Origin of the sequence: Cloacibacterium caeni (genome assembly GCF_907163125.1) — a bacterium.
GTDB classification, from domain to species: Bacteria; Bacteroidota; Bacteroidia; order Flavobacteriales; family Weeksellaceae; genus Cloacibacterium; species Cloacibacterium caeni_B.
The window spans coordinates 1,441,788-1,557,130 of record NZ_OU015319.1 but is presented as its reverse complement, the minus strand read 5'-3'; the positions used below and the strand labels follow the sequence as shown (position 1 = coordinate 1,557,130).

Genomic DNA, 115,343 nt, shown 5'->3' with positions numbered 1-115,343 from the left:
TGGATGTAGTGAATGTATATGGTTCTAAAAACGCCAGCAATTTGCCAGTGGTAAATCTGCAAAGAGATGCTTCGGATAACGGAATTATTGCCAATCCTAATGCTCCACAAGATCAACAGTATTATTTGTTAGATGTAGGAGAATCTGACAGAAATATGCCACTTCCTTATTTCGGATTTATATTTGAATTCTAAAAACTCAAACCTTCAAGGTTTATTTTCCTTTGATTTCTTTTAGAATCCATTCTAATTCTACATCTTTTCGTTCCAGAATTTGTTGAAAAGTAGGTTTTATTTCTACATCTGGAGTTACACCTTTCATGGTATGAGTGAATTCTATATTGGGCTGAACTAAAAACAAACCAATCGGCAATTTTAGTTTAGAATTTGGCAGTTTTTCAGTACTGTAGATTCCAGCAACTGTTCCGTCATTGGCGCCACCCGTTTCTTCTCCTATAATCATGGCGCGCTTGTCGTTTTTTAATTTTGCAGAAATTATAGAAGATGCAGAAAAACTGCTTCCGTTGATGAGTACATAAATTTCCCCTTCGAAAGCATCTTTTTTAGGCTTTTTCGGGGTGAAAATGTTCTGAGATTTTAAAAAGTATTTATCGTTTTTATGACGAACCATCAATAAACTGGTTAATTTAGATTGTAAATATCCTATTGCAGCAATCGGTTTCAGATAATTTGGAAAGTGCGAAAAATAATCAGCTTGAGTAATGGAAGTTCTATTAGCAATCTCAAAGTCATTAATGAATCTAAATTTATCTTTTGCTAAATAGCTGTACAAATTGGTAATTTCAGCAAGAGAACCACCCAAATTATCTCTGATGTCTAAGATGAGGTACTTGGATTTTGCCTTTTTGATTTCTCGAAAAGTTTCTCTGTAAAATTTTTGAGAATAAGTCCCCGAAAATGTTTTGATTTTGATGTACGCTACACTGCTGTCTTTTTCTAAAAATTTCAAATTTCTATTGAAACTTTTGGTCACTGGATTGTAGTCTTTGGTTTTCTTTTCTTCAGTAGGTTTTTTATCGGTTTTTTCCTTCTTTTTATCTTCTTTTGATTTTTTTTCTCGGGTAACAATTTTTTGGTCAAGGGTATTTTCGGATTTTAAATCTATTTTCACGCTGTCCATTATTCCATATTCTACCGTGAAAAAAGTAGGAAATCTTCTCGCCATCGAATATTTTTGATAGGTGGTGTTGTAGCCATCACTGGTGATAAGTGGTTCGTATTTTTTAAGTAGTTTTTTGGTTTCTAAATTGTTAATGGCAATGATGTCTGAACCGTTTTTGATATTGGCAACTTTTTCTGGGTTGTCTTTTACATAGAGTTTGTCGTTTTCTACATAATAAGATAACCTTCCTAGAAGTCCTTTTTGTTCTTTGAGTTTTTTAATTTCCTTCTTGGTAAGTTTTTTCTCGGGCGGAACCAATCTTAAATGACCTTGTCTCACTTCAGCAACAACCGGTGCGAGTTTAAAATAAAATTCTAAAGGCTTTAATGGTTCACGAATCGTGTTTTTAAGACTGTCAAATTTATAATCTAATTTCTCTTTGGGAATATAAGTATATAGAGTAGGATGAAGTTTTTGAAGTTTTAGATAGGCGTAATCTATATCTTGTTTTAGCTTTTCGCTGGAAATGGGCTTTTCAAGTCTTTCATTGTACTTTTTTACTGAAATACAAGAATTTAGAGTTAAAATTAAGAGGAGGAATGCAATTTTTTTCATAAATTTATTTGTTCAAAAATAAGATTTTTTAAAAAGAATATCAATAGTTATAATTTATTGAAATTTTATTTTTGATTGTCAAAATCTATAACTCGAATTTTTTTAATGAATTGAAATTATACTTCACAACACCATTAAACTTTTAATTTTGACAAAAAATAATCAATATGAGTACATCAGAGCAAGGGAAATGTCCATTTCCACATCATGAATTACCAAAAGAAAACAAACCTCATCAAGGAGAAACTATTCACAGTAAAAATGAAGAAAACCCAATTCCAGTGGCAGGAATGTCATTAGGGAATTCAGGGAAATGCCCTGTAATGCATGGTGCAAATACAGGCAGTGACCAATCAGTAATGAGTTGGTGGCCTAAAGCTTTAAATCTTGATATTCTTCATCAGCATGACAAGAAAACCAATCCTCTAGGAGAAGAATTCAATTATGCAGAAGAATTTAAGAAATTAGATTTAGAAGCCGTAAAAACAGATTTAAAAAATTTAATGACCGAAAGCCAAGATTGGTGGCCTGCAGATTGGGGACACTATGGCGGTTTAATGATTAGAATGGCTTGGCATTCTGCTGGAACGTATAGAGTAGCAGATGGAAGAGGTGGAGCAAACACAGGAAACCAACGTTTTGCACCACTTAATTCTTGGCCTGATAATGCTAACTTAGATAAAGCGAGAAGATTGCTTTGGCCAATCAAAAGAAAATACGGAAACAAACTTTCTTGGGCAGACCTTATGATTCTAGCAGGTAACATGGCTTATGAATCTATGGGACTTAAAACTTTCGGGTTTGCTGGTGGCAGAGAAGATATTTGGCACCCAGAAAAAGATATTTATTGGGGAAGTGAAAAAGAATGGTTAGCGCCAACTGGTAGCGAAGGTAGCCGTTATTCTGGAGAAAGAGATTTAGAAAATCCTTTAGCAGCGGTAATGATGGGATTAATTTATGTAAATCCAGAAGGGGTAGACGGGAATCCAGATCCATTGAAAACTGCTAGAGATATGCGTATTACCTTCAAGAGAATGGCAATGAATGACGAGGAAACGGTAGCACTTACTGCAGGTGGTCACACTGTAGGCAAAGCACACGGAAACGGTGATGCTTCTACATTAGGACCAGATCCAGAAGAAGCAGGTCTAGAAAATCAAGGTTTTGGATGGATAAATCCTAAAGGTGCAGCTGGTAATACGGTAACTTCTGGTATTGAAGGAGCTTGGACTACACATCCTACAAGATTTGATAATGGTTTCTTTGATTTATTATTCAAGTATGATTGGCAATTAACCAAGAGTCCAGCTGGAGCTTGGCAATATGAACCAGTAAACATTGCTGAGGAAGATAAACCACTAGATGCACATAATCCTAATGTTCGTAGAAATCCTATGATGACAGATGCAGATATGGCGCTAAAAGTAGACCCAGAATACAGAAAAATTTCTGAGAAATTCCACCAAAATCCAGCATATTTCCAAGAAGTATTTGCAAGAGCTTGGTTTAAATTAACCCACAGAGATTTAGGTCCTAAATCTAGATACTTAGGAGCAGATGTTCCTGCCGAAGATTTAATTTGGCAAGACCCAATTCCTACAGTAGATTACACGCTTTCTGATGCTGAAATCGAAGATTTAAAAGCTAAACTCCTTAATTCTGGATTAACGAGAACAGAACTCATCAATACAGCTTGGGATTCTGCGAGAACTTTCCGTGGTTCTGATTTCAGAGGTGGTGCAAATGGTGCTAGAATTAGACTAGAGCCTATGAAAAACTGGGAAGGAAACGAACCGGCAAGATTAGAAAAAGTTTTAAATAAACTTACAGAAATTCAGTCAACTTTAGATAAAAAAGTAAGCATTGCAGATTTAATCGTTCTAGGAGGAAGTGCAGCAGTAGAACAAGCAGCTAAAGATGCAGGTTTTGATGTAAAAGTTCCTTTTGCAGCAGGAAGAGGAGATGCTACACAAGAACAAACAGATGTAGAATCTTTCGAGGAGCTAGAACCATTACACGACGCATACAGAAACTGGTTGAAAAAAGATTATGTGGTAACTCCAGAAGAATTGATGTTAGATAAAACTCAATTACTTGGTCTTACTGCTCCAGAAATGACGGTGTTAATTGGTGGTATGAGAGTTTTAGGAACCAATTACGGAGGAACTCAGCATGGTGTATTTACCGATAAAGTGGGAGTTTTGACTAATGATTTCTTTGTAAATCTTACAGACATGAACTTCAAATGGGAGCCAGTTGCAGAAAATCTATACAATATTGTAGATAGAAAATCTGGCGCTACTAAATTCACTGCAACAAGAGTAGATTTAGTGTTTGGCTCTAATTCTATCTTAAGATCTTATGCAGAAGTATATGCGCAAGATGATAACAAAGAGAAATTTGTAAATGATTTCATCAAAGTTTGGACGAAGGTCATGAATGCAGATAGATTTGATTTGAAATAAATTTTTTTGTTTTTTATTACTATTTAAACGGGCAATATTGCCCGTTTTTTTATTTTAGTACATGGTAGAAAATTTTTTTGTAACATTTTTACAACTTCTTTACTAACTCCATAGAAACGCTAATTAATGAAAACTTTAGAATCAGAATTTTTAGAAAAAATAGAAAGTCATAAAGGAATGATTTTCAAAATTTCTAAAATGTACGTAGAAGGAAAGGAAGATAGAGAAGATTTGTTTCAAGAAATCATCTATCAACTCTGGAAATCTTACCAAAATTTCGAAGGCAAAAGTCAGTTTTCTACCTGGTTATACAGAGTAAGTATCAATACAGCACTTACTTTTCTTAACAAAGAAAAAAAGAAAACCGATAATGCTTCTTTAACCGAAAATATAGATGTACAAGACGAAAATTCTGACGAAAAAGAAACACAATTAGAATTTTTTTATAAAGCAGTTCATGAACTCAATCCTGTAGAAAAAGCGCTGATTTTTTTATTTCTCGAAGGCCAAAGTCATAAAGAAATCGCTACCAATCTTGGGATTACAGAAGTTAACGCACGTGTAAAACTCAACCGAACCAAAGAAAAATTACAACAAATTATTAAAAATTACGGCTATGAATTTTGATAAATTACAAGAACAATGGAACCAAGAAAACAACGAGGTTTCGTTACCCCAAAATCTAGATAAAATAAAAGAAGCACATAATCCTATTGACAAAGTGCGAAGAAATATGAAATTCGACCTTATTTCTCAGGCGGTTTTAACGGTATTAATTGGTTTTGTACCTTATGCGAAAAGAAACGAATGGGATTTTCAGAGTATTTCTATTTTTGCGTTGTTTTACGTGTTGATGGTTGGTTTCATGCTTTATTACACCTTGAAATTTTACAGATTTTACAAGCAAAGCTACAATTTGTCTTATGACAGCAGAAAAAATCTGATGTGGTTTGCTTATGAATTAAGACTTTTCATAGAACTCTACAGAGCACTTACTTTTATCATGATGTTTCTGGGTATGGCTTTAGGATTGTATTTTGGGATGCATTTTAACACTACTGGTCAAGATATTTTCCATTTGAAAGATGCAGATTTTCTGAAATTATTCGGAGTTTTATTCTTCATGGTAGCTTTCTTGCTTGGATTGGTGGTTCTTTTTATGGAATTTGTTATCAATCATTATTACGGGAAATATTACAAAAAAATTAAAAATATTCTTAACCAATTAGACGAAGAATAACATGAAAACCTACACCGCAACATCACAAAATTCTAGAAATTTTATTCTAGAAAACGAAAATCAAGAAATTTTAGGTGAATTAATCTATCCAAAATGGTATTCTACCAAAGCAGAAATTCATATCGGTTCAAAAATTTTTAAAACTGATACCAAAGGTTTTTGGACAACTTCTGTAGAAGTTATAGAATATGAAAGGGTTTTACTGAAATTTAAAATGGATTGGAAAGGCAATATTATTTTAACCAATTTAATAGATGTCGAAAAGCATTTTATCATCAAAAGAGAAAAATGGTACAGCAATATTTTGGTCATGAAAGACGAAAACGAAAAAGTGTACTTTCATCTGAAAAGAAATTTTAAATGGAAAGATTTTAAATTTCACTATGAAATTGCTTTAGAGCAAGATTTAGATGCTATTACTTTGCTTAGTATTATTCATGTAGTCAATTATTTTAGTTCTCAAGATGATGGAAGCGTAGCAACCACAGCCGCAACTGTTTAAAATAAAAACCTCTCGAAATTGGACTGCCCCCAAAAAGTTAGACACTTTTTAGGGGCATTTTTTATGGGGAAAAGTAAATATTCATTAGACTTTAAATTAAAAGCTATAAAGAGATATCACAAAGGGGATATTGGAACAGACGATTTAGGAAAACGCATTGGAGTTTGTGGTTCCTTGGTTCGTAAATGGATAAAATTTTATGAACTTTATGGAGTTTCAGGACTTGTTCGGCTTTCCAATACGCATTACACAAAAGATTTTAAATTAAAGATTTTATCAGTAATTGAGAAAGAGAATTTAAGTTTAAAAGAAGCGTCGAGAAGGTTTAATATTCCTGCGGAGTCCAGTATTCTTAGTTGGCAGCGTAATTACAAAAAAAATGGTATTTTAGGTTTAGAAAACATACCCAGAGGAAGACCTAAAACCATGAGTAATTACACGCGAAAAAAAAAGAAAACAGGCAAACCCTTAACAAGGGAGGAAGAACTGTTGGAGAGGATTTATTATTTAGAAGCCGAGAACGCCATTTTAAAAAAGTTAGACGCCTTAATTCAGGAAAGGAAAAATCCAAAGCCATCGAAGAGTTAAGGCAGGACTTTGATTTAGCAGTACTACTGCATTGTACATCGATGGCAAGAAGCAGTTTTTATTACTATCAAAAACGCTTTCAAATGAAAGATAAATATGCGGAAATAAAAGAAATGATTAAGCAGATTTATCATCGTCACAAAGGAAGGTTGGGCTATAGAAGAATTACTTTGCTTTTGAAAGAAAAAGGAATTTTGATTAATCACAAAACTGTTTTACGACTTATGAAAATATTAGGTTTAAAGAGTATTATCCGAGTGAAGAAATATAAATCTTACAAGGGAGAGCAAGGGAAAATTGCGCCCAATGTTCTACAGAGGAATTTCAAATCGGACACTCCTAATCAGAAATGGGCAACCGATGTTACAGAGTTTAATGTATCGGGTAATAAACTTTATCTATCTCCAATCATCGATTTATTTAATGGTGAAATTGTCAGTTTTGACTTATCTGAAAGACCTGTGTTTAGCCAAATCATCAGAATGCTAAAGAAATCATTCAGAAAAGTAAAATCTACACAAAACATCATTCTACATTCTGATCAAGGTTGGCAATATCAAATGAAACATTACCAAAACTTGTTAAAAGAAAAAGGTATTATTCAAAGTATGTCCCGAAAAGGAAACTGTTTGGACAATGCGGTGATAGAAAACTTTTTTGGAACGATAAAATCAGAAATGTTTTATGCCAGAAAGTTTGGTTCCATTCAGGAACTTAAGATGGAAATAGTGAAGTACATTCACTATTACAACAATGATAGAATAAGACTCAATCTCAAAGGAAAGAGTCCGGTACAGTACCGAACTCTTTCCTTTGAAAATATTGTTTAATTTTGTCTAAACTTTTGGGTGCAGTCTAAATTTTCGGGAGTTTTTCATTATTTGTCTTGTCCTGAAAAAAGTTGACTAAAAATTAGATAATATGTCAACAAAAAAGAAAATTTCAAAAATTCCAAGTGCCCCACAAATTTATAGCGAAGCATTTAAACGTCAAGTTGTAAGTGAATTTGAGAGGGGTTTATTTACAAAATCAGAACTTCGAAGACGTTACAATATTCTAGGCAATAGTTGTCTACCAAGATGGTTAAAAAAATATGGTAAATTTACCTATGAAGATAAATTAACTATTGGTCGTCCTATGAAAGATCCTCAACAACAGCGTATAAAAGAGCTAGAAGCTCAATTAGCAAAAAAAGAAGAAGAATTAAAAGTATTCAAACGATTTATTGAAATAGCTGAACGTGAACTTAAAATTGATATTGTAAAAAAGTCTGGTTCCAAGCAGTCAAAGAAATAAATGCAAGTAGTTCATTGACCACTTATGAATTATGCGAACTGTTTGGATACACAAAACAAGCATTTTACAAGCGAAAGAAAAACGTTAGAACACCTAAATACAACTCAGAATTATTACGAAGTTTAGTCGTTACTATTCGTAAGCAATTACCTCGAACAGGTGGCAAGAAACTTTATGTAATGTTACAAGGTGAATTTATAAAACATCATATATCAATTTGTCGGGATAATTTTTTAGATTTTTTAAAAGCAGAATATTTACAAGTTCCTAAAGCTCGAAGATATTACAAAACAACAAACTCAAGACATTGGATGAAACGCTATCCAAATTTAATTAGCAATTTAGTACTTAACAGACCTGAGCAAGTTTGGGTTGCTGATATAACTTATTTACGAACAAAAGAGAAAACATACTATTTGCATTTACTCACTGATGCTTGTTCCAAGAAAATCGTTGGTTATCAACTGTCAGATAATTTAATGAGTTCAACTACAGTAAAAGCTTTAGAAATGGCTTTGATTAACAGGGAAACAAAAAATCAACTCATTCACCATTCTGATAGAGGTTTACAATATTGCAGTAAAGAGTATACCGAATTGTTAAAGAAAAACAATATTTTAATTAGTATGACGCAAGAATACGACCCATATGAAAATGCAGTAGCAGAAAGAGTAAATGGAATTTTAAAAGAAGAATTTGGTTTGCATGAAATATTTGAAAACTATCAAAATTTAAACAAACAAGTTACACAAGCCATAACTTTATACAACAATTTTAGAATACATATGTCAATTAATATGATAACTCCAAACCAAGCACATCAACAAAAAATAATACATTTAAAACAATGGAAAAAAATAAATCGTAACAGAATTAATTCTGCTACGATTTAACTATATTTGAATTATTAACGAGTCAACCTTTTTTAGGACAACTCAATTATATCCCATAAATACCTTAAAATTTATATATTTGTTTAACAAAATTGAATCCAATTGAAAACTGCTACCAAATTCTTTTTATTACTTACTTTTTTCGGATTTTTTTCATTTTTTACAGCGCAAGAATCTAAAGAGATTTTGGAGTTGAAGGAAAAATTAGTTTTGGCCAAAAGTGATTCTGATAAAAATGAAATAAATAGAAGTATAGCAAACTTATATAGTAAATTAAATAAAAAAGATAGTTTGATTTTGTATGTAAGTAAAACAATTTCTTATTACAAAAAAGTAAACAATACAGAAAAATTATTTAACAATAATTTAATTTTAGCAAATTACTTAATGAGGAATGGAGATTATGGAAAAGCAGAAAAATTTTTAATAGACGCTCAAAAATATGCACAAAACTCTAAAGATTTAGACCGAAAAATTCAACTTAATTATTCATTAGGCGCGTTTAATACTTACAAAAAAAATTATAATCTCGCTCAAAAATATTACTTTGAGAATATTCAAAATTATCTTGATGGTAAAAAAGTAGATAAAACTTATATAAAATTAAGTTATGAGCAGTTGTATAGTACTTCTTTTGTGCAGCAAAATTATAAAGATGCTTACAAATATCTAAATACATACATTGATTTTGTAAAAAAGAACTTTCCTGAAAATTTAAATCTTGCTTATCAACAGTTAGGTTTTTTTTATTTAACTACTAATGATTATAATAAAGCATTAGAAATATTTAAAGAAGCATTACTATTCTATGAAAAACAAAATGATAAAAATTTTATAGCAATAGCCAAAAGAAATATAGGATCTTCATATCTCGGTCTCAAGAAAACAGATTCTGCAAAGACATATTTGTATGATGCTTTAAATTATTATAAATCTATTGACTCAAAGGAAAATATTTCTGATATTAATAATATTCTTTCCCATTTATATTTTGATGAAAAAGAATATCAAAAAGCAGAAGAGTATATTGAAAAAGCTGTTAAACTTTTGCCAGAAGATAGTAAATCAAATTATTATCATAAATCATATTACGCAAGTGTAAAAGTTTATAATATGGTTAATGATAGTGTTTCTATCAGAACAAATCCTCAAAAAAGGCAAGAATTAGAAAATACAGTAAAAGAACTAAATGAAACCTTTTCAAAAGTTCAAAATGAAAAATGGTATGTAGATCCCGATTTGGTAATTTCAAATTATACCACACTTTCTAATGCTTATGAAATTTTAGGAGATTATAAGAAAGCCCATTCTTATTTTCAAAAAGCAATGAAGGAAAAAGAAAGAGTTTACGGTTTAGATAAAATGAAAGAACTTTCAAACGTTCAATCTGAAACAGAACTTGCTTTACAAAAATCCAAAATCGAACTACAAGAACAAACCAAAAGACTTCAGCTTCAGAAAGAAATAGAACTTAAAGCACTAAAATTTGAGTACGATAAAAAACAAGCCGCAGCAAAAACAGAAGCCGAAAGAAAAAGACTGATGTTGGAAGAAGATTTGAAACGAAAAGAAATTCAGATAAAATTTGATGAAGAACAAAAAGCAATTACGCTGAAATATAACCAAGAAAAACAACTTGCCAAAATCAATCAAGAGAAAAAAGATGCCATAGCAAAAGCAGAATTAGAAAGTTCTAAATCCGAGAAAAATATGTGGGCAATTGGTGCAGGTTTATCTTTGCTGTTGTTTGGTTTTGCAGGATTTTCTTATTTTCAAAAACAAAAAGACAACAAAAAAATCGCCGAAGAAAAACAAAAATCAGACGATTTATTGCTCAATATTCTTCCGCACGAAGTTGCTGAAGAACTTAAAGAAAAAGGAAAAACCAGTGCTAAACATTATGATGAAGTTTCGGTATTGTTTACAGACTTCGTAAGTTTTACAGCCAATTCAGAAAAATTGGGAGTTCAAGAAGTTTTGAATGAACTCAATGTTTGTTTTACAGAATTTGATAGAATTATGGAAAGAAATGGTTTAGAGAAAATCAAAACCATTGGTGATGCGTATTTAGCAGTAAGTGGTTTACCAGTTTCTAACGAACAACACGCTAAAAATGCGGTGAATGCAGGTTTAGAAATTTTAGAATTTATAGAAAGAAGGAAAAAAGAAAGCCCTACTACTTTAGACATCAGAATTGGTGTTCATTCCGGACCTGTAATTGCGGGAATTGTAGGCGTGAAGAAATTTGCCTACGATATTTGGGGAGATACGGTAAATACTGCCGCAAGAATGGAACAGAATAGTGCAAAAGGAAGACTTAATATTTCGGGTTCTACTTATGATTTGGTAAAGGATAAATTCACTTGTGAACATCGCGGGAAAATAGAAACAAAAGGAAAAGGAGCTTTGGATATGTATTTTGTATCAGAAAATAAAAGTTTAATTTAAGTTTATTTAAATTATGGAATACGAAAAAATAAAGAAAATTATTCTGAAAGAACTGAAAGAAAATCTTCCAGAACACCTTTCGTATCATAGTGTGATGCATGTAAAAGATGTAATAAATGCTGTAGAGGAAATAGCTGTGGCAGAAAATGTTGGTGGAGAAGATTTAATGCTTCTGAAAACGGCGGCATTGTTACATGATTCAGGATTTTTGCATGGTGCAAAAGATCACGAAGAAAAATCTTGTGAAATAGCTCAAAAATATCTTTTGGATTACGGTTACAATCAGCCTCAGATTGATAAAATCAAAGGAATGATTATGGCAACCAAAATTCCACAATCACCAAAAAATAAATTAGAAGAAATTTTGGCTGATGCAGATTTAGATTATTTAGGAAGAGATGATTTCTTTAAAATTGGGGACAAACTTTTTGATGAATTAACCATGTTTGGAATCGTAAATTCTGAAAGAGATTGGAATCTTTTACAAGAGAAATTTTTAGAAAGCCATCACTTTTTCACCAAAACTGCTATCAACAATAGAAATCAAAAAAAACAAGAAAATTTAGAAATTATTAAATCTAAGTTAAATTCGTAATCAAGATATGAGTTCAAAAAAGGTAGTATTTCATTAACTGTGTAAGTTGAAAAGTTATTCTGAAAAATTTTGAGCAATAAAAGCTCAAAAAATTTTTCGGAAATAACTTTTTACTATTTTATATATTTACATAGTTATGATTGACAAAGAAGACTTATTAAACAACAAGGATTTCTACAAATCCTTTAAGAATGGAGAAGATTTAACCTCATTCTTTAAACAAATGCACAAACGAGCTGTAGAACACATGCTCGAAGCCGAACTTGATGCTCATCTCGACAACGAGAAACACGAAAAAACCACCACTGGAAACTATCGTAACGGACACGGAACCAAAAAGATAAAATCCTCATTTGGTGAATCTGAAATAAAAATTCCCAGAGATAGAGAAAGTAGTTTTGAACCAGCTCTAGTTCCTAAAAGACACAATATTATAGAAGGTTTAGAAAATATCATTATCTCCTTTTATGCTAAAGGAATGAGCGTGAGCGATATTGAGGAGCAAATTCGTGAGATGTATGATTTTGAAGTCTCTACTTCTACCATTTCTAGGATTACTGATGCAGTTGCAAGCGAAGTAGTGAGTTGGCAGAATAGACCATTAGAAGACCTTTATCTCATTGTTTGGATGGATGGAATTGTCTTTAAAGTTCGTGAAAACTCAAAAGTCATCAATAAAACCATCTATTTAGCGGTAGGTTTAAACCGTGATGGCAAGAAAGAAGTTCTCGGAATGTGGCTCGGAAAAAACGAAAGTTCTAGTTTTTGGATGAATGTTTTAACCGATTTAAAAGCTCGTGGTGTAGAAGATATTTTAATTACAGCTACCGATAATTTGAATGGATTTACCCAGACTATTCGCTCAATTTTTCCTGAATCTCAAACCCAAATCTGTGTAGTTCATCAAATTAGAAACGCCTGTAAATACGTGGTTTGGAAAGACAGAAAAGACTTTACTGCCGATATGAAGCACATCTATAATGCTCCAAATAAACAAGCGGCAGAAGCCGCTCTGAATGATTTTGCAGAAAAATGGGAATCCAAATATGCTTATGCGATAAAATCGTGGAGAGATAATTGGGACGAACTGACTGTATTTTTTGACTTTCCTTTGGAAATCCGTAAAATTATTTACACTACTAATTTAATTGAAAATCTCAATGGAAAAATCAGAAAATATACCAAAAACAAAATGTCTTTCCCTACGGATGATGCAGTCTTGAAGTCGGTTTTTCTTGCTTTAAAGGAAGCTACCAAAAAATGGTCAATGCCAATCCAAAATTGGGGTATTGTTTTAAACCAATTTATGCTTATTTTTGACAAAAGGCTCAGATTATAAAATCCAAGCCTTAACTTTTTAACTTACACACTTTTTGGGATAGTGTCTCAAAAAATTCACACGGTCCGTTATTTACCATTTCAGATATTGTTTATTTAATTTTAGGAGTTATCTCTGCAAGTTTTGCTTTGAAAAGTTTCCTTGTTCCCAATCACTTTTTAGATGGTGGAGTTACAGGTATTTCGCTTCTTTTTCACGAAGTAAAACATTGGAATTTAGGCTTGCTTTTAATTTTGCTCAATATTCCGTTTATCATTTTGTCTTATTTTCAAGTAGGAAAGCATTTCGCTATTAGAAGTAGCCTTACTATTTTGTTGATTGCTTTAACCATGCATTTTATCCCTTTTCCAGAATTAACGCATGATAAACTTTTGGTAGCGATGTTTGGCGGATTTTTCTTGGGAATTGGCATTGGTTTATCAATGAGAGGAGGTGGAACTTTCGATGGAATGGAAGTTTTAGCATTGATGACCTTCAAAAAAAGTAGTTTCAGCATTACCGAAATTATTTTGGGAATGAACATCATTATTTTCATCATTGCAGCATTATTTTTAAAAGTAGAAACAGCTTTGTATGCTATTCTTACTTATCTTATTGCAAGTCAAATGACAAAATATGTAATTGAAGGAATTGAAGCTTATACAGGTGTTACCATAGTTTCGGGAAATAGTGAAGAAATTAAGAAAGCATTAGTTTTAACTTTAAATAGAGGAATTACTGTTTACAAAGGAGAAAGAGGTTTTATGAAAGAATCTTTTGAGCAAAGTGCAGATGTAGATATTATTTTCACGATTGTGACGAGATTAGAAGTGCGTAAACTTCAAAATATTGTAAGAAGCATCGATCCAAAAGCATTTATCTTCACACAAACAGTAAGAGAACCACAAGGTGGAATTGTAAAAGAAATTATAAAGCATTAAGAAAAATTATTTATCAATAGAAATGGACTTTAGTCCGTTTTTTTTATGGAAATTAATTTGGTTTAATCGAAATTTATAAACTAAAAACCTCCCGAAATATTTGGACTGCCCCCAAAAAGTTAGACACTTTTTAGGGGCATTTTTTATGGGGAAAAGTAAATATTCATTAGACTTTAAATTAAAAGCTATAAAGAGATATCACAAAGGGGATATTGGAACAGACGATTTAGGAAAACGCATTGGAGTTTGTGGTTCCTTGGTTCGTAAATGGATAAAATTTTATGAACTTTATGGAGTTTCAGGACTTGTTCGGCTTTCCAATACGCATTACACAAAAGATTTTAAATTAAAGATTTTATCAGTAATTGAGAAAGAGAATTTAAGTTTAAAAGAAGCGTCGAGAAGGTTTAATATTCCTGCGGAGTCCAGTATTCTTAGTTGGCAGCGTAATTACAAAAAAAATGGTATTTTAGGTTTAGAAAACATACCCAGAGGAAGACCTAAAACCATGAGTAATTACACGCGAAAAAAAAAGAAAACAGGCAAACCCTTAACAAGGGAGGAAGAACTGTTGGAGAGGATTTATTATTTAGAAGCCGAGAACGCCATTTTAAAAAAGTTAGACGCCTTAATTCAGGAAAGGAAAAATCCAAAGCCATCGAAGAGTTAAGGCAGGACTTTGATTTAGCAGTACTACTGCATTGTACATCGATGGCAAGAAGCAGTTTTTATTACTATCAAAAACGCTTTCAAATGAAAGATAAATATGCGGAAATAAAAGAAATGATTAAGCAGATTTATCATCGTCACAAAGGAAGGTTGGGCTATAGAAGAATTACTTTGCTTTTGAAAGAAAAAGGAATTTTGATTAATCACAAAACTGTTTTACGACTTATGAAAATATTAGGTTTAAAGAGTATTATCCGAGTGAAGAAATATAAATCTTACAAGGGAGAGCAAGGGAAAATTGCGCCCAATGTTCTACAGAGGAATTTCAAATCGGACACTCCTAATCAGAAATGGGCAACCGATGTTACAGAGTTTAATGTATCGGGTAATAAACTTTATCTATCTCCAATCATCGATTTATTTAATGGTGAAATTGTCAGTTTTGACTTATCTGAAAGACCTGTGTTTAGCCAAATCATCAGAATGCTAAAGAAATCATTCAGAAAAGTAAAATCTACACAAAACATCATTCTACATTCTGATCAAGGTTGGCAATATCAAATGAAACATTACCAAAACTTGTTAAAAGAAAAAGGTATTATTCAAAGTATGTCCCGAAAAGGAAACTGTTTGGACAATGCGGTGATAGAAAACTTTTTTGGAACGATAAAATCAGAAATGTTTTATGCCAGAAAGTTTGGTTCCATTCAGGAACTTAAGATGGAAATAGTGAAGTACATTCACTATTACAACAATGATAGAATAAGACTCAATCTCAAAGGAAAGAGTCCGGTACAGTACCGAACTCTTTCCTTTGAAAATATTGTTTAATTTTGTCTAAACTTTTGGGTGCAGTCTAATTTCGGGAGGTTTTTTTATTTAAAATCTAAATTTTAGAATTTTATAAAGAATCTACAATTGCGTTTAATGTAGCAGAAGCTCTCATTGCAGCATAAGTTTTTGTAGAATCTGGTTGGTAATAACCACCGATGTCTTGTGATTTACCTTGCGCTCCAATCAATTCTTCATTGATTTTTGCTTCGTTTTCTTGCATTGATTTTGCAATTGGTGCAAAAGTAGCCGCTAATTCAGCATCTGCAGTTTGATTTGCCAAAGCTTCAGCCCAATACATAGCCAGGTAGAAGTGAGAACCTCTGTTGTCTATTCCGCCCACTTTTCTTGCAGGAGATTTATCTGTTGCTAAGAATTTAGCATTTGCTTCATCAAGAGCATCCGCTAGAACTTGAGCTTTAGGATTGTTTTGAGTCTGAGAAAGGTGCTCTAAACTCGCTTGTAAAGCTAAGAATTCACCTAGAGAATCCCATCTTAGATAACCTTCTTCTAAGAATTGTTGAATGTGTTTTGGTGCAGAACCACCAGCTCCAGTTTCGAATAAACCACCACCGTTCATCAATGGAACAATAGAAAGCATTTTAGCAGAAGTTCCAAGCTCTAAAATTGGGAACATATCGGTTAAATAATCTCTTAAAACGTTTCCAGAAACCGAAATCGTGTCTTTACCTTCTCTACCTCTTTTTAAAGTTTCGAGCATGGCATCTTTTACATCCATAATTCTGATGTCAAGACCCGTTAAATCGTAATTTTGAAGATATTTTTCTACTTTTTTGATGATTTGTGCATCGTGAGCTCTTCCTTTGTCTAACCAGAAAATCGCTGGTGTGTTAGAAAGTCTTGCTCTGTTTACCGCTAGTTTTACCCAGTCTTGGATAGGAGCATCTTTTGTTTGGCACATTCTGAAAATATCACCATTCTGAACGTTTTGTTCTAAAAGAGTAGTCCCGTTTTCGTCTTCAATTTTTACCGTTCCTTCTCCAGAAATTTGGAAAGTTTTATCGTGAGAACCGTATTCTTCAGCTTTTTGAGCCATTAAACCTACGTTTGGAACTGTTCCGAAAGTAGTAGGGTCTATTGCGCCGTTTTGTTTCATTTCTTCTACAATTGCATCATAGAAACCAGCATAAGTTCTGTCTGGAATAATACAAACGGTATCTTCTTCTTTTCCTTCTTTATTCCACATTTTACCGCCACCTCTTACTAAAGCAGCCATGGAAGCATCTACAATAACGTCTGAAGAAACATGGAAATTGGTAATTCCTTTATCAGAATTTACCATTGCAATTCTTGGTCCGTTTTCAATCGTTTTTTCGATTTCTGCTTTAATTTCAGCTTCTTGAGCATGACCAGCAATTTTTTCGAAAAGGGTAGCTAAACCAAAGTTAGGATTAATGTCTAATTCATTGAAAGTTGCTGCATATTTCTCAAAAACATCAGCAAAATAAGTTTCAACAACCGCCCCGAAAATAATTGGGTCAGAAACCTTCATCATTGTTGCTTTCAAGTGAGCAGAAAGCAATACATTTTTTTCTTTAGCTTCGTTGATTGCGTCTTTTACAAAAGATTTTAATGCAGAAATATTCATCACAGAAGAATCGATTACTTCACCAGCTTTTAAAGGAGCAAAATCTTTCAAAACTTTAGATGAACCATCATTTCCGTAGAATACTATTCTGTATTTGCATTCGTTTTCTACAGTGGTAGAATTTTCAGTACCGTAGAAATCTCCATTATTCATGTGAGCAACTGAAGTTTTAGAATCTGCAGTCCAAACTCCCATTCTATGAGGATTTGCTTTTGCGTAATTTTTAACTGCTTTAGGCGCTCTTCTGTCTGAGTTTCCTTCTCTTAAAACAGGATTTACAGCACTTCCTAAAACTTTAGCATATTTTTTATTGATAGCAGTTTCTTCTTCAGTTTTTGGTTCTGCAGGGTAGTTAGGCACTGCATAACCGTGTTTTTGTAATTCTGCAATCGCTTCTTCTAATTGCGGAACAGAAGCAGAAATATTGGGTAATTTAATGATATTAGCTTCTGGTTTAGTCGCTAATTCTCCTAATTCTGCAAGTGCATCTGCAGTTTTTTGTTCTTCGGTTAAATATTCTGGGAAATTTGCTAAAATTCTTCCAGCCAAAGAAATGTCTCTAGATTCTACATTAATTCCAGCAGTAGAAGCATATTTTTGAATGATTGGTAATAATGAGTGAGTTGCCAACATTGGCGCTTCATCTGTATACGTATAGATGATTGTTGAATTGTTAGACATTATATTTCTGAGTTTTTAATTGTTTAAAATTAAGAAGTTAGCAAATTTAGTGATTTTTATAGAAAATATGAAATACATGTATTTATAATTCCTTTTATTTATTATGGGTAAAAACTATATCTTTGACAAAGTATAAAAATAAAAAAATGGCAAATATTACATTACAAGGAAACGAAATTCACACTTCAGGAAATTTACCAGAACTAGGAACTGTAGCACAAGATTTTACATTGGTTGCAGAAGATTTATCAGAAAAAACACTGTCTGATTTTGCTGGTAAAAAAGTAGTACTTAATATTTTCCCGAGTATCGATACAGGAGTTTGCGCTGCTTCTGCTAGAAAATTTAACGAAGAAGCATCTGCTTTAGATAATACAGTTGTGGTAAATGTTTCTAAAGATTTACCATTCGCTTTAGGAAGATTTTGTGCTTCAGAAGGACTTCAAAATGTAATGAATCTTTCTGATTACAGAGGAAACTTTGGAGAAAATTATGGTTTAACGATTGCTGATTCTCCGCTTAAAGGATTGTTAAGTAGAGCAGTGGTGGTTTTAGACGAAAACGGAACTGTAAAATATACAGAGCAGGTTCCAGAAATTGCTCAAGAGCCAGATTATGAAAACGCTTTGAATGCTTTAAGATAGTTTTTAAAATTTATAAAAAATTTTATTATTTTTACAACGAGAGTATTTTATACTTTCGTTTTTTTTATGGGAAATTCATTAAAATATATTTATCAGCATCCTTTGTTTTCTGAATCTGATTTGGAAAAAATATTTTCGTTGCATCACTTAAAAGAATTAAAAAAAGGAGATTTTTTTCTTAAAGAAAAAGAAATATCTAACTCTTATTTGGTTTTAGAAAATGGTTTGATGCGTTCTTTTGTTCTTGATATAGATAATAACGATATCACTTTAGAATTTTTTAATGAAAATGATGCTGTGATTGACGCAAGTTCATTATTTCAAAGAATTCCTTCTAAAGAAAATATACAGGCAATAACAGATTGTATAGTGTATGAAGTATATTATGATGATTTTCAAGAATTATTTCACACAATTGAAGGAATGCGAGAATGGGGAAGAATGTGGTTTACATTTCAACTTTTTCAATCTAGATATCAGAAAATAGAAATGATTACAGAAACTGCAAAAGAGCGCTATTTAAAATTGTTGAAAGAAAAACCTCAAATTATTCAGCAAGCACCTTTAAAACAAATTGCGACTTATCTTGGGATTACAGATACTTCATTAAGTAGAATTAGAAAGGAGATTTCGGAAAAGTAATTTTTCTTGTCATAAGGCAAGTTGTTTTTGAGTTTAATAAATGTATTTTTGAATAAATTAAAAATAAAAAATATGAAAACAAATCCTGTAGTTTGGTTCGAAATCTATGTAGATAATATGGAAAGAGCCACTAAATTTTATGAAACCGTTTTTAACCTAAAACTAGAAAATTTATTAGATCCAACAGAAGATTCTTTACAAATGAAAGTTTTCCCTAGTGAAATGGAAAATATGGGAGCAAGCGGAAGTTTGGTGAAAATGGAAGGATACAATGCAGGTGCAAATAGTACTCTTGTTTATTTTCATTCAGAAGATTGCATCACCGAAGAAAACAGAGTAGAAGAAGCGGGAGGAAAAGTTTTCAAACCAAAAATGTCAATTGGTGAGTACGGATTTATATCACTTTTAGTTGATACAGAAGGTAATATGATTGGTTTGCATTCTTTGAAATAATTATATTGTAAATGTTTTAAAAATTTTATCATGAAAAATATACTCATTTTTTCAGTATTATTTCTATTTTTTTCTTGCAAAAAAGAAGAAGAAAAAATCATAAAAATAGATACTACCGAAAACGAAAAAATTGCAAAGCAACTTTTTGTAGAATTTAACAAACACGATTGGCAAAAAATGGCAAATTTATATATAGAAAATGCCGAATTTAAAGAGCCAGGTTCAAAGATGAAGTTGCATAAAAAATCTCGTGAGCAGATTGTGAAAGAATATAGTGAACTACAAATGATGTTTCCTGATGTACAAGATTCTCTAGTGGCAATTTATCCTTCAGGAAAAAATAACGTCATTGTAGAATTTGTCTCAAAAGGTACCAATCCTGATAAAACGAAATTTGAACTTCCAATTTGTACTATTTTTACCATAGAAAATGGTAAAATCACTAAAGATTTCAGCTATTTTGATAATTCTCAAAATTAAATTTAAAATCGTAAAAAATCATTTATCATCTATCACTTATCACTTATCATAAAACATGGAACCATTAATTGTAAACGTCACCATCAATTCGTCTTTAGAAAAAGTATGGGAATTTTTTACCGAAGCAGAACATATTACGAATTGGAATTTTGCACACGAAAGTTGGCATTGTCCGAAAGCTGAAAATAACTTAGAAATAGGTGGCGAATTTTTTTATACAATGGCTGCTAAAGATAAATCGGCAAGTTTTGTTTTTCATGGGACTTACACCGAAATCATTCCGTTTCAGAAAATTGAATATCATATAGAAGATGGTAGAAAAGTAGAAGTTTTTTTCAATAAAATAGATGAAAATACTACTGAAGTTTTCGAACGTTTCGAGCCAGAAATGATTAATGCTTTGGAAATGCAAGAACAAGGATGGCAAAGCATTCTCAATCAATTTAAAAATTATACAGAAGGAAACTCTTAGCAGTTTCCTTTTTCATAAAAACTTATTTTTCTATTTTTGCTCCTCAATCATCAATCCATTGAAAGACTACTACTATTTTCTAGGAATAAAACCGAATGCTTCTTCCGAAGACATTAAAAAAGCGTATCGTAAACTTTCGCTGAAATATCACCCTGATAAAAACGAAAATGATGAGTTTTTTACAGAGCGTTTCAGAGAAATAAAAGAAGCGTATGAAACTTTGATGGATGAAGAATCTAGAAAAGTTTATGACCAGCGATTTGGGAGTTTTCAAAGAAGTCAAAAATCAATGCTTCCTCCAAAAATTAAAAACTTTCACGCCGATAAAATTAGAGCACAAAAAGGCGACGAAATTACCATTCATTGGCAAACTTATGATGCAGATCTGGTAAAAATTACACCTTTTGGTTTAGAAAAGTCTCAAGGCGATAGAAAATTTAGAATCAAGGAGTTTGATAAAGAAGGTAAGTTTCAGATTATTCTTCATGCTACCAATACTTTATTACACAAAACAGTAGTTCAAGGAATTACCATCATCGAAGTTTCTGGGGAAATAAAAACTTCTATAAAAGAGGATGTTCCTGCTCAAAATTCTACCACTGCACCGCAAAAAAAGGAAGAGGTTAACGCTCGTTTTTATTATAAGTTATTGGCTATTATTCTTTTAGCGATAGCTCTGTACTTGGTTTTTCGTCAATAGTTTTTATAGACAAATAGAATTTTACCATTCATAAAAAAATCCTTATTTTTACGAAACTTACAAAAAGTAAAAATAATACCTAAAATTTTTATGAACACACAGCAATTTGTGAACCGTCACATCAACTTCAATGAAGCTGATAAGAACGCTATGTTACAAAAAATTGGCGTTTCTTCTGTAGAAGAATTAATTTCTCAAACTATTCCAGATGCAATCCGATTAGAAAATGAATTAGATATTTCTGCTCCTTTATCTGAGTACGAAATGCTACAGCATTCTAAAGAGTTGGCTGCTAAAAATCTAGATTATGATACGTACATTGGTTTTGGTTATCATAACAGTATTTTGCCAAGTGTTATCCAGAGAAATATTTTAGAAAATCCTAGTTGGTACACCGCTTATACACCTTATCAAGCAGAAATTGCACAAGGTAGATTAGAAGCGTTATTGAATTATCAAACTTTAATTACCAATCTTACTGGTTTTCATTTAGCGAATGCTTCTCTATTAGATGAGGGAACTGCAGCTTCTGAAGCCATGAGTATGTTCTTTTCAAACAGAACGAAAGACCAGAAAAAAGCAGAAGCCAACAAGTTTTTTGTTTCTGATTTGGTTTTACCTCAAACTATTGCGGTTCTTAAAACCAAAGCTGATGGTTTAGGAATAGATATAGTTGTTGGTAATCATGAAAATTTTGAGCTTAATGCAGAATTTTTCGGAGCTATTTTACAATATCCAGGTAAAAATGGTGTTGTGATTGATTATACTCAGTTAATTTCAAATTATAAGGCGTTAAATCTTCAAGTAGTAGTGGCTTGTGATCCGCTTGCTTTAGTGAAATTAAAATCACCGGCAGAAATGGGAGCTGATTGTGCAGTGGGAACTACGCAAAGATTTGGTATTCCATTAGGTTATGGTGGTCCTCACGCTGCGTTTTTTGCTTGTAAAGAAGAATATAAACGTGATATTCCGGGAAGAATTATTGGGGTAACTCAAGATGCATACGGAAAACGTGCTTTGAGAATGGCTTTGCAAACAAGAGAGCAGCACATTAAGCGTGAGAAAGCGACTTCTAACATTTGTACAGCTCAAGTTTTATTGGCGGTAATGGCTTCTATGTATGCTGTTTATCATGGTAAAGCTGGTTTAGAATATATTGCAGACCAAATTCATTATAAGACCAATGCTTTAAGAGATGCGCTATCTGTTTTAGGATATGATACGGTGAAAGAGCCAGTTTTTGATACGGTTAAAATCAGTATGTCTGAAGAAGAAAAAGATAAGTTAAAGAGATTAATGCTAGATCATAAAATCAATTTAAATTATTTTACAGAAGGTTTTGTAAGTATTTCTATCAATGAAACTACAACTACCGAAAAAATTGATAAAGTAGTGGCAGCTTTTGCACAATTTAAGCAAAAACAAGGTTTCAAATTAGAGCCAAAAGCCGTTTCTAAAATTCCAGAAAATTTATTGAGAAAAGACGAAATCTTAAAAGAAGAAGTTTTTAATAAATATCATACAGAGACAGAATTGATGCGTTACATTAAGCGTCTCGAAAGAAAAGATTTATCACTCACGCATTCTATGATTTCTCTAGGTTCTTGTACCATGAAACTGAATGCAGCTACAGAAATGATTCCACTTTCTTGGGAATATTGGGGTGCTATTCATCCTTTTGTGCCAGTTAATCAAGCTGATGGTTATCAGAAATTAATCAAAACTTTAGAAAAAGATTTGGCTACGATTACTGGTTTTGCGGCAACATCACTTCAGCCAAATTCTGGAGCTCAAGGTGAATATGCTGGTTTAATGGTGATTAGAGCGTATCAAAAATCTATCGGTCAAGGTCACAGAAATATTTGTTTAATTCCTCAATCTGCTCACGGAACCAATCCTGCTTCTGCGGTAATTGCAGGTCTTAAAGTAGTGGTGGTGAAAAATCTAGAAGACGGACAAATAGATTTCGAAGATTTAAAAGCTAAAGTGGAAGAGCATAAAGATAATTTATCTGCTTTCATGATTACGTATCCATCTACTTATGGTTTCTTTGATGACAACGTAAAAGAAATTACAGACTTAATCCATGAAAATGGTGGTCAAGTTTATATGGATGGTGCAAACATGAATGCTCAAGTTGGCTTCACTTCACCAGGAAATATCGGTGCAGATGTTTGTCACTTAAATCTTCATAAGACTTTTGCAATTCCTCACGGTGGAGGTGGACCAGGAGTTGGGCCAATTTGTGTAGCAAAACATTTAGTACCTTTCTTGCCTCAAAATCCTAATATTCCAACAGGTGGAAGTCAAGGAATAGACGCTATTTCTTCTGCACCTTATGGTTCTGCATTGGTTCTTAATATTTCTTATGCTTATATTAAAATGTTAGGAGCGATTGGTTTGAGAAATTCTACGGAATTTGCAATCATCAACGCAAACTATTTAAAAGAAGTTTTGGGTGAGCATTTCCCAATTTTATATGCGAATAAAAAAGGAAGAGTAGCTCACGAATGTATTGTAGATTTCCGTCAGTTTAAACCACTAGGAATTGAGGTAGCAGATGTTGCAAAACGTTTGATGGATTATGGTTTCCATGCTCCTACCGTTTCTTTCCCAGTTGCTGGTACGTTAATGATTGAGCCTACAGAATCAGAATCTAAAGCAGAATTAGACAGATTTGCTGAAGCTTTAATTGCTATTAAAGCAGAAATTGAAGAAATTGCAGAAGGAAAAGCAGATGCTCATAATAATGTATTAAAAAATGCTCCGCATACAGAACAAGTGGTGATTTCAGATTCTTGGGATAAACCATATTCTCGTGAGAAAGCTGCTTATCCGCTAGAATGGGTGAGAGAGCATAAGTTCTTCGCTTCTGTATCTAGAGTAGACGAAGCTTTCGGAGATAGAAATTTGGTTTGTACTTGTGAGCCAATAGAAAGCTACATGTAAGATAAAAGTAAATTTTACAAATATTTTAAATCGCTAAATTCATTTTTAGCGATTTTTTTTGTTTGTAGATGGTCTTGTTTTGTAAAATGTTCATAATCAATAGTTTTATATTAAAGCGTTAAGATTAAAACAAATAAAAACTGTCAAATAAGATTATTTTAACAATAAATTATCTTTTAATTATTTAGAAATAAAGATAAAAAATCTTTTATTTGAACTTTATTTGTATATTTGCACTCTAAAACTATTTATTTAAATGGAATTTATCATTAGAAAAACAACCGCTGATGATTTTTGTTTTGCAGACGAGATTGTAAAAGAAATGGAAGAGTCTGCCAAAATTAGAGGAACAGGTATCGCCAAAAGATCTCCAGAATATATTAAGGAGAAGATGGAAAAAGGCGATGCGGTTATCGCAATCACGCACAATGGAATTTGGGCAGGATTCTGCTATATCGAAACATGGACCAATGGTGACTATGCTTCTAATTCGGGATTGATTGTTTCGCCAAGATATAGAAGTATCGGTTTAGCAAGTAGAATTAAAGAATCTGTGTTTAATGTGACCAGAGAAAAATATCCAAACGCTAAATTATTTGGGATTACCACAGGTTTGGCGGTAATGAAAATTAATTCAAGGTTGGGTTATCATCCAGTTCCTTTTTCGGAACTTACTCAAGATGATCAGTTCTGGGATGGTTGCCAAAGTTGTGTCAATTATTCTATTTTACAAAGCAAAGGCAGAAAAAATTGTCTCTGCACAGGAATGTTATTCGTTCCACCCAAAAAAAATAAAAGAGATTTAAGTTACTATATGCAAAATTATTAATAGAGATGAAAAAAGTTGTTTTAGCATTTAGCGGAGGTTTAGATACATCTTTTTGCGCAGTTTATTTGCAGCAAGATTTAGGCTACGAAGTTCATGCAGTTACGGTAAATACAGGTGGTTTTAATGAAGAGGAAGTTAAAAAATTAGAGCAAAAAGCAATTTTGCTAGGTGCTAAAACTTTTACGTGTCTAGATGTGGTGAAAGAATATTATGATTCTTGCATTCAGTATCTGGTTTTCGGGAATGTTCTCAAAAATAATACCTATCCGCTTTCTGTAAGTGCAGAACGTACCATTCAGGCAAAATCTTTGGCAGAATATGCGCTTAAAATCGGAGCAACAGCTATCGCACACGGAAGTACAGGCGCTGGAAACGACCAAGTTCGTTTTGATGGGATTTTCAATATCGTTTGTCCGCAGATTGAAATCATCACACCAATTCGTGATTTGAAACTTTCTCGTGAGGAGGAAATAGAGTATTTGACGAACAAAGGATTTTCAGGAGATTATACCAAATCGGTGTATTCTATCAATCAAGGACTTTGGGGAACTTCGGTTGGCGGAAAAGAAACGCTCACTTCTCATAGCAATTTGCCTGAAGAAGCTTACCCTTCTCAATTAAAGAAGCAAAATCCAGAACAGTTGACTTTAGAATTCGAAAAAGGACATTTAATTAAAATTAATGACCAAAAATTTTCTCATCCTTCCGAAGCGATTGTTAAATTAAATGAAATTGCTTCAGAATTTGCGATTGGTAGAGATACTCACGTTGGTGATACGATTATTGGGATTAAAGGTAGAGTAGGTTTCGAAGCTGCGGGTGCTATTTTAACTTTGAAAGCACATCACTTGCTAGAAAAACATGTACTTTCTAAATATCAATTGATGATTAAATCTCAAATGGCAGATTGGTACGGAACTTGGCTTCACGAAGCTCTTTTCTTAGATCCTGTGATGAGAGATATTGAAAAATTAATGGAAAATTCTCAGAAAAATGTTACAGGTAAAGTGTTTGTTACGCTTCTTCCTTATCGTTTTGAACTGAACGGAATTGAATCTAAATACGACTTAATGACTTCTAAATTCGGAAGTTACGGTGAAATGAATAAATCTTGGAGCGGCGAAGACGTGAAAGGTTTTTCTAAAATTTACACCAATTATCTATCGATTTATCATCAAGTAAACGCTGAAAATAATGATTAAAGCAGGAATTATTGGTGGAACAGGTTACACAGGTGGCGAACTGATTCGTTTGTTGCTCAATCATCCGAATGCAGAACTTTCGTTTGTGACGAGCTATTCTAATGTGGGCAAAAAAGTAACCGATTTGCACCAAGATTTAATCGGAGAAATAGATTTAGAGTTTATTGATAATTCTACCGAGGCAGATGTTCTTTTTCTGGCTTTACCACATAAAGAAAGTAAAATTTGGCTTGAAAATAATAACGTTGGAAACGCTGTTGTTATTGATTTAGGAAACGATTTCAGAATTGGAGAAACCTATCAAGGAAATTCTTTTGTTTATGGACTTCCAGAACTGAATTTAGATAAAATTAAAGGTGCAAAATTGATTGCTAATCCTGGTTGTTTTGCAACTGCAATTCAGTTGGGAATCATTCCGATTCTTCAAAATCAAGAAGTTTCAGAAATTTATACGACAGGAATTACGGGTGCAACTGGTGCAGGAAAATCACTTTCTGAAACTACGCATTTTAGTTGGAGACAAAATAATATTTCGGCGTATAAAACTTTAACGCATCAGCATTTAGGAGAAATTAAATTTCAATTAAAAGAGTTGAGTAAAGTGCCATTTTCGGTGCAATTTGTTCCGTGGAGAGGAGATTTTGCCAGAGGAATTTTTGTGAGTTCTACTTTTAAAACTTCACTTTCTTTAGAAGAATTATTTGAACTCTATGAAAATTTCTACGAAGGACAAATGTTCACTACGGTTTCCAGAAAAGAAATTAATCTGAAACAAGTAGTTAATACCAATAGGTGTTTGATTAATATTGAAAAAAACGGAGATTTTACAGTGGTTCATTCTGCAATTGATAATCTCTTGAAAGGCGCTTCAGGACAAGCTATTCACAATATGAATATATCATTCGGGTTTCCCGAAAACGCAGGTTTGAAACTCAAATCTATCGCTTTTTAGCAATAAAAAGTAAAAATGAAAGGTACTTTGTCAAAGTTTTTTGCGAAGCAAATTAATCTTTGACAAAGTTTTTAAAAAGAAAAATATTAAAATAAATGACATAAGATTCGGAGGCGTTAAAAAATTCTGAAAATAATTCGTCAAAAAATCTCTGCTGTTTGAGAAAGCGGTGGGAATGTTGAGGCTCGAGTTTCAGAGATTTTAGAATTAGTTTTAGAATTTTAGCCGAGAATCTAAGTCTTGAATTTTTGGTTCTTTTGTTTCAAGACAAAAGAACTTAACCAAAAGAAATAATTAAATGAAACTTTTTGATGTATATCCTTTAATAGATGTAACTCCTACAAAAGCGGAAGGAAGCTATTTTTGGGACGAAAACGGAACGGAATATCTAGATTTATATGGCGGCCACGCTGTGATTTCCATCGGACATTCTCATCCAACTTATGTAAAATACATTACAGAACAATTGAATAATATCGGTTTTTATTCCAATTATGTGAAAATTCCGATTCAAAATCAAGTCGCTGAACAACTGACCAAGTTGTCTGGTTATGATGATTATACCCTTTTCCTTTGCAATTCTGGTGCTGAAGCCAATGAAAATGCCATAAAATTGGCTTCTTTCCACACCGGAAAAAAGAAAATTATTTATTTTTCTGGAGCTTTCCACGGAAGAACTGCGGCAGCTGTAGCTTGTACAGACAATCCGAAAATTGTAGCACCAGTGAATCAATCTGAAAATTTCGTAAAACTTCCCTTCAATGATTTGGAAGCTTTAGAAAATGAATTCAAAACCAATTCAGATATTGCTGGAGTGATTGTAGAAGGAATTCAAGGAGTTGGTGGAGTTCAAATTCCAACCACCGAATTTTTACAGAAAATTCAGGAGTTGTGTAATGAGAATAATGCCGTTTTCATCGCAGACGAAATTCAATCTGGTTTCGGAAGAAGCGGTAAATTTTTCGCGCATCAACACGCTGGTGTAACTCCTGATATTATTTCGATGGCAAAAGGAATGGGAAATGGTTTTCCTGTTGCGGGAATTTTAATTTCACCTAAATTCAAAGCTTCGTACGGTTTGCTTGGGACAACTTTTGGAGGAAATTTCTTGGCTTGTGCTGCAACCAAAGCGGTTTTAGATGTTATTGAAGAAGAAAATCTATTACAAAATGCTCAAGAAGTGGGAGATTACTTGGTTTCTTTGCTACAAAATCAAAAAAATATCAAAGAAATTCGTTATCAAGGTTTGATGATTGGGATTGATTTGGCTTTTCCTTGCAATGCAGTAAGAAATAGATTGGTTAAAGAATACAAAATGTTGACAGGTAATGCTTCTACACCAAATACTTTAAGAGTTTTACCTGCTCTGAATGTGAAAAAAGAAGATGTGAAAAAATTCGCAGATGCTTTAATCCAAATTTTAAACGAATATTAGAATTTTAGATTTATGATTTTGGATTTACAATTTTTGGATATTAAATTTCATTAAATCTCTAAAAATCTGTGTAATCTGTGGGAAACCATAAACAGAATACTTTGCGAAGCATTTATGCCTTTGCTTTCTTAAAATAAAACATAAATTAATATTAAACCTTTGCGTTAAAATAAATAAAAATGAAACAGTTTCTATCTATAAACGACGTAGAAAATCTTGAAAACCTAATTCAAGATGCTTTAGAATACAAGAAAAATCCTTTGAAGGATGAGAATTTGGCTAAAGGGAAAACTTTGGGCTTAATTTTTATGAATTCTAGCCTCAGAACAAGAATGAGTACTCAAAAAGCGGCTGAAAATCTAGGTTTTAAAGTGATGACTTTCAATGCTGGACAAGATTTTTGGGCTTGGGAAACTGAGGTTGGAGCTGTTATGAATGATGCTACAGTTGAACACATAAAAGATGCAGCTACAGTTATTGGACAGTATTGCGATGTAGTAGCAATCAGATGTTTTGCAGATTTAAAAAATAAAAAATCCGACACCGAAGAAAAGATTTTAACGCTTTTTCAAAAATATGTCAATAAACCTTTAATTTCTATGGAAGCTGCAACCAGACATCCTTTGCAGAGTTTGGCAGACACCATTACCATTAAAGAACAATGGAAAGAATCCAGAAAACCGAAAGTGGTTTTAACGTGGGGACCTCACATTAAACCAATTCCGCACGCTGTTGCCAATTCTTTTGCAGAATGGATGAATGCGCAAGATGTAGATTTTGTGATTACGCATCCTGAAGGTTTAGATTTAGACCCAGCTTTTGTTGGCGGTGCTCAAGTGACTAATAATCAAGAAGAAGCGTTGAAAGATGCTGATTTTGTGTATATTAAAAACTGGAGTTCATTTAATGATTACGGAAAAGTAGCAGAAGGTTATGATGATTGGATGCTTACGGAAGAAAAAATGAAAATCACCAATAACGGAAGACCAATGCATTGTTTACCAGTTCGTAGAAATGTAGAAGTGAGTGATGAGGTTTTGGATTCTGAACAGTCATTGATTTTTGAACAATCATACAACAGATTGTTCGCTGCACAAGCAGTTTTGAAAAATATTTTGTAATGTTTTCTCGCTGATAAAGCAGATTTGGCAGATTAATATAATTGTAAATATATCAGCTCAATCAGCTCAATCTGCGAGAGAAAGACAAGAATCACAAGTTTTTCTTTTTTTGTAAGGTATTTATGAGCCACGAAGTGTCGACATATTATTAAAATTAAAAACATATCAGCTTAATCAGCAAAATCTGCGAGAGAATAAAAAATAATAGAAGTGCAAAAACAAGAACTATACATCATCAAAATTGGTGGAAACGTAATAGACCATCCGGAAAAGTTAGAAGCTTTTTTGAAGGATTTTTCTGAAATTCAAAAACCGAAAATTCTAGTTCACGGTGGTGGTAAATTGGCAACCAAATTAGCCGAAAAACTAGAAATTCCACAGGAGTTTTTTGAGGGCAGAAGAATTACCAATGAGGAAACCAGAGATGTTGCGGTGATGGTTTATGCAGGTCTAATCAATAAAAATATTGTGGCTACTTTACAGAAAAATGGTTTGAATTCCATCGGTTTTTCTGGAGCTGATGCCAATCTTATTCCGGCTCACAAAAGACCTGTGAAAACCATAGACTTCGGTTGGGTAGGAGATGTAGAAACCGAAAAAATTAACGCTAATTTTTTAGAAAAAGTAATTTCTGAAAATATTTGTCCGGTTTTTTGTGCCATTACACACGATGGAAAAGGTAATTTGCTCAATACCAATGCAGATACCATTGCATCGAGTTTAGCAGTTGCTTTATCAGCACATTTTGAAGTAAATTTGGCGTATTGTTTTGAGAAAAATGGAGTTTTAGAGCATGTAGAAGATGAAAATTCAGTCATTGCTAAAATAACGCCAGAAACGTATATTCAACTCAAAGAAAAAAATATTGTGAATGACGGAATGATTCCTAAAATCGATAATGCTTTTGCAGCAATAGAAAAAGGAGTAAAATCTGTATTTATTGTAAAAGAAACTTTTTTGAAGAAACTCATTAACGAAAACGATAGAACGAGTGGAACAGAAATCACCCAATAATTTTTTAGAACTTGGCGATAATGCAGTTGAACTGCTCAAAAACCTCATTTCTATTCCTTCTTTTAGCAAAGAAGAAGATAAAACGGCTGATTTAATCGAGAAATATCTTCAAGAAAAAGGAGTGAAAACGCATCGTCAACAAAACAATGTTTGGGCTTTTAACCAAAATTTTTCTCCCGAAAAACCAACGATTTTACTCAATTCTCATCACGATACGGTAAGACCCAATTCTGGTTACACTTTAGATCCATTTACACCGATTGTAAAAGATGGTAAACTTTACGGTTTAGGCAGTAATGATGCAGGTGGAGCCTTGGTTTCTTTGATGGCGGCTTTTATTTATTTTTACAAAACTGAAGATTTAAAATACAATATCGTTTATGCAGCAACTGCAGAAGAAGAAAACTCTGGTTTAGATGGAGTAGAATCGGTACTTCCGCATTTCGGAAATTTAGAATTTGCGATTGTTGGTGAGCCAACCGAAATGCAGATGGCGATTGCTGAAAAAGGCTTAATGGTAGTAGATTGCGAAGCTTCGGGTACTTCTTCTCACGCAGCGCATCCTAATGATGATAACGCCATTTACAACGCAATTAAGGATATAGAATGGATTAAAAATTATCAGTTTCCTAAAAAATCTGATGCTTTAGGCTATGTAAAAATGACGGTAAGCGTTATCAATGCTGGCAAATTACACAATATGGTGCCCAACACTTGCAGTTTTACCATAGATGTAAGGACTACAGACCAATACACCAATCGGGAAGTTTTAGAAATTATTCAACAAAATATAAAAAGTAAAGCTGTTGCAAGAGGTTTCAGGCTCAATTCTTCGTCGATTTCTGTGGAACATCCTATTGTAAAAGCAGGTCTGGAATTGGGCAGAACAACTTACGGCTCACCTACTACTTCAGATCAAGCGGTAATTCCGTTTCCTTCGTTGAAAATGGGGCCAGGTTTATCTGCGCGTTCGCACAGCAGTGACGAGTTTATTTATGTAGATGAAATTTATGAAGGCATAAAAATTTACATTCAATTACTATCAAAAATTGTATTTTAAAATGAGCAAAAAACTTTGGCAAAAAAATAATTTATCCGAAAATCAGCACGCTGCTTTGGTAGAAAAATTTACCATTGGCAGAGATGCAGAATTTGATTTGCAACTCGCAAAATACGATGTTTTGGGAAACAAGGCGCATGTGAAAATGCTTGCAACTATTGGTCTGATTGAAGAATCTGAATTGCCAAAAATTTTAGAAGAATTAGATGATATTGCACTTCAAATAGAAGAAGGAAAATTTGTCATCGAAGAAGGAATAGAAGATGTTCACTCTCAAATCGAATTTCAATTGACACAGAAATTGGGTGATATTGGTAAAAAAATTCATTCTGCACGTTCTAGAAATGACCAAGTTTTGGTGGATATTAAACTCTTCCTCAAAAACGAAATTCTAGAAATTAAAGATTTGGTAAAAAATCTTTTCCAGACTTTACAAAAATTAAGCAATCAGCATCAAGATAAGCTCATTCCCGGTTATACGCATTTTCAAATTGCGATGCCTTCCTCTTTTGGACTGTGGTTTGGAGCTTATGCAGAAGCGTTGATAGACGATTTAGAAATGCTTTTGGCTGCATATAAAATTACCAATAAAAATCCTTTAGGTTCTGGCGCTGGTTATGGTTCTTCGTTTCCGATTAATCGTACTTTAACTACAGAATTACTGGAATTTGAAACACTGAATTACAATGTAGTTTATGCACAGATGACACGCGGAAAATCTGAAAAAACTTTGGCAACAGCTATTGCTGCTATTGCACATACTTTGAGCAAATTAGCGTATGATGTGTGTTTGTATATGAATCAGAATTTCGGATTTATCACATTTCCAGATACTTTCACTACGGGAAGCAGCATTATGCCGCACAAAAAAAATCCAGATATTTTTGAACTCATTCGTGGGAAATGTAATATTTTGCAAGGTGTTCCTACAGAATTAACATTGTTGACCAATAATTTGCCTTCTGGTTATCACCGAGAAATGCAATTGACCAAAGAAGTGCTTTTTCCCGCAATTAATACCATCAAAGATTGCCTTTATATCACAGAATATACCTTAAATCACATTCAAGTAAAAGATAATATTTTGGAAGACGAAAAGTATCAATATCTTTTTAGTGTGGAGAATGTAAATGATTTGGTTTTGAATGGAGTTTCGTTCCGTGATGCTTATGTGCAAGTTGGTCAAAGTATTGAAAATCAATATTTTGAACCGAATAAAAACTTAAAACATACGCACGAAGGAAGCATCGGAAATCTTTGCAACGAAGAAATTAAAGAAGAATTCTCAAAAGTTTTTGAGAAATTTAAATAGGATGGAGTGGAATAATTGAATTAAAAAAGCTTTAAACGGAATGGTTTAAAGCTTATTTTTTTTAGACGAATTTTTCTCATTTTCCATATCCAGTTGATGTTCTTTTTCTAAGAGTTTATAAGTGTTTTCTCTTTTGATTTCGTTCAGAACAATACTGCTGTGGTATTGGTAAATATTTGGAGTGTTAGCTAAAACATTGGTAATGAAATTGTTATAAGTGTCAATGTTATTGGTGGCGATTTTCAGCATATAGTCATAAGTTCCAGACAAACTGAGGACTTCTTGTACTTCATCATACTGTCTAATTTCTTGCTCAAATTCATCTAGCGATTGCTTCGATTGATTTCTAATCGTCACGTTACAGTAAGCCACTAAATCGATGCCTATTTTCTTACGATTGAGAATAGCAGCATATTTTTCTATAAAACCATTTTTTTCTAAATACTTAATTCTGTCGTAAGTTGGGGTAAAAGATAAGCCAATTTTCTCTCCGATTTCTTTTACCGAATAGTTAGAATTTCTTTGAAGCAAATCTAATATTTGTAAATCTTTTTGATCTAAATTTTGACTCATTAGTTTTTTTTATAGTGGTTCAGAAACAAATATACACTAAATTTTTTAATTTTTTTAACAGAATTCTTCCTCATTGAAGTAAAACTTTAGCTTGAAAACATTTTCAGAAATTTTATTTTACTCTTTCTTTACATTATGTAAAATATTTTCTAATAAGTCAATTTGAGTTTTCTGAATTTCGAGTAAATCTTGTTGATAGTGAATGATTAAATGGTCTATTTTTTCGTGTAACTCTCTGATTTCTAGTTCATTTTTTAAATTAATTTTGTAATCTTTTTTTGCGCGTTCTCTATCTTTTTCTTCTTGTCGGTTTTGGCTCATCATAATCACAGGAGCCTGAATTGCCGCAATACAAGACAAAATTAAGTTCAATAAAATGAAAGGATATGGGTCAAAACCATGATTAGAAAGCCAAAAAACATTCAGTAAAATCCAAGCAACTAAAAAGGTCATGAAAAAGATAATAAATCCCCAACTTCCCCCAAACTCAGCTACTTTATCTGCCAATTTTTGACCAAAAGTAATTTCTTGTTTATCTTCTTCCACTTCTGTAGAAATCATGGTGTTTTTAGAAACAGATTGAATGACTTGTTTTTCTACTTCGGTTAGGTTTCCTATTTTTTTGTTGAGAAATTCAGAGATATATTTTTCTCGATAATCATTCATTTCTTCAATGCTCAAAAACAATTTTTAGAAAAATTTGGATGCGTTTTATTGATAAAATGAAACAAGGATTGTCTGATATTTTTAGCGGAAATTTTTTCGTTTTCGGGAAATTCTTTCCCAGATAAATCACTTCTGAAAGTACTCATATTGATTAAATTTTATGAAGTTTTTACTGTGCTTAAACACCAAAATAGAGATTCGTTTTTTTAGAAATTTTCCATTTTCCATTGATAAATTCTGCGCTAATGTTTCCTGAACCTTTTTGATCAGCATAATCTATATCATAAGTATTAGGATAGAATTTATTTTCAGAAATTTTGCTGTATTTTACACTGAAAAAATGGTCTAAAACATCTTCTTTAATAGGAATTTGCTCTTCGGTGTTATAAAAAAGAAATTTTCCATTTTTGGGATTGATTTGATTGAAGTAATCACAGTCGGTCAAGACTTCTGTAAAACTGTAATGCGTTTTTGGCAAAGTTTCATCTACGATGGCTTCGTACATTGCAGAGAATTTAGAAGAAACAGATGCGTATCTAGGATTAGCATCCTCGAAATCATTGACTCCATCATCATCACTATCTTTTAGGGTTGGATTTAAACCAATAAATTGTTCAAACAAATCATTGTAACCATCTTGGTCACTGTCTTTTTTAACTTCAGCAAGTGAAATAGAAAATTCTACATCATCTTTTATCACTTCATATTTTGGCAAAATAGGAAAAGACGAAAGTCGAGTAACTTTTACGATGCTTCCGCTTAAATGAACAGCATTCTCACTTAAAAATGTGAAATTAGGTGCATTAAAATCATAATTCACAAAAGCATTCTGGGTAAGCCCAAGAAAATAAGGTTTCGCTTTTTGATTTCCAGATTTTTCGATGAGCCAAAGTCCGTATTTATTTTTGGCGAGTGCAAACTGATTTTGTTTAGAAAGATATTGAAATTCAGGTAAATCGCTGATGAAATCTTTAAAAATAGTTTGATATTCTGGAGAATTAATGAATTGTTTTTCCTTTTCTGTTTCTTTATTGAAGAAATCTAAATTTCCTTCAAAATTTCCTTTATTTTCTAAGGTTTTATATTGAATATGTTTCGGAAAATTATGTAAAATATCTTCTTTTGATGGTTCTACATATTGCTTTTTGGGAGTTTCTTTACCCACTTTTACAATTTGGAAACAATTTTCTTCAATAGATTTCTGATTGAAAGTTTCTGGTTTTTTATCGCAAGAAATAATCGCCGCCAAGAGTAAAAAATTTAAAATTTTCATAGCTAAATTTTTAGATATTAAATTTAAGACTTATTTTTGAATTAGATTATGATTCTAAACACAATTTTTACCAATCAGAGAACCGGAAACCACGTTCAGAACATTGTTTCACGTACGGATTTCCAGAGAGATTTTGACCGAATTATCTTTTCTTCGGCATTCAGAAGATTACAAAATAAAACTCAGGTTTTCCCACTTCCAGGAAGTGTTTTCGTGCACAATCGTCTCACGCATTCGCTAGAAGTTTCTTCTGTGGGAAGAAGTTTGGGGAGTCTTGCTGGCGAATTTATCGTTCAAAATTTTGAAAACGAACTCACCGAAGATTCTAAAAATTTCTACTTGTATAATCTCAATAATGTGATTGCAGCGGCTTGTCTTTGTCATGACATTGGCAATCCAGCATTCGGACATTCTGGTGAAGATGCAATTGCTAGTTTTTTTGAAAAGAATGAATCAGAATTAAAGCCAAAATTCACTGAAAAAGAATGGGCAGATTTGGTAAATTTCGAAGGAAATGCCAATGCCATCAGAATTCTTACGCACAAACAAACGGGTAAAGATGAAGGCGGAACTCAGCTTACTTACACTACTTTGGCAAGTATCGCCAAATATCCTTGCGAAGCGATTGCTAAGAAAAAAGGTCACGTTAATCGTAAGAAATTTGGGTTTTTTCAAAGTGAAAAACAGACTTTTCTGAATATTGCGAATGCTACCAAAATGATGGTGGAAAGTGAAGAACCTACGATTTTTAAACGTCATCCTTTCGTTTGGTTGGTAGAAGCAGCAGACGATATTTGTTATAATATTATTGACATGGAAGATGCGCACAGATTGGGAATTATTTCTACTGCTGACTGCGAAAATCTTTTCATGGATTTGATAAAGTCTGTCAATGAAAAAGATGCAAAAAGAAGTGCAGAGAAATTGCTTTTATTTTCGAATAAAAATGAGAGAATTTCTTATTTGAGAGCCAAAGTGATTAATGCACTCATCAATAAATCTACAGAATTATATCAATTGCATTTCTCTGAAATTTTAAACGGAACTTTGAATAAAGCATTGCTAGATATTTTTAAATCTGAGAGTGAATCTTTTCAAGAAGTGGAACGTTTTTCTATCGAAAAAATATATGGTCACAGAAGTGTGGTAGAAATAGAAAACGCTGGCTATAATGTAATGTATGAGCTTTTGAACCATTTTATTCCGCCGATTATTAAAGAAAAATCAGAGCGTAAAGGTTTTGAGAAAAAAGCATTACAATTGATTCCTTCACAATTTATCTATGAAGATGGAACGGTTTATGAGAAAGTTCTCGGAGTCCTGGATTTCGTTTCTGGAATGACGGACAATTTCGCAACAGATTTGTATCGAAAAATCAAAGGAATAGATATTGGAATGACGATGTAATTTTCATGTAAAGTTGATGTATCGTTGAGTCGTAAATTTGATTATTGAAAATAAAGAAGATTACAGCAAATAAAGAGTATTGAATTCTCAAAGTTTTACAAATTAGCAACTTCACGATTTCACGACTTTACAACTTTACAACTTCACGACTTTACAATTTCACGAGTTTAGAAATATTTCGTAACTTTAAAGAACATTTCAACACTTATTAGAAAATTTTTAAAAACAATAAACTATGGAAGTATTAGGCGTTTTAGTCTTTTTGGGACTCGTTATTTTATTCGCTTCTTTTTTCACTGTAAAACAAGAAACAGCGGCAATTGTAGAGCGTTTTGGTAAATTTCAATCGGTAAGACAATCTGGTCTTCATCTTAAAATTCCTTTTGTAGATCAAATTGCAAAAAGAATGAATCTTAGAATTCAGCAGTTAGACGTGATGATTGACACCAAAACTTTGGATAATGTTTTCCTTAAAATGAAAGTTTCTGTGCAGTATCAAGTGATTAGAAATCAAGTTGGTGATGCGTATTATCGTTTAGAAAATCCTCAAGATCAAATTACATCTTATGTTTTTGACGTAGTAAGAGCCGAAGTTCCTAAACTAAAATTAGACGATGTTTTCGTGAAAAAAGATGATATTGCAATTGCAGTGAAAGGTGAGTTGCAAGAAGCGATGCAATCTTATGGTTATGACATTATTAAAGCATTGGTGACAGATATTGACCCAGATGAACAGGTGAAACACGCCATGAACAGAATAAATGCTGCTGAACGTGAAAAAACAGCTGCAGAATATGAATCTGAAGCGCAAAGAATCAGAATTGTAGCCGTTGCAAAGGCAGAAGCTGAATCTAAAAAATTACAAGGTCAAGGTATTGCAGACCAACGTAGAGAAATTGCAAAAGGTTTAGAAGAATCGGTAAGAATGCTGAATAATGTGAATATCGGTTCTCAAGAAGCATCTGCGTTAATCGTAGTGACACAGCATTATGATACGCTACATTCTGTAGGTGCCAATAATAGAAGTAACTTGGTTCTATTGCCTAATTCTCCTACTGCTGCAAGCAATATGCTTAACGATATGATGGTAGCCATGACTGCGGCTAATAAATTAGAACAAGCAGATCAAGGTAAAATGCCACCTCCACCAAAACAACATAATCATTAATAACAAAATATCCCGAGAGTTTCTCGGGATTTTTTTTGTATTGCAGAGCCACGAAGTGGCGATGAGAAGTAAGATAGGATTTTAATCCTATTTTTTAATCAAATAGATATTTCTCATCATAATCTACTTTATTCTTTCTTAAAATTTCTAAAATTTCATTTTCAAAATTTTTCTTTTGATGATGCTTTTTCTGAAATTTAATATAATCAATAAGCTTTTCTGTATGGGTTTCGCTCACAGAAAATGCACCATAACCATCTTGCCAATAAAAATTACTAAATTCTTCTCCTTGCGTTTTTATCCATTTTGAAGAACGGGCTTTTACGTGTTCAACTAAATTGAATAATGCAATTTTTCTAGATAAAAGGCATAAAATATGAATATGATCATTATGTCCACCAATTGCTACAGGATTGCATTCTAATTCTCTGCAAATTCCACCAATGTATGCATATAATTTATTTTCTATTGATGGACTGATCAATGGTTTTCTATTCTTTGTACTAAATACAATGTGAATGTAATTTTTTGCTAATGATTGTGCCATATTTCATAGGATTAAAATCCTATTGTATTTCTTTTCGCCACTTCGTGGCTCAAAAATTACATATTCTCAGGATTCAACTTACTATTTTTCTTTCCGTAGAAGAAATAGATTCCTAATCCTATAATAAACCATAATCCGAACCAGAACCAGTTATTATGCGTCATTCCTGTTAATAAATACAGACAAGAAGTTAAACCTAATAATGGTATTAGAGAAAGGTTTTTGAGATAAGACAATACTACTAAAGCTAAATTAATTATCAAGAAAATGATGATAGAAAGCCTAAATTCACCTTCATTCTCATCTGTAATATTCCATAAATTATGGAAAAACTCTGGCTGCCAAAAATAGAAGCCTACTAATCCACCGATAAATAATACAGGGAAAATATATTTAGCATTGATGTAAGGCAAATGAAATCTGCCTTTTAATTTTTCCTTTTGTGGCATCAATAAAATTCCTCCATTTACCAATACAAATGCGAAAATAGTCCCGATACTGGTAAAATCTAAAATAAAAGTTTTATCCGTGAATAAAATCGGTAAACCAACAGCAACTCCTGTAATAATAGTAGCGAAACTTGGAGTTTTATATTTTGGGTGAATTTCTGCAAATTTTTTCGGCATTAATCCGTCTCTACTCATACTCATCCAAATTCTTGGTTGGCCCATTTGGAAAACCAACAAAACCGTAGTAATCGCAACAATAGCGGTTACAGAAACCACAAATTCCATCCAAGGAATATTGGCATTTTGAGGAGCGAAAATAAAAGATAATGGATCGCCGATTCCTTCAAATTTTCTATAATCTACAATTCCTGTTAATACTAATGTCAAAACAATATAAATTGCGGTACTCAAAACCAAAGAAATAATCATTCCTTTGGGTAAAGTTTTTTCAGGATTTTTAGTCTCTTCAGAAAGCACGCTCAATGCGTCAAAACCAATGTAAGCAAAGAAAACACCAGCTACAGCACTCATTACTCCTGTAAAACCATTGGGCATAAAAGATTTTACGCCTTCATTGTTGGTAGGAACCCAATTTTCTGCATTGAGATAAAAAACACCTACTGCAATAATTAAAAATATCACCGCTAACTTTAAGATAACCAATAAGTTATTGAAATTTCTACTTTCTTTAATGCCAATATAAACCAACCAAGTGATTAAAGCGTTAATAATCAGAGCAGGAATATCTACGATAAATTTAATTCCAGCAATGATGGGAGCAGATTTCCATGCGTTTACCAATTCTTGATTTTGAGAACCTGCCATAAATGCTTTTTTGGCTTCTGTATAACTGGTACTCAAATAATCTGGAATTTCGAAACCTAATCTTTCTACAAAAGACGTAAAATAATCACTCCAAGAAAAAGCGACATAAATATTCCCGAAGGAATATTCCATAATCAGCGCCCAACCAATAATCCAAGCGATTAACTCGCCGAAACTGGCATATGCATAAGTATATGCACTTCCTGCAGTAGGAATTCTACTGGCAAATTCTGCATAAGACATCGCCGTAAATGCACATGCAATAGCACAAATAATATACAAGGAAATTACACCAGGTCCGCCTCGGAAAATAGCCTCGCCTAAACTACTGAAACTCCCAGCTCCAATGATGGCAGCTAAACCAAAAAATACAATGTCCCAAGTACCGAGAGCTCTAATCAATTCAGATTTATGCTCTTTTCCAGTGTAATGTTTTCTTCTGAAAAGTTGATTCATTCTTGATTTTTAAAATTACAAAGTAACAAATGTAATTAAAAATCTGAAAAATGTAGATTTATTTGTCTTTTTTATCTCTCTTTTTAGATAAAAAATTTGATTCTTCATCCTTAAAAAACTTGCTTCTACAATAAGTTTTCTGTATTTTCGTTCTAATTATTACAATTCTAATTCATCAAAAAATAATGAATCAAAGAAATAAAATTTTATTGCTATCGGCCATTTCATTATCTGGTCTTTCGATGGCTCAACAATCACAATTTTTCGCAGACAAAGAACAATATCGTTTCAACCTTGCCGAAAATCTTTACCAAAATAAAATCTACGCTGCTTCACAATACGAATTTTCTAGACAGTATTTTTTTAACCAAAATTTAGAAAATTCTAAGAAAGAAACTGCCCGTTTTTTCAGCAATGTTATCGGAGTAATTCTGGCTCAGAATCATGCAGAAGACGGTCTTGATGCTTTTATCAAAGATTATCCTAAATCTGCACTTTTTGCTCAAGCGAATTTGCCTTTAGCGGATTATTATTTGGCTAAAAAGGATTTTCCTAAAGCTTTGGAAACGCTTCAAAAAGTCAATCAATATCAATTAGATAAACAGGAAAACACACAGTATATCTTGAAATTGGGATATGCCAAATTCATGACTGGTGATTCTAATGGTGCGATTGATGCATTGGAAGAAGCGTATAAAAATGCCGAAGAAAAAGGTGATATTGCGTATATGCTCGGACATTTATATTACGCCAACCAACAAAACGAAAAGGCTTTTCAGTTTTTTGATGAAATCAAAAATAATGAAAAGTACGCTAAGTTGGTAAAACCGTATTATGTACAGTTGTATTTTAACGAAAAGGACTACGAGAAAGCCATTGTAGAAGGAAATGATTTGCTCCAAGAAGATATTTCTTCGGCTTATAAAGCAGAAGTTCACAAAATTATTGGCGAAAGTTATTTCATGCAAAAGCAATATGCAGAAGCGTATCCTCATTTAAAAGCGTATTTGCAAACCCAACAAAACCCTTCGGAAAGTGATTTGTATGAAATGGGATTTGTAGCGGCAAATCTTCAAAAATTTGACGAAGCGATTTCATATTACAATCAGTTGGTGAATTCTAATTCTGCGTTTTCCCAAAATGCATATTATCAGCTAGGAAATGCGTATTTAGAAGTAGGGAAGAAGCAAGAAGCTTTGTCAGCGTTTCGTTCGGCGAAAGAAATGACTTATGATAAAAATGTCTCAAAACTAGCACACGAACAATATGCAAAATTGAGTTACGATATTGGAAATCCGTTTGAAAGTCCGCAAATTGCCATCAAATCTTACCTCGAAAAATATGGTTATTCTAAAGAACTAGAACAACTTTTGGTAAAATCTTACTTGTATTCTGGCGATTACAAAGGTACGATAAAAGCAATTGAAGAATTAACTGGCGTTGATTCTCAAACCGAAAAAATCTACCAAGAAGTGCTGTTTTTATACGGAACGGAGCTTTTTAACAAAGGCGAATTAGACGCTGCGGAACAAAATTTCAAGAAAAGTTTAAAATATAATCTTAATAGAACGTTCAACTTAAGAGCGCAATATTGGTTGGCGCAAACGTATTATCAAAAAGGAGACTATGCTACTGCAATTTATGGTTTTGAAAAGTTGGATAGAAATGCAGAAGAATTTCCAGAGAAGCAACAATTGAGTTATGATTTGGGTTACGCTTATTTCAAATCGAAGAATTTTGTAAAAGCTAAAGAATATTTCAAAGAATATCTTAAAAATCCAAAATCTGAATTTAAAAATGATGCTGAATTGCGTTTGGCAGATACCTATTACGCGGGTAATGAATTGAATGAAGCTATTGCAATTTACAATAAAACGGAAGGTGCAAACGATTATACTCAGTTTCAAAAAGCAATGGCGATTGGTTTTAAAGGTGATACAGAAGGTAAAATTGCTGAATTGAAGAAACTAATTTCTAATTATAAAAATTCTGAATATCAAGACGATGCGTATTACGAGTTGGGAACTTCTTATGCTTCGATTGATCAGTTTCAAAATTCTAGTGATGCGTTTTCACAGGTGATAAAAATTGGCGCAGATAAAGATTTGGTTGCCAATGCTGAAATCTATAGAGCGCAGAATTACGAAGACTTAAACCAACCGGAAAAAGCTTTAGCAGAGCTGAAATCTCTTGGTAATAAATATAAAAATACGGCGTATGCAGAGAAAATTGTAGCGGCAACTAAACCAATTTATTTGAAAAACGGAGACGCTTCTGGTTACGAATATTTTGCAAAGAACTTGGGCGTAAATATTGCTCAAACAGATTTAGACGAAATTAATCTTTCTTTGGCGCAATCGCAGTTTGCGAAGAAAGAATATGCAAAAGCTATCCCTAATTATGAGAAGTTTTTAACCCAAAATCCAACAGGTGAAAAATTCTATCAAGCGCAATATGAATTGGGCGAAAGTTATTATCAAACCAAGAATTTTACGAAAGCCAAATTGGTTTTAGGGGAAATTGCCAATGCTCAAAATGATTACCAGGAAGATGCTCAAGTAAGAATTGCTCAGATTTTATTGAGTGAAAACAACAGTTCTGAAGCGAAAATTTATTTGGAAAATCTCGCCAACTCATCGAATGTGACCATTAAAAATTTCACGAGTATAGAATTGATGAAGATTTATGCAGAAGAAAAGAATTTTTCACAAGCAGAAAAATTTGCCAATGAAGTCTTGAAATATTCGAAAAACTCAGCAGCAGTTTTAGAACAGGCGAAGGTTATTAAAGCCAGAAGTTTGATGAATCAAGGCAAAGATAAAGACGCACAAACCGCTTATGCTGCTTTAGAAAAATCTGCAAATACAGAAGTTGCAGCAGAAGCACTTTACGCAAAAGCGTTTTATCAAAACAAAGGAAAAGCTTTCAAATCTTCAAATGAAACCATTTTCAAACTGGCCAATAATTATGCTTCAGAAGAATTTTGGGGCGCAAAAGCTTTAGTGTTGATGGCGAGAAATTATTTGGCTTTGAAAGACAAATATCAAGCAAGTTATACTTGTGATCAAATCATAGAAAACTATCAGGATTTCCCAGAAATTGTTTCAGAAGCTAGGGAAGTAAAAAGTCAAATTAGATAATTGGGTAGTTGTTGGATGATGTATGATGTATGATGTATGATTTATGAAGGATGAAGGAAATTTTGCTCCGTAGGAGCGAAAGGTTTGTAGAAACCAAATTGTAATATTAAAAAAAGCTCCGAAGGAGCGAAACTCTCGTAACACGTAAAACGAACCTCGTAACACGAAAAAAATGAACAAAAACATAAAAATATTATCTCTTGTTTTGGTAGGAATTTCCCAATTTTCTTTGGCTCAAATCAAAGAAGAAAGACTAATTCTCGACAGAAAACGTGAACCTGAAGTGAAGAAAATCGAAAAGAAAAAAACTTCGGTAGAAACAGAGAAAAATTATCCTCCGAAAGAAAAAGAGCAGGAACTTGTGGAATATAAAATTACCAATGTTCCGATGGTTTCAGATTTTAAAACGTCTACGATTGAAGGAGAAGATATTTCCCCAAAATTCAATACAGACAGCCGGAGAAACTATTTTCAGGTAGGGTATGGTAATTATTCTAAATTTCTGGCAGACGGAAATATTTCTCATCAATTAGACAAAAATACAGATGTGGGAATAGACGTTCACGGAATCACTACGAATGGTTTAGAAAAAGAATACGACTGGAGTTCTAAGCAAAGTGATTTTAATGTGGCAGCGTTCATTACCTCGAATACAGAAAAAGGAAAAGCCAATATCACCGCAGATTTTGGAAACCATAACTACAATTATTATGGAATTTACGCCTTGAAACCAGCTGCGGATATTGATTTGAAGCAAAGTTACAATGAATTGAAAATCAATGGATATTATGATTTTTTCAAAAATAATTGGATAAATGACATCAGATTTAAATCGTCTATGTTGGCAGACCATTTCGATGCGAAAGAAACTTCTGGAGAAGCACAAATCAACTTTTCGAAATATGATTTGCCACTTTTTTCGGCGCAAGACATGAAAATTAATGCAGATTTGGGCGTAAAATTATCAACCCAAACATCGAGTTTTGAATTGCTGAACAAAAGCGAATCACAATATTTGCTTTTTGCCATGACTCCTAAAGTGTCTTTCTACAAAGGAAATTCTTATTTGGCGATTGGTTCAGACTTTTCTTTGATCAACGGAAAAAATGCGGATAAAAATACACCAGAAGCGAAAACCAACAATTTCAGATGGTTTCCTTTTGCAGAAGTGTTGTATGAAGCTACAGAACAATATAAATTCTATGCAGGAATTGATGGTGGCGTAAAAATGAATTCTTATTCGAGTTTATTGCAAGAAAATCCGTTTTTAGTATCAGATGTTGTGTTGAAACCTACAGAAACCAAATATCACTTCTATCTAGGTTTAAAAGGAGATGTAGACCAAACCTTTAAATATGATGTAAATGCTGGTTTTAGCGAGCTTAGAAATGCGCAATTTTTCAAAGCGAATGATTTATTTGACTATGTAAACACGCTTAATCGTTCTGCTTATAATTTTGCGAATACTTTTTCAGCGATTTATGATGACGGAACATTAAGCGAAGTGAAAGGAAGTGTACAATATTTCCCGTTGCAGAATTTGGTTTTAGATGCAGAACTTCACTTTATGCAATTTAAGTTAGACCATCTCAATGAGGTGTATTATAAACCAGTGGTTCAAACCACAATTGGCGCGAAATATTCATTATTGGACAGAAAGTTAAATCTCGGTTTCAAAGGGATTTTTATGTCAGAAAGGTCTACTAATTCTTTCAGTGTAGTGACTACATTTCCTGAGTTTTCAATTCAAGAAAAAACCAAAGAATCTTTACCTTCTTACTTAGATGTAAACCTGAATGCTGATTATAAAATCAATAAAAACTTCACCGTTTTTGTAATGGGGAATAACTTATTAAACAAAAAATACGAGCATTATTTAGGTTACAAAGTTCTTGGAGCACAAGTTTTGGGCGGTTTAAGGATTGCTTTTTAAAGGAAAACCTTTATTTTTGCAATCTTGAATCAAAAAATCTAAAATCTAAAATCTAAAATTTAAAATCATAAATAAACAGGCCGCATAGTTTAATGGATAGAACTACGGATTTCGGCTCCGTCAGTGAGGGTTCGAATCCTTCTGTGGTCACTTTTTTATGCTTTTTGTGCATTGAATTTTTAAAATAAAGAAAATCAGTCATCTATATTTTAAAACGCAAAAATTTATTTTAAAAAATTCTTTTTTAGTGAGCAAAGATGTCCCCATGAATCGGGATGATGAAGCGAACACTTCAAAAGTGAATTCATTCACTTACTTTGCTTTCTTAATCTTTAACATGCAGAATTACTGTACTTTGCGTTTTAGAAAAATTTCTAATAGAGAACTGATTTTTGATATTTATTTAATCAATAGAAACGGACTTTAGTCCGTTTTTTTATTTTTGGTAAGATAGTTGGCTTTAGTCAAAACCTGAAAATGAACTTTTTAGCAATTTAAACTGACAATTTTCATATGGAGAGTTGTCTTTTTTTTGTGTAACTTTAATGTATTAAAAAAATGTTCAACCATTTAATCTTAACAATATGGAAAATCATACATTAACTCACGAATTCCCAGAATATGTTCAAAAAATCGCAGAGCTGAAAGCTTCAGATGAAAAATTCTTAAAAATGTATGTGAACTACGAAGAAGTGAATGCGCTGATTTCTCACTACGAAGAAGGCGAACAAAATCACACCACAGACGAACATCTTACAGATTTAAGAAAGAAAAGAGTTCATCTGAAAGACGATATTTATAATTATTTACATCAGAATTAATTTCTGAAACTTTTACCGAAAATACAAGTAAAGCGACTCAAAAGGTCGCTTTTTTATTAGTATAAAAATCCAGTCTTGAATTTTTGTTACTTTTAGTTCAAGCCAAAAGTAAATTTGAAAAAGAAATAACTATAGTTAGTTGCTAATTTGGCTCTTTTTACTTTTTAATTGGCTCTTTACAAAATCATCGTCAACTGTATCCTCTTTCTTCCTTCATCAATTTCCAGAACTTTTACCTGAACATGCTGATGCAATTTTACCACTTCATTCACATCAGACACAAAACCATCTTTCAGTTGAGAAATGTGCACTAATCCACTTTCTTTTATCCCTAAATCTACGAAACAACCAAAAGCGGTAATATTGTTCACAATTCCGGGTAAAATCATGCCTATATGCAAATCTTTGATGGTTTTTACATTTCGGTCAAATTCGAAGACTTTAGCAGATTTTCTAGGGTCGAGTCCGGGTTTTAAGAGTTCTTTCAGAATATCTTTAATTCCTAATATTCCAATATCTTCGGTAATGTATTTTTCTGGGTTAATTTGGTCGATTTTCTCTTTATTGGCAATCAATTCTTCAGTTTTTAAACCCAAATCTTTCGCCATTTTTTCTACCAAAACATAAGCTTCGGGATGCACCGCCGAATTATCTAGCGGATTTTTAGCATTTTTAATTCTCACAAAAGCTGCTGCTTGTTGATAGGCTTTTTCACCTAATCGTGGTACTTTTTTCAAATCTTTTCTGGAGGTGAAAACTCCATTTTCAGCACGGAAATTAACAATGTTTTCCGCCATTTTTTCACCAATTCCAGAAACGTAACTCAATAAAGATTTACTTGCGGTATTCAGATTAATTCCTACAGAATTTACACAAGAAATCACGGTATTGTCTAATTTTTCTTTGAGTTTGGTTTGGTCAACATCGTGCTGATATTGTCCAACTCCAATTGATTTTGGGTCTATTTTTACGAGTTCAGCTAAAGGATCAGAAAGTCGGCGACCAATAGAAACCGCACCACGAACCGTAACATCATAATTCGGGAATTCTTCTCTTGCCAATTTACTTGCAGAATAGACAGAAGCACCCGCTTCAGAAACCACAAAAACCTGTAAATCTCTATCGAAACCAATTTTCTTGATAAACTGTTCCGTTTCTCTACTCGCCGTTCCGTTTCCTATAGAAAAGGCTTCTATGTTGCAAGAATTTACGAGAGATTTTATCTTTTTCATCGCCATTCCCGTTTCGTTTTGTGGAGCATGCGGAAAAATAGTTTCGTTGTGCAAAATGTCGCCTTTTTCGTCCAAACAAACTACTTTACAGCCTGTTCTATAACCTGGGTCAATCGCCAAAATTCGCTTTTCACCGAGTGGGGCAGCCAATAATAATTGTTGAAGATTTTCTGCAAAAACGTCAATCGCTTTTTGGTCGGCTTTTTCTTTGGCTTCCTGCAAAGTTTCATTAGAAATGGTAGGTTCCAACAATCTTTTGTAAGCGTCTGCAATCGCCAATGCTATTTGTTGGGCGCACTCGTTTTGGCTTTTTATCACAGCATTTTCCATGATTTCTAAGGCTTCTTCCTTTTCTACTGAAACCGAAACCTTTACAAAACCTTCGTTTTCGGCTCTTAACATGGCGAGAAGTCGGTGAGAAGGTGTTCTATTGAGAGGTTCTTGCCAGTCAAAATATTGGGAGAATTTCTGTGCGTCTTCTTCGTCTTTTTTGGTTTTTACCACTTTGGTAGAAATCACTGCTTTTCTTTGGAAGAGTCTTCTCAGGTTTTTTCTGATGTAGAGATTTTCATTGAGCCATTCTGCAATAATATCTCTTGCACCTTGCAACGCTTCGTCTTCATCGGCAACATCTTTGTTCAAATATTTGGAAGCGAGATATGCTACATCATCCGATTTTTGAGACATAATCATTTTTGCCAAAGGTTCTAAACCTTTTTCACGAGCTGCATCAGCTTTGGTTTTCTTGCGTTTTTTGTACGGAAGATAAAGGTCTTCTAGCTCTTGTAAATCAAAACTTTGGGTAATTTTCTGTTGAAGTTCAGACGTGAGCGCATTCTGTTCTTCTATAGATTTTAAAATGCTTTCTTTACGCTTTACAATTTCATCAAAACTTTTATTGAGTTTAAAAATGTTTTCGATGGCTACTTCATCCAGATTGCCCGTTTTGTCTTTTCGGTATCGGGCGATAAAAGGAATAGTGCAGTCTTCAGCAAGCAACTGAAGAGTGTTTTCTATGCTTTTGCTAGGAATGGATAAACGTTCCTGAATATATTTCTCTACGGTCATTCTCTCAATTTTCAGTGTGCTAAAATACGAGGGATTTATGGAATAATCAATTTTTGGGTGTCCTGTTTTGTCCACTTTTGACCAGTTTTGTCTGTGCTGCTTTTGGTTTTCTTCGAGACTTCTTCGATAGAGGTGTTGGTGTTGTTCGGAAAAAGGGGTAGTTTTCCGAAGGAGTATCGAACAAGACTCGAAGAAGAGTAAGAGAATTTTTTAGGAGAATTAACCTTTTGCCATAAAAATCATTTAGTAATCAACTTTTGGTGGTTGTTTTTTTATTAATTTTACTCAAAACTAATAAGGTCTAAGAAATATCAACTGATTTTTAACGAATAGTACAATTTTTGCTGTGGATTGTAAATCTGAGTAAGTTTGGCACAAAGTCAGGAGACTTTGCGCAGCGGGGGGCAACGTTTTGCGCCGGCAGTTTGACCATAATTTCGATTATGTAATTTGCTGTGGCAGAGCGGTGGTTACATTCAAAATTTTAAATGTCATCTTTTGTCGGTATACGACATTATTTTTGAGAAAAATTTAAGTATGAGCAGAAAAAAAATTCAAAGTTTGCATGAACTGGTAAAGGACAAAACGATTCAAATTATTTATGATAAAATTAATTTGGTTTATTTATCAGAATACAAACAAAAAATATGGAATGACGTTGAGCATTATTATTCTTTAGTTCTGCATTATGCTAATGAAAGAGAAGATCAGAAAATTTTCTATGGCAGAATTATTTTACAGGAAAATAATAGTGTTTTTCAAATGACACTCGATGATTACTGCTTTTTAACCCATTTTATTTTTATATCCGCTTTAATCAATGAAATAAAAAAGAGAGGTTTAACTGTCCAAAATTTACATCAAATTTTCAACGACATTTTGAAGTTTGAAACACAAGACCGCGTAAACATTAATGCAAAAAGCAATCAATTTTTTGAGATTATATTGTTGACCGAATCGAAATTAAAAATGCAGAACCTGTAAATCCGGCTTCAACATTTATCAAGGAAATATTTGATTTTTTCAGCAAAAAACTAAAAAGTGAAACCGACGTGTCTTTAAAGAACATATTACAAACGCATATTAACGGTGAACTTGAAGTTAATTATCATTAGAAAAATTATTACTAAATTTATCAAAAATTATTTCATGGAAATTGATCATCTTATACAGAACTATCAGGAAATCATTAAATGTTATGAGGAAAACCAGAAAACTGAAGCTAAAGACTTCAATGTGTTTGACTTTATGAGCGAGATTTTTGGACTTGGTAAAACTAAACACAGCAGAATTATTGCTTTTTTACTTAATCCTGATGCACCACATGGGCAGGGTAAATTGTTTCTCAATTTGTTTCTGGAAAGGTTAGAATTAAAAAACTATGAAGATGACCACTGGAAAGTTTATGCAGAAAAAGGAAACGCAGATGTGCTAATACAGTCCACCTACCCAATAAGAAAAACAATAATTATAGAGAACAAATCAAACTGGGCAGAAGACCAAAGTAATCAACTTTATAGGTATTGGCATAACCATATTTATCTATTCCACAATCGAGACTGTATAAAATCACGAGATAGGACTATCAACAGAATCATTTACCTTTCGCCCCACGAAAACAAATATTTTGAAGAGCATTCTTTATGTAAGCCTGAAAAAGGTTACGAAGAATGTCCTGAAAAAAAAGTACCAATTAAAATTGACAATTGGTTCTTTAGAAGTGAATTTAGAGATTGGCTGTACGAATGCTTAAAAAATCTTGACAAACATTCACAAAAAATTTCATTATTCATCACAGATTATATTAATTATTGGGAAGCAACTAACTTTAAACATGAAACTATTATGAACGGATTAGAAGAACATTTTAAAAACAAACAAACGTGGACCGATTTAAAAGAAATACTTTCAAAAAAACAGCAGACGAAAATAAATTGGATCGAAAATTTTCAAGCAAAATTAAAATTTCTTTCAGAAAGTTCAGGTTGGAAATTTTATCAACAAAACTATGGTGATTTCAGAATTTATCCTTCTGATAATTGGGGAATCTGCTTTGTGTATGAATATGAAAAGGGATTAAGTATTTGGAAAGAAGGAATTACCATTGAGCAAAAAGAAAAAATCAAAGAGGATTTAATCGTAAGCATTTCAGATTTTCATTTCATAGACAATGAATTCCATAATAACACAACCTATGTAATGGCCTTTAACCAAAATGAAGAACTTATGTTTAAAGACGAAGATGAATTTGCCTGGGAAGCAAACAACACCAATTTGTTTGATACAATAGCAAATATTCTTAAACCTCATCTAAACGAAGAAACTAGAAAAATGTTCCTGGAAATTAATAATAAATTGGAATAAAATTTATAAGACAAGTTACAGTCTAAGCCACTCTTTCAGTGGCTTTATGTTTTTCAAAATCTGTTGAATTACAGTTGAAAAAAGTTGGCACATCACCACAGGAAAATTGAATAATAAAATTTTCATTTCTATCAATTACTGCAAACTCATTTCCTTTTGAAATTAAAAAATAGTTCATTCCTAAATAAGAACCTGCACCGTATTGGGGCTCAATTACAAAATTTCCTTTGCAATTGCAGAAACCAAAATAATTACCATCGATACTTACATTGGCAAAATCTAAAATAAAAGTATCTGCAAATTTGAAAGCATAGTGGCCAACGTTATGGTTTTTCATATTTTAAAGCTTCCAATGTCCTGTCATTCTACTCCTAAAGTGGTATCTGAAAGCAGGTTTTATTTCATCAAACATACCCTTTGTTATAACATTAAAAAATTCATCAGTAATAACAAATTTTTTATCTTTTTCAACAATGAAAAAGCCGCGGTATAGTAACTTACCCAATTTTCTTTAATCAATTTCTTCATCTCTAAAAACTTCAATTTTAAAATCTTCCATTTTTTTCTTACAAAGTAAAATGTTCAATCAAACAAAACAGGACATTCTACCAAAAGACTTAATTTGTCTTTATCCTATATTAATTTTACAGAAAAAAATGGGACAAGTAGTTTTATTTAAAAACAAAATCATCAAAATTAACCAGGCCAATACTAAGGAAATATTATTGTACAACAAAAGGACAAAAGAATGGAAGAAAATTTATTCATTTGAAAGACATATCCATAATATCGGTTCGGGTCCACACTGGATGATTGTCGACACAGAAAAAGGATTTTTCTTTTCTGAAGATGCCAAAAAATTTATCTGCTATGATGAATTTACAAAGCAAAACACAAAATGATTAAACCGAATTTTTTATAATTTTGAAATTAACTTAAGAAAATGAAAATCCTCTTCCTTTCCGATACCCATTCCCCCGCTGGTGCGAGCGTCTCGCTCGTACCCATAACAATAAAATATGAGCAGTAAATATAAATTTCACGAAAAAGATGGTGCTTATCCCGCTGCGCAAAGTTTACAACTTTTACCAATGATAAAAAGGAATCAATAAATTTAAAAACAACACAATAAACCCACTGCGCAAAGTTTACAACTTTCAGCAATGATAAAAAGCAATAAATTAATTTTGGAAAATAGCGCAATAAACCAAATACATTATACCCTTTAATTTTAAAATAATACTGTCAAAAATCATTAGAATATCTTCATAAAAACAAATTATAAACAAAAATATAATGGTAAATTTGAAAAATATTTAAAAACAATGATTTCAACAGAAATGTTGATGAAATAGATAAGAAATTAATATTAAAATGAAAAGAGTATTAGTAGCAACAGGAGGTGGAGATTGCCCAGGATTAAATGCGGTAATGAGAGGGGTGGTAAAAAGAGCATCCCAAGAAAAAGATTGGGAAGTGGTAGGAAGCATCAATGCGTATGACGGAATTTTAAAAGAACCCACAGAAATTATGGTTTTAGATGATAAAACCGTAGCAGGAATTCATAAAGATGGTGGAACAATTATAGGAACTACTAACAAAGGAGGGCCTTTTGCTTGGCCTTACAAAAATAAAGATGGAGTTTGGGAAGCGGTAGACAGATCAGATGAAATGATTCGCAAACTGCAATATTTAGGCGTAGATGCCGTAATCAGTATTGGTGGTGATGGTTCGCAAAGAATCTCTCAACAATTATACGAAAAAGGACTCAACATTATTGGTGTTCCAAAAACCATTGATAACGATTTGTCTGCTACCGATTTTACTTTTGGTTTCCAGACTGCTGTACAAATTGCAACAGAAGCGGTAGACAGATTGGTCACTACTGCTGCAAGTCACAACAGAGTTTTGGTGCTGGAAGTAATGGGAAGATATGCGGGTTGGATTGCTTTACACGCTGCTATTGCAGGTGGTGCAGAAGTTTGTCTGATTCCAGAAATTCCTTATGACATCGAAAAAGTGGTAAAAAAACTCAATAGCAGATTCAATAAAGGAAAAGGAAATGCAATAGTAGTAATAGCTGAAGGTGCAATTCCGAAAGGTGGAAGTTTGCTTTCTGAAGTAAGTGATGAAGTAGGATATGAAAATGTAAGATTAGGAGGTGTGGCTCATAAATTGGTTCATGATTTGAAATCTATTGGTTTTGAGGCAGATATGCGCGAAACGGTTTTGGGGCATTTACAAAGAGGTGGAACGCCAACTGCTTATGATAGAATTTTGGCAACACAATTTGGCGTAAAAGCATTCGAAATGGTGCTCAACGAAGAATACGGAAAAATGGTAGCTTATCGTCACCCAAATATTATTGCGGTACCTTTCAAAGAAGCGATAGACCGTCCAAATTTTGTAGATCCTAATTGTGATATGGTAAAAACTGCAAAAGGGGTAGGAATTAGCTTTGGGGATTAATTAAGATTTTATTTATTAACTGAAATAAAAGCCAACTTCATTTTCTTGAAGTTGGCTTTGTTTTTTTGATATTCATTTTAAGTGGATATTTTTAATAATCCGAAGTATACTCGAATAAAGTTCTAAGATGATGATTATTTTTATGATATTATTCAGGTCTTTTAGGCTAAAAGCATGAAAATCAAAGGTTTTGATTTTTATTTTGTAAAAGATAGTTTTTATAAGATAATTATATTTTTTAAATTTGTAAAATATTATTCTACTTAAATATTATTTTAAATGGAATTTATTATTAATTAACACACTTATGATGAAAAAAAATGTTTTTAGCTTCTGCTTATCTTTAATTTTGTTTTCCGTTCAACCGTCTTTTGCTCAGGTAGGTATTAATACCACTACTCCTCGTGGTGCATTGGAGGTTTCTTCTAATAACAGTGGAGTCTTGTTTCCTAGTGTAGCACTAACTGCTGCTAATGTTTCAGCACCTGTTGTAAATCCTCAAACTGGAGGCGCACCAGTTGAAGGAACTATAGTTTATAATACTGCTACAGTGGGATCGGGTAATAATATTCTTTCTCCTGGACTCTACATGTGGGATGGTAGTTATTGGCAACGATTTAATGCTTCTCCTTTAACGCAGATTATAGAGGACGATTTAAGGACTTCATTTGATAGAGCTACAGGTTCATCTGCTCTTGTTCTAGATTTTGCTCCATTTGCTACAACTAGTAAAATTTGGTATTTTCCTCTTGGAAATAACATGTCTGAAGTGTTTTTTTCTGTACAGTTACCTCATAACTGGGTAGAAGGTACAAGTGTATTTCCGCATGTTCACTGGACTCCTAAAGCAGATTCAGGAGGTGTGAAAACAATTACATGGTATTTAGATTATCAGTGGGTAAATGTTCAAGAAGCTGGTTCTAATCCACCTATTATTCCTGCGCAAAAAACTTTGTCTGGAGTTGAAACTCGCAATTTCTTGAAGGGACAACATATTATGACCTATATTGGAGGAGATGGTCCAGGATTAGGTATAGACGGTACAGGAAAAAACTTTTCTAGTGTTATCATTTGCCGTTTGTACAGAAAGCCAAGAACTCCTGGAGACAACTTAGAGGTAGATGCAGGTGGTCTTTCTGTAGATTTCCACATCAATGTCTATAGATAAATTTTGATTATACCCTATAATTTAAACGTTAAAAGTTTTTGTCTCTAATTAGATTCATTTTTTGCTATTGAAGCCTTCACTCACGCTAGCAAAGTTTGCAACTTTGAACTATGATAAACAAGTTAATTTTGGAAATATAGTAATTATGATGAGTAAGTTTGGCTCAAAGTCAGGAGACTTTGCGCATCGGGTTTTCCATACTCATATCATTTATTTTAATTAAATTTGTTAGAAACTAATAAGCAGAAACTCAGATAACGAACTAAACAAATTCTTACAATTGTAATTCGTGTATTTGAGGGTTATCTGTAATGCTATAAAAACAAAGCAATAAATTGAAATATAGAAACTTACATATACTTTTATTCTTATTTATTATTTTGAGTTGCAATAAGTCTAAAAATATTGAAACAAAAAAAACATCCATCGTAAAAAGTGGAATATCAGAGCAATTAATATATGATTTCACTAATCAAATATTGTCAGAAAATGGAACATCAGAATTTTGTAAAAATATAATTGACCGAAAAATTTTCATTGCTCCAAATGCAGACAGTTTATTGCTTGAGAAAATTAAATCTGACTTTTCAAAAGATGATTTAAACTTTATGAAAATTCAATTTAACGAAGGTAATAAGTTCGTATGGAAAAATAATCTTCGAGATAGACGAATTATTAAACTCGATACAACAATAGATAACGAAAATAAAGCAAAAGAATTTTGGGATAAAACACTTGATAAATACCATTGTATAAGCAGTGTTGGGATGCCAGTTTTCAACAAAGAAAGGAATTTAGCAATAATTGAAATTTCATATAATTGTGGTTTACTTTGTGCATCAGGTGGAACTTTCATTTACAAATTAGAAAAAAATAAAAAATGGAAACTTTATAAAACAATTAATAGTTGGGTTAGCTAAAAGCACCCCGCTGCGCAAAGTCTAAGAATCCCGATGGCGCGGATTTCTAATCCTTAACCTATAAATTCAATATTCCATTTTCTTCCCGATGGCGCGGATTTTTAATCCGTGGCTTTCTATCATTCCATTTATTTTAATTAAATTTGTTAGAAACTAATAAGCAGAAACTCAGATATCGAACTAAACAAATTATTATAATTGTAATTCGTGTATTTTAGGGTTATCTGTAATGCTATAAAAAATGGTCTCCGGATGAAACTTTTGAAAATTTTAGTAATATTTGCTTTTTTATTTTCTTGTTCTGCTCAGAAAAAAATTAGAAATTTCTAAACGCTCATTTCTCCTCTATACTCACTTCCTTGAATGATGTTTCTTCTCTCCAATTCGGCATCAATGTAATTTTGAATTTGAGACTTTTTTAAGCCCCATTTTGGTGCGATGAGCATTTCTACATCAGACAAAGCAAAAAGTCTCTGAATGACAATGTCTGGCCTTAATTTTGGCAGAATTTCACAGAGAATGTCAGTATATTCTTCTAAAGTGAAGAGCGGGAAGGGTTCTCTTTTGTATTTTACACCCATAATAGAACCTTTTACGATGTGTAAGTGATGAAATTTCACGAAATTAATTTTCTCAAACTTGTTGATTTCATCTCCATATTTTACAATCATTTCTCGTGTTTCGCCTGGTAAACCCAAAATGGTGTGAACGCAAACATCTAACGAAGAATTTTCTAAAAGTTTCATAGCAGAAATGAAATCTTCATGAGTACAACCACGATTAAGATTTTGCAAAGTTTCATTGTAAATAGATTCTATTCCCAGTTCTATATCTACTTCTAACCCTTTGTTTTTGTAACTTTCTAGAAGTGTTATAATCTCTGCATCTAAACAATCAGGGCGAGTTCCTACGGATAAACCTACAATATTTTCTGAATTAATTTTTAACGCTTCATCGTACATTAATTTGAGTTCATCAACTGGTGCATAAGTATTAGAATTAGGCTGGAAATAAATGATAAATTTTTCTGCTTTATAATTTTGAGTAGCGTTTTCCATGCCGTGTAAAACCTGTTCACGAATAGAATCTAGATTTCTAGAAGCAGGAGTAAAAGAATCTGTATTGCAATAAGTGCAACCGCCATAACCTTTGGAGCCATCTCTATTCGGACAAGTAAAACCACCGTCTACAATGATTTTGTACACGCGCTTTCCGTGATATTTTTCTCTCAGGTAAGCACTGTAATAATTATAGTTTTTTTCTCCGTAAGCAAGCGTTTTGATAGACATTTTAAAATGAAATTAATGCGTAGGTTTTTCTGTCATTTAAGAATGGAATTTTCTGCAAAATTTTTGAGTTGTTCCATTTCGGTTTTTGCTTTTTTCTGCCCGATTTTTGTGGCCAAAAAAGTAAGCAATAATAAAACCAATGCAAAGATAGAAAGATAAATTGCCCAAGGAAAATCTTGGCTATTAATTTGTTTTGTAACAAACCAAATGGTAATAAAAACCATGAAAATAATAGAAAAAATGAAGTAAAGGAACATAAAAAATGTCCAAACGGCTGCACTTGGTCCAAAAGTTCCTCTGATAATGGTTTTTTCATCTTCGTTTTCTACTCTGAGTGAAAGATAAGGTTTCCAAAATTCATTATGAGCGGTTTTTACCCAAATAGAAGCCACTTCTTTATTGATATTTCCTTGGATTTCAGTGTTTTTTTGAAGTTCGGTTTTTAAATTCAATTCAAAATCCTCTTTACTCAAATCAGTTTCTAATTTGAATCGAGGTCTGGTTCTGATGGTATTGAGTTTTTTATCCATTAATTTTCTTGATAAGGAATAGGGTCTTTTAGAATAAATTCTTTGATTAATGTTTCAGAATTTCTGATTAATTTAATTTTTATCACTCTATTTTCTTCTGTCAAAAAAGCTTCGTTGATTTCTTGTAGCGTCATGTCAGAAGTCTTTTTACCATTGATTTCTATAAGTTTATCTCCTTTTTTGATATCTGCTAAAAATCCCGGTGAGTTTTCTCTAACTCCAGCTATAGAATATTCTGGTTTCAACACAAATTTGTATTGAAATTCACTCGCGTCTTGAATTCTTATTGTAGTTCCTCTGTCGTTAGTAGAAGATTCTGGAAGTTTTGGAAGTTCAACTTTTACCAAATCTTTTTCCCATTTCATGCCATCATGTTTGATATCTAAACCACTCATGTTAAATCTGAATGGTTCTTTGATGGATTTGGTTTTTTTGATGAAAAATAAGCCATTTTTATAGTTGAAACCAATAGTAAATCTTTTTAAAACATCTGCGCCGATAGAACCAATTCTTTCTTTTACGAAATTCATAGATTTTACCGATTCTTCGCTCGGCATTGCTACGATAGGTTCATTTAAAATATTATTTCCAAGTTTCAGAGCGTGGATTCTACTGCGTTTTCCATAGATGTCTCCATTAAATCCTCTTCCGAGAAAATCATCTATATTAGGTCTATTAAAGTTGAAATTAGGAATTCTATTAGGGAAAAGCCACATTGCATCACTATTTCCTAAGTCAATGAGCATTTTTGCGGGGAAAAACTCCTTGGTTTGCTGTACTTCGGCAGTGTGATACGGTTTTTGGGATTCTACACTTATAGGTAGTTTCTCAAATTTTCTGAAAGTTTTCTCAGAATAATATTTTCTATTGTAAACCGTAATAATATGCCTTTCGAAATCTATTTTTAGAGGATTATTTTTAAAAAAATGATAACCGATAATGCCATTTACAGGAATTCCAACGTGAGAAGAAAAATTGAAGTCTTCGTCTAAGATGATGTAAATTTCGTGACTGAAATCCACAAAAGTTTTATTGACTTCTACTTTGTTTTTAGTAGATTTTATGCCTTCTATATAATTGCTTCCGCCAAGTCCTGTAAATTTTATTTTTTCTACATTTTCGAAAACTACTTCTTTATTTTCTAAGCTAAAAAGTAAAGTTTCGGAAACGCCAGTGTCTAACAAAAAAGTAAGGTTTACATTATTGACTTTTAAATCCAGAAAAACTAAATTATTGATTTGCCGAAAAGGAATGTTTACCTTTTTATTATCCTCTAATATCTGAAAGCCATCTTGAGCATTGATGGATAAAGAAATAATCAGAAAAAGAAAAGATAAGATTTTCATAGTCTGAAATTACAAAGAAAATTTTAATAAAATTCAAAATATTTTGCAGATACATAAAAAAACTCCTCAGAAATTCTGAGGAGTTGTAGTATAAATTAATTTTCAGTCTTCCATCTTCCGATTTCTAACTTTCAATTTTTAGTATCTGTAGTATTCTGGTTTGAAAGGACCTTCTACTTCTACACCAATGTATTTAGCTTGTTCTGGAGAAAGTGTTTCTAACTCTACACCTAATTTTTTAAGGTGAAGTGCTGCTACTTTTTCATCTAAATGTTTTGGTAACATGTACACTTTGTTTTCGTATGCTTCAGAATTTGTCCAAAGTTCAATTTGAGCTAAAGTTTGGTTGGTAAATGAGTTAGACATTACAAAACTTGGGTGACCAGTTGCACAACCAAGGTTTACCAATCTTCCTTCTGCTAAAATGATGATTTCTTTACCATCTACATTGTAAATATCTACTTGTGGTTTTACTTCAGTTTTGGTGTTACCATAGTTTTCGTTTAACCAAGCCATATCAATTTCGTTATCAAAGTGACCAATATTACAAACGATGGTCTTATCTTTCATTTTTTTGAAATGTTCAGCTCTTACAATATTAAAGTTACCAGTAGTAGTGATTACAATATCAGCATTTTCGATTACAGTGTCTAATTTTTTCACTTCATAACCTTCCATAGCTGCTTGTAAAGCACAGATTGGGTCAATTTCTGTAACCGTAACGATAGAACCAGCTCCTCTAAATGAAGCAGCAGTACCTTTACCTACATCTCCGAAACCACAAACTACCACTCTTTTACCAGCTAGCATTACGTCTGTAGCTCTTCTGATTGCATCTACAGCAGATTCTCTACAACCGTATTTGTTGTCGAATTTAGATTTAGTAACAGAATCGTTTACGTTAATTGCAGGCATTACTAGAGTTCCGTTTGCCATTCTTTCGTATAATCTGTGAACACCAGTAGTTGTTTCTTCAGAAAGACCTTTGATTCCAGCAGTTAATTCTGGGAATTTGTCAAAAACCATATTGGTTAAGTCACCACCATCATCCAAAATCATGTTTAATGGTTTTCTGTCTTCTCCAAAGAAAATCGTTTGTTCAATACACCAATCGAATTCTTCTGCATTCATTCCTTTCCAAGCGTAAACTGGAATTCCAGCAGCAGCAATAGCAGCGGCAGCGTGATCTTGAGTAGAGAAAATATTACATGAAGACCAAGTTACTTCTGCACCAAGGTGAACCAAAGTTTCGATGAGAACAGCAGTTTGAATAGTCATGTGAAGACAACCTGCAATTCTAGCGCCTTTCAATGGTTGAGAAGGACCATATTCTTCTCTTAACGCCATTAAACCTGGCATTTCTGCTTCGGCCAATTGAATTTCTTTGCGTCCCCATTCTGCTAGGGAAATATCCTTAACTTTGTAAGGTAAATATTGAGTTTTAGTTTCCATAAAATTTGTTAAGTATTTTTTTACAAATTTGACTAAAATAGTCAAAAAATTTTTGCAAATTTACATTCTTAATTTCTATTGACAAAATAATGCCCTTCTATCATGATTATTCTGATGAAAATGCTGTAATTCTTTACTGGAAGTATAGTGATGACGACGAATTTAACGCAGAAGAACTCATAGAACCCGAAAATCTGGAAAAAGCCAAAGATTATCATCCCAAAAAGTTATTAGAACATTTGATGGTAAGAAAAATGCTCAAAATGCTACTTCCAGAGCACAAAATTCTCTATAAAACCATCGGCGAACCTTATCTCTGGCCAGATTCTGCACATATTTCTATCACGCATTCTTTTCCATTTGCTTCTCTAGCGGTTTCTAAAAATAGAGTAGGAATAGATTTAGAGAAAATAAGTTCTAAAATTCTAAGAATCAAAGATAAATTTCTACACGAATCAGAACATACTTGGACTCAGAACAGAGAAAATGAAGTAGATTTATTGACGATTATTTGGGTCATCAAAGAAAGTCTTTATAAAGTTCACCTGTCTAAATATTGGTCGTTAAAAAAACATTATCAGATATTTCCTTTTGATATCAATAACCTTTCTGAAATAAAATGCAGAGTTTTTGATGATTTTTTCAGTCATGATTTTACTGCAAAAGTTTTTAAGATAGAAGATTTTTACTTCGCCATCGTAGAAGAAAACCGCGACTTAGAAGATTAATCAGTTACTTTTTCTGCAATTTTTCTTTGGTCACGAGCTTGATTATAAATCAATTCCAGTAATTCTCTGATATTTTTGAGCTCAGTAAGATGAGAAATATTTTTAGGATCACGTCTGTCATAGAATTCATTTTCGGTGATTTCTTCTTTTCTTTTTTCTAAAAGTTCATTCACCAAATCTTCTGGTGTGAGCTTACTTTCTGCAAAATCATCTTTTTTAATTTCTTGTCTTTTTAAAATCGCAATAGTGCGTGAAAGTTCAGCATTAATCTTATTTTTCCAATTTTCGAAGTCTATTTCACGATAAACTGTGTTTTTTTGTGCGTACTGAGAAAGAGATGCACTGTAAGCGGTAAAGAGGTGAGAAGTGGTCACAAATTGGTGAACGTTTTCTAGATTTTTCTGTTGACCTTTTGGGTCAGAAAGCATTTTCTGGAAATTATCAGAAAGATTGGCCAAACTTACCACAGCATGTTTTCGGCTGATTTTATAGTCTTGAATAGGAATGTGTTTTTGCTGAAGAATCTCAATGATATTATTTAAATATTTATGATTGGCAAGGATGTAATTCAGCATAAAAGTTCTATTTTTCTGATGTTCCCAAACGGGTAAAACCAAGTAAGAAACAAGAAATACAATAACTCCAGCAATTGCTGTGTCAATCAACCTTTCTATAAAAAGTTCTGAGAAATCTCCTGGTTTTAGGAAGTTGAACATCAAGAAAATATAAATCGTCATAAAGAAAACAGACCAAGCATATTTATCTTTGAGCAAACTGAAAGTGAGCACCAAACAGATTAAGAAAATCACAAATTGTGTAGGAGGATTGGTGATGAAATAAATCACAAACAATCCAGCTGCAGCACCGCCAACTGTTCCGTATAATCTGAGAATATTTCGGTGTTTGGTAATGCTATAAGCTGGTCTCATAATTGCCAAAATGGTGATGAGAATCCAGAACGTTTTTTGAATATGAAAAATTTCAATTTTGGAAATGGCGTAACCTACTAATAATGCGGTAGTTATTCTTACAGCATGTCTGAAATGATTGGATTTGATAGAGAAATTTTCTAGGAAAACTTTTGAGTTAAGTTTTTCTTCTTTTTGTACAAATTTTTCTAAATCTAAGCCTGTAGAAAGGCTTTTTGCCAATTTGATATCTTGAGATTTTAAAAGATATATTTTTTGAGTTTCTTCTGAAATGGCAGAAATTCTGTGCATAATTTGTCTCAAAATCATGAAATCTTCTAGCGTTTCAGCGTTCAGGTGTTGATTTCTAAGTTGGTAATATTCTTCGTGTAAGGCATGAAGTTCTGCGGAAATATCAGTAATTGGAGTGGTTTTTAATCCTCCTTGAATAGAAATCCCGATGTGAACCAATTCATTGGATAATAAATTGAGGTAATTGTGGATTTTTTCTAAAATATTTTTATTTCCAAAAGTATTTTGCAGTTTTCGGTAGTCGTTGGTTGAAGTCAATAAAATCTCGTAAAGGTCAAGTGAATTGAGGAAAAGCTGCATCAATAATCTACTGGTAGAAGTAGATTCTCTTACGATTTGTCGGGTTTTGAAAACCACTTCTCTTGTCGCTTCTTGGTGTTCTTTGATTCTGACTTGCAATGCAAAAATTTGCTTGTACAAAACATCGAAATCTGGCTTAGAATGGTAAAAATGAGCTTTTAATTTCAAATAATTACCGAGTTCTATGTAATTTTCACCAATCATTTGTTCTGCCAGTTTATAAGGTTTGATAACCGTTACCAGCATGAAAACCAAGATGAACCAAATTCCACCTAAAGTAAAAACCAATGCATTATAAAACGCAGAATGACCACCAGGAGCGCCATCTATAAAAATGGCTAAAACCACTAATGTGAGGGAACCTACTGCTGCTAAACGTTGTCCGTAAACGCCTAACATGGTGAAAAATATCCCAAAAATGATAATTTCTAAAAAAATAAGCGGTGGGAAATCTTTCAGCAGTCCTGCAATCAGCGAGACAAAGAAATAAAATCCAGAGGCAACGATGAGTGCGTTTCTTCTTCGGTGAAAAGGACCTGTAGAATCCGTAAGTGCTAGGAAAAGGGTTCCGAGTGGAAATAAGAAAAATTCTTTCAGTAAACCTAAATACGCCAAAATAATACTCGGGATTACAACGGCTAAAGCAATTCTGGTTCCTGAGTAAATATATTGACTGGTAATAAATTTTTTAAGTTCCGAAGCATAATTCATTTTGCAAAGATAGCAATTGTCTCGTAAGTATGAGATTCTGGAATATTACTAAACTCTGAATTTTTGTAAAAAAAACCGCGCCGAATTGAAAATTCGGCGCGGTAAAAAAAATATTTTATTAATCGTTAATAATCTTCATTATTGTAAGATTCTTCGCCAATATTCCAAGTAAGACCAAATCTTAAGGTATTGTCTAAAGCTGAATTAACTTTAGATGTATTAACAAGGTAAGATAAATCTAAACCAAAAGAATTATAATTAAGACCTACACCAACTGTAGCATATTGTCTTCCTCCTTGGAGCTCACTTTCTCTAAAAAAACCTGTTCTTACAGCAAAAGCATTATCATAAGAGTATTCTACAGAACCGCTGTACATAATACTTTCTTTGTTGCTAAAAGATTTTCCGATTCCTTCTATTACCCCCACATTTGGAACGTTCCCAGTGCTGTCTGGTCCAGGAACAAGTAATTTAGAAGCTTCTAAAGTTAAACCTACTTTGTTGACTTCGTCTAAAAATAAGTCATAACCAGCTCCTAATCTGAAAGTGGTAGGTAAATATGAACGTGAATTTTCGTCACCAGTGTAATCTAATCTTGGACCTAAATTTTGAATTGCCCAACCAGCTCTTACTCTTCCTTCATAATCACCAAAACTGGTGTGTTTGTAAGTTTGTAAATATCCAGAAACGTCTACAGCAAATGAATTGGCTGGTTTCAATGAACTGTCAGTATTGAACCCTCCAGATAAATCAGAACGGATATATCTACCAGTTACGGCCATAGAGTAGGTGTCTGATAATTTTAAAGCATAGGCCAAATCTATAGAAAACTCATTTGGTTTTATAGTACCAGAACTTAATTCTGGAGTTTCTAGGGAGCGTAAATCTACCTCTCCCATGTTGAAATAATAAATACTAGCAGAAAGAGATGAACGGTCTTCTTCTCCTAGCATGGTATTAAAACCTAAATACATTAAAAATACATCATTCGTTAGTTTTCCCATCCATGGAGTATAACTTACGGCAGCAGAAGAGGTGTTTCTACTAAATGGAAACTTAGAAGCGTTCCAAAATTGTGAAAAAGCATCTGCGCCTGTTGCCACACCTTGGTCTCCTAAACCTCCAGCTCTAGCATCTGGAGAAATCCTTAAAAAAGGAGCTCCTGTAAGCACAGGATAAGTATTTTGTGCCATCGCCAAACTTCCGATTCCAATACTTAGTCCTAAAAAGAGTTTTTTTGTTAATTTCATATTTGTTTTTTCTATTTTAAAATCACTAATTTTTCTACTAAAGAGGCAGTTCCTTTACATTTTTCTTGATTTTGACTCTTTACTAAAACTTTGTAAATATAAGTTCCTTTACCAACTGGAGCACCAAAATCATCATTTCCGTCCCATTCTATAGCAGTTCTGTGTGTTCTATATCCTTCTAAAAATGGAGTAGAAGTCACTGTGGTACTGAATGTTCGTACTAATTTTCCTGTGATAGTATAGACTTGAACATTTACATCTAAAACATCATCACAATTGTGTTCAAACTGTATATAAGTTTTATTGGTAAAAGGATTCGGCCAATTTAGTAATTTTTTAACAACTAAATTTTCGGCTTCTGGGTCTCTTACTACAAAGTTTAACGTTTGAGTAGTCGAATTATTGTTAATGTCCCAAACTTTAAAGGTCAATTGGTGATTTCCAGGTTTTAAATTTTGGAAAGGATAGAGTACAGAGCCTTTCTGATAGTCTAAGAAAGAAGCGTTAATACAGCCATTTCCTGTTCCCGGAGTGTAAAAATCGTTCAGAACAGTGGTATTGATAACTTCGCCGTCAAGAATTACAGTGATGTCATGACCAATTCCTGAACCTGTAGAGTTAATTCCTGTATTATCTGTTACACAAGCCAAAAGATTAGGATTAGAGTCTGTAATTCCTCCATCTACAAAATTGGTGTTGTTTAAGTATAATTGAACTTTTGGAACTTCATTATCATTAATTCCGTTTGGATTAATGTCTCCAACTTTTTGAGTTCTATTATTGAAAACATCAAAAACATTATTATCTGCATAAGCCAATATTCTACCGTCTCCCACAGTATAATTAATGTCTTTTGGCATATAAAATTCTACGGTGAAAGTTCCATTGGTAACTGTTCCAGAAGCTTTCACAATTGGGCTTCCTTCTTCGAAATAATTAAGAACTGGAGTTAAGTTCCCATCATTATTGAGGGTTTTCTTGGCTAATTTTTTATCAAAAATGTTGATGACTACTTTACCATTAAAAGTATTGTCAATCGCTCCTGATTGGTTATTAACATGCCCCATAATTTTTACAAAATCTAACGCTCTTAGTTGACCAACAACTGGTGAATCTATATTGTCTATGCTGATGAGATTTTTCGGTCTGCTGAGTTTAAGAGCGGGATCACCAAGAAGATTTACTTTCAAGTGGTTTGAATCTGTTCCGTATTCAGTTTTTGCTGCGATGAAAGCATCTCCTACTGATAAAAAGTCATTGTTGTATAGTTTAAAGAGATTTCGGGTAAAAGTTTCTGTAAATAATCTTCCATAAACTGTAGCAATTGCTCTAGAAGAAGTAATCATAGAATTTGCTCCACCTTGTGGTAATTTCATCAATTGTTCTCCTGCAGATGAAGTATTATGGTCATCCCAAAGTGTAAATTCACAAGTAATGGTACTGATGAAAGGAAATCTGCTGTAAGCATTATTGTAATTATTAAAAGCTGCAATTTCTTGAGTGGTCAAAACTCTTTCTTGCGCCCAACCGTTAATTCCTCCATGTCCGAAATAATAAAGATATAAACTGTTGCTCATTGCATTCGTAATGGCTTGGTTTACTTGTGGAAATCTTTGTCCACCTGCTGTACTTTGACCAGGGAAAGCATCTAAGTATAATTTTTTGATATTATATTCTGGTTTGTCTGTATTTCCTTCAAAATTATTGGCTAAAACCAAGTTCATCACATCATGGAAAGTTCCTTTGAGATAAGGATTCGTACTGGTGTCTACACGACTGTCTTGGTCATCATCTACCACGAAATTCATTTTTAGTCTCCAATCTCCAAAAGGCGAAGATTGTCCCGGAACTGCATTGTAATAAGAAAGCGTTTTATCGACTAAATTTTTTGCTTCAGCAATATTTTCTGCAGGAAGTCTTCCTACTGGAATATCTGGTAAAATAGCATAAATATAAGTCGTATTTTGTGGAGTAGTCATCCCGAAATAATCATCGGTTACAAATGATGCTTCGTAATTTTCACTGTAATCACTTTGATAACTTGGGATATAATTTTTATTATTGGTGGTAATATTTCTATAATCAAAAGTAGTATCTCCTAAGATAAGTACATATTTTAGCGTTCCAGCTGGAGTATTTAGTTTGGTAATAAAATCTCTAATCGCCGTTAAATCTTGTCCACCAGAAGAAAATTCATTGTAAATTTTCTTCACATCAGCTACTTCTACATGATAATTTTTTTGAGTTCTGTAATAATTGGCAATTCTTTCGGCTTGCGGAGTAAAATCACGAGTGGTAACGATGAGGTAGTCTACATTTTTTAAACCAGATAAGTCTTGATTGTCCACTTTTTCAACAAAAAGTGGCTCAAAAGACGCAGAATTTTTAAAAGCTACAAATTCATTGTTAAAATATGGAGAATTTGTAGTGTATCCGAAAGAAAATTGCGCTCCTGAAGCTTTATTAACTATTTTTTTAGCGTTTGTAATGTCTGAAATATCCCAAATCTGCTCTACGTTTGTGGCGTTTTCTACCGTAAATCCGAAAGTCTCTCCGGAACCTGTAGGAATTTCAAAAACTCTGAAATTCATCTGTGCATCATTGTATACAAGATCTTGTTTGTATTGAACTTCGGCATAATCCAGATAATAAGCCACCAAAGGATTAGAAGATTCTAAAGTATAATCTATTTTCAGTGTCGTTCCGCTTAGATTTGACGGAGAAGTTTCCCAAGGAATTTCTTTGATTTTAATTTCTGGGGAATTGCTAACCGTAAAACTGCTGCTGTTTTGTCCGTTGATGCTGAAGGTAATTTTGTCATTGGCAGCATTCTTCACATAAACCGAAGATTTTATTTTTACCGTATCCGTAGGCTTAATAGCGGTTTTGGTAGTAAAAGAAACCGATTTATTGGCGTTAAAAGCATCTCCCACCCAAAGTCTACCAATATTCAAGAAATTGGTTTTTTCTTCATTGAGGAATTGATAATCGTCATAACGAGTATAAACTTTGGAAGATGGCGAAATATCTGAAAGGGTAACTCTTTTCCCTTCTCCTTTGTCGAAATTAATGAAGTAATGAGAGAAATTTTCATAGATGTTTACACTGTTATCGCTAATGTGAGTGAGTCTGGTTTCGTTACGTTTGTAACCACTTCCATTATTTACATTGTAAAGATTATAACCATGTGGACCTTGAGCGTAGAAAAGTGCATAGTCATTTTCGTCCCATTTTCCATCTTCTTCCCCGATAACTTGTATCGCGTTTTCTTGTAAAGCAGCATATCTGAAATCCTGATTGAATTCTGGCAACATTAAGCCACCATTTCCATAAATTCTGAAATTTTTAGGATTAATGTTCGATGGATTGATGCCATTATCTCTAAGGAATTTTGTTGTGATTTTGAAAACTCCAGACTTGTCGACTTTAATTTTATAGAAATTTCCAGATTTCAGAGGATTTTCGGTAGTGCCAATTAAATCAGAAGTTCTAGAAGTTCTCTGGTTGTTAACCGTTTTTTTTACCAGTTCAAAAGAAGATAATCTATAAAGTGTATTTTTATCTTTTTTAATGGTGGCAATCACCACATTGGTGAGAAATTGTCCGTTGATGGTTTGTTTTTGACTATTAGAGTATGCAATTTCTTTAGTGGAAACATTATCCGCAATTAAACCAAATACTTCTTTAGCTGGAATTTTTTCCCAAACTAAATTTTTAATATCATATTGAGAAGATTCCTTTTCTTTTTTAGAAAAAGTGAGATAAGGAACTCCATTAATTACAGAATAATTTTCGTTTTTAAAAAATGGAAGATTGTATTGGAAGGTTCCATAATCCATTATTTTGTTTCCTTTCCATTCTATCGTAGTTTTTTGACCAAATAAATGGCCAGTAAAAATTACAAAAAGAAGTAGTAATAAATTTTTTTTCATAGTCTAAAATTGCGCTACAAAATAAACGAAAAAAACAAAATTTTCATATCAAACAATAAAATAAATTTTAATACGTTAAAAAAAACATAAAAAATCTTACTTTTGATGTTTGATTAATAAAATAAATTATTTTTCTTTGTAGCTCGAAATTATCTAAAACAATTATGAAAAAACTAAAGTTTATTTCATTGCTTGCACTAGGCGCAACATTGCTTCTAACCAGTTGTGGTGGAGGTGGTAACGTAAAAAGTGGAGGCGGAACCAAAAAATTTACCAGCAAAACAGGTTGGAAGCCTAATGACACGAAAGGTTGGTTCTTTACTGGTAAAAAACAAAAACCAAAAGGATGGCCAGGAATGGTCTATGTAGACGGAGGTACTTTTACAATGGGGTTGGTAAAAGACGATGTAATGCACGATTGGAACAATACCCCAAGAAGAATGCAGGTAAGCGCGTTTTTCATCGGTGAAACAGAAATCACTAACTATGAATATAGAGAATATGTAACTTGGCTTAAGTTTGTATTTCCTCCATCTGATCAAAGTTTTAAAAATATTTATACAGGTGCTTTACCAGATACATTAGTTTGGAATAATAAATTATCTAGAAATGATTACGCGGAAACTTATTTCCGTGCTCCAGAATATGATTACTATCCTGTAGTAGGAGTTTCTTGGCAGCAAGCTTCTAGATATTGTGATTGGTTAACGGATAGAACCAATGAAAAAGAGTTAATGAATCAAGGACTTATTGATAAAAGTTATTACGCCAATGATGGTAATAATCAAGGTCCGAATGCATTTAACTTAGACAAGTATAAAGCTAATGATCCAGAATTAGATGCTTATTTGAACAAACAAAGACAACAACAAAAATCTGGTATCAAAACTTCTAACGCAAGAATTCAAGCAGCAAATAGAAACGCAACCGCAGGTTTAGTAACTAAATTCCGTCTTCCTACAGAAGTAGAATGGGAATACGCAGCGCTTGGTTTACAAAAAAATAGAGAATACAATAACTACCTAGGAAAAGAACCTGAAATTGAAAAATTAAGAGGTAAAAAAGGTAAAAACAGAGGAATGTACCTAGAAAACTTTAAACAAGGTAGAGGAGACTATTCTGGCGTTGGTGGTTGGAATAATGATGGTTCTCCTACAACTGCAGACGTGAGACAATATCCTTCTAATGATTTAGGGATTTATGGAATGTACGGAAACGTAGCAGAATGGACTGCAGACGTTTACAGACCTATCATAGACGAAGAAGCGAGCGATTTCAATTATTACAGAGGAAATATGCCTCAACAAACTGTAAAAAATGCTGATGGAACTTATAAAAAAGTAGATCCTAAAGATATGAAGTTCGAAAGATTAGCGGATGGTAGAGAAATCTACAAAGGCTTACCTGGAACTTATGAAAGAAAAACTGTAGAAGATCAAAGAAATTATAGAGATGGTGATTTCATGTCTTCATTAGAAGCTGGTTATGGCAAAGAAGTAGACAGTTCTATGGCAGAATATAATATGTATAATTCTCCTAAAACTCAATTCATCGTAGATGATAAAGGTAGAGTAATATTGCAAAGAGATAACAAACCTAGAACAACTAAAGTTTCTAATACGGTAAGAGTTGTAAAAGGTGGTTCTTGGATGGATACTGCATATTGGTTAGACCCAGGACAAAGAAGATTCAAAGAAGAATCTAAATCTTTCGGATGGATTGGTTTCCGTGTAGCACAAGATGCTAGAGATACCAACAATAAGAGAACGAAGAGATAAAATTTCTTTTAAATAATTTAAAATCCTTTCCTTTTTTGGAAAGGATTTTTTTATTTTTACCACATGAATATTACAGATTTTTATGCGCTTTATTTACAAGCCAATAAAGTAACCATAGACAGCAGAAAAATTGAAAAAAACGATATATTTTTCGCTTTTTCTGGTGATAATTTCAATGCGGCTACTTTAGCTGAAACAGCTATGGATAATGGCGCTCTTGCCGTAATTGTAGAAGATGAAAATTTTGAAAATACCGCTAGAAATATATTTTATGTAAAATCTACTCTAGAATTTTTACAGGATTTAGCAAAACATCACAGAGCACAGTTGAACATTCCTATTATAGCTCTAACAGGAAGTAATGGGAAAACTACGACTAAGGAAATCATTCATGCTGTTCTTTCGCAGAAATACAATACTCAATATACTTTTGGGAATCTCAATAATCATATTGGTGTTCCTTTAACCATTCTTTCCATAAAACCAGAGCACGAAATGGCGGTTGTAGAAATGGGCGCTAATCACCAAAAAGAAATTGAATTTTTATGCACCATTGCTCAACCTAATTTTGGATATATTACCAATTTCGGGAAGGCACATTTGGAAGGTTTCGGTGGAGTAGAAGGTGTAATCAAAGGAAAATCTGAATTGTATGATTACCTCAAATCGAATAATCAATTTGTGGTAGTGAATGAAAATGATCCTATTCAAGTTGAAAAAACAGATGGATATGATTTGGTGATTCCTTTCGGAAGAAGAGATTCTGAGTTTTATTTTGAAAAATTCACAGAAAATAATTGCGTAGGAATTATTTATAATGAGGTAGAAGCACTTTCAAAACTTACAGGAGATTACAATTTTACCAATCTTTGTGCAGCTACCAGTTTAGGTTTGTATTTTGGGATTGATTTTCATTTAATCAAAAAAGCCATTGAAGAATACACACCAATCAATATGCGTTCTCAAATTGAGAAAAAAGGAGATAAAACTTTGGTTTTAGACACTTACAACGCAAATCCTAGTTCTATGAAAGTTTCCCTGGAAAATTTCAATGATTTTATTGGAACAAAGACCATCATCATTGGTGACATGCTAGAATTGGGCGAAGAAAGTGTAACAGAACATTCTCAAATTTTAGAATTGGCAAAATCACTTAATTTTGATGAAATCATTACTGTTGGTCCACATTTTAAAGAGGTAAATACTTCTGGAATTGCATTTTTAACCACTCAAGATTTAATCCATTATTTAATCGAAAATGAAATCCATTCGCAGAACATATTGCTGAAAGCTTCACGAGGAATCGCGCTAGAAAAAGCATTAGAATTCATTAAATAAAAAGAAAAGGTGGAAATTTTAATTTCCACCTTTTTTATATTGCAAAAACCTCGCTCAAAATCAGTTTGATGTTTTTAAAAGTATTGGGTAAAACTTCTTCGTTAATTTCGGTTTGCGTTTTCCATTCTACTTTTGTAATTCCTTCTTCAGTTTGAGGGATCGGTTCTTTTTGACCTACATAAGTCATTTTAAACCAATGCGTGGCTTTCAGAATTCTTTCCTCTTTTCCTTGTTTTTTTTCTTTGTAAATATGGAAAGTAGTATTCACAAATTCTTCTAAAATAAGCTCTGTAAGTCCAGTTTCTTCTTCTAATTCTCTTAGCGCAGCATTTTCTAGAGATTCTTCTGGCTCTATTTTACCTTTCGGCAAGTCCCATCTTCCTAATCTGTGAATGAAAAGGATTTTATTTTCTTGGTTGAAAACAATTCCACCTGCTGCTTCCACAACTCGTAACATACCCGTCAATTCTTCCCAAATTTGCTCTAAATTCTCACCGTAAATGTTAATTTCTGAGGTAGAAGTATTTTCGAGCAAATCTATGGCGATTTCCAAGGTGGTGGTTTCTTCATAAGGCAAGTTCTTCTCAATGGGAATTGGAGATTTACTGATGCTTAATCTTTTTTCATTGACAAAAACTTTATACATTTGTAATTATATTAATTTTTACAAAAATATTAAAAAAATGAATTTAGAAGGAAGAAAAGTTATAGTAAATAAATCTTCTGAGCAACTTTTTCAAATGCTTAAAAATCCTGAAGATTACAAACACTTAATGCCAGATAGTTTAACCAGTTTCGAACATAGAGAAGATGGCTTTAAATTTGGTTTAAAAGGAATGCCAGAAGTTGCCCTTAAAATCGCTGAATTGGTAGAAGGTCAAAAAGTAGTTTTGAAATCTGCAAGTTCTTCATTAGACTTTTCACTTACAGGAAACATCTCTCCAGTAAACGAAAACCAAACAGAAGTTCAATTATTATTCGATGGAAATTTTAATCCATTCATCAAAATGATGGTAGAAAAACCATTACAAAACTTCTTAAATGCACTTACAGACAAGTTAGAGCAATTGTAATAACATTTAAACGATAATTAAAAGGTTTTAGATTTGTTCTGAAACCTTTTTTATTCTAAAAATTATGAGAAAACTTTTATTATTTCTTTTCACAATCGTTTCACTGGATTTGGCTTCACAGAGTATAGACGAAAAACCTTCCAAAACATTTAATGTTACCATTAACGGAACTATTCGTAAAGTAAAAGAAGATGAGGCTTTTAAGTTGGAAGACAAAATTATAAAAATCAACATTTCTCCTGAGATGACTTTCAGTAAAGGAATTGTAAGTTTTGATTATCCTCAGTATTTTGCTTACGAATTTAATGATGAAGGAAATAGTTTGAAAAGTTGGGTGTTATCTGGAAACGATTTCAAGATATTTTACATGATAATAAAAGGAAATTTTTCTCCATCTGATTATGCTGATTCAATGAAAACAAAATTTGAAGAGTCCATTGATACAGATGTAACTTTAACCATTAATAAAAATACTTTTGAAGGAAGAAAATTAATGGTTTCCGTTTTAAGAAATCCATTTGACATGGAAATTTATAAAATGAAATTTGATGGTAAAAACACCCATTTCTTAATTTTTCAAGATTCTAAAAAAGAAAATGGTAATAAAAGTGATGAAAGTGTTTTAGCAAAAGAAATTCTTAATAAAACATTTTATCTACATTAATGTTTTCAGATTTGTTCCGAAACCTTTTTTTATACCAATATTCCGCTGCAATGATTCTCTGAACTTCCTGTTGCTGAACAAAGTACATTTACCTCATTTCTGATTCTTAAAACGCCCATAAAAGCAAAGATTAAAGCTTCTTTGAAGTTGATTATGTTTTCGTCTGGAACAATGAGTTCTGTATGAGATTTTTCTTGTATTTTTTCTAATAAATAAGTATTGAAAGTTCCGCCACCAGTTACTAAAACAGTTTTGAGCTGATTGTCATTAAAAACTTTGGCAATTTGTTCGGCAATATGTTCGGTAAAAGTAGCGATGATATTTTCAGGAGTTTCGTCTTTTAACAAAGGAAAAATTTCAGAATTTACAAATTCCACACCTAAAGATTTTGGAGCGGGTTTTTGATAAAAGGTTAAAGCATTTAACTCTTCTAAAATTTTAAAATTAATTGCGCCATTTCTAGCAAAATCACCGTTTTCATCATAGTTTTTGCCTAATTTTCCAGCAAAATAATTCAAAACTACATTGACTGGCGAAATATCAAAAGCAATTCTTTGATGGTTTTTCTGTAATGAAATATTAGAAAATCCGCCCAAATTGAGACAAGCATCATATTGCGAAAATAAAAGTTCATCGCCGATGGGAACTAATGGAGCGCCATTTCCGCCCATTAAAACATCTTGACTTCTAAAATCGTAGATTACGGGCTTTTTGGTTGTTAATTTTATGGCTCTTCCATCGCCGATTTGCAAGGTGAATTTTCGTTGCGGTTGATGAAAAACAGTATGACCGTGAGAAGCGATAAAATCTAAATCAGCAATATTATTTTTGGAAATAAATTCTTGAGTTTTTTCGCCGAGATAGAAGCCATATTCTTTGTCTAACGCCAATAAATCTTCAGCCGAAAGTAGAATAGCATTTTGCAGACGATTTTTCCATTCTATAGAGTAAGGAATGGTTTCGGTTTTTAGAATTTCAAATTCCCAATTGGTAATATTTTGGAATTTTGCATAGCAAATGTCTAAACCATCAAGGCTGGTTCCAGACATTAAACCAATGGCGAAATATGTTTTCATGAAGTTTTAAAAACCTAAAGTTACAAAGAAATTATCAAGAAAAATAGATAGAACTTTAATTTCCAGAATTCGGCATTTTCTTCACATTAAAGTCTCCAGAATTGTTGTAGAAGGTATATTCAGAAAAATCATCTTTTGCATTCATTCCATTTGCCGCCACGAAAATTGAACCGTCTTTATCTGTAATGAAAACGGTATCTTTAGTGTACATTCTTTGTTTTGCTTTGTCCCAATAAATAGATTGCATGGCAAAAGTTTGTCCTTCGTTATTGATGACTTTTACATTTCCTCTGGCTTCGTAGAATTGTTTTTTGTCAATCATTTTGGCATATTTTGCCCAAAGTTTCCCTGGAGTTTTGGGTTTTTTAGAATCATAAAATTCCAGATATAATCCTTTTCTTACCACTACATAAGGAGTGTCTACAAATTCATATTCTTCTAGCAATGGCGCTTTGAAACGCACTTTTACCATTCCAGAATCTTTTTTTACAATGTCTGCATTGTAGATAATTCTAGAAGCGAAATTGGTGCTTTTTTTATCGTTTACTTTAGCCAAATCTTCTTCGCAAGAAGTCAAAGCAAAAAATATAGCCAAACCTGAAAAGGTGACTATATTTTTAAATAATATTCTTGAGAATTTTTTCTGCATTTTTATAGATTTAACTATAAAATTTATGAATAAATAAATTGTTCGGTTTATTCGTAAACTCTTTTCTGGAACCATTTATCAGCAAAATTAATTCCAACTTTTACGTTGAAGAAATTCTGTTGGATAAGATTGTTTTCTAACGTTCCTCTTCTACCAAATTCTAATCCTAAATCTATACCGCTCATTCTTACCGCATTTGATTTTTCGAAAGGTAAAGTAAGACCAGCAGTGATTCCGTATTGGTTAATATTGGTTCCGTTGACGCTAAGATTTCCTTTTTCATAGAAAGCACCATATCTATAAACTACACGGTTAAAATAGCTTCTGAAGTCATTATAATTTGGTAAATACCAACCACCTGCAGAAATTCTATAAGAATCTTGGTAAGTGAAAGGCTGTCCTAAAAACATTGTAGTAGAACCTTTTTTGTAATCGATTTGAGCAGAAGCGAACCATTTTGCATCATGACCATAACCAATCCCTAAAGAAGCTTCTGAAGGAATAAGATTTTTGTCTTCGCTGGTTTTCTTTTCTATTTCGGTAACGTTTAATTTTTGGTCTAGATAATAGTAATAAGTGCTGTTTAAGAACTGAGTTTTTACATTACCAGTGGTTCCAAAAGTATAAGTTGCACCTAAAGTAAGTTTCTTATCGTTTTTAAATTTTTTCTGATAGGTAGAACCTAAGGTAAAGTTGAAGGTTTTAATTCTATTAGATGTTTCAAAACCATTAATCAGTTCAGCATTAGAATAAGCCAATTCTTCAACATCTGATAATTTTCCGAAGTAGAAATTACTTCTTAAACCTACTGCAAATTCTTTGTTGACTTGATAACCGAAAGCTGCTTGAATAGTACTTAGTGTACCTTCACCATAAAAGCGATTTGCTTTTACAGTACTGTCTGCAAGGATTTTAGAAGTGATAATGTCATATCTTTTAGAACTATACGGTTGATAACCAAATCCAAATTTCAATTTTTTAGAAATAGGGAAAGCTATAGAGATGTTAGAAAGATAATTAGAATGTTTGTTAGCGCTTAATCCATTAAAATCTGATTTTAAAGATTGGTTCTCATTAGTCATTTGAACCCTGAAAGAAGTAAGCTCTAGATTGGTGTTTGCAGCTGGGTTTTTAAAGTTAAAACTGTTATTGAAATCCCAAATGTAAGCAGTGTTTATGCCGCCCATTGAACTGGTTTCTACTGAGTTGTCATATTTTACTTCGCCGATACCAAATGCTGCATAAGGAGAATTACCTAAACTTTGCGCTTCTACACTTAAACCAACAGCAATGAAAGGTAAAAGAAAAATTCTTTTTATCATTATCTTTTTTAATTAATGCGCAAATATCTTAATTATTACTGAAACGTGAAAGTTAATAAGCGTTAAATTTCACAGGATTAAAGACGAATTTATCAGAAAATTCATTGAATTTAACTCAAAATTGAAAAAACTTGTAGCATCTGTCTTTTCACTTTCCACCAAATTCTTATCTTTGAAACTATGAATTGGGAAGAAATTGTAGGACAAAAAAAAGTTATAGAAACGCTTAAAGATGCCATAGATAAAGAAAGAGTAGGACATGCTCAGTTATTTATTGGTGAAGAAGGTTTCGGCGTTTTACCATTAGCTCTGGCTTATGCTAAAGAAATTCTCAAAAGAGAAAATGAACATGCTGCTTCTAAAGTAGAGCATCTTAATCACTTAGATTTACATTTTAGTTTTCCCGTTTTTACAGAAAAAAACAATTCTTTGAGTCAAAGATTGTTTGAGGATTTCAGAAATATGATTATAGAAAATCCTTACGCTTCCATTAATGATTGGAATGAAGTGTTAGACGCTCAAAACAAGCAATTGTTTATTTCTGCTGATGAAGTAGACGCGCTGAATCAGAAATTTGCGCTAAAAAGTTTCGAAGGAGGAACTAAAATTCTCATTGTTTGGCGAGCTGATAAAATGAATGTAACAGCAGCCAATAAATTTTTAAAATTTCTAGAAGAGCCACCTAAAAAGACCATTATTTTGCTTCTTGCAAAAAAAATAGACACCATTTTACCAACTATTTTATCAAGATGTCAAGCGATAGAAGTGCCTAGAATAGATGACGAAAGTCTAGAACAAGGAATCAAAAATCAATTTGATGTTTCCGAAGAAAAAATAAAAGAAGTGATTCACCAAGCGCAAGGAAATTACAATACTGCGCTACAATTGCTTCAAAATGATTCTGCGAATGAAGAATTTGAAGAACTTTTTATCGATTGGGTGAGAAATGCTTTCATGGCGAAAAAGAAACCAGAAGTTTTGAGAAATATCGTTTTGTGGGGAAGAAATATCGCTTCTTGGAATAGAGAAAAACAGAAAAATTTCTTAGATTTTTGTTCTGAGATGTTCAGGTTAGCATTATTGCAAAATTATGATGCAGAACATTTAGTTTACAAACGTTTATCTAAAAACGGATTCAATTGGGAAGCGTTCACCAATTTTATTCATGGAGCTAATATTGTAGATATTTTAGAAGAAATCTCCGATGCTGATTTGCATCTTTATAGAAATGCAAATGCCAAAATTGTTTGGACAGATTTAGGCATAAAATTAACCAGATACATTCACCGAAGTGCATAAAAAAATCCCGAAAATGGACTGCCCCCAAAAAGTTAGACACTTTTTAGGGGCATTTTTTATGGGGAAAAGTAAATATTCAGTAGACTTTAAATTAAAAGCTATAAAGAGATATCACAAAGGGGATATTGGAACAGACGATTTAGGAAAACGCATTGGAGTTTGTGGTTCCTTGGTTCGTAAATGGATAAAATTTTATGAACTTTATGGAGTTTCAGGACTTGTTCGGCTTTCCAATACGCATTACACAAAAGATTTTAAATTAAAGATTTTATCAGTAATTGAGAAAGAGAATTTAAGTTTAAAAGAAGCGTCGAGAAGGTTTAATATTCCTGCGGAGTCCAGTATTCTTAGTTGGCAGCGTAATTATAAAAAAAATGGTATTTTAGGTTTAGAAAACAGACCCAGAGGAAGACCTAAAACCATGAGTAATTACAAGCGAAAAAAAAAGAAAACAGGCAAACCCTTAACAAGGGAGGAAGAACTGTTGGAGAGGATTTATTATTTAGAAGCCGAGAACGCCATTTTAAAAAAGTTAGAAGCCTTAATTCAGGAAAGGAAAAATCCAAAGCCATCGAAGAGTTAAGGCAGGACTTTGATTTAGCAGTACTGCTGAATTGTACATCGATGGCAAGAAGCAGTTTTTATTACTATCGAAAACGCTTTCAAATGAAAGATAAATATGCGGAAATAAAAGAAATGATTAAGCAGATTTATCATCGTCACAAAGGAAGGTTGGGCTATAGAAGAATTACTTTGCTTTTGAAAGAAAAAGGAATTTTGATTAATCACAAAACTGTTTTACGACTTATGAAAATATTAGGTTTAAAGAGTATTATCCGAGTGAAGAAATATAAATCTTACAAGGGAGAGCAAGGGAAAATTGCGCCCAATGTTCTACAGAGGAATTTCAAATCGGACACTCCTAATCAGAAATGGGCAACCGATGTTACAGAGTTTAATGTATCGGGTAATAAACTTTATCTATCTCCAATCATCGATTTATTTAATGGTGAAATTGTCAGTTTTGACTTATCTGAAAGACCTGTGTTTAGCCAAATCATCAGAATGCTAAAGAAATCATTCAGAAAAGTAAAATCTACACAAAACATCATTCTACATTCTGATCAAGGTTGGCAATATCAAATGAAACATTACCAAAACTTGTTAAAAGAAAAAGGTATTATTCAAAGTATGTCCCGAAAAGGAAACTGTTTGGACAATGCGGTGATAGAAAACTTTTTTGGAACGATAAAATCAGAAATGTTTTATGCCAGAAAGTTTGGTTCCATTCAGGAACTTAAGATGGAAATAGTGAAGTACATTCACTATTACAACAATGATAGAATAAGACTCAATCTCAAAGGAAAGAGTCCGGTACAGTACCGAACTCTTTCCTTTGAAAATATTGTTTAATTTTGTCTAAACTTTTGGGTGCAGTCTAAATTTTCGGGATTTTATTTTTACTAAGCTGCTTTTTCCTTTTTAGCAGCACAACAAGATTTTTTGTCTTTGTTGGCTTCAGCTTTACAGTCTTTTTTGTCTTTAGAAGCGCATTCTTTCTTTTCTTTTGCGCTACATTCTTTTTTATCTTTTGCTGCGCAACAAGATTTTTTCGGTGTTTCTTGAGCCATTCCTAATGTAAATACTGATATGGCTAATACGGCGATGATTCTTTTCATATGGTTTAATATTTAGTTCATCAAAAGTAATAAAAATTATAATATCTAACATTTTACATTGATAAAATAAATCAATCAATCGTTTGATTGATTTCTAAATTTGCTTACATTTGCGCCTTCAAAAATCAAAATAATGGAACATTCTACGGATAAAAAAATTCTCTATACTGCAGAAAAACTGTTTGCAGAAAAGGGTTTTGACGCTACTTCTACCAGAGATATTGCAAAATCTGCAGGAGTAAATGTCTCGATGATTTCTTATTATTTCGGGTCAAAAGAAAAACTTTTCGAGGAAATTTTTAAAGTGAGAATGAAAGAAGGACAATCTTTTGCCTATGAAATTTTAGAAAATCCGCAGCTCAATGAATGGGAAAAACTTATTAAAATTATAGGAAATTACATTAATCGTGTGAAGACTTTGCCAGAATTTTATTCTATTCTTCAATCGGTTTATAATATCAATAATAGCGGAAACGAACAGATTTTAAGTTTTCTAAGAACTTCTAAAATAGGTTATATCAAAATTTACCAAAGAATTCTAGAAGAAGGTTGCGAAAGTGGTGTTTTTACCAAAAAGCCGGATTTGTTTTTTCTCCATTCTGTGATTGTAGGAACAGTTTTTTATTCTAAACAAGGCATGAATTTGTATAGAGAACTTTCTGGAAATCAATCAGATGAATATTATAATATTTATTACGACAATCTTACCCAAAATTTAACCATATTATTAAAAGACCTTTTAGGTTATGAACAAAAAAATTAGAAACATCTTTGGGATTTTACTTTTTAGCATGAGTATTTCCCAGATTTCGAGCCAAGAAACGAGAGCGATTTCTCTGAATGAAGCGGTAAAACTCGGAATCGAAAATAGTAAAAATCTAAAAATAGATGCTGCTAAAATAGAAGAAAGTACAGCGCAATTGCTGGAAGCAAAGAACAATCAGCTTCCTAGCCTGAAATTGGGAGCTACTTATTTACATCTTTTCAGCCCAAATGTTAATCTTAAAACAGAAAGTGCGGGTGCTGCAAATAGTTTGAAAATTAATGATGTAATGTACGCTTCTGCCAATCTTTCTTATCCTATTTATGCAGGTGGAAGAATAAAATACGGAATTCAGTCTGCTGAATATTTGGTAGAAGCTTCTAAATTATCTGCAGAAAATGACAAGGAAGCCATTGCTTATAATATTTCTCAGGCTTACAATAGTTTGTTCAAAGCATCTCAAATCATCAAGGTTTTAGAAGAAAATCTTTCGGCTTCACAGAAAAGAGACGAAACATTTTTGAAATTAGAAAATAACGGTTTGATGGCAAGAAATGACCGATTGAAAGCTCAGTTGCAAACGTCTAATATTGAACTTCAGCTTTTAGATGCACAAAATAATTACAGCATTGCCAATATTAATATGGACTTGCTTTTAGGTTTACCCGAAACTACAATTCTAAAAGTAGATGAAGATTACATTAATGAAATTTCTGAAAATCAGCCTGTTTCTTATTACTTAAGTCAAGCGTTACAACACAGAAAAGATTTACAAGCACTCGATTATCAGAGAAAAGCAGCAAACTTAGGAACCAAAGCTGCAAAAGCTGAAAATTTACCAAGTTTGGCAATTACAGGTGGTTATGTTGCGGCAGATATTCCAGGATTTGTAACCATTACTAATGCAATTAATATAGGATTGGGTGTTTCTTATAACTTAGACAATCTTTGGAAGAAAAATTCTTCTTTGCTGAAATCTCAAGCCAGAGAAAAGCAATTAGAAGCCAATAACGAACTTCTGAATGACCATATAAAAATAGAAATCAATAAGGATTTCCAGAATTCTAATTTGGCCAAAAAGAAAATAGAAGTTTATGAGCGAGCATTAGAACAAGCGACAGAAAATTACAGAATTACCAAAAATAAATATGATAATGGCTTAGCAAATATTACCGATTTGCTAGAAGCAGATGCAGCTTTGGTAGGTGCTAAAGTAAATGTAATCAATTCTAGAGCAGATGCAGCATTAGCATACAAAAAACTATTACAAACCTCAGGAATTCTTAATCAATAATCAAACTCAAATTTAGATATAAACATTATTATAAAATGGAAAATCAAACAAAAAATAAAAAAAGTCCAGTTTTTGGGATTATTTTAACCATCGTTATTGTGGTAGGTGCTATTTATGGTTACAAAAAATGGTCTTATAGCAATGCTCACGAAGAAACAGATGATGCACAAATTGCATCTAATGTAAGTCCTGTGATTTCTAAAATTTCTGGTTATGTAGCAGAAGTAAGAGTAAAAGACAATCAGTTTGTGAAAAAAGGTGATACCTTAATTATCCTTGAAAACAAAGACCAATTAATGACTTTACAACAAGCTGAAGCTGCGCTAGGAACTGCTAAAAGCAATCTAAATACCGCTCAAGCTGGTACGGCAGCAGCAAATAAAAGCATCAGTACATCAAACGCAGCAGTGGCTACTGCAAATGCACAAATTGAAGCAGCGAAAGTAAACGTTTGGAAAACTACCCAAGATTTGAAACGTTATGAAAATCTAGTGAAAGACCATTCCATTACGCAACAACAATATGACCAAGTTTTGGCAGCGAAACAAGCAGCAGATAAGCAATTGCAAATTTTGGTAGAACAAAGAAATCAAGCGGCTCAGCAAACAGGTTATGTGTCTTCTCAATCAGAAGCAACTTCTCAACAAATTGGCGTAGCAAGTTCTATGATTAAACAAAGAGAAGTAGATGTACAAAATGCTAAATTAAATCTTTCTTATACTGTAATTACTGCTAAACAAGATGGTTATGTTTCTAAAATTCCAGTACAGGTAGGTCAGTTTTTACAAGCAGGAGCACAGTTATTCAGCATTGTTTTAAATAATGACAAATGGATTGTGGCAAATTTTAAAGAAACACAATTAAACAAAATGGTAGAAGGTCAAAAAGTAGAAATTAAAATAGATGCATTCCCAGATGATGAGTTCGAAGGAGTGGTAAGTTCTATTTCGCCAGCTACTGGTTCTACTTTTTCTCTACTTCCTCCAGATAATGCAAGTGGAAACTTCGTAAAAGTAGTTCAAAGAGTTCCTGTGAAAATCACTTTTAAGGATTTAAAACCTGAAGTTGCCAAAAAATTAAGAGCTGGAATGAATGTATTAGTAGACGTAGAAGTAAAATAGAAAAAAGTAAATGAGAAAAGTTTAGAATGGAATAAATTCTAAACGAAACTCAAAACTTGAAATAAAAATTTATGCAAGATTCATTAGTAGAATATGGTGCAAGACGAGTGATTATTACCATCACTGCCATTCTCTGTGCATTGCTAGAGATTGTAGACACTACCATAGTAAATGTAGCGCTGAACGAGATGAAAGGAAATCTGGGCGCTACACTTTCTGAGGTTGGTTGGGTAATTACCGCTTATGCGATAGGTAACGTAATTATAGTGCCTATGACGAGTTGGCTTTCGCAACAATTCGGGAGAAGAAATTATTTTGCGGCTTCTATTGTGATATTTACGGTTTTCTCATTTTTATGTGGAAATGCGAGTAATATTTGGGAACTCGTTATTTTTAGATTATTACAAGGAATAGGAGGTGGTGCACTTTTGGTAACTTCTCAAACGATTATTACAGAGTCTTATCCCATCGAAAAAAGAAGTATGGCACAAGCTATTTATGGTTTGGGTGTTATAATTGGACCTACATTAGGTCCGCCATTGGGAGGTTATATCGTAGATAATTTCAGTTGGCCATATATATTTTATATCAATATTCCTATTGGGATTGTAGCGACTTTGCTTACGCTTCAGTTTGTGAGAAGTCCTAAATATGCTGAGAAAAAATCTGCAAGTGATGTAGATTGGTTAGGGATATTCTTGTTGGCAATAACGGTAGGTTCTTTACAATATATTTTAGAAAGAGGTCATGAAGACGATTGGTTCGAAAGCAAAGTAATTCTTTCCCTTACTTTGATTTCTTTCTTTGGACTCATCTTTTTTATCTGGCGAGAATTAACCTACAAATATCCAATTGTAGAACTTAGAGTTCTTAAAAACGGAAATCTTAGAATCGGAACTGTTATGTCCTTTATTTTAGGCTTTGGTTTATACGGTTCTACTTTTATTATTCCGCTTTATACACAGAGTATTTTAGGTTGGACAGCTTTACAATCAGGTGCTTTGATGATTCCCGCGGCATTAACCACCGCTTTTATGATGCCAATAATAGGTCGATTACTAACCAGAGGAGCGAAACAGCAAGTTTTAGTAGCTTTAGGATTGTTTATCTTTTTCATTTATAGTTTTTGGGGATATAAATTATTAACTCCAGATACAGGAAAAGACGCCTTCTTTTGGATGCTTATTGTGAGAGGAGCAGGTTTAGGATTGTTATTTATTCCTATTACTTCACTTTCATTAAGTACATTAAAAGGAGCTCAAATTGGTCAAGGCGCCGCTTTTACAGGGATGATGAGACAGTTGGGAGGTTCTTTTGGTGTAGCTGCAATTACCACTTTTATTGCTAATCAAAATATGTTTTACAGAAGTGATTTGGTATCGAAGTTAGATGTCAATAGTTTGCAGGTTCAACAAAGAATTGCGGCGCTAAAAGCTAATTTTATTGCCAAAGGAATGACGCCTGATCAAGCGCTCGCTTCGGCGTATAAAATTTTAGATTTTTCTGTAATGAAACAAGCTACGGTGCTTTCTTATATGGATGTTTTCCTCTATTTAGGAATTATGTTCCTTATTTGTATTCCTTTTATTTTATTCATTAAAGAAAGAAAAGGAGGCAGAACCATAGATCCAAGTGAAGCCATGCACTAAAAATAAAAAAGACATCAAATTTTTGATGTCTTTTTTTTACCATTTTTTTCTTCTTACATATATAAAGGTGATAATCACGATGATTCCCATCAAACCTAATGTAGCAAAGTAGCCATAAGGTTTTGTAATTTCTGGCATATACTCGAAATTCATTCCATAAACTCCTGCAATAAAAGTAATAGGCAAGAAATAAACCGAATAAATGGCGAGCATTTTCATGACCTGATTGGCTTTTTGGTCAGAGAGTGCCAGAAACATGCTCATTAAGTTATTGGTTTGCAAATGCAAATGGTCAAAATCACTGATGGCATCTTTATAACTGTCTTTCAAGTCCTTTATTTCTACAGAATCTAGAGGTAGTTTTTCAAAAGAACTCACCCAATCTGATGAAAGATTCAGCACTTTTAGATTGAGTCCAACTTTTCTTTTGAAACGATAAAGTCTTTTTAGTTGTGCAGAATTAGAAACGTTTTTTAGAAAAACTTCGTTTTCCATTTTATCTAATTGGTCTAGAAGAATCTCGTTTTCATGTTCAAAGGAAATAAATATTTTTTGTCCTAAATGAAGCGCTAATTGATAAGGAGTTTTAAAATTTTCTGGGTGAATGGCTATTTCTTTCAATAGAGATTTTATCGCATCGTTTTCTATTCTATGTACCGTAAGAATGAGATTGTCTTTTAAGAAAATTCCTAATTTGGTACTTACATCACTTATGGTATTGAGGATGAGTCTTTCGGTAGAAGTATTTAATCTGGTCAGGAAAAATTTTAGATTGCCATTGTCTTCGAATTTTGGCAAGTGATTCGGGTCTATACAGTCTTCTAACCAATAGTGATTGATATCATATTTTTTAGAAATTTCGGCAATGTCTTCTTGCTTCATTTCTAAGATATCTATCCATTCATATTCTATGGTTTTGTGAAGTGTACTCTCTGTCATGGTCTAATTGCGTTAATTTTATCAAATGTATAAATTTTTATAAATCTATAAAGACACATGAGTATATAATTATTTACAAAACACCTTAATACATAATATTTATGACTCATGTTAATTATATGTTAAAAATAAAATCTTACTTTTGTACCCCACAAATTTTAAAAACTTTATGATTAAGAGTGTAATAAAAGGATATGGTTATTATGTTCCTGAGAATGTGGTAACTAATGACGATTTGTCTAAGTTGATGACTACTAATGATGAGTGGATAACAGAGAGAACAGGCATCAAAGAACGCCGTCACAGAAAAAATAGAAATGACAGCGAAGAAACGACAGCGTTTTTAGCAAAAAAAGCAGCTGAAAAGGCTTTAGAAAAAGCAAATCTAACGGCTAAAGATTTAGATTTCATCGTTTTTGCAACTTTAAGTCCAGATTATTTTTTCCCAGGAAGTGGTGTTGTTTTACAAGAAATGCTAGGTTGTGATACCATCGGCGCTTTAGATGTAAGAAATCAGTGTTCAGGATTTGTTTATTCTATGAGTGTTTCAGATGCCTTTATCAAAGCGGGAACTTATAAAAATGTATTGGTAGTAGGAGCAGAAGTTCACTCTTTTGGTTTAGATTTTACTGATGATGGTAGAGGTGTTTCTGTAATTTTCGGAGATGGAGCAGGAGCGATTATTCTTTCTGCAAGTGAAGACGAAAACGAAGAAGGTGTTTTAGCAGTAAACATGCACTCAGAAGGAAAATATGCTGAAGAATTAGCAGTTAAATTCCCTGGAACTAAACTAGGATGGATGGATAGAGCGCTTTATGAACCTGAAGCAGTTACTAGACAAGATATGTATCCTGTGATGAATGGGAACTTTGTATTTAAACATGCGGTTACCAGATTCCCAGAAACCATGATGGAAGCCTTAACTAAAGCTGGAAAAACTCCAGAGGATTTAGATATGTTCATTCCGCATCAAGCGAATTTGAGAATTGCACAATTTGTTCAACAAAGATTTGGATTACCAGACGAAAAAATATTTAATAATATTCAAAAATACGGTAACACTACAGCTGCGTCTATTCCTATCGCATTATGTGAAGCTTTAGACCAAGGAAAAATTAAAAAAGGAGATTTAGTACTTCTTTCAGCTTTCGGAAGTGGTTTCACTTGGGGAAGTGTACTTTTTAGATATTAATTTGATTAATCCATGATAATTAAGACCTTTCAGTATTTTCTGAAAGGTTTTTTTTGTAACTAAAGTGACAAAATCGAAAAATAATTACCCTCTTTTTATTAATTTTATATGATATTTATCAAAATTGATAAATGTCAGCAAATAATAAAGGAATTTATTATAAGGTAGTTTGTAATTTTGTTCCAGAAATTATAAGAGAAAAATAACAAATTAATATATTATGGCTACAACAGCAAAAAATGAAAAGTATGTGTATTCCTTCGGTGGTGGTAAAGCCGATGGAAATGAGTCAATGAAGAATCTACTTGGTGGAAAAGGTGCTAACTTAGCAGAAATGGCAGGTCACAAAGATCTTAAACTACCTGTTCCTCCCGGTTTTACCATCACTACAGAAGTATGTACGTATTTCTACGATAATAAAAGACAATATCCTTCTACATTAGAAAAGCAAATAAAAGATGCACTTGCTCAAGTTGAGAAATTAATGGGCAAAAAATTCGGAGACGTTAAAAATCCTTTATTAATGTCTGTACGTTCTGGTGCTAGAAAATCTATGCCAGGAATGATGGATACCGTTCTTAATATTGGTCTTAATGACGAAACTATCCAAGGTCTTATCGCGGAAAGCGGTGACGAAAGATTTGCTTACGATGCTTACAGAAGATTAGTAATGATGTATGCAGACGTAGTAATCGAAAAAGCAGGTGGTATGGAACCAGCAAAAGGTATTGGTATCCGTAAAATCATGGACGAAAGATTAGAAGAAGTTAAAAAAGAAAAAGGCGTAGAATTAGATACTGATCTTTCTGCTGATGATCTTAAAAAATTAGTAAAAGAATTTAAAGCTTTAACTAAAAAACACCTAAAACAAGACTTCCCTGAAACTCCTTGGGATCAATTAATGGGAGGTGTAGGTGCTGTATTCGCTTCTTGGAACGGAAAACGTGCAATTGAGTACAGAAGAATCGAAAGAATTCCAGATGAATGGGGAACTGCTGTAAACGTACAAGCTATGGTATTCGGTAACATGGGTAATGACTCTTGTACAGGTGTAGCTTTCACTAGAAACCCAGGAAACGGTGAAAATAAATTCTATGGAGAATATTTAGTAAATGCTCAAGGAGAAGACGTAGTAGCAGGTATCAGAACTCCAGCTCCTATCAATCAATATTCTAAAAATGACCACAGTAAAAATTTAACTACTTTAGAGAAATTCATGCCAGAGCAATACAAAGAGCTTGATGAAATTCAACAAAGATTAGAAAAACACTACAAAGACATGCAAGATATAGAATTTACCATCGAAAAAGGTAAACTATACATGCTACAATGTAGAGTGGGTAAAAGAAATGGTGTAGCTGCAGTAAAAATGGCAGCTGATATGTACAAAGAAGGAATGATTGATGCAGAAACTGCAATCCTTAGAGTAAATCCTAATCAGTTGGTAGAATTATTATTACCAATGTTCGACCCAGACATCGAAAAAACTCATAAAGTAATTGCTAAAGGTTTACCTGCTGGTCCTGGTGGTGCTGTAGGTAGAGTAGTATTCTCTTCAGAAGATGCTGTAGAATGGGCTTCTAAAGGAGAAAAAGTAATCCTAGTAAGAGAAGAGACTTCTCCAGAAGATGTAGATGGTATGCACAAATCTGAAGCAATTCTTACTACAAAAGGTGGTATGACTTCTCACGCAGCTTTAGTAGCTAGAGGTTGGGGTAAATGTTGTATCGTAGGATGTAGCGAAATCTCTATCCACGATAAAGAAAAATATTTTGTAACCAAAGACGGTAAAAAAATAAAAGAAGGAGATTGGGTATCTCTAAACGGTAGTAAAGGAACAGTTTACGAAGGTTCTTTACCATTAATTGATGTAGATTTAAATAAAAATCAAGCTTACAAACAATTAATGACTTTAGTAGACAAGCATAAAACAATGGGCGTAAGAACCAATGCTGATACTCCTAAAGATGCAGAACAAGCAACTTATTTTGGAGCAGAAGGTATCGGATTATTCAGAACAGAGCACATGTTCTACGGTGAAGGTAGTGATAAACCATTATTCTTATTAAGAAAAATGATCATGAGTGACACCGAACAAGAACGTAAATCAGCACTTAATGAATTATTCACTTTCGTGAAGAGAGACATTAAAGCTACATTAGAAGTAATGAAAGGAAATCCAGTAACCATCAGATTACTAGACCCACCATTACACGAATTCGTACCTCACGATAAAGCAAAATTACAAGAGCTATCTAAAGAGTTAGGTGTAAGTATGAGCATCTTAAACAGAAGAATTCTTGCATTACACGAAAACAACCCAATGCTTGGTCACAGAGGTGTACGTTTAGGAGTTTCTTACCCAGAAATTACCGAAATGCAAGTAAGAGCAATCTTCGAAGCAGCTGCAGAATTACAAAAAGAAGGCGTAAAAGCATTCCCAGAAATTATGATTCCTGTAACTTGCGGTAGACACGAACTTTCTCACCAAAAAGCAATCGTAGATAAAGTGTACGATGAAACTTTAGAGAAATTAGGAGTTAAAAAAATTCCTTACCTATACGGAACCATGATTGAAATTCCTAGAGCAGCACTTAAAGCAGATTCTATGGCAATGGTAGCAGACTTCTTCAGTTTTGGTACTAATGACTTAACTCAAATGTCTTTCGGTTTCTCTAGAGATGATATCGGTGGATTCTTACCTAAATATTTAGACCTTAAATTATTACCTGGAGACCCATTCGTATCTATTGACCAATCTGGTGTAGGCGAATTAATTAAAATCGGTGTAGAAAGAGGTAGAAAAACAAAACCAAACCTTAAAGTAGGTATTTGTGGTGAGCACGGTGGTGATGCAGAATCAGTGAAATTCTGTCATTCTATCGGTATGAATTATGTAAGTTGTTCTCCATTTAGAGTTCCTATCGCTAGATTAGCTGCTGCACAAGCTGCAATCGAAGATAAAAAATATGTGAAAACTTCATAACAATATTTATAATTAACAATGATAAGCCGCGTAGAATTTTCTATGCGGCTTCTCTTTTTACTAAATTTAAGAAACATTTAACCTCCTAAAACTTTGTACTCTCGTTTACTTGCAGTAAATTAGTGTGTTTATTTAACATTCCTAAAAACACTAAAATCACCATGACTTACCAAGTAGTACCTCATTCTCTTTTTTCTGAATTTGATATCCATCTTTTCCGTGAAGGAAAACACTTTAAACTCTACGAAAAAATGGGTTCTCATAAAGTAGAAATAGACGGTAAAACAGGAATCTATTTTGCGGTTTGGGCTCCTAATGCTAAACAAGTTTCCGTAATTGGAGATTTCAATAATTGGGATTCTAGAGTTTCTGAACTCAAAATCCGTTGGGATGGTTCTGGGATTTGGGAAGGCTTTATAGAAGGCTTAGATTTTGGTGTGATTTACAAATATGGCATTCAAACATATAGCGGTGCTTATTTAGAAAAAGGCGATCCTTATGCTTTAAAGTGGCAACAAACCATTCAAGCGGCTTCTATTGTAGATACTACTTTCTACGAATGGAAAGACCAAGAATGGATGAAAAACCGCCATCAAAAAAATTCTTTAGAATCTCCTATTTCGGTTTATGAAGTTCACTTGGCTTCTTGGATGAGAGGAACAGATGATCCTAACCGTTTTTTCACGTACAGGGAAATTGCAGAAAGACTAGTTCCTTATGTCAAAGAAATGAATTTTACACATGTAGAATTTATGCCTGTGATGGAATATCCTTTCGATCCAAGTTGGGGTTACCAAATTACTGGTTTCTACGCAGCGAGTTCTCGTTTTGGAACGCCACAAGATTTAATGTATTTAATAGAAGAATTGCACAAAAATGAAATTGGCGTAATTCTCGATTGGGTTCCTTCCCATTTTCCGGGAGATGCGAATGGTTTACATTATTTTGATGGAAGTTTTCTCTACGAACATGAAGACCCAAGAAAAGGATTTCACCCCGATTGGAAATCTCATATTTTCAACTACGGAAGAAACGAAGTAAAATCTTTCCTGATTTCCAATGCTTGTTTTTGGCTTGATAGATATCATGCAGATGGTTTACGTGTAGATGCAGTGCGTTCTATGCTAGAATTAGATTATTCTAGAGCAGATGGAGAATGGGAGCCAAATAAATATGGAGACAACAGAAATCTAGAAGCGATTGATTTCATCAAAGAGATGAATACAATTGTGTACAGAGAATTTCCAGATATACAAACGATTGCAGAAGACAGCAGTGATTTTCCTAAAGTTACCAAACCTATTTATGATGACGGATTAGGTTTCGGAATGAAATGGATGATGGGCTGGATGCATGATACCTTAGATTATTTCGAAGAAGACCCTATTGCTAGAAAATATCATCATCATAAACTTACTTTCAGTACCATGTACATGAATAATGAAAACTACATGTTGCCATTATCTCATGACGAAGTAGTACACGGAAAAAGCAGTTTGATTTTTAAAATGCAGGGTGATGAATGGCAAAAACATGCCAATTTAAGAGCATTGTATACCTATATGTACACGCATCCAGGTAATAAATTGCTTTTCATGGGTGGTGAATTTGGGCAAACTCACGAATGGGATTTTAGCCAAAGTTTAGATTGGCATCTTCTACAATATCCAATACATCAAGGATTGCAGAATTTTGTAAAAAATTTGAATACGGTTTTCAAATCCGAAAAAGCACTTTACGAAAATAATTTTAATCCATACGGTTTTGAATGGATTGAAGCCGATGATGCAGATAATTCTATCTATGTTTTTCTAAGAAAAGGAAAATCTGAAGATGAGGTGCTCATGTCTGTATTGAATCTTACTCCTAGAACTTTCGATTATAAAATTGGGATAGAAGAAGGAACAAAATGGGAAGTGATTCTCAATTCAGATGCTCCAGAATTTGGAGGAAGTGGAGTAGTTCCAGAAATCAAATGGTACGAAGAAACTCCATGGAATAATAAATCCAATTCTATGATTGTTACTTTGCCTCCGCTTTCAGGAATTATTTTAAAGCAAACGGAGAAAACTAAAAAGAACCAAGCAAAAAGCAAATAATAACTTATAATTTATAACTCATAACTCAAACTTAAGATGAAAGTTTTCCATTTAAGCGTAGAATGTTTTCCGGTAGCTAAAGTAGGCGGTTTAGCAGATGTAGTAGGTGCGCTTCCTAAATACCAAACCAAAATGGGAATTGATGCCAAAGTAGTAATGCCTTGGTATAATAAACCATTTGTAAACGAAAACGAATTCGAAGTAGTTTTTGATGGCTTTATTCATCAGATACATCACATGTACCAAGTTTTGGTCATGAAAGAAAAACATAATGTTTTAGGATACGAATTGTATTTGGTGAAAATTCCAGGATTGTTAGATAGAGATCAAGTCTATGGTTATTTTGATGAAAGTCAACAATTTATCGCATTTCAGCATGCGGTTTTGCATTGGCTTTCTGCAATGGAAATTCGTCCGGATGTCTTGCATTGTCATGATTATCATACCGGATTAGTTCCGTTTATGGTAGAGTATTGTCAGGATTTTGATTTTTTAAAAGGTGTAAAAACCGTAGGAACCATTCATAATGGGGAATATCAAGGAACGATGGATTGGCAAATGTCTAATTATATGCCACGTTTTGACGCTTGGAAATGGGGGTTGCTCGATTGGAACGGAAGAATTAATCCTTTGGCAACTATGATTAAGTGTTGTCATGAATTTACTGCGGTTTCTCAAGGTTATATGCATGAGTTGTTTGAAGATGCGCAAGGTTTGCAAGATTTAATTAGACAAGAACACAGAAAAGCACATGGAATCATCAATGGAATAGATACAGAAGTATGGAATCCTATGACGGATATAATGCTCAACGATCATTATTCTAAAGAGAACTTTGAAGAAGGAAAAGAAAAAAATAAAAAATGGCTTTGTGAAGAATATGGTTTGAATCCAGAACTTCCGCTTTTTGCTTTTATTGGAAGATTTGCTGGCGAAAAAGGAGCAGATATGTTACCAGATATTGTAAGAAGAAGCATTTCTGAAACCGAAGGTGCTTTAAATATTCTCATTTTAGGTTCTGGAAACCCACAAATAGAAAATACACTGAAACAACTTCAAGAGGAATTTCATGTAAATTTTGCGATGGATTTAGGATACAAAGAAGCTTTGTCGCACAAGATTTACGCAGGTGCAGATTTCTTATTGATGCCTTCTCGAGTAGAACCTTGTGGATTGAATCAAATGTATGCCATGAGATACGGAACTATCCCAATTGTACGTTATACAGGTGGGTTAAAAGATACCGTAACAGACATTTCTTCAGGAGGTTATGGTTTAAATTATACCTTCCCGGGAACTGATGATGCTGTACATGCCATCAAAAGAGCACTGTATTTATATGATGATAAAGAAGAAATGCAAAATTTACGAAAAACAATAATGAATTTGGACTTTTCTTGGCAGAAATCTGCTGAAAATTATGTAAATTTATATCGTAAAAAATGATTTATAAGAAGTTCTTTTTTTTAATAAATTTAATATTTTCAATTTTAGTATTTTCTCAAAAAATTACTGATGCGAATTATTGTACCATAAAAAATGTTTCTTTAAATGATTGATTATCGAAATATTTATGTGTAAAATTTCTTCCTAATAATAAGTATGAAGAATTTTTTTCGATGGATGTTAGAATTATTATTTCAGGTGATTATAAATTGCAGAAAGATTTTCTTATTTTGAAGGAAAATGAAAAAGATAGTACAGTTTTTAAAATTTTAAAGATTGATAATTCAAAATTGATATTGAAAACTAATAAAAAAAGAATTGTACTTTATAGACAAAATTAAAATAAAACCACAAAATATATGAAACCAAGTGTTATATCTATTGTATTAGGAGGAGGTAGAGGTAGTAGGTTATTTCCTCTTACAGATAAGCGTTCTAAGCCCGCAGTTCCCATCGCAGGGAAATACAGATTAGTAGACATTCCTATTTCTAATTGCCTTAATTCTGGTTTTAATAGAATTATGGTGCTCACACAGTTTAATTCGGCATCGCTTAATTCTCATATCAAAAACACCTATCACTTTGATATTTTTAGCAAAGGTTTTGTAGATATTTTAGCAGCTGAACAAAGCACAGATAACGAAAATTGGTATCAAGGAACAGCAGACGCAGTAAGACAATCTATGCGTCATTTAGACAAATATGATTATGATTACATTCTCATTCTTTCTGGTGACCAATTGTACCAAATGGATTTCAAAGAAATGATAGATTTCCACATCGAAAAAGGCGGAGATATCACCATTGCTACCATTCCTGTAAACAGTAAAGATGCTACTGGTTTTGGAATTTTAAAAGCCAATGACGAAAACCAAATCACCTCTTTCATAGAAAAACCATCTACAGACGTTTTACCAGATTGGACTTCTGAGGTTTCGGATGATATGAAACAACAAGGTAGAGATTACCTTGCTTCTATGGGAATTTATGTGTTTAATAAAAAGGTCTTGAGAAAGATGTTTGAGGAAGACAAAGGAGATGACTTTGGCAAAGACCTCATTCCAAATGCAATTAATAACGGATATAATACGCTAAGTTACCAATACGAAGGTTATTGGACAGATATAGGAACCATCGGTTCTTTCTTCGAAGCGAATATGGATTTAACCAATGAATTGCCAAAATTCAATATGTTTAGCAATTCACCAATTTATACAAGACCAAGAATGTTGCCGCCTTCTAAAATCAATGGTTCTTTTGTGAATAAAGCCATTTTTGCAGACGGATGTATTATTATGGCAGATAAAATTGAGCATTCACTCATTGGGAACAGAACCAGAATAGAAAAAGGAAGTACCGTCATTCGTTCTTATATCATGGGAGCAGATTACTACCAAAATTCTGAAGACATGGCAGAAAATGAAGCTAAAGGCATTCCAAACATCGGGGTAGGTAAATTCTGTTACATAGAAAATGCTATTTTAGATAAAAATTGTCATATTGGGAATAACGTAAGAATTATCGGTAGCAAGCATCTACCAGATGGAGATTTCAAAACCCATTCTATAAAAGACGGAATAATCGTGGTGAAAAAAGATGCCATCATAAAAGATGGAACAGTGATACCATAGAGTTTTTTTATTTTTAGGAAATCGGGCTTGTAATTTTTTTGCAAGCCCGATTTTTAATTCTAAATTTGCTCAACTAAAAATTAAACAAATGAAAAAAATCAAATTTTTATTCACCGTAATGGCTGTGTTCTTTATGAGCCAAGTTGTTTCTGCGCAAACCAGCGAATGGAAAGAAAAAACAGAATTTCATAAAGTGATGAGCCAAACATTTCATCCCGCTGAAGAAGGAAATTTTGCACCGATTAAAAGCAGAATAGATGAAATGGAAACCAAAGCAGTTGCTTTCAAAAACTCAGAAATTCCAGCAGATTTCGGTAATAAAGATGCCATTAAAAAATCTTTGAAAAAATTAGTGAAAGAAACGAAAGCTTTCAATAAAAAAATTAAGTCTGGAGCATCAGATGAAGCCCTTAAAAATGATTTTATGGCTCTTCATGATACATTTCACACCATTGTAGGTCTTTGCAAAGCAGAAGACGAGCACGAACATTAATCTATAATTATATGTAATGAGTAATCTGCAAAAGATACAATTTGCTGGTTACTCATTATTTTTTAACCTATATTATGCGTTGGTATAAATTTGTAATTTATATAAGTATCTTTTTGTTTTCGGTGTATGCCGTTTCTATGCTTTTTGTAGAAGAAAGCAAAAGTTTTACTGTTGAAAAAGAAATTAATTATCCTATAGATAAGGTTTTTCCTCAGTTCAATAATTTGCAGAATTTCACGCAATGGAATGAATTTTTTGTTTCAAAAGAAGATTACACTTTCGCATTTTATACACCTTATGAAGGACAAGGCTCTTCTTTGAATTATCAGAACAAGAAAAATGAATCTGATTATGGAGATTTCTTCATTCGTTATGAGAATCCTTTTTCTACGCTAAAATATCAATTGTTCGAAGGGAAAAACGTTAATCCATACAGTATTAATGTAAAATTTGTTCCGCAAGGAAATAAAACCAAAGTCATTTGGTTTGTTCACACGCCTAGATTGCCGTTCTTGAAACGTTCGCTTAATCTGCTTTCAGAAGATTTTGTAGCAGGAAATATAGACCAATCTATGGTAAATCTATCTCAACTCTTGAGTGGAAAAGTAGACAAAGAAATTTTACTTTCTAAAATTAAATATGATACACTCATGGTCGAAAAACAAGACGGCCAATTGCTTTTGGGAATTAATGTTTCGAGTGTGAATAAAAAAGGAGATTTAATTAAAAATATAGAACTGAATCACAATAAAGTCATCAGTTTGGTAACCAAAGATTTAGGTAAAAAGGAAGATGAATTTGGAGTTCCTGTTTTAATTACAGAGCCAGGAAGTTATAAAGACAAAGAGGTTTCTTATTTCTATGGAGTTCCCGTGAAAAAAAGAGAAGGACTTTCTGATAATAATTTCAATTTCCGCACTTTGAATGCTTCAGAAAACTATATTATGTATTACAAAGGGAGATATGAAAATAGAATAAAAGTGATTGCTCAACTCCTGCAAAAAGCTCAAAAAGACAGCATGAGAAATGGTCAGTTACAAGAAACTTTCATAGAAGCTCCGAATGCAAAAAAAGAAGTCACTATAAAAATTTCTTTGCCGGTCTACAAATAGTTCAAAATTCTCATTTTTAACTACTTTTTAACAAATTTTAATTTTATTTAACGATTTTTTAGATTGCATAGATTTTTATTATGTAAGCTATACCTTTTTACCATCTTTTTAAGTTCCTCAATTCGCTTTTTTTTAGTAATTTTGCATAAACTATACTTCTAACAAAGAAAAAGGCGGAAAATGGACAGATTTTCATTTCTAAATGCAGCACATTCTCAATTTATTGAAGATTTATATCAACAATATTTAAAGTACCCAGATTCTATAGAACCTTCGTGGAAATCATTTTTCCAAGGTTTTGATTTTGCACTAGCAAATTATAGTGATGATGAGGTTTCTATTACCCAATTAGCTTCTAATGTAGTCGCTACAGGGAATATTCCAGAAAACATTGAAAAAGAATTCAAGGTAATCAATTTAATTAATGATTACAAAAGACGTGGTCACTTGTTTACCAAGACCAATCCAGTACGTGAACGTAGAACATATTCTCCAGATTTATCAATAGAGAATTTTGGTTTATCTAAAGCAGATTTACAGACCAAATTTAATTCTGCTACAGAAGCTGGACTAAATGGTGCAGCTACACTTCAAGAAATCATCAATCATCTAGAAAAAGTATATTGTGATTCTATCGGGGTAGAATATATGCACATTCAAAGTGTAGAAGAGAAAAAATTCATCAGAGAATGGATTAATGTGAATGAAAATCACCCAACTCTTTCTGCAGCTGAGAAAAAAGAGATTTTACATAAATTAAATCAAGCAGTAGCTTTCGAAAACTACTTGCACACGAAATTCGTAGGTCAAAAACGTTTCTCTCTAGAAGGTGGAGAATCATTAATTCCTGCGCTAGACCAATTGATTTCTCGTTCTTCTATTCATGGAGTAGATGAGGTAATTCTTGGGATGGCTCACAGAGGTAGATTAAATGTTTTAACCAATATTTTCCAGAAATCTTACAAGCAGATTTTCTCAGAATTCGAAGGAAAAGAATTTGAAGAAGATGTATTCTCTGGTGATGTAAAATATCACTTGGGTTCATCTAAAAAAATAACTACAGCAGCTGGTGAAGAAGTAAGAATTAACTTAGTTCCTAACCCGTCTCACTTAGAAACCGTAGCTTCTTTGGTTGGCGGAATTTCTAGAGCTAAAATAGACCATACTTACCAAGGTAATGCTAAAAAAGTATTGCCAATTGTTATCCATGGTGATGCTGCAATCGCAGGACAAGGAATTGTGTACGAAGTAGCACAAATGATGACGCTAGAAGGTTATAAAACTGGTGGAACAGTTCACATTGTAGTGAATAACCAAGTTGGTTTTACCACTAACTATTTAGATGCTCGTTCTTCTATTTACTGTACAGATATTGCTAAAGTGACTGATTCTCCAGTAATGCATGTAAATGCAGACGATGTAGAAGCAGTAGTTCACGCCATTAGATTTGCAGCAGATTACAGAGCACAGTTTGGTAAAGATGTATACATAGATTTATTAGGTTATAGAAAATATGGTCATAACGAAGGTGATGAACCAAGATTTACCCAACCTAGTTTGTATAAAACCATTTCTAAACACCCTAATCCAAGAGAAATTTACAAGAAAAAACTCGTAGAAGAAGGAGTGGTTTCAGATGCTGTAATGTCTGAAATGGAAAAAGAATTTAAAAATTTACTAGACCAAAACTTTGATGAAGCTAAGGAAATCGAAAGAAATACGATGGCTATTTTCATGGAAGAGGACTGGAAAAATTATGCTTTATTAGGAAAACTTCAGCAAGTTTTAGAAAATTATAATACCACTTATGATGTAGAAAAGCTAAGAGAATTAGCTGTTAAAATTTCTACATTACCAGCAGATAAAAAATTCATCAATAAAATTTCTAGATTATTCGATGCCAGAGTAAAAATGGTAGAAAATAATGCACTAGATTGGGCAATGGGTGAATTATTAGCGTATGGAACGCTTCTTACAGAAGGCAGCACCATTAGAATTTCTGGGGAAGACGTAGAAAGAGGTACTTTCTCTCATAGACATGCTGTTGTAAAAACAGAAGATAATGAAGAAGAATACGTTCCATTAAAACAAGTTTCTGATAACAAATTTGATATTTACAACTCTCACCTTTCTGAATACGGTGTGTTAGGTTTTGACTACGGTTATGCGATGGCCTCTCCTAATACTTTGACGATTTGGGAAGCGCAATTTGGAGATTTTGTAAATGGTGCTCAAATTGTTATTGACCAATATTTAGTTGCAGCAGAAGAAAAATGGAAAATTCAGAACGGTTTGGTAATGCTTTTACCTCACGGTTTCGAAGGACAAGGTGCAGAACACTCTTCAGCAAGATTAGAAAGATTCCTGAACTTATGTGCAAACGGAAACATTATTGTAGCGAATTGTACTACACCTGCCAATTATTTCCACTTGTTAAGACGCCAACAAAAATTCCCGTTCAGAAAACCGTTAGTGGTAATGACGCCTAAATCATTGCTTCGTCATCCAAGAGTAATTTCTACGGTTGAAGAATTAGCAAACGGAAGTTTCCAACCGGTAATTGATGATGCCACAACTCAACCAGAAAAAGTAGAAAAATTAGTTTTCTGCTCTGGTAAATTGTACTATGAATTATTGGCTAAGAAAGAAGAATTAAATGATGACAAAGTTGCTTTGGTAAGAATCGAACAATTATATCCATTGAATCCAGAAATTATTCAAGGTATTTTCGATAAATATTCTAACAGAAAAGAATTTGTTTGGGCACAAGAAGAGCCAGAAAATATGGGCGCTTGGACATATATGTTGCGTAATTTCCGTAACGAAAACATTCAAGTAATCGCTCCTGTTGCAAGCGGAACTCCAGCTCCTGGTACTCATAAAAAATTCGAGAAAAACCAAAAAGGAGTTATCAATAGGGTTTTCGGAGTAGCAGAAGAAAATGTAGATTTGGTAAGACCTATTACCACGGTAAATGACTAAATCATGAAAAAAATTATTTACATCTTATTATTGAGTTGGTCCATCGTTACTTTTGCACAATCAAATGTAAAAGTAATAGAAAATCAGTTCTTAGATTATAATCAATTGATTGTAAAAAAAGATTTTTCTAAAGCATTAGACCAATATGCTCATGAAGGATTTCTGAAATTTGTGCCCAAAGAAACCATGGTGCTTATTTTTGATAAGATGTTTAATGATCCTAACATGAAATTTTCTTTGGAAGTTCCTACCATTTTAAAAGTGGAAGAATATCCTCAGAAAATACAAAATGTATCTTATGCTAAAGTTTTTTACTCTCAAAAAATGAGTGTAGAATTAGAAGATGTGGTAAATGCAAAAGATGCCGAAGAAAAACAAAAGAATATCAATCTTTATTTAGGTGCTTTTAAATCACAATTTGGTGATGGAAATGTAGTTTTCAATGAAAAAAACAATCAATTTGAGGTAATGTCATACAAAATGGCAGTTGCCAACTCTAATGAAGGTAAAAATTGGAAATTTACAGTAGCCGAAAAACAACAAGTAGAACTCTTAAAACAATTTCTTCCAGAAGAAATACTTACTGATTTAAAATAAAAAAATACATACAATGTCAATACTAGAAATGAAAGTTCCTTCTCCAGGAGAATCAATCACAGAAGTAGAAATAGCAACTTGGTTGGTAAAAGACGGAGATTATGTAGAAAAAGATCAAGCAATTGCTGAAGTAGATTCAGACAAAGCTACACTAGAGCTTCCAGCAGAACAAGCAGGGATTATTACCCTAAAAGCGGAAGAAGGAGAAGTAGTAAAAGTTGGTCAAGTCGTTTGTTTAATTGATATGAGCGGAGCTAAACCAGAAGGTACAGCTGCACCAGTTGCAGAAGCTCCAAAAGCTGAAGAAGCTCCAAAAGTAGAGGCTCCAAAACCTGCTGCTGCTCCAGCTGCTACTTATGCTACCAATTCGCCATCTCCAGCTGCTAAAAAAATTCTAGACGAAAAAGGAATTGATGCTGCTGCAGTTTCAGGAACAGGTAGAGACGGAAGAATTACCAAGGAAGATGCGCTTAATGCAACTCCTGGTGTACCAGCAATGGGTGTTTCTTCGGGTAACAGAGCTCAAACCACTACCAAACTTTCAGTTTTAAGAAGAAAATTGGCAGCAAGATTGGTTTCTGTGAAAAACGAAACAGCAATGTTAACTACCTTCAATGAAGTTGACATGTCTGAAATTTTCAGAATCAGAAAACAATACAAAGAAGAATTCGCTGCAAAACACGGAGTAGGTCTTGGATTTATGTCTTTCTTTACCAAAGCGGTAACCAGAGCTTTACAGATGTATCCAGATGTAAACGCAATGATTGATGGAGATTATAAAATCAACAACGAATTCTGTGATATTTCTATCGCGGTTTCTGGTCCTAAAGGTTTAATGGTTCCTGTATTAAGAAATGCTGAAAACCTTACTTTAAGAGGAGTAGAAGCAAGTATTAAAGAACTAGCAACCAAAGTAAGAGACGGTAAAATCACCATCGAAGAAATGACAGGTGGTACATTTACCATTACCAATGGTGGTGTTTTCGGTTCTATGCTTTCTACACCTATTATCAATCCACCTCAATCTGCAATTTTAGGAATGCACAACATTATCGAAAGACCAGTTGCGGTAAATGGCAAAGTAGAAATCAGACCAATGATGTATTTAGCAGTTTCTTATGACCACAGAATTATTGATGGTAGAGAATCTGTAGGTTTCTTAGTTGCAGTGAAAGAAGCGCTAGACAATCCAGTAGAAATTCTAATGGGTGGCGACGAAAGAAAAGCGCTAGAACTTTAATTTCTTAGAAAATAAAGTCATAAATATTAAGTATTTATGAAATAAATAATTCCCGCTGATTTTTCGGCGGGATTTTTGTTATCTTTATTTCATCATAAAATTTTAAAAATGTATTCTTCAATTACTCAAAACATCAAAGTTTCTGTAATCCCAGAATATGATGTGAAAAATTCTTTTCCTGCAGACAATCGTTTTGTTTTCAGATACAATATCGTCATAGAAAATCTAGGAAATGATGCAGTAAAACTCATGAAAAGAAGATGGCTGATTTATGATGTAAGTTTCGGATTTACAGAAGTGATGGGAGATGGAGTCATCGGCATGACACCGGAATTACAACCTGGAGAGTCTTTCAGTTACTTTTCTAATGTTATTTTGCGTTCAGGAGTAGGAAACATGCAGGGAAACTACATTTTTAAAAATTTAGAAACTTTAGAAACTTTTGAGTCTGATATTCCTAAATTTAATTTGGTTTCAGAAGTCCTTTGTAATTAAAATTTCTATAAATGAGAAAATATTTATTACTTCTTATATCAATTTTACTGTGTCTTGTAACTTTATATTTGATAAATGTAATAAATCCTTATTATGTGTTGCAAGAAAATATTAAAGAGTATTTATACTTACTTGTAATTCCAATCTTTTTAACTTTTATCATAGCACTTTTTGTTAATACCAAAGAATATTATTGGAATAGATTATTTCCTAGTTTAATTATTTCTTATTTGATAACTTTTCTCTTTTTAGGTATTTATTTTTTTGATTCATACTTAGACAAACAAAAAATCATTGAAAAACAAAGATTAGAAGCATTAAATGATATAAAAAAAGGAATCGTTAAAAAGAAATTTGGTTCTGGTCTAATTATTTTTGATGAAAATTATGATAAAAGAGTAAAAGAAATAGATTCTCTACAACGAAAAAAATATGGTTTTTTTGTTGAATCTACTGGATGTATCATATATGAAGAAGATAGTTATTATAACGAAGTCGTAGATGAATATTTACAAAAGAAAAACGGAAAAAACTGGGAAAACCAATATAAAAAAGAAGTAGCTCTAATTATTAAAAAGTATCCTATTAAAGAAATTGAAAGATAAATTTATTTTAGAAATTATAGAACCTTCAAATTCTTACTAAAAAGTGCAGGTAATTCTTCGTTTTCGGTAATCAGAAGTCTTTCAAAAGCCAATAAAGAAAGCTTTGCACAAACTTCTGCATCAGCTCCAGCTCTGTGATGTGTAAATTGTATATCATGACAATTGGCGAGGTTTTTTAAACTATAACTCGTCAGATTTTTCCAAGATTTTTTTGCAATCTGTATGCTACAAAGATATTCTGTTTTAGGCTTGAAAATGCCATAATAATCAAGGCAACTGCGCAAAACTCCCGCATCAAAAGAAGCATTGTGGGCAATCATAAGATTTCCGTAGAGCAAATCTTCTATTTCGTACCAAATCTCGTCAAAAGTAGGAGCATGAGCTACATCTTTTGGATAAATCCCATGAACATTGATGTTGTGTGGATTGAAATAAGGGAAACTCGGTGGTTTAATGAGCCAAGTTTTGGTTTCTACAATTTCAGAATTTTCTACCACGCAGATTCCTAATTCACACGCAGAGTTTCTCTCGTGAGTAGCCGTTTCGAAATCTAATGCAACAAAATTCATGCTTTTAATAGTTTAAAATTCTAGAAATAATTTGAAGATAAAATAATTTTTTCACCCAACATCCATCATCCAACATCCATCAATTATAAAAAATGTTTAAAAATCAACCATTTACTTTGGTAATAGTCTTTAATTTGATTTTTGCTTCTTAATTTTAAACTTTCGGCAAACATTCCATAAAAACCAAAATGCGCTTTTAGTACTGCAATTAAGTGAGGAAATCCATCTTTCATCCCGAAATAAACGCCTGCAATTCCGTCTAAAACCAATCTTAATGGAATAATCCAAAAAAGACTAGAAGTAGGCAAATTTTTAAGAAGCATGGTCAAATTGTTTCTGAAATTAAGAAACGTTTTTTGTGGAGATTGCTTGTTAAGTGTTCCACCACCAACATGAAAAACAGTAGATTTTCCGCAATAGTAAATTTTTCTTCCCGCATTTTTGAGACGCCAACATAAGTCTATTTCTTCTTGATGGGCAAAAAATCTTTCGTCAAAACCTTTCATCTTCCAGAAATCTGCTCTTCTGATGAATAATGCACAACCAGTTGCCCAAAAAATCTCTGTTTCATCATCATATTGTCCTAAATCTTCTTCTATCGTTTCGAAAACTCTCCCTCTACAATACGGATAACCAAGATGATCAATCATTCCACCAGCTGCACCTGCAAATTCAAAATATTTAGAATTTTTAAAAGCCCTAATTTTAGGTTGAATTGCTGCAATATCAGGATTTTTCTCAAAAAGTTCTAGAATAGGTGTAATCCAATTTTCGGTTACTTCTACATCAGAATTCAGCAAGCAGTAGATTTCTTCTTTTATATGTTGTAAACCTTCGTTATAACCACCAGCAAAGCCAGAATTTTTAGCATTGATGATGATTTTTACCGTTGGGAAATATTTTTCTACAAAAGCAACGGAATCATCTGTAGAAGCGTTGTCTATTACATAAACCGTAGCTTCGTCAGAATATTCTAACACATTGGGCAAGAATTTTTCTAACCATTTTTTTCCGTTCCAATTGAGTATAGCGATGGCTACTAATGGCATATTTTTAGTATTTATTCATCAAAATGCTTAATTGCATCTTTGTATTTCCATTTTCTGTGACTCCAGAGCCAATTGTCTGGATTTTTATTAATGGTTTTTTCTAAATTTTGATGAAATTTTTTCACCACTTCATAAGGTTCAAATTTTTGATTATTAGGGGTAATTTCGTGGTAAGTAACTCTATAGTGCCCTCTTTTAATCTTCTCCATCTCACAATACACAAACGTTACATTCATTCTGCTAGAAAGTCTGTCGTAACCTACAAAAACAGGTGTTTTTTGATTTAAAAACCAGATCCCAAAATTTACCATAGAAATATGAGGAGTTTGGTCTGCTACAAACATATAAACTGAGTTTCCATCATTTGGATTTCTAAGAATATGTTTCATTACATCATCCGCTTCTAGAGCTTGATTACCATATCTGCTTCTAATTTTTCTAATTTTTTCTTCCCAAAAAGGATTTTGCATTTTTCTGTAAATAGGGAAGCATTTTTCTTGAGGAATAATTGTTGCCAAAGAATTAAACCATTCCCAATTGAAAACATGACCAGAAAGCATCATCACATTTTTTTGTTTTTTTTGAGATTCAGAAAAAACTTCTAAGTTTATATGTTGAACTCTTTGGTGTAAAGATTCATCAGAAATTGTAAATGCTTTTAGAGTTTCTACAATGTAATCAGAAAAATTATGATAGAATTTTTTTGAGATTTTTTTTATTTCTTGATCTGATTTTTCGGGGAAAGAATTTTTCAGGTTTTCTAGTACTACTTTTTTTCTGTATCTTATAACATAATAGATAATGAAGAATATAAAATCTGATATAAAATACAAGATTTTAAAGGGTAGTTTGGATAAAAGGAAAATTATTTGGAATAATATTTGGTTCAAAATTCAAAATTAATTTGCAAATTTACAAAATCAATTTAAGTTAATGAATAAAAAAGTAAAATATGAAGAAAATATTATTAAATTTAGCTTTTTTGGGACTGTTTTTGCCTGTTATTTCTAATGCGCAAACTACATCTGAAGTAGATGCTGCAAAATTAGAAGCTAAGAAAAAAGCTGAGGCAGAAAAAGCTTCTTATGCAAAACCTTATAATGATGCCGAAAATGCCGAAAAGAAAATTGCAGAATTGGTAAAAAAAGCCAAAAAAGAGAATAAAAACATCATGCTACAAGCAGGAGGAAATTGGTGTATTTGGTGTTTGAGATTTAATAATTTCGTGCAAACTACTCCGGAATTAAAGAATTTGGTAGACGAAAACTACATTTATTATCACTTAAATTATTCTCCGAAAAATAAAAACGAGAAAATTTTTGCGCAATACGGAAATCCTGGTGAGAAATTTGGTTATCCTGTTTTCATAGTTCTTGATAAAAATGGAAAGCAAATTCATACTCAAGAAAGCGGTTCGCTGGAAGAAGGGAAAGGCTACAGCTTAGATAAAGTAAAAGCATTCTTCGAAGCGTGGAAACCTAAAAAGTAATAAAAAAGAGTTGAAAATTTTCAACTCTTTTTTTATAAAGAAAAACAATATTTTTGTTTTAAAAAAGTTACTACATAAACTAAACCCATGAAAAACATTCTTTTCCTCTTTTTGTTTATATTGTTTTCTTGTGAGACAAAATCTCAACAAAATTCTAAAGCCAATAATAATTTACCAAATTACAGAATTTCGCAAGTCAAAAACTACATTAAAGGAAAGGATTATAATCAGGATATAGCTATTTTTATCAATTTTAGAATTCCTTCTAATAGATTTAGATTTTTCATTTATGATCTTAAAAATAATAAGGTTTTAGATAAGGCCATTGTTTCTCATGGTTCTGGTTCAGTGATTAAAGGTTCTAAAGAACTTAAATTTAGCAACATAGAAAACTCTTATAAATCTTCTTTAGGTAAATATGTCATCATGAATTCTTATGTGGGAACTTTTGGTAAATCTTATCGTTTAAAAGGATTGGATAAAACCAACAGCAATGCTTTAAAAAGAGCAATCGTTTTGCATTCTTACCATTGTATACCGGATACAGAAACTCAGAATCCTGCATGTTTAAGTTTAGGTTGTCCTATGTTATCTCCTCAATTTTTTAAAATTACAGCAAATTATATTGACCGTTCTGAAAAGAAAATTTTACTGTACGCTTTTTATTAATAAAATCTGCTTAATCTGCCCAATCAGCGAGAAAATTCTTACAATAATTTTTTCAAAATATTGAGCTTAGCATCAGAATAAGGAGGATATTTCAATTCTGGCTCCAAATAATTAGATTTTTTGAGAATTGCTTTTTGGTGAGAGAATGCAATAAATCCAAATTTCCCATGATAATGCCCGATTCCAGAATTTCCTACACCTCCAAATGGAAGTCTGTCATTGCTCAAATGCATCAAAGTATCATTGATACAACCGCCGCCAAAACTTAATTTCTCGGTAAAAAGTTCTTGTTCTTTAGCATCATTGCTGAATAAATAGGCAGAAAGCGGTTTTTCACCTTCCACTACGGTTTGCATGGCTGTTTCTAGATTTTTATACGTCAAAATAGGTAAAATTGGTCCGAAAATTTCTTCCTGCATTACTGCATCATCCCAAGTTACGTTATCTAAAACAGTAGGAGAGATGTATCTTTTTTCACGGTTGGTTTCCCCTCCGAAAACCACTTTTTCACGGTCAATCATCTTTTCTAATCGGTCAAAATTCCTCTCGTTTATGATTTTACAATAATGGTCTACATTATCCGTATAGTTTCTTTTTTTAATTTCTTCGATCAGAACTTTTAAAAATTTCTCTTTAATATTTTCTGCAACATACAGATAATCAGGCGCTACGCAAGTTTGACCAGCATTAATAAATTTTCCCCAAACAATTCTTCTTGCTGTAATGTTTAAATCAGCTTTTTCAGTCACAAAAGCTGGAGATTTTCCGCCCAATTCTAAAGTTACTGGCGTTAAATGTTCTGCGGCAGCTTTGTAAACGATTTTTCCAACTCTTGGACTTCCAGTGAAAAATATTTTGTCAAATCTTAGTTTTAAAATCGCTGTGGTTTCTTCTACACCGCCTTCTACTACGTATAAAAATTTTGCATCAAAATTTTCATTGATGAGTTGCGCCATCGCTTTCATCGTGTTTTCAGGAAGTTCGCTGGGTTTAATCATACAAGTGTTTCCAGCAGCAATTGCTGCAATAACTGGTGTTAAAGTCAATTGATAAGGATAATTCCACGCACCGATAACCAAACAGTTTCCAAGCGGTTCAAACACGATTTTACTGCTTCCCATTTGGTTCACAATATTGGTGAGAACATTTTTGGGCTTGGCAAAAGATTTTAAATTTTTTAAATAATAGTCTATGTCTTTATAAATAAAAGAAATTTCGGTTCCGAAGGTTTCAAATTCAGACTTCCCGAAATCTTGATAAATGGCATCATACAGTAATTTTTCATTGCTTTTGACTACTTTTTTCAGTTTTTGCAATTGTGCTTTTCTGAAATCTAAATCTTTGGTAGCGTGACTGTTAAAAAAAGTTTTCTGTTGTTGTAAAATATCAGCGTAATTCATTATTTTAGACATTGATTTTCACAAAGATAAAATAAACTGTAGATTTTCGAAGGAATATTTTTTAAGTTTCAAAAAGACTTTATGTGAGAAATAATAGTTTTAGAATTTTAAAGAAAAAGAATGCTTTTCTGAAGTATCTTACTGCGTTGAATAAAAGAAAAATTAATTGATATGGATTTTAAAAATAAAAAAGTACTGATTACGGGTGGTTGCTCTGGAATTGGTAAAATCATGGCAAGAAAATCTTTGGAAAGAGGTGCCTCCAATTTGATTATTTGGGACATTAATGAAGAAGGTTTAGCCAAAACCAAAGAAGAATTTGCAAAATTTGGGAAAGAAATTTCTACGTATAAAGTAGATGTTTCTAATCTAGACGAAATTAAAATCGCTGCACAAAGAGTAAGAACAGAAGTAGGAAAAGTAGATATTCTCATTAACAATGCTGGAATTGTAGTAGGGAAATATTTCCATGAACACACCCACGAACAAATTCAGAAATCGTTATTGATTAATGCGAATGCTTTAATGCACATTACGCTAGAATTTTTACCAGAAATGATGAAAGAAAACTCTGGTGCCATTTGTAATATCGCTTCTTCAGCAGGATTGATTTCTAATCCTAAAATGTCTGTTTACGCAGCTTCAAAATGGGCAGTAAACGGTTGGAGTGATTCTTTACGATTAGAAATGCAACAACTGGGTAAGAATATTTCTGTCACTACAATCATGCCTTTTTACATTAACACAGGAATGTTTGACGGAGTGAAATCTAAATTGCTTCCGATTCTAGAACCAGAGCCAACTTCAGAAAGAATTATCAAAGCCATAGAAAAAGGAACCAAGATTTTGGCAATGCCACTTCCTTATTGGTTTATTCGTTTTTCACAAGGAATTTTACCGATTCCAGCCTTCGATTGGGTGATGAAAAATGTCTTTGGAATTTATGATACCATGAAAGATTTTACAGGTAGAAAATAAAATTGAAACGCAGGGAATTTTCCTGCGTTTTTTGTTGAAAGTTAATTTAATGTTAATTTTCTTTAAATAAATTGGTGCAAAAAGTATTATTATTGTATTTTTGAGCATCTAAAAAAAGTAAAAAAAAGACCTTTGATGAATTCTTACAAAAATCCATTAGAAGAGCGCTATTCTAGTGAAGAAATGCTCTTCAATTTCTCACCTAATCAGAAATTTAGAACTTGGAGAAAACTGTGGATTGCGCTCGCAGAAATAGAAAAAGACCTCGGTTTAGACATTACCGATGAGCAAATTGCTCAGCTCAAAGAACATTCAGAAAACATAGATTTCGAAAAAGCAGCACACTACGAAAAGAAGTTTCGTCATGATGTGATGGCGCATGTTCATACTTACGGAGATGTTGCTCCATTAGCTAAACCAATCATTCATTTGGGTGCAACTTCGGCATTTGTAGGAGATAATACAGACCTTATTCAAATTAGAGACGGACTGCAAATTATCAGAAAACAATTGGTGAACGTCATCAAAAATCTTTCTGATTTTTCACTTCAATATAAAGATTTGCCTACGCTTGGTTTCACACACTTTCAACCAGCACAGTTAACTACGGTTGGGAAACGTGCTACGCTTTGGTTGCAATCTTTACTTCTGGATTTAGAAGAATTAGAATTTTTCCTTGAAACCCTAAGATTTAGAGGAGTAAAAGGAACTACAGGAACCGCAGCAAGCTTTTTAGAGTTGTTTAACGGAGATTATTCTAAAGTGAAATATTTAGACAAAGAATTGTCCAAACGTTTTGGTTTTGAGAAGGTTTTCGGAGTTTCTGGTCAAACTTACGACAGAAAAATTGACGCAAAAGTTTTGGCGTTATTGTCAAATATTGCACAATCTGCTCATAAATTCACCAATGATTTAAGACTTTTACAGAATTTAAAAGAAATAGAAGAACCTTTTGAGAAAAATCAAATCGGTTCATCTGCGATGGCTTACAAACGTAATCCTATGCGTTCTGAAAGAATTTCTGCATTAGCAAAATATGTGATGTCATTGCAAAATTCATCTGCAATGGTAGCCGCTACTCAATGGTTCGAAAGAACTTTGGACGATTCTGCGAATAAAAGATTAACGATTCCTCAAGCGTTTTTGGCTGTAGATGCTATTTTATTGATTTGGAATAACATTATGAATGGAATCGTTGTGTACGAAAACAGAATTCATAAACATATTATGGAAGAACTTCCGTTTATGGCGACAGAATACATCATCATGGAGGAAGTGAAAGCGGGTGGTGACCGACAGGAAATTCACGAAGTGATACGTGTTCATTCTATGGAAGCCTCGAAAAAGGTAAAAATGGAGGGCAAAGAAAACGACTTAATAGAAAGGATCATGAATGACAATTCCCTGAAATTAGACAAATCGAAATTGAAAGAGGTTTTAGACCCTAAAAATTTCATCGGCTTCGCACCTATCCAAACCGAGGAATTTGTTCAGCAAGAAATTCAACCTGTTTTGGAAAAATACGCCGACTTAATTGGCTTAGAATCAGAACTAAAAGTATAAATTTGTGCAGCGTTGTCGCTGCACTTTTTGTTTGAAAAGTAATAAATCTAATATTTAAATCTGACATCTGATGTCTCATAAAAAAAGAATTTTCGTAGAAAAAAGAGGAATTTTCGATGTAGAAAGTCCTAAAGTTTTAAATGAAATTAAATCTATTTTGCCAAACATTCAATCGGTGAAAGTCTTTAATATCTATGATATTTTTGGCTTAGACGAATTGGAATTTGAAAAAGTAGTCAACAATACTTTTGTAGATCCAGTGGTGGATATTTTGCATCATGAAAATCCAGCAAAATCCATTTATTTTGCAACAGAATTTCTTCCTGGGCAATATGATCAAAGAGCAGATTCTGCACAGCAATGCATCGCCTTACTCACTGGAAATGAAAAATCTACCGTAAGAAGTGGTAAATTGATAGAATTACAAGGAGTTGAAGTTTCAGATTTATCAAAAATTAAAGATTTACTCATTAATAAAGTAGAATCTCAAGAAAAAAATCTTGAAATTTTAGAAATTCCAGCGGAAGAAACTCCAGATCAAATCAAAATTTATCACGATTTCAACGATTTAACCACTCAACAACTTAACGATTTTTACAACAATCACGGTTTCGCCTTTGGTTTTGATGATTTGCAATTTATTCAAGATTATTTTAAATCAGAAAACAGAAATCCGACCGAAACTGAACTAAAAGTTCTGGATACGTATTGGAGTGACCATTGTCGTCACACTACTTTTGAAACAGAACTGACTGATATTCAGTTTGAAGGAAAGTTCAAAGAAACTTTAGAAAAAATATTCAACGATTATTTAGAGAAAAGGAGATTCTTGGGCAGAGAAGCAAAACCAATCTCTTTGATGGATTTAGCAACGGTTTGCGCAAGATATTTCCATAAAACAGGCAAGCTAGAAAATCTAGTCGTTTCAGATGAAATCAATGCTTGTACGATAGAAATTGAAGCCGAATTTGACGGTAAAAAAGAACCTTGGTATTTGTTATTCAAAAACGAAACACACAATCACCCTACAGAAATTGAACCTTTTGGTGGTGCTTCTACTTGTTTGGGTGGCGCAATCAGAGATCCATTATCTGGTAGAGCTTTTGTGTTCCAAGCGATGCGTTTAACAGGCGCTGCAGATGTTTTAGAACCTATTTCTGAAACTTTACCGGGTAAATTGCCACAAAGAACTATTTCTAAACAAGCGGCAAATGGATATTCTTCTTACGGAAATCAAATTGGTTTGGCGACGACTCACGTTTCTGAAATTTATGACGAAGGTTATAAAGCAAAACGAATGGAAGTTGGTTTTGTTGCAGGTGCGGTTCCAAAATCTTGGGTTCGCAGAGAAAAACCAGCAGTTGGCGATGTCGTAATTGTTTTAGGGGGTGCAACGGGAAGAGATGGAGTTGGCGGAGCAACGGGAAGTTCTAAAGAGCAAGACGAAACTTCTATTCATACGATGAGTTCTGAAGTGCAGAAAGGAAATGCGGTGGAAGAACGAAAGATTCAACGATTATTTAGAAATCCAGAAGTAACGAAGTTGATTAAAAAATCAAATGATTTTGGAGCGGGTGGAGTTTCTGTTGCAATTGGCGAAATTGCTGATTCACTGGAGATTAACCTCGATGTTTTACCTTTGAAATATGAAGGTTTGAATGGAACGGAACTCGCGATTTCGGAATCTCAAGAAAGAATGGCAGTAGTGATTGAAGCGAACGAAAAAGATAAATTTATCAAATTCTGCGAATCAGAAAACATAAAAGCTGTCGAAGTAGCAAAAGTTACAGATAGCGGTAGGATGCAAATGTTCTGGAACGGACAAAAAATAGTAGATCTCAGCAGAGATTTTCTGGATACAAGTGGTTGTAGCAAATATCAAAAGGCAAGAATTGCCCATTTACAAGAAGTTAACTCAAAATCTATTGAGTTTAATGAAGAGAATTTCTACAAAATTTTAGCAGAAAAAAATACCGCTTCTCAAAAAGGATTAGTTGAAATGTTTGATTCTACAGTGGGTGCGACTACAGTTGCGCTTCCTTTTGGTGGGAAATATCAAACTACAGAAACCGAAGGATGTGTGCAAACGTTACCTATTTTGAATGCTGAAAATATAGAAACGGTTTCTTATGCAAGTTGGGGTTTTGATGCTGAAATTTCCAAGCAAAATTCTATGATTGGTGCAAGTTTAGCAGTAGTAGAATCGGTGGCTAAAATCGTTGCAATGGGCGGTAATTTTAGAAATATCAGACTGAGTTTTCAGGAATATTTTGAAAAATTAGGCAATAATCCAGAAAAATGGGGGAAACCTTTAGCATCACTTTTAGGTGCTTATGATGCACAAATGAACCTTGGTTTAGCGGCAATTGGTGGTAAGGATTCTATGAGTGGAACGTATCAAGATATCAATGTTCCGCCAACCTTAATTTCCTTCGCTTGTGCTGATGGAAAAAAATTAAACACCATTTCTCCAGAGTTCAAAAAAGTGGGAAATTTTATTTATCATTTCCATCATCAATTGCAAGAAAATGGATTGCCAAATTACGAAAATTTAATCGAAGTTTTTGACTATATTCATCAAGGGATTCAGGACAATAAAATCGTTTCTGTGAAAACCATTAAAGATGGTGGAGTTGCAGTTGCCGTTGCAAAAATGAGTTTTGGAAATCTTTTAGGAGCAGAAATTTCTTTAGATGAAAAATTCTTGCTCGAAAAAAATATCGGTGGATTAGTAATAGAATCTTCAGAAAAATTAGACAGTAATTTACTTGAATTAATAGGTGAGGTTAAAAATTTAAATATAATCAAAATCAATAATTTAAATTTTGAAATCAATAAATTACTTGAAGTTAATTTTGGGACATTTGAAAATTTATTTCCAACTAAAGAAAAGGAAAGAATTCAAATTAATTTTGATGAAAATTTGAACGGAACAGAGAAAAAATCAATCAACATTATTTCTCATAAAATAGGAAAGCCTAGAGTTTTTGCTCCAATTTTCCCAGGAACCAATTGTGAATACGAAACGCAAAATGCTTTCAGAAAAGAAGGCGCATTAGTAGATAGTTTACCACTGAAAAATTTAAACCATCAATTGCTTGACGAAAGTATAGAAGCTTGGGTGGAAAAAATTAAACAGTCACAGATTCTAGTATTTTCAGGAGGCTTTTCAGCAGGTGATGAACCAGACGGTTCGGCTAAATTTATTGTGAATGTTTTGAAGAATGAAAAGATGAAAAATGCGGTTCACGAATTGCTTTCCAGAGACGGAATGATTTTGGGAATTTGTAACGGTTTTCAGGCTTTGGTAAAATCTGGTTTGCTTCCTTATGGCGAAATCAGAGATTTAGATGAAACATCGCCAACTTTAGCGCACAACGCTATTGGAAGACATATTTCTCAGATGGTAGATGTAAAAGTCATCAATGATGATTCGCCTTGGTTAAAGGGAATGAAAGGTGAGGTTTATACCATCCCAATTTCTCACGGTGAAGGCCGATTCATGGCTTCGGAAGAAGTGTTGCTAGATTTATATAAAAAGGGTCAGATTGCTACGCAATATATCGATACTGATGGGAATATAGCACATGGAATGCCATTTAATCCTAATCAATCGCTGTTCGGAATTGAAGGAATTACAAGTGAAAGTGGTAAGATTTATGGAAGAATGGGGCATCCAGAACGTTTCGCAGAAGGTTTGTTCAAAAACATTCCTACCGCAAATTATCATAATATTTTCAGAAACGGAGTAGAATATTTTAGGTAAGGACAAGTCGAGACTTGTCTGAAAATCCCGGATTTTCAAATAATATTAAAGGAGAGTCGCGGAGCGACGAACGATTTTAAAGGTTGGAATTAATTCCAACAAAAAAATAGAATAAATAATAAAATCTCAATAAAATGAATAAAGGTGAAATGCTTTACGAAGGAAAAGCTAAACAAGTTTTCGCAACAGAAAATCCAGAAGAAGTAATTGTAAAATTCAAAGACGATGCCACAGCTTTTAATGCTCAAAAACGTGGAAGTTTCGATTTGAAAGGCGAAATGAATAACGCTATTACTACACTTATTTTTGAGTATTTACAAGAAAAAGGAATCCCAACTCATTTCATCAAACAATTGAATGAAAGAGAACAATTGGTAAGAAAAGTGAGCATTATTCCTCTAGAAATGGTGGTGAGAAACTACGCTGCGGGAAGTATGGCTCAAAGGTTAGGAGTAGAAGAAGGAATTAAATCTCCAGTGACTATTTTTGATATTTGCTACAAAAAAGACGAATTGGGCGATCCTTTGATTAATGATTATCACGCCATTTTCCTGGGAGCTGCTACCAAAGAAGAGTTGGACGAAATGTATGCTTTAACCAATAAAATCAATGAGTTACTGAAAGAATTGTTCGATAAGATGAACATTATTTTGGTAGATTTCAAAATCGAATTAGGAAAAACATCTGATGGTAAAATTATTCTAGCAGACGAAATTTCTCCAGATACTTGCAGACTTTGGGATAAAGATACCATGAAAAAACTCGATAAAGATAGATTCAGACGTGATTTGGGCGAAGTTACTGAAGCGTATGTAGAAATCTATGAAAGATTGAAAAAAGCTCTAGGAAAGTAATTGGTATCTAGTAATTAGTAATTGGTATCTAGTAATTGGTATTTAGTATTAAGTTTTAAAAAATAAATTTTATGCACAATTATAAAAAACTGAATGTATGGATTTCATCAATTTCCCTTGTTAAAAATATATATAATTTAACCAGAAAATTTCCGAAGGAAGAAATGTTTGTTTTGACTCAACAATTAAGAAGAGCTGCAATTTCAATTCCTTCTAATATTGCTGAAGGTGCGGGTAGGAATTCAAACGCTCAGTTTAAGAATTTTTTACAAATTTCAATTGGTTCTTGTTTTGAATTAGAAACTCAATTAATTATTTCAAAAGAATTAGAATACATTTCAGAAGAAGAACTAGAGACCATTTCTAAAGAATTAGATTCAATAATGAAAATGAATCATAATCTCCAAAAAACGTTGTAATGAAATTAGAATTTCAAAATTATTCAACTATATCCAAATATGCTTTTGAAAATCGTTATAATGATTTTCAAAATACCAAATACCAAATACCAAATACCAATTACCCATTTGATAAAATGGAAGAAGAATGTGGAATTTTTGGTTTGTATTCTGATAATGAGGTAGATACATTCTCGCTTTCTCAGTTCGGATTGTTTGCTTTGCAGCATCGCGGACAAGAAGCTTGCGGTATTTCTGTTTCTTCTCAAGGCAAAATTATTACCGTAAAAGATGAAGGTTTGGTGTTGGATGTTTTTAAAACCATTCCAAATCCTGAAGCATTATTGGGAAATGCAGTGATTGGTCATACTCGTTATACCACAGCTGGAGATAAAAAAACCTATAATTTTCAGCCATTTTTTGCAAAAAATGAGTACGACCAAATTATTTTGTCGATTGCTCATAATGGTAATTTGACCAATGCGCAAGAACTCAAAGCAGAATTAGAAGCGGAAGGTGTAGTTTTCAAAGCAACTTCAGACTCTGAGGTGATATTGAGATTGATTCAGAAAAATCTGGATTTAGGATTGCGTGGTGCGATAAAAGCAACCATGGAAAAAATAGAAGGCGCTTATTCCGTTGTAGGAATGACCAGAAATAAATTTTTTGCATTCAGAGATTTTCACGGAATTCGTCCTTTGGTTTTAGGAGCGATAGATGAAAAAACTTTCGTTTGTGCTTCTGAAACATGCGCACTAGATGCTGTAGGAG

96 protein-coding genes and 1 tRNA gene (2 of these 97 cut by a window edge) are annotated in these 115,343 nt (G+C 32.9%); 71 read left to right on the top strand and 26 right to left on the bottom strand.

The features are described 5' to 3' along the window. Window positions 1–194: the 3' end of a TonB-dependent receptor plug domain-containing protein gene (locus KKQ79_RS07060; protein ID WP_250131208.1), read on the top strand. Its footprint begins 1,528 nt before the window's first position; 194 of the gene's 1,722 nt are visible here — the last part of the coding sequence; the start codon falls outside the window, past its left edge; the stop codon is at window positions 192–194. 19 nt (window positions 195–213) lie between these two features. Here KKQ79_RS07060 and KKQ79_RS07055 read toward each other — a convergent pair whose 3' ends face one another. Beyond that, window positions 214–1,737, bottom strand: a complete 1,524-nt coding sequence (locus KKQ79_RS07055; RefSeq protein ID WP_213189533.1) for a S41 family peptidase — start codon at window positions 1,735–1,737, stop codon at window positions 214–216. A 290-nt stretch (window positions 1,738–2,027) separates the two neighbouring features. Between KKQ79_RS07055 and katG the strand changes: the two genes are divergently transcribed. The 11 genes from katG to KKQ79_RS07000 all read left to right on the top strand — a co-directional run bounded on the left by katG (window position 2,028) and on the right by KKQ79_RS07000 (window position 15,523). Continuing rightward, window positions 2,028–4,202, top strand: coding sequence for a catalase/peroxidase HPI (gene katG, locus KKQ79_RS07050; RefSeq protein WP_284070069.1), 2,175 nt, complete (start codon window positions 2,028–2,030; stop codon window positions 4,200–4,202). A gap of 126 nt (window positions 4,203–4,328) precedes the next feature. Next, complete coding sequence (locus KKQ79_RS07045) at window positions 4,329–4,829, top strand: RNA polymerase sigma factor (RefSeq protein WP_213189531.1); 501 nt, start codon at window positions 4,329–4,331, stop codon at window positions 4,827–4,829. Then, a complete protein-coding gene (locus tag KKQ79_RS07040) occupies window positions 4,819–5,442 on the top strand; it encodes a hypothetical protein (protein WP_213189530.1) in 624 nt (207 codons plus the stop codon). The genes KKQ79_RS07045 and KKQ79_RS07040 overlap by 11 nt, the downstream gene beginning before the upstream one ends. A gap of 1 nt (window position 5,443) precedes the next feature. Further along, window positions 5,444–5,944: a hypothetical protein gene (locus KKQ79_RS07035; protein WP_213189529.1), complete on the top strand. Its 501-nt coding sequence runs from the start codon at window positions 5,444–5,446 to the stop codon at window positions 5,942–5,944. 63 nt (window positions 5,945–6,007) lie between these two features. Continuing rightward, window positions 6,008–7,362 (top strand): IS3 family transposase gene (locus tag KKQ79_RS07030; RefSeq protein ID WP_213190656.1). Its coding sequence is split into 2 segments (ribosomal slippage): window positions 6,008–6,482 and window positions 6,482–7,362, totalling 1,356 coding nucleotides; the frame shifts between segments, so codons are not numbered across the junction. Window positions 7,363–7,453: 91 nt separating this feature from the next. After that, a protein-coding gene (locus KKQ79_RS07025) for an IS3 family transposase (protein ID WP_213189528.1) occupies window positions 7,454–8,721 on the top strand; the annotation gives its coding sequence in 2 pieces (ribosomal slippage) (window positions 7,454–7,793 and window positions 7,793–8,721; 1,269 coding nt in all). Between the two features lie 102 nt (window positions 8,722–8,823). Continuing rightward, window positions 8,824–11,169, top strand: coding sequence for an adenylate/guanylate cyclase domain-containing protein (locus tag KKQ79_RS07020; RefSeq protein ID WP_213189527.1), 2,346 nt, complete (start codon window positions 8,824–8,826; stop codon window positions 11,167–11,169). Window positions 11,170–11,182: 13 nt separating this feature from the next. Then, window positions 11,183–11,764, top strand: coding sequence for an HD domain-containing protein (locus tag KKQ79_RS07015; RefSeq protein WP_213189526.1), 582 nt, complete (start codon window positions 11,183–11,185; stop codon window positions 11,762–11,764). 136 nt (window positions 11,765–11,900) lie between these two features. Then, window positions 11,901–13,103, top strand: a complete 1,203-nt coding sequence (locus KKQ79_RS07010; RefSeq protein ID WP_213189525.1) for an IS256 family transposase — start codon at window positions 11,901–11,903, stop codon at window positions 13,101–13,103. A 77-nt stretch (window positions 13,104–13,180) separates the two neighbouring features. Then, the gene (locus KKQ79_RS07005) at window positions 13,181–14,023 is read left to right on the top strand and encodes a YitT family protein (RefSeq protein WP_213190696.1); all 843 of its coding nucleotides are present in this window, start codon (window positions 13,181–13,183) and stop codon (window positions 14,021–14,023) included. Between the two features lie 145 nt (window positions 14,024–14,168). Beyond that, a protein-coding gene (locus KKQ79_RS07000) for an IS3 family transposase (protein WP_213190656.1) occupies window positions 14,169–15,523 on the top strand; the annotation gives its coding sequence in 2 pieces (ribosomal slippage) (window positions 14,169–14,643 and window positions 14,643–15,523; 1,356 coding nt in all). A 70-nt stretch (window positions 15,524–15,593) separates the two neighbouring features. On the opposite strand, the gene KKQ79_RS06995 is transcribed toward KKQ79_RS07000, so the two are convergent. After that, on the bottom strand, window positions 15,594–17,813 hold the full coding sequence (locus tag KKQ79_RS06995; RefSeq protein WP_213189524.1) for an NADP-dependent isocitrate dehydrogenase: 2,220 nt from the start codon (window positions 17,811–17,813) through the stop codon (window positions 15,594–15,596). 146 nt (window positions 17,814–17,959) lie between these two features. On the opposite strand from KKQ79_RS06995, the gene tpx reads away from it, so the two are divergent. The 15 genes from tpx to argH all read left to right on the top strand — a co-directional run bounded on the left by tpx (window position 17,960) and on the right by argH (window position 33,078). Further along, the gene (tpx, locus tag KKQ79_RS06990) at window positions 17,960–18,457 is read left to right on the top strand and encodes a thiol peroxidase (protein ID WP_213189523.1); all 498 of its coding nucleotides are present in this window, start codon (window positions 17,960–17,962) and stop codon (window positions 18,455–18,457) included. Window positions 18,458–18,523: 66 nt separating this feature from the next. After that, a complete protein-coding gene (locus tag KKQ79_RS06985) occupies window positions 18,524–19,099 on the top strand; it encodes a Crp/Fnr family transcriptional regulator (protein ID WP_213189522.1) in 576 nt (191 codons plus the stop codon). A 72-nt stretch (window positions 19,100–19,171) separates the two neighbouring features. Next, entirely contained in the window at window positions 19,172–19,552 is a 381-nt protein-coding gene (locus KKQ79_RS06980; protein WP_213189521.1) for a VOC family protein, read from the top strand. A gap of 30 nt (window positions 19,553–19,582) precedes the next feature. Next, window positions 19,583–20,032, top strand: coding sequence for a nuclear transport factor 2 family protein (locus tag KKQ79_RS06975; protein ID WP_213189520.1), 450 nt, complete (start codon window positions 19,583–19,585; stop codon window positions 20,030–20,032). A gap of 55 nt (window positions 20,033–20,087) precedes the next feature. Continuing rightward, window positions 20,088–20,504: an SRPBCC domain-containing protein gene (locus KKQ79_RS06970; RefSeq protein ID WP_213189519.1), complete on the top strand. Its 417-nt coding sequence runs from the start codon at window positions 20,088–20,090 to the stop codon at window positions 20,502–20,504. A 58-nt stretch (window positions 20,505–20,562) separates the two neighbouring features. Continuing rightward, a complete protein-coding gene (locus KKQ79_RS06965; RefSeq protein ID WP_213189518.1) occupies window positions 20,563–21,204 on the top strand; it encodes a J domain-containing protein in 642 nt (213 codons plus the stop codon). A 90-nt stretch (window positions 21,205–21,294) separates the two neighbouring features. Further along, the gene (gene gcvP / locus KKQ79_RS06960; RefSeq protein ID WP_213189517.1) at window positions 21,295–24,153 is read left to right on the top strand and encodes an aminomethyl-transferring glycine dehydrogenase; all 2,859 of its coding nucleotides are present in this window, start codon (window positions 21,295–21,297) and stop codon (window positions 24,151–24,153) included. Window positions 24,154–24,409: 256 nt separating this feature from the next. Beyond that, window positions 24,410–24,982: a GNAT family N-acetyltransferase gene (locus tag KKQ79_RS06955; RefSeq protein ID WP_213189516.1), complete on the top strand. Its 573-nt coding sequence runs from the start codon at window positions 24,410–24,412 to the stop codon at window positions 24,980–24,982. A 5-nt stretch (window positions 24,983–24,987) separates the two neighbouring features. After that, window positions 24,988–26,184, top strand: coding sequence for an argininosuccinate synthase (gene argG / locus KKQ79_RS06950; protein ID WP_213189515.1), 1,197 nt, complete (start codon window positions 24,988–24,990; stop codon window positions 26,182–26,184). After that, window positions 26,177–27,136, top strand: a complete 960-nt coding sequence (gene argC, locus KKQ79_RS06945; protein WP_213189514.1) for an N-acetyl-gamma-glutamyl-phosphate reductase — start codon at window positions 26,177–26,179, stop codon at window positions 27,134–27,136. Before argG ends, argC begins: the two co-directional genes overlap by 8 nt. Before the next feature lie 298 nt (window positions 27,137–27,434). Then, window positions 27,435–28,571: an aspartate aminotransferase family protein gene (locus tag KKQ79_RS06940; protein WP_213189513.1), complete on the top strand. Its 1,137-nt coding sequence runs from the start codon at window positions 27,435–27,437 to the stop codon at window positions 28,569–28,571. A gap of 179 nt (window positions 28,572–28,750) precedes the next feature. Further along, entirely contained in the window at window positions 28,751–29,692 is a 942-nt protein-coding gene (locus KKQ79_RS06935; RefSeq protein ID WP_213189512.1) for a Rossmann-fold NAD(P)-binding domain-containing protein, read from the top strand. A gap of 210 nt (window positions 29,693–29,902) precedes the next feature. Next, window positions 29,903–30,706 (top strand): acetylglutamate kinase, encoded by an 804-nt coding sequence (gene argB, locus KKQ79_RS06930; protein ID WP_213189511.1) that lies wholly within the window; start codon window positions 29,903–29,905, stop codon window positions 30,704–30,706. Next, complete coding sequence (locus KKQ79_RS06925; protein WP_213189510.1) at window positions 30,684–31,766, top strand: M20 family metallo-hydrolase; 1,083 nt, start codon at window positions 30,684–30,686, stop codon at window positions 31,764–31,766. Before argB ends, KKQ79_RS06925 begins: the two co-directional genes overlap by 23 nt. Window position 31,767: 1 nt before the next feature. After that, window positions 31,768–33,078 carry an argininosuccinate lyase gene (gene argH, locus KKQ79_RS06920; protein ID WP_213189509.1) on the top strand — a complete coding sequence of 437 codons (1,311 nt, stop codon included), beginning with the start codon at window positions 31,768–31,770 and terminating at the stop codon, window positions 33,076–33,078. Between the two features lie 45 nt (window positions 33,079–33,123). On the opposite strand, the gene KKQ79_RS06915 is transcribed toward argH, so the two are convergent. The 3 genes from KKQ79_RS06915 to KKQ79_RS06905 all read right to left on the bottom strand — a co-directional run bounded on the left by KKQ79_RS06915 (window position 33,124) and on the right by KKQ79_RS06905 (window position 35,590). Continuing rightward, the gene (locus KKQ79_RS06915) at window positions 33,124–33,651 is read right to left on the bottom strand and encodes an Lrp/AsnC family transcriptional regulator (protein ID WP_069796819.1); all 528 of its coding nucleotides are present in this window, start codon (window positions 33,649–33,651) and stop codon (window positions 33,124–33,126) included. A gap of 117 nt (window positions 33,652–33,768) precedes the next feature. Next, window positions 33,769–34,332: a DUF1003 domain-containing protein gene (locus KKQ79_RS06910; RefSeq protein WP_347813932.1), complete on the bottom strand. Its 564-nt coding sequence runs from the start codon at window positions 34,330–34,332 to the stop codon at window positions 33,769–33,771. Between the two features lie 163 nt (window positions 34,333–34,495). Continuing rightward, window positions 34,496–35,590, bottom strand: a complete 1,095-nt coding sequence (locus KKQ79_RS06905) for a hypothetical protein (RefSeq protein WP_213189508.1) — start codon at window positions 35,588–35,590, stop codon at window positions 34,496–34,498. 48 nt (window positions 35,591–35,638) lie between these two features. Between KKQ79_RS06905 and dgt the strand changes: the two genes are divergently transcribed. Both dgt and KKQ79_RS06895 read left to right on the top strand, forming a co-directional pair. Next, a complete protein-coding gene (dgt, locus tag KKQ79_RS06900; RefSeq protein WP_213189507.1) occupies window positions 35,639–36,997 on the top strand; it encodes a dGTP triphosphohydrolase in 1,359 nt (452 codons plus the stop codon). A 235-nt stretch (window positions 36,998–37,232) separates the two neighbouring features. Beyond that, the gene (locus KKQ79_RS06895; protein WP_104792629.1) at window positions 37,233–38,165 is read left to right on the top strand and encodes an SPFH domain-containing protein; all 933 of its coding nucleotides are present in this window, start codon (window positions 37,233–37,235) and stop codon (window positions 38,163–38,165) included. 94 nt (window positions 38,166–38,259) lie between these two features. Here the strand turns inward: KKQ79_RS06895 and tnpA are convergent, their stop codons facing one another. Next, window positions 38,260–38,712, bottom strand: coding sequence for an IS200/IS605 family transposase (gene tnpA, locus KKQ79_RS06890; protein ID WP_213189506.1), 453 nt, complete (start codon window positions 38,710–38,712; stop codon window positions 38,260–38,262). A gap of 56 nt (window positions 38,713–38,768) precedes the next feature. After that, entirely contained in the window at window positions 38,769–40,442 is a 1,674-nt protein-coding gene (locus KKQ79_RS06885; RefSeq protein ID WP_213189505.1) for an APC family permease, read from the bottom strand. A gap of 185 nt (window positions 40,443–40,627) precedes the next feature. On the opposite strand from KKQ79_RS06885, the gene KKQ79_RS06880 reads away from it, so the two are divergent. From KKQ79_RS06880 to KKQ79_RS06860, 5 genes are all read left to right on the top strand, one after another. Then, window positions 40,628–43,582 carry a tetratricopeptide repeat protein gene (locus tag KKQ79_RS06880; RefSeq protein WP_213189504.1) on the top strand — a complete coding sequence of 985 codons (2,955 nt, stop codon included), beginning with the start codon at window positions 40,628–40,630 and terminating at the stop codon, window positions 43,580–43,582. 172 nt (window positions 43,583–43,754) lie between these two features. Then, entirely contained in the window at window positions 43,755–45,515 is a 1,761-nt protein-coding gene (locus KKQ79_RS06875) for a TonB-dependent receptor (RefSeq protein ID WP_213189503.1), read from the top strand. Window positions 45,516–45,593: 78 nt separating this feature from the next. After that, window positions 45,594–45,665 (top strand) — tRNA-Arg (locus KKQ79_RS06870). Between the two features lie 97 nt (window positions 45,666–45,762). Further along, window positions 45,763–45,942, top strand: coding sequence for a hypothetical protein (locus KKQ79_RS06865; RefSeq protein WP_213189502.1), 180 nt, complete (start codon window positions 45,763–45,765; stop codon window positions 45,940–45,942). Between the two features lie 157 nt (window positions 45,943–46,099). Then, a complete protein-coding gene (locus tag KKQ79_RS06860; protein WP_069798662.1) occupies window positions 46,100–46,336 on the top strand; it encodes an HP1242/YdcH family protein in 237 nt (78 codons plus the stop codon). Between the two features lie 176 nt (window positions 46,337–46,512). On the opposite strand, the gene KKQ79_RS06855 is transcribed toward KKQ79_RS06860, so the two are convergent. Further along, window positions 46,513–48,636, bottom strand: a complete 2,124-nt coding sequence (locus tag KKQ79_RS06855; RefSeq protein ID WP_213189501.1) for a Tex family protein — start codon at window positions 48,634–48,636, stop codon at window positions 46,513–46,515. A gap of 537 nt (window positions 48,637–49,173) precedes the next feature. Here KKQ79_RS06855 and KKQ79_RS06850 point away from each other — a divergent pair. Both KKQ79_RS06850 and KKQ79_RS06845 read left to right on the top strand, forming a co-directional pair. Next, entirely contained in the window at window positions 49,174–49,620 is a 447-nt protein-coding gene (locus tag KKQ79_RS06850; RefSeq protein ID WP_213189500.1) for a hypothetical protein, read from the top strand. Window positions 49,621–49,785: 165 nt separating this feature from the next. After that, window positions 49,786–51,000 carry a PD-(D/E)XK nuclease family protein gene (locus KKQ79_RS06845; protein ID WP_213189499.1) on the top strand — a complete coding sequence of 405 codons (1,215 nt, stop codon included), beginning with the start codon at window positions 49,786–49,788 and terminating at the stop codon, window positions 50,998–51,000. A 22-nt stretch (window positions 51,001–51,022) separates the two neighbouring features. Here the strand turns inward: KKQ79_RS06845 and KKQ79_RS06840 are convergent, their stop codons facing one another. After that, the gene (locus KKQ79_RS06840) at window positions 51,023–51,337 is read right to left on the bottom strand and encodes a hypothetical protein (protein WP_213189498.1); all 315 of its coding nucleotides are present in this window, start codon (window positions 51,335–51,337) and stop codon (window positions 51,023–51,025) included. A gap of 241 nt (window positions 51,338–51,578) precedes the next feature. On the opposite strand from KKQ79_RS06840, the gene KKQ79_RS06835 reads away from it, so the two are divergent. The 4 genes from KKQ79_RS06835 to KKQ79_RS06820 all read left to right on the top strand — a co-directional run bounded on the left by KKQ79_RS06835 (window position 51,579) and on the right by KKQ79_RS06820 (window position 55,557). Further along, window positions 51,579–51,902, top strand: a complete 324-nt coding sequence (locus tag KKQ79_RS06835; RefSeq protein ID WP_213189497.1) for a hypothetical protein — start codon at window positions 51,579–51,581, stop codon at window positions 51,900–51,902. 472 nt (window positions 51,903–52,374) lie between these two features. Further along, on the top strand, window positions 52,375–53,469 hold the full coding sequence (locus KKQ79_RS06830) for a 6-phosphofructokinase (protein WP_104792636.1): 1,095 nt from the start codon (window positions 52,375–52,377) through the stop codon (window positions 53,467–53,469). Window positions 53,470–53,776: 307 nt separating this feature from the next. Next, window positions 53,777–54,637: a hypothetical protein gene (locus KKQ79_RS06825; RefSeq protein ID WP_213189496.1), complete on the top strand. Its 861-nt coding sequence runs from the start codon at window positions 53,777–53,779 to the stop codon at window positions 54,635–54,637. A gap of 335 nt (window positions 54,638–54,972) precedes the next feature. Next, window positions 54,973–55,557 (top strand): hypothetical protein, encoded by a 585-nt coding sequence (locus tag KKQ79_RS06820; protein ID WP_213189495.1) that lies wholly within the window; start codon window positions 54,973–54,975, stop codon window positions 55,555–55,557. A 326-nt stretch (window positions 55,558–55,883) separates the two neighbouring features. On the opposite strand, the gene mnmL is transcribed toward KKQ79_RS06820, so the two are convergent. The 4 genes from mnmL to ahcY all read right to left on the bottom strand — a co-directional run bounded on the left by mnmL (window position 55,884) and on the right by ahcY (window position 60,174). Beyond that, window positions 55,884–56,846 carry a tRNA modification radical SAM protein MnmL/YtqA gene (gene mnmL, locus KKQ79_RS06815; protein WP_213189494.1) on the bottom strand — a complete coding sequence of 321 codons (963 nt, stop codon included), beginning with the start codon at window positions 56,844–56,846 and terminating at the stop codon, window positions 55,884–55,886. A 32-nt stretch (window positions 56,847–56,878) separates the two neighbouring features. After that, a complete protein-coding gene (locus tag KKQ79_RS06810; RefSeq protein ID WP_213189493.1) occupies window positions 56,879–57,376 on the bottom strand; it encodes a hypothetical protein in 498 nt (165 codons plus the stop codon). Next, window positions 57,376–58,722, bottom strand: coding sequence for a PDZ domain-containing protein (locus tag KKQ79_RS06805; protein WP_213189492.1), 1,347 nt, complete (start codon window positions 58,720–58,722; stop codon window positions 57,376–57,378). Before KKQ79_RS06805 ends, KKQ79_RS06810 begins: the two co-directional genes overlap by 1 nt. A gap of 138 nt (window positions 58,723–58,860) precedes the next feature. Beyond that, complete coding sequence (gene ahcY / locus KKQ79_RS06800) at window positions 58,861–60,174, bottom strand: adenosylhomocysteinase (RefSeq protein ID WP_104793499.1); 1,314 nt, start codon at window positions 60,172–60,174, stop codon at window positions 58,861–58,863. Between the two features lie 89 nt (window positions 60,175–60,263). Between ahcY and KKQ79_RS06795 the strand changes: the two genes are divergently transcribed. Further along, a complete protein-coding gene (locus KKQ79_RS06795; RefSeq protein ID WP_213189491.1) occupies window positions 60,264–60,902 on the top strand; it encodes a 4'-phosphopantetheinyl transferase superfamily protein in 639 nt (212 codons plus the stop codon). Here KKQ79_RS06795 and KKQ79_RS06790 read toward each other — a convergent pair. From KKQ79_RS06790 to porU, 3 genes are all read right to left on the bottom strand, one after another. Continuing rightward, window positions 60,899–63,133, bottom strand: a complete 2,235-nt coding sequence (locus KKQ79_RS06790; protein WP_213189490.1) for an FUSC family protein — start codon at window positions 63,131–63,133, stop codon at window positions 60,899–60,901. The genes KKQ79_RS06795 and KKQ79_RS06790 overlap by 4 nt on opposite strands. Window positions 63,134–63,258: 125 nt before the next feature. Next, window positions 63,259–64,383 carry a type IX secretion system outer membrane channel protein PorV gene (porV, locus tag KKQ79_RS06785; RefSeq protein ID WP_213189489.1) on the bottom strand — a complete coding sequence of 375 codons (1,125 nt, stop codon included), beginning with the start codon at window positions 64,381–64,383 and terminating at the stop codon, window positions 63,259–63,261. A gap of 11 nt (window positions 64,384–64,394) precedes the next feature. Further along, window positions 64,395–68,315, bottom strand: a complete 3,921-nt coding sequence (gene porU / locus KKQ79_RS06780) for a type IX secretion system sortase PorU (protein ID WP_213189488.1) — start codon at window positions 68,313–68,315, stop codon at window positions 64,395–64,397. 164 nt (window positions 68,316–68,479) lie between these two features. Here porU and gldJ point away from each other — a divergent pair, with 164 nt between their 5' ends. Together gldJ and KKQ79_RS06770 are read left to right on the top strand one after the other, a co-directional pair. Then, a complete protein-coding gene (gene gldJ / locus KKQ79_RS06775; protein ID WP_213189487.1) occupies window positions 68,480–70,093 on the top strand; it encodes a gliding motility lipoprotein GldJ in 1,614 nt (537 codons plus the stop codon). A 63-nt stretch (window positions 70,094–70,156) separates the two neighbouring features. Further along, window positions 70,157–71,431 (top strand): UDP-N-acetylmuramoyl-tripeptide--D-alanyl-D-alanine ligase, encoded by a 1,275-nt coding sequence (locus KKQ79_RS06770; RefSeq protein WP_213189486.1) that lies wholly within the window; start codon window positions 70,157–70,159, stop codon window positions 71,429–71,431. 34 nt (window positions 71,432–71,465) lie between these two features. On the opposite strand, the gene KKQ79_RS06765 is transcribed toward KKQ79_RS06770, so the two are convergent. Beyond that, on the bottom strand, window positions 71,466–72,077 hold the full coding sequence (locus KKQ79_RS06765) for an NUDIX hydrolase (protein WP_213189485.1): 612 nt from the start codon (window positions 72,075–72,077) through the stop codon (window positions 71,466–71,468). A 37-nt stretch (window positions 72,078–72,114) separates the two neighbouring features. On the opposite strand from KKQ79_RS06765, the gene KKQ79_RS06760 reads away from it, so the two are divergent. Then, the gene (locus tag KKQ79_RS06760) at window positions 72,115–72,504 is read left to right on the top strand and encodes an SRPBCC domain-containing protein (RefSeq protein WP_069797728.1); all 390 of its coding nucleotides are present in this window, start codon (window positions 72,115–72,117) and stop codon (window positions 72,502–72,504) included. Window positions 72,505–72,568: 64 nt separating this feature from the next. Beyond that, window positions 72,569–73,168, top strand: a complete 600-nt coding sequence (locus KKQ79_RS06755; RefSeq protein ID WP_213189484.1) for a hypothetical protein — start codon at window positions 72,569–72,571, stop codon at window positions 73,166–73,168. 29 nt (window positions 73,169–73,197) lie between these two features. Here the strand turns inward: KKQ79_RS06755 and KKQ79_RS06750 are convergent, their stop codons facing one another. From KKQ79_RS06750 to bamG, 3 genes are read right to left on the bottom strand one after another with little or no spacing between them, the layout of a single operon-like run. Then, on the bottom strand, window positions 73,198–74,244 hold the full coding sequence (locus tag KKQ79_RS06750) for an anhydro-N-acetylmuramic acid kinase (protein ID WP_213189483.1): 1,047 nt from the start codon (window positions 74,242–74,244) through the stop codon (window positions 73,198–73,200). A gap of 55 nt (window positions 74,245–74,299) precedes the next feature. Then, complete coding sequence (locus tag KKQ79_RS06745) at window positions 74,300–74,893, bottom strand: LptA/OstA family protein (RefSeq protein ID WP_069797716.1); 594 nt, start codon at window positions 74,891–74,893, stop codon at window positions 74,300–74,302. Window positions 74,894–74,940: 47 nt separating this feature from the next. Next, a complete protein-coding gene (bamG, locus tag KKQ79_RS06740) occupies window positions 74,941–76,212 on the bottom strand; it encodes a BamG family beta-barrel-assembly machinery protein (protein WP_430982100.1) in 1,272 nt (423 codons plus the stop codon). Window positions 76,213–76,395: 183 nt separating this feature from the next. Between bamG and KKQ79_RS06735 the strand changes: the two genes are divergently transcribed. Together KKQ79_RS06735 and KKQ79_RS06730 are read left to right on the top strand one after the other, a co-directional pair. Then, window positions 76,396–77,514: a DNA polymerase III subunit gene (locus KKQ79_RS06735; RefSeq protein WP_213189481.1), complete on the top strand. Its 1,119-nt coding sequence runs from the start codon at window positions 76,396–76,398 to the stop codon at window positions 77,512–77,514. A 58-nt stretch (window positions 77,515–77,572) separates the two neighbouring features. After that, window positions 77,573–78,927 (top strand): IS3 family transposase gene (locus KKQ79_RS06730; RefSeq protein WP_213190695.1). Its coding sequence is split into 2 segments (ribosomal slippage): window positions 77,573–78,047 and window positions 78,047–78,927, totalling 1,356 coding nucleotides; the frame shifts between segments, so codons are not numbered across the junction. A gap of 50 nt (window positions 78,928–78,977) precedes the next feature. On the opposite strand, the gene KKQ79_RS06725 is transcribed toward KKQ79_RS06730, so the two are convergent. Next, a complete protein-coding gene (locus KKQ79_RS06725) occupies window positions 78,978–79,193 on the bottom strand; it encodes a hypothetical protein (protein WP_069797345.1) in 216 nt (71 codons plus the stop codon). Between the two features lie 133 nt (window positions 79,194–79,326). Between KKQ79_RS06725 and KKQ79_RS13910 the strand changes: the two genes are divergently transcribed. From KKQ79_RS13910 to KKQ79_RS06705, 4 genes are all read left to right on the top strand, one after another. Then, window positions 79,327–79,956, top strand: coding sequence for a TetR/AcrR family transcriptional regulator (locus KKQ79_RS13910; protein ID WP_213189480.1), 630 nt, complete (start codon window positions 79,327–79,329; stop codon window positions 79,954–79,956). Next, window positions 79,940–81,250: a TolC family protein gene (locus KKQ79_RS06715; protein ID WP_213189479.1), complete on the top strand. Its 1,311-nt coding sequence runs from the start codon at window positions 79,940–79,942 to the stop codon at window positions 81,248–81,250. The genes KKQ79_RS13910 and KKQ79_RS06715 overlap by 17 nt, the downstream gene beginning before the upstream one ends. A gap of 35 nt (window positions 81,251–81,285) precedes the next feature. Beyond that, window positions 81,286–82,371, top strand: a complete 1,086-nt coding sequence (locus KKQ79_RS06710; protein WP_213189478.1) for an HlyD family secretion protein — start codon at window positions 81,286–81,288, stop codon at window positions 82,369–82,371. Window positions 82,372–82,442: 71 nt separating this feature from the next. Then, the gene (locus KKQ79_RS06705) at window positions 82,443–84,020 is read left to right on the top strand and encodes a DHA2 family efflux MFS transporter permease subunit (RefSeq protein WP_213189477.1); all 1,578 of its coding nucleotides are present in this window, start codon (window positions 82,443–82,445) and stop codon (window positions 84,018–84,020) included. A gap of 36 nt (window positions 84,021–84,056) precedes the next feature. Here KKQ79_RS06705 and KKQ79_RS06700 read toward each other — a convergent pair whose 3' ends face one another. Continuing rightward, window positions 84,057–84,959, bottom strand: coding sequence for a CorA family divalent cation transporter (locus tag KKQ79_RS06700; protein WP_213189476.1), 903 nt, complete (start codon window positions 84,957–84,959; stop codon window positions 84,057–84,059). A 169-nt stretch (window positions 84,960–85,128) separates the two neighbouring features. Here KKQ79_RS06700 and KKQ79_RS06695 point away from each other — a divergent pair, with 169 nt between their 5' ends. The 12 genes from KKQ79_RS06695 (at window position 85,129) to KKQ79_RS06640 (ending at window position 101,837) form a co-directional block, all read left to right on the top strand. Continuing rightward, on the top strand, window positions 85,129–86,151 hold the full coding sequence (locus KKQ79_RS06695) for a 3-oxoacyl-ACP synthase III family protein (RefSeq protein ID WP_213189475.1): 1,023 nt from the start codon (window positions 85,129–85,131) through the stop codon (window positions 86,149–86,151). 220 nt (window positions 86,152–86,371) lie between these two features. Continuing rightward, a complete protein-coding gene (ppdK, locus tag KKQ79_RS06690) occupies window positions 86,372–89,137 on the top strand; it encodes a pyruvate, phosphate dikinase (RefSeq protein ID WP_213189474.1) in 2,766 nt (921 codons plus the stop codon). A gap of 161 nt (window positions 89,138–89,298) precedes the next feature. Next, window positions 89,299–91,236: a 1,4-alpha-glucan branching protein GlgB gene (gene glgB / locus KKQ79_RS06685; RefSeq protein ID WP_213189473.1), complete on the top strand. Its 1,938-nt coding sequence runs from the start codon at window positions 89,299–89,301 to the stop codon at window positions 91,234–91,236. Window positions 91,237–91,272: 36 nt separating this feature from the next. Then, a complete protein-coding gene (locus KKQ79_RS06680; RefSeq protein WP_213189472.1) occupies window positions 91,273–92,682 on the top strand; it encodes a glycogen synthase in 1,410 nt (469 codons plus the stop codon). A gap of 359 nt (window positions 92,683–93,041) precedes the next feature. Next, window positions 93,042–94,313, top strand: coding sequence for a glucose-1-phosphate adenylyltransferase (locus KKQ79_RS06675; RefSeq protein WP_213189471.1), 1,272 nt, complete (start codon window positions 93,042–93,044; stop codon window positions 94,311–94,313). Between the two features lie 88 nt (window positions 94,314–94,401). Continuing rightward, window positions 94,402–94,806 (top strand): hypothetical protein, encoded by a 405-nt coding sequence (locus tag KKQ79_RS06670; RefSeq protein ID WP_069797331.1) that lies wholly within the window; start codon window positions 94,402–94,404, stop codon window positions 94,804–94,806. 74 nt (window positions 94,807–94,880) lie between these two features. Continuing rightward, window positions 94,881–95,918 carry an SRPBCC family protein gene (locus tag KKQ79_RS06665; protein ID WP_213189470.1) on the top strand — a complete coding sequence of 346 codons (1,038 nt, stop codon included), beginning with the start codon at window positions 94,881–94,883 and terminating at the stop codon, window positions 95,916–95,918. A gap of 180 nt (window positions 95,919–96,098) precedes the next feature. Beyond that, a complete protein-coding gene (locus KKQ79_RS06660; protein ID WP_213189469.1) occupies window positions 96,099–98,900 on the top strand; it encodes a 2-oxoglutarate dehydrogenase E1 component in 2,802 nt (933 codons plus the stop codon). 3 nt (window positions 98,901–98,903) lie between these two features. Further along, a complete protein-coding gene (locus KKQ79_RS06655; protein WP_213189468.1) occupies window positions 98,904–99,497 on the top strand; it encodes a hypothetical protein in 594 nt (197 codons plus the stop codon). A gap of 13 nt (window positions 99,498–99,510) precedes the next feature. Next, window positions 99,511–100,737, top strand: a complete 1,227-nt coding sequence (gene odhB, locus KKQ79_RS06650; protein ID WP_213189467.1) for a 2-oxoglutarate dehydrogenase complex dihydrolipoyllysine-residue succinyltransferase — start codon at window positions 99,511–99,513, stop codon at window positions 100,735–100,737. Window positions 100,738–100,845: 108 nt separating this feature from the next. Next, window positions 100,846–101,232, top strand: coding sequence for a Co2+/Mg2+ efflux protein ApaG (gene apaG, locus KKQ79_RS06645; protein WP_069797320.1), 387 nt, complete (start codon window positions 100,846–100,848; stop codon window positions 101,230–101,232). A gap of 11 nt (window positions 101,233–101,243) precedes the next feature. Further along, window positions 101,244–101,837, top strand: a complete 594-nt coding sequence (locus tag KKQ79_RS06640) for an FEKKY domain-containing protein (RefSeq protein ID WP_213189466.1) — start codon at window positions 101,244–101,246, stop codon at window positions 101,835–101,837. Window positions 101,838–101,851: 14 nt separating this feature from the next. Here KKQ79_RS06640 and KKQ79_RS06635 read toward each other — a convergent pair whose 3' ends face one another. The 3 genes from KKQ79_RS06635 to KKQ79_RS06625 form a co-directional block, all read right to left on the bottom strand. Next, window positions 101,852–102,406, bottom strand: coding sequence for a 3'-5' exonuclease (locus KKQ79_RS06635; protein ID WP_213189465.1), 555 nt, complete (start codon window positions 102,404–102,406; stop codon window positions 101,852–101,854). An 83-nt stretch (window positions 102,407–102,489) separates the two neighbouring features. Then, entirely contained in the window at window positions 102,490–103,455 is a 966-nt protein-coding gene (locus KKQ79_RS06630) for a glycosyltransferase family 2 protein (RefSeq protein ID WP_213189464.1), read from the bottom strand. An 11-nt stretch (window positions 103,456–103,466) separates the two neighbouring features. Then, window positions 103,467–104,348 (bottom strand): lysophospholipid acyltransferase family protein, encoded by an 882-nt coding sequence (locus KKQ79_RS06625; RefSeq protein WP_213190694.1) that lies wholly within the window; start codon window positions 104,346–104,348, stop codon window positions 103,467–103,469. A 59-nt stretch (window positions 104,349–104,407) separates the two neighbouring features. On the opposite strand from KKQ79_RS06625, the gene KKQ79_RS06620 reads away from it, so the two are divergent. After that, window positions 104,408–104,944, top strand: coding sequence for a thioredoxin family protein (locus KKQ79_RS06620; protein ID WP_213189463.1), 537 nt, complete (start codon window positions 104,408–104,410; stop codon window positions 104,942–104,944). 87 nt (window positions 104,945–105,031) lie between these two features. After that, the gene (locus KKQ79_RS06615; protein ID WP_213189462.1) at window positions 105,032–105,613 is read left to right on the top strand and encodes a murein L,D-transpeptidase catalytic domain-containing protein; all 582 of its coding nucleotides are present in this window, start codon (window positions 105,032–105,034) and stop codon (window positions 105,611–105,613) included. A 38-nt stretch (window positions 105,614–105,651) separates the two neighbouring features. On the opposite strand, the gene KKQ79_RS06610 is transcribed toward KKQ79_RS06615, so the two are convergent. After that, a complete protein-coding gene (locus KKQ79_RS06610) occupies window positions 105,652–107,013 on the bottom strand; it encodes an aldehyde dehydrogenase (protein ID WP_213189461.1) in 1,362 nt (453 codons plus the stop codon). Window positions 107,014–107,184: 171 nt separating this feature from the next. Between KKQ79_RS06610 and KKQ79_RS06605 the strand changes: the two genes are divergently transcribed. The 6 genes from KKQ79_RS06605 to purF all read left to right on the top strand — a co-directional run. Continuing rightward, window positions 107,185–107,991: an SDR family oxidoreductase gene (locus KKQ79_RS06605; protein ID WP_213189460.1), complete on the top strand. Its 807-nt coding sequence runs from the start codon at window positions 107,185–107,187 to the stop codon at window positions 107,989–107,991. A gap of 135 nt (window positions 107,992–108,126) precedes the next feature. Further along, the gene (gene purB, locus KKQ79_RS06600; protein ID WP_213189459.1) at window positions 108,127–109,554 is read left to right on the top strand and encodes an adenylosuccinate lyase; all 1,428 of its coding nucleotides are present in this window, start codon (window positions 108,127–108,129) and stop codon (window positions 109,552–109,554) included. Between the two features lie 70 nt (window positions 109,555–109,624). After that, entirely contained in the window at window positions 109,625–113,320 is a 3,696-nt protein-coding gene (locus tag KKQ79_RS06595) for a phosphoribosylformylglycinamidine synthase (protein ID WP_213189458.1), read from the top strand. 134 nt (window positions 113,321–113,454) lie between these two features. Continuing rightward, window positions 113,455–114,174 (top strand): phosphoribosylaminoimidazolesuccinocarboxamide synthase, encoded by a 720-nt coding sequence (gene purC / locus KKQ79_RS06590; protein WP_069797351.1) that lies wholly within the window; start codon window positions 113,455–113,457, stop codon window positions 114,172–114,174. A gap of 71 nt (window positions 114,175–114,245) precedes the next feature. Then, window positions 114,246–114,593, top strand: coding sequence for a four helix bundle protein (locus KKQ79_RS06585; RefSeq protein ID WP_104793534.1), 348 nt, complete (start codon window positions 114,246–114,248; stop codon window positions 114,591–114,593). Then, on the top strand, window positions 114,593–115,343 hold the 5' portion of the coding sequence (gene purF, locus KKQ79_RS06580) for an amidophosphoribosyltransferase (protein ID WP_213189457.1). The gene runs 755 nt beyond the window's last position; the window shows 751 of its 1,506 coding nt (coding positions 1–751); it begins with the start codon at window positions 114,593–114,595; the stop codon falls past the right edge of the window. The genes KKQ79_RS06585 and purF overlap by 1 nt, the downstream gene beginning before the upstream one ends.

What these genes read in the sequence shown, in the direction of transcription:
- KKQ79_RS07055 (WP_213189533.1), bottom strand. Translation starts at nt 1,737, where the DNA reads ATGAAAAAAATTGCATTCCTCCTCTTAATTTTAACTCTAAATTCTTGT.
- katG (WP_284070069.1), top strand. Translation starts at nt 2,028, where the DNA reads ATGTCATTAGGGAATTCAGGGAAATGCCCTGTAATGCATGGTGCAAAT.
- KKQ79_RS07045 (WP_213189531.1), top strand. Translation starts at nt 4,329, where the DNA reads ATGAAAACTTTAGAATCAGAATTTTTAGAAAAAATAGAAAGTCATAAA.
- KKQ79_RS07040 (WP_213189530.1), top strand. Translation starts at nt 4,819, where the DNA reads ATGAATTTTGATAAATTACAAGAACAATGGAACCAAGAAAACAACGAG.
- KKQ79_RS07035 (WP_213189529.1), top strand. Translation starts at nt 5,444, where the DNA reads ATGAAAACCTACACCGCAACATCACAAAATTCTAGAAATTTTATTCTA.
- KKQ79_RS07015 (WP_213189526.1), top strand. Translation starts at nt 11,183, where the DNA reads ATGGAATACGAAAAAATAAAGAAAATTATTCTGAAAGAACTGAAAGAA.
- KKQ79_RS07010 (WP_213189525.1), top strand. Translation starts at nt 11,901, where the DNA reads ATGATTGACAAAGAAGACTTATTAAACAACAAGGATTTCTACAAATCC.
- KKQ79_RS06995 (WP_213189524.1), bottom strand. Translation starts at nt 17,813, where the DNA reads ATGTCTAACAATTCAACAATCATCTATACGTATACAGATGAAGCGCCA.
- tpx (WP_213189523.1), top strand. Translation starts at nt 17,960, where the DNA reads ATGGCAAATATTACATTACAAGGAAACGAAATTCACACTTCAGGAAAT.
- KKQ79_RS06985 (WP_213189522.1), top strand. Translation starts at nt 18,524, where the DNA reads ATGGGAAATTCATTAAAATATATTTATCAGCATCCTTTGTTTTCTGAA.
- KKQ79_RS06980 (WP_213189521.1), top strand. Translation starts at nt 19,172, where the DNA reads ATGAAAACAAATCCTGTAGTTTGGTTCGAAATCTATGTAGATAATATG.
- KKQ79_RS06975 (WP_213189520.1), top strand. Translation starts at nt 19,583, where the DNA reads ATGAAAAATATACTCATTTTTTCAGTATTATTTCTATTTTTTTCTTGC.
- KKQ79_RS06970 (WP_213189519.1), top strand. Translation starts at nt 20,088, where the DNA reads ATGGAACCATTAATTGTAAACGTCACCATCAATTCGTCTTTAGAAAAA.
- gcvP (WP_213189517.1), top strand. Translation starts at nt 21,295, where the DNA reads ATGAACACACAGCAATTTGTGAACCGTCACATCAACTTCAATGAAGCT.
- KKQ79_RS06955 (WP_213189516.1), top strand. Translation starts at nt 24,410, where the DNA reads ATGGAATTTATCATTAGAAAAACAACCGCTGATGATTTTTGTTTTGCA.
- argG (WP_213189515.1), top strand. Translation starts at nt 24,988, where the DNA reads ATGAAAAAAGTTGTTTTAGCATTTAGCGGAGGTTTAGATACATCTTTT.
- argC (WP_213189514.1), top strand. Translation starts at nt 26,177, where the DNA reads ATGATTAAAGCAGGAATTATTGGTGGAACAGGTTACACAGGTGGCGAA.
- KKQ79_RS06940 (WP_213189513.1), top strand. Translation starts at nt 27,435, where the DNA reads ATGAAACTTTTTGATGTATATCCTTTAATAGATGTAACTCCTACAAAA.
- KKQ79_RS06935 (WP_213189512.1), top strand. Translation starts at nt 28,751, where the DNA reads ATGAAACAGTTTCTATCTATAAACGACGTAGAAAATCTTGAAAACCTA.
- argH (WP_213189509.1), top strand. Translation starts at nt 31,768, where the DNA reads ATGAGCAAAAAACTTTGGCAAAAAAATAATTTATCCGAAAATCAGCAC.
- KKQ79_RS06915 (WP_069796819.1), bottom strand. Translation starts at nt 33,651, where the DNA reads ATGAGTCAAAATTTAGATCAAAAAGATTTACAAATATTAGATTTGCTT.
- KKQ79_RS06905 (WP_213189508.1), bottom strand. Translation starts at nt 35,590, where the DNA reads ATGAAAATTTTAAATTTTTTACTCTTGGCGGCGATTATTTCTTGCGAT.
- dgt (WP_213189507.1), top strand. Translation starts at nt 35,639, where the DNA reads ATGATTCTAAACACAATTTTTACCAATCAGAGAACCGGAAACCACGTT.
- KKQ79_RS06895 (WP_104792629.1), top strand. Translation starts at nt 37,233, where the DNA reads ATGGAAGTATTAGGCGTTTTAGTCTTTTTGGGACTCGTTATTTTATTC.
- tnpA (WP_213189506.1), bottom strand. Translation starts at nt 38,712, where the DNA reads ATGGCACAATCATTAGCAAAAAATTACATTCACATTGTATTTAGTACA.
- KKQ79_RS06885 (WP_213189505.1), bottom strand. Translation starts at nt 40,442, where the DNA reads ATGAATCAACTTTTCAGAAGAAAACATTACACTGGAAAAGAGCATAAA.
- KKQ79_RS06880 (WP_213189504.1), top strand. Translation starts at nt 40,628, where the DNA reads ATGAATCAAAGAAATAAAATTTTATTGCTATCGGCCATTTCATTATCT.
- KKQ79_RS06875 (WP_213189503.1), top strand. Translation starts at nt 43,755, where the DNA reads ATGAACAAAAACATAAAAATATTATCTCTTGTTTTGGTAGGAATTTCC.
- KKQ79_RS06860 (WP_069798662.1), top strand. Translation starts at nt 46,100, where the DNA reads ATGGAAAATCATACATTAACTCACGAATTCCCAGAATATGTTCAAAAA.
- KKQ79_RS06855 (WP_213189501.1), bottom strand. Translation starts at nt 48,636, where the DNA reads ATGACCGTAGAGAAATATATTCAGGAACGTTTATCCATTCCTAGCAAA.
- KKQ79_RS06850 (WP_213189500.1), top strand. Translation starts at nt 49,174, where the DNA reads ATGAGCAGAAAAAAAATTCAAAGTTTGCATGAACTGGTAAAGGACAAA.
- KKQ79_RS06845 (WP_213189499.1), top strand. Translation starts at nt 49,786, where the DNA reads ATGGAAATTGATCATCTTATACAGAACTATCAGGAAATCATTAAATGT.
- KKQ79_RS06840 (WP_213189498.1), bottom strand. Translation starts at nt 51,337, where the DNA reads ATGAAAAACCATAACGTTGGCCACTATGCTTTCAAATTTGCAGATACT.
- KKQ79_RS06835 (WP_213189497.1), top strand. Translation starts at nt 51,579, where the DNA reads ATGTTCAATCAAACAAAACAGGACATTCTACCAAAAGACTTAATTTGT.
- KKQ79_RS06830 (WP_104792636.1), top strand. Translation starts at nt 52,375, where the DNA reads ATGAAAAGAGTATTAGTAGCAACAGGAGGTGGAGATTGCCCAGGATTA.
- KKQ79_RS06825 (WP_213189496.1), top strand. Translation starts at nt 53,777, where the DNA reads ATGATGAAAAAAAATGTTTTTAGCTTCTGCTTATCTTTAATTTTGTTT.
- mnmL (WP_213189494.1), bottom strand. Translation starts at nt 56,846, where the DNA reads ATGTCTATCAAAACGCTTGCTTACGGAGAAAAAAACTATAATTATTAC.
- KKQ79_RS06810 (WP_213189493.1), bottom strand. Translation starts at nt 57,376, where the DNA reads ATGGATAAAAAACTCAATACCATCAGAACCAGACCTCGATTCAAATTA.
- KKQ79_RS06805 (WP_213189492.1), bottom strand. Translation starts at nt 58,722, where the DNA reads ATGAAAATCTTATCTTTTCTTTTTCTGATTATTTCTTTATCCATCAAT.
- ahcY (WP_104793499.1), bottom strand. Translation starts at nt 60,174, where the DNA reads ATGGAAACTAAAACTCAATATTTACCTTACAAAGTTAAGGATATTTCC.
- KKQ79_RS06795 (WP_213189491.1), top strand. Translation starts at nt 60,264, where the DNA reads ATGCCCTTCTATCATGATTATTCTGATGAAAATGCTGTAATTCTTTAC.
- KKQ79_RS06790 (WP_213189490.1), bottom strand. Translation starts at nt 63,133, where the DNA reads ATGAATTATGCTTCGGAACTTAAAAAATTTATTACCAGTCAATATATT.
- porV (WP_213189489.1), bottom strand. Translation starts at nt 64,383, where the DNA reads ATGAAATTAACAAAAAAACTCTTTTTAGGACTAAGTATTGGAATCGGA.
- porU (WP_213189488.1), bottom strand. Translation starts at nt 68,315, where the DNA reads ATGAAAAAAAATTTATTACTACTTCTTTTTGTAATTTTTACTGGCCAT.
- gldJ (WP_213189487.1), top strand. Translation starts at nt 68,480, where the DNA reads ATGAAAAAACTAAAGTTTATTTCATTGCTTGCACTAGGCGCAACATTG.
- KKQ79_RS06770 (WP_213189486.1), top strand. Translation starts at nt 70,157, where the DNA reads ATGAATATTACAGATTTTTATGCGCTTTATTTACAAGCCAATAAAGTA.
- KKQ79_RS06765 (WP_213189485.1), bottom strand. Translation starts at nt 72,077, where the DNA reads ATGTATAAAGTTTTTGTCAATGAAAAAAGATTAAGCATCAGTAAATCT.
- KKQ79_RS06760 (WP_069797728.1), top strand. Translation starts at nt 72,115, where the DNA reads ATGAATTTAGAAGGAAGAAAAGTTATAGTAAATAAATCTTCTGAGCAA.
- KKQ79_RS06755 (WP_213189484.1), top strand. Translation starts at nt 72,569, where the DNA reads ATGAGAAAACTTTTATTATTTCTTTTCACAATCGTTTCACTGGATTTG.
- KKQ79_RS06750 (WP_213189483.1), bottom strand. Translation starts at nt 74,244, where the DNA reads ATGAAAACATATTTCGCCATTGGTTTAATGTCTGGAACCAGCCTTGAT.
- KKQ79_RS06745 (WP_069797716.1), bottom strand. Translation starts at nt 74,893, where the DNA reads ATGCAGAAAAAATTCTCAAGAATATTATTTAAAAATATAGTCACCTTT.
- KKQ79_RS06735 (WP_213189481.1), top strand. Translation starts at nt 76,396, where the DNA reads ATGAATTGGGAAGAAATTGTAGGACAAAAAAAAGTTATAGAAACGCTT.
- KKQ79_RS06725 (WP_069797345.1), bottom strand. Translation starts at nt 79,193, where the DNA reads ATGAAAAGAATCATCGCCGTATTAGCCATATCAGTATTTACATTAGGA.
- KKQ79_RS13910 (WP_213189480.1), top strand. Translation starts at nt 79,327, where the DNA reads ATGGAACATTCTACGGATAAAAAAATTCTCTATACTGCAGAAAAACTG.
- KKQ79_RS06715 (WP_213189479.1), top strand. Translation starts at nt 79,940, where the DNA reads ATGAACAAAAAAATTAGAAACATCTTTGGGATTTTACTTTTTAGCATG.
- KKQ79_RS06710 (WP_213189478.1), top strand. Translation starts at nt 81,286, where the DNA reads ATGGAAAATCAAACAAAAAATAAAAAAAGTCCAGTTTTTGGGATTATT.
- KKQ79_RS06705 (WP_213189477.1), top strand. Translation starts at nt 82,443, where the DNA reads ATGCAAGATTCATTAGTAGAATATGGTGCAAGACGAGTGATTATTACC.
- KKQ79_RS06700 (WP_213189476.1), bottom strand. Translation starts at nt 84,959, where the DNA reads ATGACAGAGAGTACACTTCACAAAACCATAGAATATGAATGGATAGAT.
- KKQ79_RS06695 (WP_213189475.1), top strand. Translation starts at nt 85,129, where the DNA reads ATGATTAAGAGTGTAATAAAAGGATATGGTTATTATGTTCCTGAGAAT.
- ppdK (WP_213189474.1), top strand. Translation starts at nt 86,372, where the DNA reads ATGGCTACAACAGCAAAAAATGAAAAGTATGTGTATTCCTTCGGTGGT.
- glgB (WP_213189473.1), top strand. Translation starts at nt 89,299, where the DNA reads ATGACTTACCAAGTAGTACCTCATTCTCTTTTTTCTGAATTTGATATC.
- KKQ79_RS06680 (WP_213189472.1), top strand. Translation starts at nt 91,273, where the DNA reads ATGAAAGTTTTCCATTTAAGCGTAGAATGTTTTCCGGTAGCTAAAGTA.
- KKQ79_RS06675 (WP_213189471.1), top strand. Translation starts at nt 93,042, where the DNA reads ATGAAACCAAGTGTTATATCTATTGTATTAGGAGGAGGTAGAGGTAGT.
- KKQ79_RS06670 (WP_069797331.1), top strand. Translation starts at nt 94,402, where the DNA reads ATGAAAAAAATCAAATTTTTATTCACCGTAATGGCTGTGTTCTTTATG.
- KKQ79_RS06665 (WP_213189470.1), top strand. Translation starts at nt 94,881, where the DNA reads ATGCGTTGGTATAAATTTGTAATTTATATAAGTATCTTTTTGTTTTCG.
- KKQ79_RS06660 (WP_213189469.1), top strand. Translation starts at nt 96,099, where the DNA reads ATGGACAGATTTTCATTTCTAAATGCAGCACATTCTCAATTTATTGAA.
- KKQ79_RS06655 (WP_213189468.1), top strand. Translation starts at nt 98,904, where the DNA reads ATGAAAAAAATTATTTACATCTTATTATTGAGTTGGTCCATCGTTACT.
- odhB (WP_213189467.1), top strand. Translation starts at nt 99,511, where the DNA reads ATGTCAATACTAGAAATGAAAGTTCCTTCTCCAGGAGAATCAATCACA.
- apaG (WP_069797320.1), top strand. Translation starts at nt 100,846, where the DNA reads ATGTATTCTTCAATTACTCAAAACATCAAAGTTTCTGTAATCCCAGAA.
- KKQ79_RS06640 (WP_213189466.1), top strand. Translation starts at nt 101,244, where the DNA reads ATGAGAAAATATTTATTACTTCTTATATCAATTTTACTGTGTCTTGTA.
- KKQ79_RS06635 (WP_213189465.1), bottom strand. Translation starts at nt 102,406, where the DNA reads ATGAATTTTGTTGCATTAGATTTCGAAACGGCTACTCACGAGAGAAAC.
- KKQ79_RS06630 (WP_213189464.1), bottom strand. Translation starts at nt 103,455, where the DNA reads ATGCCATTAGTAGCCATCGCTATACTCAATTGGAACGGAAAAAAATGG.
- KKQ79_RS06620 (WP_213189463.1), top strand. Translation starts at nt 104,408, where the DNA reads ATGAAGAAAATATTATTAAATTTAGCTTTTTTGGGACTGTTTTTGCCT.
- KKQ79_RS06615 (WP_213189462.1), top strand. Translation starts at nt 105,032, where the DNA reads ATGAAAAACATTCTTTTCCTCTTTTTGTTTATATTGTTTTCTTGTGAG.
- KKQ79_RS06610 (WP_213189461.1), bottom strand. Translation starts at nt 107,013, where the DNA reads ATGAATTACGCTGATATTTTACAACAACAGAAAACTTTTTTTAACAGT.
- KKQ79_RS06605 (WP_213189460.1), top strand. Translation starts at nt 107,185, where the DNA reads ATGGATTTTAAAAATAAAAAAGTACTGATTACGGGTGGTTGCTCTGGA.
- purB (WP_213189459.1), top strand. Translation starts at nt 108,127, where the DNA reads ATGAATTCTTACAAAAATCCATTAGAAGAGCGCTATTCTAGTGAAGAA.
- KKQ79_RS06595 (WP_213189458.1), top strand. Translation starts at nt 109,625, where the DNA reads ATGTCTCATAAAAAAAGAATTTTCGTAGAAAAAAGAGGAATTTTCGAT.
- purC (WP_069797351.1), top strand. Translation starts at nt 113,455, where the DNA reads ATGAATAAAGGTGAAATGCTTTACGAAGGAAAAGCTAAACAAGTTTTC.
- KKQ79_RS06585 (WP_104793534.1), top strand. Translation starts at nt 114,246, where the DNA reads ATGCACAATTATAAAAAACTGAATGTATGGATTTCATCAATTTCCCTT.